110 protein-coding genes and 1 tRNA gene (2 of these 111 cut by a window edge) are annotated in these 115343 nt (G+C 69.3%); 74 read left to right on the plus strand and 37 right to left on the minus strand.

The genetic code is table 11. The features are described from left to right. Positions 1–294 carry the 5' portion of a DUF6174 domain-containing protein gene (locus tag ASD30_RS05555; RefSeq protein ID WP_056677985.1) on the minus strand. 198 nt of this gene lie to the left of the window's left edge, so only the first 294 of its 492 coding nucleotides appear in the window; the start codon lies at positions 292–294; its stop codon lies off the left edge, out of view. A gap of 106 nt (positions 295–400) precedes the next feature. Between ASD30_RS05555 and ASD30_RS05560 the strand changes: the two genes are divergently transcribed. Next, positions 401–1549, plus strand: coding sequence for an LLM class flavin-dependent oxidoreductase (locus ASD30_RS05560; RefSeq protein WP_056677987.1), 1149 nt, complete (start codon positions 401–403; stop codon positions 1547–1549). Next, positions 1546–2181, plus strand: a complete 636-nt coding sequence (locus ASD30_RS05565; protein WP_056677990.1) for an FMN reductase — start codon at positions 1546–1548, stop codon at positions 2179–2181. The genes ASD30_RS05560 and ASD30_RS05565 overlap by 4 nt, the downstream gene beginning before the upstream one ends. Positions 2182–2209: 28 nt before the next feature. Here ASD30_RS05565 and ASD30_RS05570 read toward each other — a convergent pair whose 3' ends face one another. After that, entirely contained in the window at positions 2210–2701 is a 492-nt protein-coding gene (locus ASD30_RS05570) for a VOC family protein (RefSeq protein ID WP_056679352.1), read from the minus strand. Between the two features lie 27 nt (positions 2702–2728). On the opposite strand from ASD30_RS05570, the gene ASD30_RS05575 reads away from it, so the two are divergent. Together ASD30_RS05575 and ASD30_RS05580 are read left to right on the plus strand one after the other, a co-directional pair. Then, complete coding sequence (locus tag ASD30_RS05575) at positions 2729–3604, plus strand: AraC family transcriptional regulator (RefSeq protein WP_082563562.1); 876 nt, start codon at positions 2729–2731, stop codon at positions 3602–3604. A 109-nt stretch (positions 3605–3713) separates the two neighbouring features. Beyond that, positions 3714–4709 (plus strand): GNAT family N-acetyltransferase, encoded by a 996-nt coding sequence (locus ASD30_RS05580; protein ID WP_056677992.1) that lies wholly within the window; start codon positions 3714–3716, stop codon positions 4707–4709. A 10-nt stretch (positions 4710–4719) separates the two neighbouring features. Here ASD30_RS05580 and ASD30_RS05585 read toward each other — a convergent pair whose 3' ends face one another. Continuing rightward, complete coding sequence (locus tag ASD30_RS05585; RefSeq protein WP_056677994.1) at positions 4720–5241, minus strand: YbhB/YbcL family Raf kinase inhibitor-like protein; 522 nt, start codon at positions 5239–5241, stop codon at positions 4720–4722. A 90-nt stretch (positions 5242–5331) separates the two neighbouring features. Here ASD30_RS05585 and cobT point away from each other — a divergent pair, with 90 nt between their 5' ends. From cobT to ASD30_RS05605, 4 genes are all read left to right on the plus strand, one after another. Next, positions 5332–6402, plus strand: a complete 1071-nt coding sequence (gene cobT, locus ASD30_RS05590; RefSeq protein WP_056677996.1) for a nicotinate-nucleotide--dimethylbenzimidazole phosphoribosyltransferase — start codon at positions 5332–5334, stop codon at positions 6400–6402. After that, a complete protein-coding gene (gene cobA, locus ASD30_RS05595) occupies positions 6402–7619 on the plus strand; it encodes a uroporphyrinogen-III C-methyltransferase (protein ID WP_056677998.1) in 1218 nt (405 codons plus the stop codon). Before cobT ends, cobA begins: the two co-directional genes overlap by 1 nt. Continuing rightward, complete coding sequence (locus ASD30_RS05600) at positions 7612–8415, plus strand: TrmH family RNA methyltransferase (protein ID WP_056678001.1); 804 nt, start codon at positions 7612–7614, stop codon at positions 8413–8415. The genes cobA and ASD30_RS05600 overlap by 8 nt, the downstream gene beginning before the upstream one ends. Before the next feature lie 295 nt (positions 8416–8710). Further along, positions 8711–9406: a GNAT family N-acetyltransferase gene (locus ASD30_RS05605; protein ID WP_056678005.1), complete on the plus strand. Its 696-nt coding sequence runs from the start codon at positions 8711–8713 to the stop codon at positions 9404–9406. Positions 9407–9441: 35 nt separating this feature from the next. On the opposite strand, the gene def is transcribed toward ASD30_RS05605, so the two are convergent. Further along, a complete protein-coding gene (gene def / locus ASD30_RS05610; protein ID WP_056678010.1) occupies positions 9442–10080 on the minus strand; it encodes a peptide deformylase in 639 nt (212 codons plus the stop codon). 105 nt (positions 10081–10185) lie between these two features. Between def and ASD30_RS05615 the strand changes: the two genes are divergently transcribed. Further along, the gene (locus ASD30_RS05615; RefSeq protein ID WP_156388649.1) at positions 10186–11562 is read left to right on the plus strand and encodes an acyl-CoA dehydrogenase family protein; all 1377 of its coding nucleotides are present in this window, start codon (positions 10186–10188) and stop codon (positions 11560–11562) included. A 29-nt stretch (positions 11563–11591) separates the two neighbouring features. Beyond that, on the plus strand, positions 11592–12803 hold the full coding sequence (locus ASD30_RS05620; RefSeq protein ID WP_056678015.1) for an acyl-CoA dehydrogenase family protein: 1212 nt from the start codon (positions 11592–11594) through the stop codon (positions 12801–12803). A gap of 126 nt (positions 12804–12929) precedes the next feature. Here ASD30_RS05620 and ASD30_RS05625 read toward each other — a convergent pair whose 3' ends face one another. Beyond that, positions 12930–13217, minus strand: coding sequence for a YiaA/YiaB family inner membrane protein (locus tag ASD30_RS05625; protein ID WP_056678020.1), 288 nt, complete (start codon positions 13215–13217; stop codon positions 12930–12932). 92 nt (positions 13218–13309) lie between these two features. On the opposite strand from ASD30_RS05625, the gene ASD30_RS05630 reads away from it, so the two are divergent. Further along, positions 13310–13921, plus strand: a complete 612-nt coding sequence (locus ASD30_RS05630; RefSeq protein WP_056678024.1) for a hypothetical protein — start codon at positions 13310–13312, stop codon at positions 13919–13921. Between the two features lie 78 nt (positions 13922–13999). On the opposite strand, the gene galK is transcribed toward ASD30_RS05630, so the two are convergent. Beyond that, positions 14000–15157 (minus strand): galactokinase, encoded by a 1158-nt coding sequence (gene galK / locus ASD30_RS05635; RefSeq protein WP_056678029.1) that lies wholly within the window; start codon positions 15155–15157, stop codon positions 14000–14002. A 26-nt stretch (positions 15158–15183) separates the two neighbouring features. On the opposite strand from galK, the gene ASD30_RS05640 reads away from it, so the two are divergent. Then, positions 15184–15639 (plus strand): peroxiredoxin, encoded by a 456-nt coding sequence (locus ASD30_RS05640; protein WP_056678032.1) that lies wholly within the window; start codon positions 15184–15186, stop codon positions 15637–15639. Between the two features lie 3 nt (positions 15640–15642). Here the strand turns inward: ASD30_RS05640 and ASD30_RS05645 are convergent, their stop codons facing one another. The 4 genes from ASD30_RS05645 to ASD30_RS05660 are packed head-to-tail and all read right to left on the minus strand — an operon-like array spanning position 15643 to position 21572. Then, positions 15643–16401 (minus strand): class I SAM-dependent methyltransferase, encoded by a 759-nt coding sequence (locus tag ASD30_RS05645; protein WP_056678033.1) that lies wholly within the window; start codon positions 16399–16401, stop codon positions 15643–15645. A gap of 52 nt (positions 16402–16453) precedes the next feature. Further along, on the minus strand, positions 16454–19228 hold the full coding sequence (locus ASD30_RS05650) for a bifunctional YncE family protein/alkaline phosphatase family protein (protein WP_056678034.1): 2775 nt from the start codon (positions 19226–19228) through the stop codon (positions 16454–16456). 2 nt (positions 19229–19230) lie between these two features. Further along, a complete protein-coding gene (locus tag ASD30_RS05655) occupies positions 19231–20589 on the minus strand; it encodes an ABC transporter permease (RefSeq protein WP_056678037.1) in 1359 nt (452 codons plus the stop codon). Beyond that, positions 20586–21572 (minus strand): ABC transporter ATP-binding protein, encoded by a 987-nt coding sequence (locus ASD30_RS05660; RefSeq protein ID WP_056678040.1) that lies wholly within the window; start codon positions 21570–21572, stop codon positions 20586–20588. The genes ASD30_RS05655 and ASD30_RS05660 overlap by 4 nt, the downstream gene beginning before the upstream one ends. Positions 21573–21758: 186 nt before the next feature. Here ASD30_RS05660 and ASD30_RS05665 point away from each other — a divergent pair, with 186 nt between their 5' ends. The 5 genes from ASD30_RS05665 to ASD30_RS05685 all read left to right on the plus strand — a co-directional run bounded on the left by ASD30_RS05665 (position 21759) and on the right by ASD30_RS05685 (position 29184). Further along, positions 21759–23195 carry a GuaB1 family IMP dehydrogenase-related protein gene (locus ASD30_RS05665; RefSeq protein WP_056678043.1) on the plus strand — a complete coding sequence of 479 codons (1437 nt, stop codon included), beginning with the start codon at positions 21759–21761 and terminating at the stop codon, positions 23193–23195. Between the two features lie 86 nt (positions 23196–23281). Further along, the gene (locus ASD30_RS05670) at positions 23282–25108 is read left to right on the plus strand and encodes an ABC transporter ATP-binding protein (RefSeq protein ID WP_056678046.1); all 1827 of its coding nucleotides are present in this window, start codon (positions 23282–23284) and stop codon (positions 25106–25108) included. Beyond that, the gene (locus ASD30_RS05675; protein ID WP_082563563.1) at positions 25105–27003 is read left to right on the plus strand and encodes an ABC transporter ATP-binding protein; all 1899 of its coding nucleotides are present in this window, start codon (positions 25105–25107) and stop codon (positions 27001–27003) included. The genes ASD30_RS05670 and ASD30_RS05675 overlap by 4 nt, the downstream gene beginning before the upstream one ends. Positions 27004–27275: 272 nt before the next feature. Next, entirely contained in the window at positions 27276–28598 is a 1323-nt protein-coding gene (locus ASD30_RS27820) for a lytic transglycosylase domain-containing protein (RefSeq protein WP_327152717.1), read from the plus strand. Positions 28599–28632: 34 nt separating this feature from the next. Beyond that, a complete protein-coding gene (locus tag ASD30_RS05685) occupies positions 28633–29184 on the plus strand; it encodes a nucleosidase (RefSeq protein ID WP_056678050.1) in 552 nt (183 codons plus the stop codon). Positions 29185–29256: 72 nt separating this feature from the next. On the opposite strand, the gene ASD30_RS05690 is transcribed toward ASD30_RS05685, so the two are convergent. Then, positions 29257–30018, minus strand: coding sequence for a LysR family substrate-binding domain-containing protein (locus tag ASD30_RS05690; protein WP_082563656.1), 762 nt, complete (start codon positions 30016–30018; stop codon positions 29257–29259). Between the two features lie 328 nt (positions 30019–30346). Between ASD30_RS05690 and ASD30_RS05695 the strand changes: the two genes are divergently transcribed. The 3 genes from ASD30_RS05695 to ASD30_RS05705 all read left to right on the plus strand — a co-directional run bounded on the left by ASD30_RS05695 (position 30347) and on the right by ASD30_RS05705 (position 32162). Continuing rightward, a complete protein-coding gene (locus ASD30_RS05695) occupies positions 30347–30967 on the plus strand; it encodes a M23 family metallopeptidase (RefSeq protein WP_200951074.1) in 621 nt (206 codons plus the stop codon). Positions 30968–31478: 511 nt separating this feature from the next. Continuing rightward, on the plus strand, positions 31479–31679 hold the full coding sequence (locus tag ASD30_RS05700) for a cold-shock protein (protein WP_056678061.1): 201 nt from the start codon (positions 31479–31481) through the stop codon (positions 31677–31679). Positions 31680–31751: 72 nt separating this feature from the next. Then, on the plus strand, positions 31752–32162 hold the full coding sequence (locus ASD30_RS05705; protein ID WP_056678067.1) for a TIGR03618 family F420-dependent PPOX class oxidoreductase: 411 nt from the start codon (positions 31752–31754) through the stop codon (positions 32160–32162). 60 nt (positions 32163–32222) lie between these two features. Here ASD30_RS05705 and ASD30_RS05710 read toward each other — a convergent pair whose 3' ends face one another. The 3 genes from ASD30_RS05710 to ASD30_RS05720 all read right to left on the minus strand — a co-directional run bounded on the left by ASD30_RS05710 (position 32223) and on the right by ASD30_RS05720 (position 34590). Then, the gene (locus ASD30_RS05710) at positions 32223–32735 is read right to left on the minus strand and encodes a ferritin (protein WP_056678070.1); all 513 of its coding nucleotides are present in this window, start codon (positions 32733–32735) and stop codon (positions 32223–32225) included. Between the two features lie 62 nt (positions 32736–32797). Next, entirely contained in the window at positions 32798–33418 is a 621-nt protein-coding gene (locus ASD30_RS05715; protein WP_056678073.1) for a response regulator transcription factor, read from the minus strand. Then, complete coding sequence (locus ASD30_RS05720) at positions 33415–34590, minus strand: sensor histidine kinase (RefSeq protein ID WP_200951075.1); 1176 nt, start codon at positions 34588–34590, stop codon at positions 33415–33417. Before ASD30_RS05720 ends, ASD30_RS05715 begins: the two co-directional genes overlap by 4 nt. 16 nt (positions 34591–34606) lie before the next feature. Between ASD30_RS05720 and ASD30_RS05725 the strand changes: the two genes are divergently transcribed. The 3 genes from ASD30_RS05725 to ASD30_RS05735 all read left to right on the plus strand — a co-directional run bounded on the left by ASD30_RS05725 (position 34607) and on the right by ASD30_RS05735 (position 37205). Beyond that, the gene (locus ASD30_RS05725; RefSeq protein ID WP_235532507.1) at positions 34607–35656 is read left to right on the plus strand and encodes an FtsX-like permease family protein; all 1050 of its coding nucleotides are present in this window, start codon (positions 34607–34609) and stop codon (positions 35654–35656) included. Next, the gene (locus ASD30_RS05730) at positions 35653–36336 is read left to right on the plus strand and encodes an ABC transporter ATP-binding protein (RefSeq protein WP_056678076.1); all 684 of its coding nucleotides are present in this window, start codon (positions 35653–35655) and stop codon (positions 36334–36336) included. Before ASD30_RS05725 ends, ASD30_RS05730 begins: the two co-directional genes overlap by 4 nt. Before the next feature lie 68 nt (positions 36337–36404). Next, on the plus strand, positions 36405–37205 hold the full coding sequence (locus tag ASD30_RS05735) for an alpha/beta fold hydrolase (RefSeq protein ID WP_056679372.1): 801 nt from the start codon (positions 36405–36407) through the stop codon (positions 37203–37205). Between the two features lie 169 nt (positions 37206–37374). Here ASD30_RS05735 and ASD30_RS05740 read toward each other — a convergent pair whose 3' ends face one another. Together ASD30_RS05740 and ASD30_RS05745 are read right to left on the minus strand one after the other, a co-directional pair. Further along, the gene (locus ASD30_RS05740; protein ID WP_056678078.1) at positions 37375–38274 is read right to left on the minus strand and encodes a universal stress protein; all 900 of its coding nucleotides are present in this window, start codon (positions 38272–38274) and stop codon (positions 37375–37377) included. A 151-nt stretch (positions 38275–38425) separates the two neighbouring features. Continuing rightward, positions 38426–39322 carry a universal stress protein gene (locus tag ASD30_RS05745; RefSeq protein ID WP_056678080.1) on the minus strand — a complete coding sequence of 299 codons (897 nt, stop codon included), beginning with the start codon at positions 39320–39322 and terminating at the stop codon, positions 38426–38428. Positions 39323–39509: 187 nt separating this feature from the next. On the opposite strand from ASD30_RS05745, the gene ASD30_RS05750 reads away from it, so the two are divergent. The 6 genes from ASD30_RS05750 (at position 39510) to ASD30_RS26395 (ending at position 43090) form a co-directional block, all read left to right on the plus strand. Then, the gene (locus ASD30_RS05750) at positions 39510–39953 is read left to right on the plus strand and encodes a pyridoxamine 5'-phosphate oxidase family protein (protein ID WP_235532508.1); all 444 of its coding nucleotides are present in this window, start codon (positions 39510–39512) and stop codon (positions 39951–39953) included. A gap of 109 nt (positions 39954–40062) precedes the next feature. Beyond that, positions 40063–40485: a pyridoxamine 5'-phosphate oxidase family protein gene (locus ASD30_RS05755; protein ID WP_056678091.1), complete on the plus strand. Its 423-nt coding sequence runs from the start codon at positions 40063–40065 to the stop codon at positions 40483–40485. Between the two features lie 17 nt (positions 40486–40502). Beyond that, positions 40503–41408: a hypothetical protein gene (locus ASD30_RS05760; RefSeq protein ID WP_056678094.1), complete on the plus strand. Its 906-nt coding sequence runs from the start codon at positions 40503–40505 to the stop codon at positions 41406–41408. Positions 41409–41491: 83 nt separating this feature from the next. Then, positions 41492–41902, plus strand: coding sequence for a pyridoxamine 5'-phosphate oxidase family protein (locus ASD30_RS05765; RefSeq protein ID WP_056678098.1), 411 nt, complete (start codon positions 41492–41494; stop codon positions 41900–41902). A gap of 118 nt (positions 41903–42020) precedes the next feature. After that, positions 42021–42923 (plus strand): universal stress protein, encoded by a 903-nt coding sequence (locus tag ASD30_RS05770; RefSeq protein WP_056678099.1) that lies wholly within the window; start codon positions 42021–42023, stop codon positions 42921–42923. Between the two features lie 14 nt (positions 42924–42937). Next, the gene (locus tag ASD30_RS26395; RefSeq protein ID WP_156393514.1) at positions 42938–43090 is read left to right on the plus strand and encodes a hypothetical protein; all 153 of its coding nucleotides are present in this window, start codon (positions 42938–42940) and stop codon (positions 43088–43090) included. 66 nt (positions 43091–43156) lie between these two features. Here the strand turns inward: ASD30_RS26395 and ASD30_RS05775 are convergent, their stop codons facing one another. From ASD30_RS05775 to ASD30_RS05785, 3 genes are all read right to left on the minus strand, one after another. Continuing rightward, positions 43157–44146 (minus strand): Acg family FMN-binding oxidoreductase, encoded by a 990-nt coding sequence (locus tag ASD30_RS05775; protein ID WP_056678103.1) that lies wholly within the window; start codon positions 44144–44146, stop codon positions 43157–43159. Beyond that, positions 44143–44358 carry a hypothetical protein gene (locus tag ASD30_RS05780; protein WP_056678106.1) on the minus strand — a complete coding sequence of 72 codons (216 nt, stop codon included), beginning with the start codon at positions 44356–44358 and terminating at the stop codon, positions 44143–44145. The genes ASD30_RS05775 and ASD30_RS05780 overlap by 4 nt, the downstream gene beginning before the upstream one ends. Positions 44359–44498: 140 nt before the next feature. After that, positions 44499–45053, minus strand: coding sequence for a hypothetical protein (locus tag ASD30_RS05785; RefSeq protein WP_235532509.1), 555 nt, complete (start codon positions 45051–45053; stop codon positions 44499–44501). Positions 45054–45310: 257 nt separating this feature from the next. Here ASD30_RS05785 and ASD30_RS05790 point away from each other — a divergent pair, with 257 nt between their 5' ends. The 3 genes from ASD30_RS05790 to ASD30_RS05800 all read left to right on the plus strand — a co-directional run bounded on the left by ASD30_RS05790 (position 45311) and on the right by ASD30_RS05800 (position 50560). Then, complete coding sequence (locus ASD30_RS05790; RefSeq protein WP_056678112.1) at positions 45311–48028, plus strand: bifunctional acetate--CoA ligase family protein/GNAT family N-acetyltransferase; 2718 nt, start codon at positions 45311–45313, stop codon at positions 48026–48028. Between the two features lie 78 nt (positions 48029–48106). Continuing rightward, positions 48107–48772 (plus strand): response regulator transcription factor, encoded by a 666-nt coding sequence (locus ASD30_RS05795; RefSeq protein WP_321163504.1) that lies wholly within the window; start codon positions 48107–48109, stop codon positions 48770–48772. 57 nt (positions 48773–48829) lie between these two features. Continuing rightward, entirely contained in the window at positions 48830–50560 is a 1731-nt protein-coding gene (locus ASD30_RS05800; protein ID WP_056678114.1) for a sensor histidine kinase, read from the plus strand. Positions 50561–50567: 7 nt separating this feature from the next. Here ASD30_RS05800 and ASD30_RS05805 read toward each other — a convergent pair whose 3' ends face one another. Genes ASD30_RS05805 through ASD30_RS05825 form a run of 5 tightly spaced genes read right to left on the minus strand, consistent with a single transcriptional unit; the run spans position 50568 to position 54983 of the window. Further along, positions 50568–51119: a flavodoxin family protein gene (locus ASD30_RS05805; protein ID WP_200950014.1), complete on the minus strand. Its 552-nt coding sequence runs from the start codon at positions 51117–51119 to the stop codon at positions 50568–50570. Positions 51120–51175: 56 nt separating this feature from the next. Next, a complete protein-coding gene (arcC, locus tag ASD30_RS05810) occupies positions 51176–52189 on the minus strand; it encodes a carbamate kinase (RefSeq protein WP_082563568.1) in 1014 nt (337 codons plus the stop codon). A 1-nt stretch (position 52190) separates the two neighbouring features. Further along, positions 52191–53192, minus strand: a complete 1002-nt coding sequence (argF, locus tag ASD30_RS05815; protein WP_056678117.1) for an ornithine carbamoyltransferase — start codon at positions 53190–53192, stop codon at positions 52191–52193. A gap of 3 nt (positions 53193–53195) precedes the next feature. Continuing rightward, a complete protein-coding gene (locus tag ASD30_RS05820) occupies positions 53196–54419 on the minus strand; it encodes an arginine deiminase (RefSeq protein WP_056678120.1) in 1224 nt (407 codons plus the stop codon). 24 nt (positions 54420–54443) lie between these two features. Next, positions 54444–54983: a universal stress protein gene (locus tag ASD30_RS05825; protein ID WP_082563569.1), complete on the minus strand. Its 540-nt coding sequence runs from the start codon at positions 54981–54983 to the stop codon at positions 54444–54446. 216 nt (positions 54984–55199) lie between these two features. Here ASD30_RS05825 and ASD30_RS05830 point away from each other — a divergent pair, with 216 nt between their 5' ends. The 8 genes from ASD30_RS05830 to ASD30_RS05865 all read left to right on the plus strand — a co-directional run bounded on the left by ASD30_RS05830 (position 55200) and on the right by ASD30_RS05865 (position 66389). After that, entirely contained in the window at positions 55200–56756 is a 1557-nt protein-coding gene (locus ASD30_RS05830) for a YfcC family protein (protein WP_056678126.1), read from the plus strand. Between the two features lie 17 nt (positions 56757–56773). Then, positions 56774–57703 (plus strand): universal stress protein, encoded by a 930-nt coding sequence (locus tag ASD30_RS05835; protein WP_268788278.1) that lies wholly within the window; start codon positions 56774–56776, stop codon positions 57701–57703. 88 nt (positions 57704–57791) lie between these two features. Then, positions 57792–59054, plus strand: coding sequence for an MFS transporter (locus ASD30_RS05840; RefSeq protein WP_235530071.1), 1263 nt, complete (start codon positions 57792–57794; stop codon positions 59052–59054). Positions 59055–59189: 135 nt separating this feature from the next. Then, complete coding sequence (locus ASD30_RS05845) at positions 59190–62891, plus strand: nitrate reductase subunit alpha (protein ID WP_056679384.1); 3702 nt, start codon at positions 59190–59192, stop codon at positions 62889–62891. Positions 62892–62951: 60 nt separating this feature from the next. Then, positions 62952–64601, plus strand: a complete 1650-nt coding sequence (gene narH, locus ASD30_RS05850) for a nitrate reductase subunit beta (protein ID WP_056678133.1) — start codon at positions 62952–62954, stop codon at positions 64599–64601. Then, positions 64598–65302, plus strand: coding sequence for a nitrate reductase molybdenum cofactor assembly chaperone (narJ, locus tag ASD30_RS05855; RefSeq protein WP_056678136.1), 705 nt, complete (start codon positions 64598–64600; stop codon positions 65300–65302). The genes narH and narJ overlap by 4 nt, the downstream gene beginning before the upstream one ends. Next, on the plus strand, positions 65299–66030 hold the full coding sequence (narI, locus tag ASD30_RS05860) for a respiratory nitrate reductase subunit gamma (RefSeq protein ID WP_056678141.1): 732 nt from the start codon (positions 65299–65301) through the stop codon (positions 66028–66030). The genes narJ and narI overlap by 4 nt, the downstream gene beginning before the upstream one ends. A gap of 26 nt (positions 66031–66056) precedes the next feature. Further along, on the plus strand, positions 66057–66389 hold the full coding sequence (locus tag ASD30_RS05865; RefSeq protein WP_056678144.1) for a cupin domain-containing protein: 333 nt from the start codon (positions 66057–66059) through the stop codon (positions 66387–66389). Positions 66390–66412: 23 nt separating this feature from the next. Here ASD30_RS05865 and ASD30_RS05870 read toward each other — a convergent pair whose 3' ends face one another. Then, a complete protein-coding gene (locus tag ASD30_RS05870; RefSeq protein WP_056678146.1) occupies positions 66413–67354 on the minus strand; it encodes a hypothetical protein in 942 nt (313 codons plus the stop codon). A gap of 78 nt (positions 67355–67432) precedes the next feature. Between ASD30_RS05870 and ASD30_RS05875 the strand changes: the two genes are divergently transcribed. Then, on the plus strand, positions 67433–69820 hold the full coding sequence (locus ASD30_RS05875) for an outer membrane protein assembly factor BamB family protein (protein WP_082563572.1): 2388 nt from the start codon (positions 67433–67435) through the stop codon (positions 69818–69820). A 57-nt stretch (positions 69821–69877) separates the two neighbouring features. Here ASD30_RS05875 and ASD30_RS05880 read toward each other — a convergent pair. After that, a tRNA-Leu gene (locus ASD30_RS05880) sits at positions 69878–69963 on the minus strand. 78 nt (positions 69964–70041) lie between these two features. On the opposite strand from ASD30_RS05880, the gene ASD30_RS05885 reads away from it, so the two are divergent. The 3 genes from ASD30_RS05885 (at position 70042) to ASD30_RS05895 (ending at position 73688) form a co-directional block, all read left to right on the plus strand. Beyond that, the gene (locus tag ASD30_RS05885) at positions 70042–71370 is read left to right on the plus strand and encodes a M20/M25/M40 family metallo-hydrolase (protein ID WP_056678150.1); all 1329 of its coding nucleotides are present in this window, start codon (positions 70042–70044) and stop codon (positions 71368–71370) included. A gap of 312 nt (positions 71371–71682) precedes the next feature. Further along, positions 71683–73122 (plus strand): HNH endonuclease, encoded by a 1440-nt coding sequence (locus ASD30_RS05890; protein WP_056678152.1) that lies wholly within the window; start codon positions 71683–71685, stop codon positions 73120–73122. Positions 73123–73199: 77 nt separating this feature from the next. Beyond that, positions 73200–73688, plus strand: coding sequence for a cupin domain-containing protein (locus tag ASD30_RS05895; protein ID WP_056678154.1), 489 nt, complete (start codon positions 73200–73202; stop codon positions 73686–73688). Between the two features lie 31 nt (positions 73689–73719). Here the strand turns inward: ASD30_RS05895 and ASD30_RS05900 are convergent, their stop codons facing one another. From ASD30_RS05900 to ASD30_RS05910, 3 genes are read right to left on the minus strand one after another with little or no spacing between them, the layout of a single operon-like run. Continuing rightward, a complete protein-coding gene (locus tag ASD30_RS05900; protein WP_162250918.1) occupies positions 73720–74121 on the minus strand; it encodes a DUF4190 domain-containing protein in 402 nt (133 codons plus the stop codon). 43 nt (positions 74122–74164) lie between these two features. Continuing rightward, the gene (locus tag ASD30_RS05905) at positions 74165–74395 is read right to left on the minus strand and encodes a DUF5703 family protein (RefSeq protein WP_056678157.1); all 231 of its coding nucleotides are present in this window, start codon (positions 74393–74395) and stop codon (positions 74165–74167) included. Between the two features lie 4 nt (positions 74396–74399). Further along, positions 74400–75350 carry an aldo/keto reductase gene (locus tag ASD30_RS05910; protein ID WP_056678160.1) on the minus strand — a complete coding sequence of 317 codons (951 nt, stop codon included), beginning with the start codon at positions 75348–75350 and terminating at the stop codon, positions 74400–74402. A gap of 99 nt (positions 75351–75449) precedes the next feature. On the opposite strand from ASD30_RS05910, the gene ASD30_RS05915 reads away from it, so the two are divergent. Next, positions 75450–76274: an undecaprenyl-diphosphate phosphatase gene (locus ASD30_RS05915; RefSeq protein ID WP_235530073.1), complete on the plus strand. Its 825-nt coding sequence runs from the start codon at positions 75450–75452 to the stop codon at positions 76272–76274. Between the two features lie 16 nt (positions 76275–76290). Here ASD30_RS05915 and corA read toward each other — a convergent pair whose 3' ends face one another. Further along, positions 76291–77271, minus strand: a complete 981-nt coding sequence (gene corA, locus ASD30_RS05920) for a magnesium/cobalt transporter CorA (RefSeq protein ID WP_056678163.1) — start codon at positions 77269–77271, stop codon at positions 76291–76293. Between the two features lie 49 nt (positions 77272–77320). Between corA and ASD30_RS05925 the strand changes: the two genes are divergently transcribed. The 4 genes from ASD30_RS05925 to mshC are packed head-to-tail and all read left to right on the plus strand — an operon-like array spanning position 77321 to position 80628. After that, positions 77321–78022: a histidine phosphatase family protein gene (locus ASD30_RS05925; RefSeq protein WP_056678164.1), complete on the plus strand. Its 702-nt coding sequence runs from the start codon at positions 77321–77323 to the stop codon at positions 78020–78022. A 10-nt stretch (positions 78023–78032) separates the two neighbouring features. Further along, positions 78033–78611, plus strand: a complete 579-nt coding sequence (locus ASD30_RS05930) for a DUF3090 domain-containing protein (RefSeq protein WP_056678166.1) — start codon at positions 78033–78035, stop codon at positions 78609–78611. Then, the gene (locus ASD30_RS05935) at positions 78608–79378 is read left to right on the plus strand and encodes an SCO1664 family protein (RefSeq protein WP_235530074.1); all 771 of its coding nucleotides are present in this window, start codon (positions 78608–78610) and stop codon (positions 79376–79378) included. Before ASD30_RS05930 ends, ASD30_RS05935 begins: the two co-directional genes overlap by 4 nt. Before the next feature lie 23 nt (positions 79379–79401). Continuing rightward, on the plus strand, positions 79402–80628 hold the full coding sequence (mshC, locus tag ASD30_RS05940; protein ID WP_056678168.1) for a cysteine--1-D-myo-inosityl 2-amino-2-deoxy-alpha-D-glucopyranoside ligase: 1227 nt from the start codon (positions 79402–79404) through the stop codon (positions 80626–80628). A gap of 6 nt (positions 80629–80634) precedes the next feature. Here mshC and ASD30_RS05945 read toward each other — a convergent pair whose 3' ends face one another. Then, a complete protein-coding gene (locus ASD30_RS05945; protein ID WP_056679393.1) occupies positions 80635–81480 on the minus strand; it encodes a PAC2 family protein in 846 nt (281 codons plus the stop codon). A 158-nt stretch (positions 81481–81638) separates the two neighbouring features. Between ASD30_RS05945 and metH the strand changes: the two genes are divergently transcribed. From metH to ASD30_RS05985, 8 genes are all read left to right on the plus strand, one after another. Beyond that, complete coding sequence (gene metH, locus ASD30_RS05950) at positions 81639–85358, plus strand: methionine synthase (RefSeq protein ID WP_200951076.1); 3720 nt, start codon at positions 81639–81641, stop codon at positions 85356–85358. 95 nt (positions 85359–85453) lie between these two features. After that, entirely contained in the window at positions 85454–86392 is a 939-nt protein-coding gene (locus ASD30_RS05955; protein WP_056678171.1) for an alcohol dehydrogenase catalytic domain-containing protein, read from the plus strand. A 146-nt stretch (positions 86393–86538) separates the two neighbouring features. Further along, positions 86539–87168: an HAD family hydrolase gene (locus ASD30_RS05960; protein ID WP_268788279.1), complete on the plus strand. Its 630-nt coding sequence runs from the start codon at positions 86539–86541 to the stop codon at positions 87166–87168. 161 nt (positions 87169–87329) lie between these two features. Beyond that, positions 87330–88982: an ABC transporter substrate-binding protein gene (locus ASD30_RS05965; RefSeq protein ID WP_056678176.1), complete on the plus strand. Its 1653-nt coding sequence runs from the start codon at positions 87330–87332 to the stop codon at positions 88980–88982. 75 nt (positions 88983–89057) lie between these two features. Continuing rightward, positions 89058–90077 carry an ABC transporter permease gene (locus ASD30_RS05970; protein WP_056678178.1) on the plus strand — a complete coding sequence of 340 codons (1020 nt, stop codon included), beginning with the start codon at positions 89058–89060 and terminating at the stop codon, positions 90075–90077. After that, entirely contained in the window at positions 90077–91009 is a 933-nt protein-coding gene (locus tag ASD30_RS05975; RefSeq protein WP_056678182.1) for an ABC transporter permease, read from the plus strand. The genes ASD30_RS05970 and ASD30_RS05975 overlap by 1 nt, the downstream gene beginning before the upstream one ends. After that, a complete protein-coding gene (locus tag ASD30_RS05980; protein ID WP_056678184.1) occupies positions 91006–92076 on the plus strand; it encodes an ABC transporter ATP-binding protein in 1071 nt (356 codons plus the stop codon). The genes ASD30_RS05975 and ASD30_RS05980 overlap by 4 nt, the downstream gene beginning before the upstream one ends. Continuing rightward, positions 92060–93361, plus strand: coding sequence for an ABC transporter ATP-binding protein (locus ASD30_RS05985; RefSeq protein ID WP_056678186.1), 1302 nt, complete (start codon positions 92060–92062; stop codon positions 93359–93361). The genes ASD30_RS05980 and ASD30_RS05985 overlap by 17 nt, the downstream gene beginning before the upstream one ends. A gap of 134 nt (positions 93362–93495) precedes the next feature. On the opposite strand, the gene ASD30_RS05990 is transcribed toward ASD30_RS05985, so the two are convergent. Then, on the minus strand, positions 93496–94371 hold the full coding sequence (locus tag ASD30_RS05990; RefSeq protein WP_056678189.1) for a RecB family exonuclease: 876 nt from the start codon (positions 94369–94371) through the stop codon (positions 93496–93498). A 107-nt stretch (positions 94372–94478) separates the two neighbouring features. Between ASD30_RS05990 and ASD30_RS05995 the strand changes: the two genes are divergently transcribed. The 3 genes from ASD30_RS05995 to arc all read left to right on the plus strand — a co-directional run bounded on the left by ASD30_RS05995 (position 94479) and on the right by arc (position 98529). Beyond that, positions 94479–95639 (plus strand): site-2 protease family protein, encoded by a 1161-nt coding sequence (locus tag ASD30_RS05995; RefSeq protein WP_235532512.1) that lies wholly within the window; start codon positions 94479–94481, stop codon positions 95637–95639. Positions 95640–95649: 10 nt separating this feature from the next. Then, positions 95650–96636 carry a tRNA (adenine-N1)-methyltransferase gene (locus ASD30_RS06000; protein WP_156393515.1) on the plus strand — a complete coding sequence of 329 codons (987 nt, stop codon included), beginning with the start codon at positions 95650–95652 and terminating at the stop codon, positions 96634–96636. Between the two features lie 153 nt (positions 96637–96789). After that, positions 96790–98529: a proteasome ATPase gene (gene arc, locus ASD30_RS06005; RefSeq protein WP_056679405.1), complete on the plus strand. Its 1740-nt coding sequence runs from the start codon at positions 96790–96792 to the stop codon at positions 98527–98529. Positions 98530–98551: 22 nt separating this feature from the next. Here the strand turns inward: arc and ASD30_RS06010 are convergent, their stop codons facing one another. Next, the gene (locus ASD30_RS06010; RefSeq protein ID WP_056678191.1) at positions 98552–99169 is read right to left on the minus strand and encodes a class I SAM-dependent methyltransferase; all 618 of its coding nucleotides are present in this window, start codon (positions 99167–99169) and stop codon (positions 98552–98554) included. 74 nt (positions 99170–99243) lie between these two features. Here ASD30_RS06010 and dop point away from each other — a divergent pair, with 74 nt between their 5' ends. The 13 genes from dop to ASD30_RS06075 all read left to right on the plus strand — a co-directional run bounded on the left by dop (position 99244) and on the right by ASD30_RS06075 (position 112633). Beyond that, complete coding sequence (gene dop, locus ASD30_RS06015) at positions 99244–100752, plus strand: depupylase/deamidase Dop (protein WP_056678193.1); 1509 nt, start codon at positions 99244–99246, stop codon at positions 100750–100752. A 63-nt stretch (positions 100753–100815) separates the two neighbouring features. Further along, complete coding sequence (locus ASD30_RS06020) at positions 100816–101013, plus strand: ubiquitin-like protein Pup (RefSeq protein ID WP_056678196.1); 198 nt, start codon at positions 100816–100818, stop codon at positions 101011–101013. Positions 101014–101017: 4 nt separating this feature from the next. After that, on the plus strand, positions 101018–101860 hold the full coding sequence (gene prcB / locus ASD30_RS06025; protein WP_056678198.1) for a proteasome subunit beta: 843 nt from the start codon (positions 101018–101020) through the stop codon (positions 101858–101860). Between the two features lie 21 nt (positions 101861–101881). Beyond that, positions 101882–102859 carry a proteasome subunit alpha gene (gene prcA / locus ASD30_RS06030; protein ID WP_056678200.1) on the plus strand — a complete coding sequence of 326 codons (978 nt, stop codon included), beginning with the start codon at positions 101882–101884 and terminating at the stop codon, positions 102857–102859. A 151-nt stretch (positions 102860–103010) separates the two neighbouring features. Beyond that, complete coding sequence (pafA, locus tag ASD30_RS06035; protein WP_056678203.1) at positions 103011–104372, plus strand: Pup--protein ligase; 1362 nt, start codon at positions 103011–103013, stop codon at positions 104370–104372. Positions 104373–104439: 67 nt separating this feature from the next. Then, entirely contained in the window at positions 104440–105366 is a 927-nt protein-coding gene (locus tag ASD30_RS06040) for an FKBP-type peptidyl-prolyl cis-trans isomerase (RefSeq protein ID WP_156393516.1), read from the plus strand. Between the two features lie 83 nt (positions 105367–105449). Beyond that, positions 105450–106424: a helix-turn-helix transcriptional regulator gene (locus ASD30_RS06045; RefSeq protein WP_056678206.1), complete on the plus strand. Its 975-nt coding sequence runs from the start codon at positions 105450–105452 to the stop codon at positions 106422–106424. Next, positions 106421–107404, plus strand: a complete 984-nt coding sequence (locus tag ASD30_RS06050; RefSeq protein ID WP_056678208.1) for a helix-turn-helix transcriptional regulator — start codon at positions 106421–106423, stop codon at positions 107402–107404. Before ASD30_RS06045 ends, ASD30_RS06050 begins: the two co-directional genes overlap by 4 nt. A gap of 37 nt (positions 107405–107441) precedes the next feature. Beyond that, a complete protein-coding gene (gene tatA / locus ASD30_RS06055) occupies positions 107442–107720 on the plus strand; it encodes a Sec-independent protein translocase subunit TatA (RefSeq protein WP_056678210.1) in 279 nt (92 codons plus the stop codon). A 90-nt stretch (positions 107721–107810) separates the two neighbouring features. Further along, on the plus strand, positions 107811–108581 hold the full coding sequence (gene tatC / locus ASD30_RS06060; RefSeq protein WP_235530076.1) for a twin-arginine translocase subunit TatC: 771 nt from the start codon (positions 107811–107813) through the stop codon (positions 108579–108581). Next, positions 108578–108985, plus strand: a complete 408-nt coding sequence (locus tag ASD30_RS06065; protein WP_056678213.1) for a hypothetical protein — start codon at positions 108578–108580, stop codon at positions 108983–108985. The genes tatC and ASD30_RS06065 overlap by 4 nt, the downstream gene beginning before the upstream one ends. Before the next feature lie 28 nt (positions 108986–109013). Further along, positions 109014–109895: a diacylglycerol/lipid kinase family protein gene (locus tag ASD30_RS26400; protein ID WP_056678216.1), complete on the plus strand. Its 882-nt coding sequence runs from the start codon at positions 109014–109016 to the stop codon at positions 109893–109895. Further along, the gene (locus ASD30_RS06075; protein WP_235532513.1) at positions 109892–112633 is read left to right on the plus strand and encodes a DEAD/DEAH box helicase; all 2742 of its coding nucleotides are present in this window, start codon (positions 109892–109894) and stop codon (positions 112631–112633) included. The genes ASD30_RS26400 and ASD30_RS06075 overlap by 4 nt, the downstream gene beginning before the upstream one ends. Here ASD30_RS06075 and ASD30_RS06080 read toward each other — a convergent pair. Beyond that, on the minus strand, positions 112612–113010 hold the full coding sequence (locus tag ASD30_RS06080) for a DUF3054 domain-containing protein (RefSeq protein ID WP_056678220.1): 399 nt from the start codon (positions 113008–113010) through the stop codon (positions 112612–112614). The genes ASD30_RS06075 and ASD30_RS06080 overlap by 22 nt on opposite strands. Before the next feature lie 35 nt (positions 113011–113045). Continuing rightward, complete coding sequence (locus ASD30_RS06085; RefSeq protein ID WP_056679408.1) at positions 113046–113954, minus strand: 5'-3' exonuclease; 909 nt, start codon at positions 113952–113954, stop codon at positions 113046–113048. Between the two features lie 52 nt (positions 113955–114006). On the opposite strand from ASD30_RS06085, the gene ASD30_RS06090 reads away from it, so the two are divergent. Further along, positions 114007–114447, plus strand: a complete 441-nt coding sequence (locus ASD30_RS06090) for an Lrp/AsnC family transcriptional regulator (RefSeq protein WP_200950020.1) — start codon at positions 114007–114009, stop codon at positions 114445–114447. A 16-nt stretch (positions 114448–114463) separates the two neighbouring features. Here the strand turns inward: ASD30_RS06090 and ASD30_RS06095 are convergent, their stop codons facing one another. Next, entirely contained in the window at positions 114464–114940 is a 477-nt protein-coding gene (locus ASD30_RS06095; RefSeq protein ID WP_056678225.1) for a VOC family protein, read from the minus strand. 146 nt (positions 114941–115086) lie between these two features. Beyond that, positions 115087–115343, minus strand: partial view of a KamA family radical SAM protein gene (locus tag ASD30_RS06100; protein ID WP_056678227.1) — the 3' end only. Its footprint extends 1198 nt past the window's final position; only the last 257 of its 1455 coding nucleotides appear in the window; the start codon falls outside the window, past its right edge; it ends in the stop codon at positions 115087–115089.

The following is a 115343-nucleotide window of genomic DNA, read 5'->3' on the forward strand; positions in this document are numbered from 1 at the left end:
GGGCGCGGCCAGGTTGGTGGCGTCGACCATCGCGTCGCCCTGCACCTCGATCCGCATGTCGAGCGGGGGACAGAAGCAGAGCTGTTCATAACGCCAGCGGTAGTGGTCGATGCCGGCGTTCTTCCAGTCCTCCCTGGCGTCGAGCAGGCGCGTCTCCGGCGTGCTCACCTCGGTGATGCCGTCGGTCGGCGTCGCGGTGGGGTCCTGGTCGGGATCCGCACCGGCGGTGTCGTCGCCGGTGCCGCAGCCGGCCAGGAGGAACACGGTCATCGCGGCCATCAGGAAGCTCTTCATGCCAGTACGACGGCCGTGTCGCTCGACTGGTTCCGCGTGGGAATATCCGTCCGGCCACTCCGGTTGGACCATGTGATTGCATATTCAACTACTTGAGGAGCCTGTGATGCAGTTCGGTATCTTCACCGTCGGCGACGTGACCACCGACCCGACGACCGGTCACACCCCGACCGAGCACGAGCGGATCAAGGCCACGGTCGCCATCGCGAAGAAGGCCGAAGAGGTCGGCCTCGACGTGTTCGCCACCGGCGAGCACCACAACCCGCCCTTCGTGGCGCCCGCGAACCCGACCGTCCTCCTGGCCAACATCGCGGCCCAGACCGAGCGCATCGTGCTCTCCACGTCGACCACGCTGATCACCACCAACGACCCGGTGCGGATCGCCGAGGACTACGGCTACCTGCAGCACCTGGCCGAGGGCCGCGTCGACCTGATGATGGGCCGCGGCAACACCGGCCCGGTCTACCCGTGGTTCGGCAAGGACATCCGCGACGGCATCCCGCTGGCGGTCGAGAACTACGCGTTGCTGCACAAGCTGTGGCGCGAGGAGTCGGTCGACTGGGAGGGAAAGCGCCGCACCCCGCTGCAGGGCTTCACCTCCAGCCCACGCCCGCTCGACGGCGTCGCGCCGTTCGTGTGGCACGGCTCGATCCGGTCTCCCGAGATCGCCGAGCAGGCCGCGTACTACGGCGACGGCTACTTCCACAACCACATTTTCTGGCCGTCCTCGCACGCCGCCAAGATGGTGCGGTTCTACCGCCAGCGCTTCGAGCACTACGGCCACGGCACCGCCGACCAGGCGATCGTCGGGCTCGGCGGCCAGGTCTTCATGCGGAAGAACAGCCAGGACGCGATCAACGAGTTCCGGCCCTACTTCGACCGCGCCCCGGTCTACGGCCACGGCCCTTCGCTCGAGGACTTCATGCAGCAGACGCCCCTGTTGGTGGGTTCGCCGCAGCAGGTCATCGAGCAGACCCTCGGCTTCCGCGAATACGTCGGCGACTACCAGCGCCAGCTGTGGCTGCTGGACCACGCCGGCCTGCCGCTGAAGACCGTTCTGGAGCAGCTCGACATCCTCGGCGAGGAGGTCGTGCCGGTCCTGCGCAAGGAGTTCGCCGCCCTCAAGCCGGCCCACGTGCCCGACGCCCCGACCCACGAGTCCCTCGTGGCTGCCGCCGGCGGCCCGCGCGAGTCCACCACCGTCCACGCCGCTGACGACGTCACCGGCAAGTCACCCGAGGAGGTGTCCGCATGACCCTCAAGATCGCTGTCGTCTCCGCCGGTCTCAGCGACCCGTCGTCGACCCGCCTGCTGGCCGACCGGCTCGCCGACGAGTCGGTGCGACTGCTCACCGAGCGCGGCCACGAGGTGGTGCTCGACGTGATCGAGCTGCGCCCGCTGGCCCACGCCCTGGCCGACTTCATGCTGACCGGGTTCGCCACCGGTGACCTCGAGGAGGCCCTGGCCTCGGTGTCGCGGGCCGACGCCCTGATCGCGGTCACCCCGGTGTTCACCGCGTCGTACAGCGGCCTGTTCAAGATGTTCTTCGACGCCGTTGACAACGATGCGCTGGAAGGCACGCCGGTGCTGGTCGCAGCGACTGCCGGGACAGCCCGGCACTCCCTGGTGCTCGAGCACGCGCTACGGCCGTTGTTCGCCTACCTCAAGGCGGTCGTCGTGCCCACCGCGGTGTTCGCCGCGAGTGAGGACTTCGGCAGCACCGCCGGCGGCGCGCTCGACACTCGGGTCCGCAAGGCCGCCAACCAGCTGGTGGCGTTGCTCGGCGCCGGTCAGCCGACGCGTGCCACCCGACCGGTCAAGGTGACCATCGACAACCCCGAGGACACCCCGGACTTCGCGTCGATGCTGGCCGCAGTCTCACGCTGAGGCCGAGTTGGGACAGGCCGAGTTCGGGTCAGCGGCTCTCTTCCTCGAGCCACGCATTGACCCGTCGCTCGGCCTCGTCCGGGTCGACGTCCTCGACCCGGGTCATCACGGCCCAGCGGTGGCCGAACGGGTCGAGGAACGCGGCGTAGCGGTCGCCGGTCACGAAGGTGTCGGGCTCGCCGTACGACTTCGCGCCGGCGTCGATCGCGGCGGCGTACACCGCGTCGACGTCGGGGCAGTAGAAGACGGTGCTTCGGCTGACCACGTCACCGCCGTCGGGGGCGGCCAGGTTGTGGTCGGGTGCGGGGTCGCTGAGCTGCATGCGGCCGTTCGCCACCTCGAGCTCGGCGTGCGCGATCGTGCCGTCGGGTGCCTCCATGCGGCTGATGACGGTCGCGCCGAGCACGGCGGTGTAGAAGTCGATCGCCTCCGCTGCGCCCTGGCAGCAGAAGTACGGCGTGAGGCTGGTGTAGCCGGCGGGGATCGGGTCGACGGTCGGGGTCTTCTGTTCGGTGGTCATGTCACCCATGCTCCCTAGGCTGGGGCCATGGGCTCTTGGAAAAACGCGACAGGTCGCCGCGGCCTCCCACCCGATGCGCGTCGTCCGGCCACGTCGACCCATGCGGGCATCCTGAGGCCCGACCAGTTCGCGCGGTACGCCGACCTGTCGCGGCCCACGCCGGACCCACGACTGGACCCGTGGATCGAGCACTACTGGACCGTCGCGTGGAACCTGCCCGCCGGGACGACCTACCTCTCGGAGGTCGTGCCGCACCCGGCCGTCCACGTCACCGTCGAGTCCGGCACGACGCCGCACCACGGGCTGGAGATGCCCGCCGCCCTGGTGCACGGGGTGGTCACCCGCAGGTTCTCGATACCGCTGTCCGGCGAGGGGCGCTCGTTCGGCATCAAGTTCCGCCCCGGTGGGTTCGGCGCGTGGACGGGTGACGACGTCGGTGGGTGGACCGACCGGGTGGAGTCCCTGCGGGCCGTCTTCGGTGCTGCCGCCGACGACCTGCTGCGCGACGTGCTGGGCGAGAGCTCCGACGCGGTGCGGGCCAAGGTCATGGACGCCTTCCTGCTCGAGCGACTGCCCGGCCCCGATCCGGCGTACGACCGGGTGATCGCCATCGTGGCCGGTCTGGTCGCCGACTCGTCGCTGGTCACCGTCGAGCAGGTGGCCGAGCGCTTCCACGTCTCGGTGCGCACCCTGCAGCGGCTGTTCCGGCGCTACGTCGGTGTCGGGCCCAAGTGGGTGCTGCGCCGCTACCGCCTGCACGACGCGGTCACCTTGATCGATGCGGGGGAGTACGCCGACCTGGCCGACCTGTCCGCCCGCCTCGGATGGTTCGACCAGGCCCACTTCACCCGCGAGTTCACCGACCTCGTCGGTGTCCCGCCGGGGGAGTACGCCGGCCGCTGAACGCTCGGCCCATTGAACGCTCGGCCGATTGAACGCTCGGCCCATTGAACGCTCGGCCCATTGAACAAACTGGTTGCGTGACGCCAGCGTGACCGATTGTGTGGCGGGCATGGAGATCATCGAGATCGACGTCCGCAACGTCGCCGCCCGGCGGGAGTTCTTCGCCGTCGAGCAGGAGGTGGTCCACCATGACCTGCCCGACGGCTGGGAGCGCACTTACGAGTCGTTCGAGAAGTCCGTGATTCAGGCCGACAACCCCTACCGGCGCGCCGTCCGGCTGGCAGCCGTGACGGACGGTGCCTGGGTCGGCACCGCGGAGGTCGGCCTGCCGCTCAAGGACAACACGCACCTCGCCGATGTCGAGCTCGCGGTGCGACCGCACGCTCGGCGGGCGGGCGTGGGCCGCGCGCTCTTCGCCCGCGTCGAGGAGATCTGCGCCGAGCACGGGCGCACGACCTCGTGCGTGGAGATGCACGTTCCTCGGGGCGTTGCCTTCGAGGACAGCCCGGGTGTGCGGTTCGGCCGCACCTTCGGGTTCGAGAGCGTCCACCAGGAGGACCACCTCGTCCTCGACCTGCCGGCCGACGTCTCCCACCTGGAGGCGGCCGCTGCGGGCGCCGGGTCGGCGTACGAGATCGTGCTCTGGGGTGAGCGGTGCCCCGACGAGCACGTCGCCCAGTTCTGCGCGATGCGTACCCAGATGGCCAACGACGTGCCGACCGGCGAGATGGACATCGAGGCCGTCGTCTTCGACGAGGAGCGGTTGCGCACCGGCGAGTCACGCCTTGCGCAGGGCTGGATCCCGATCGTGGCCGCAGCCCGGCGCCGCGACGACGGCGTGATGGGTGGCTACTCCATGCTGGTGCTGCCGCGCGGCGGTGACCTCGTGCTCCAGGACGACACCCTGGTCATGCCGGAGCACCGGGGCCACCGCCTCGGCACCGCGTTGAAGCTGGCCACCCTCGAGGTCGTTCGCCGGGAGCACCCCGAGCGCCGGGCGATCCACACGTGGACCGAGCCCGACAACCACGCGATGCAGCGCACGAACGCCGACTTCGGGTTCACGCCTCGGGCGCGGCTCCACGAGCTGCAGCGTCAGTCCTGACGAGCCGTCGTCAGTGCTGGTAGGTGCCGTGGACGATCGCCCGACCCAGCGTCTTGAAGGCCAGGTTGAACGAGACGACGGCGGGTGAGGCGTCGGCGTCGACGCCCAGGGACTCCTCGCCGACCGCGTGCACCACGAAGTAGTAGCGGTGTACCTGGTCGCCCTCGGGCGGCGCGGCACCCATGAACCCGGCGTCGCCCGCGTCGTTGCGCACGTGGAAGGCGTTGCCCGGCAGGTCACCGGACGCGGCGCCGGCGTCGAGGGCCGTGACGTCGGCCGGCACGTCGACCAGCACCCAGTGCCAGAAGCCGCTCGGCGTCGGTGCGTCCGGGTCGAAGCAGGTCACCACGAAGGACTTCGTGCCCTCCGGGGCACCGCTCCAGGCCAACTGTGGCGAGGTGTTGCCGTGGGCAGCGACCTGGTCGTCCTTCAGCGGCTGGCCGTCGGTGACGTCGGCACTGGTGAGCGCGAAGGACGCGGTCTGCGGCAGCAGGTCGTAGGGGTTCGGGGTCACGGGGCGTTCGATGCTCATGCCCCGAACTTAGTACGACAGCCCAGTCCGCCACGTGGAAGGCGACCCGCCGGGTCAGCGCGATGTCCGGGAATCCATAAGAATGGCCCGGTGAACTCCCCACGGACACTCATCGACTCCACCCTCGCCGCGATCCGCCCGCCGTCGGCCGAGGCCGCGCAGCAGGCCCGCGACCGCCAGGCCCAGCTCACCAAGCCGGCCGGTGCACTCGGCGTGCTCGAGGAGGTCTCGATCCAGCTGGCGGGGATCGCAGGCACCTGCCCACCGCCCGCCCCGGCCGCACCCGCGGTGGCCGTCTTCGCCGGTGACCACGGAGTCCTGGCCCAGGGTGTCTCGCCGTGGCCGCAGGAGGTCACGGTCGGGATGGTCGAGAACTTCCGCGCCGGCGGAGCCGCGGTCAACGTCCTGGCCCGCGCCTGCGGTGCCGTCGTACGCGTCGTCGACGTCGGTGTCGCCTCCGAGATCGCCGGCGACGAGGTCGTGCTGGCCCGCAACGTACGCCGCGGCACCGGGGACCTCAGCGTCGGCCCGGCGATGACCCGCGACGAGGCTGAGCAGGCCATCTCGGTGGGCATCGAGGTCGCCAACCTGCTGGCCGACGCCGGGCACGACGTGCTGCTCACCGGTGACATGGGCATCGGGAACACGACGCCGTCGGCCTGCCTGCTCGCCGCCCTGACCGGCACCCCGGCCGAGGTGGTCACCGGTCGCGGCACCGGCATCGATGACGAGACGCTGGCCCTCAAGACCCGTGTCGTCGCCGACGCGGTCGCCCGGTTGTCCGCCGACGCGGACCCGGTCGACGTGCTGGCGGAGGTCGGCGGCCTCGAGCACGCCGGTCTGGTCGGCTTCATCCTGGGCGCCGCCGCCCGCCGGCTCCCGGTGATCCTCGACGGCGTCATCGCCGGCTCCGCAGCCCTGGTCGCCCAGGCGCTCTCGGCCGACTCCATCGGCTACTGCCTGGCCGGCCACCGCAGCGTCGAGCCCGGTCACCGCACCGCGCTCGAGAAGCTCGGCCTGCGCCCTCTGGTCGACCTCGACCTGCGCCTCGGCGAGGGAAGCGGTGCCGCACTGGCGTTCCCGCTGGTGCGCTCGGCCGCGTTGATCCTCGACGAGATGGCCACCTTCGACTCCGCCGGTGTGGCGAACAAGGACGCATGATGAGCGACTTCGTCCCCTACCCCTCGGGTCTGCGGCTGGCCGGCCGCAAGGTGGTCGTGGTCGGCGGCGGGCACGTGGCCCAGCGGCGGGTTCCCGCGCTGATCGCCGCGGGTGCCGACGTGCACCTCGTCTCGCCCGAGGTCACCCCGGCCATCGAGGGCCTCGGTGCCGAGATCACCATCGAGCTGCGCGGCTTCGTGGAGTCCGACCTGGACGAGGCGTGGTACGCCATCGCGGCGACCGACGACGCCGAGACCAACGCGGCCGTGGCTGCCGCCGCCGAGGAACGCCGCATCTTCTGCGTGCGCAGCGACGACGCCCGTGAGGCGACCGCGTGGACGCCGGCCACCGGTCACCACGGCACCGTGACCGTCGCCGTGCTCGGCAACCGCGAGCCGCGCCAGTCGGCGCAGGTGCGCGACGAGATCATGCACGCCCTGCGGGAGGGGCTGATCACCGCCAACCACGACCGCACTCCCGGGGTCGTGCTGGTCGGCGGCGGGCCCGGCGACCCCGAGCTGGTCACCCTGGCCGCACGCAACGCGCTGGCCTCGGCCGACGTCGTCGTGGCCGACCGGCTCGCCCCGCGCGAGCTGCTCGACGAGCTGTCGCCCGACACCGAGCTGATCGACGTGGCCAAGCTGCCACGTGGTCGCTCGGCCAGCCAGGAGTTCATCAACAAGGTCATCGTCGAGCGCGCCCTCGAGGGCAAGCGCGTCGTCCGCTTCAAGGGCGGCGACAACTTCGTGTTCGGCCGTGGCTTCGAGGAGGTCATCGCCTGCAACGCCGCCGGTGTCCCGGTCACGGTCGTCCCGGGACTGTCCTCGTCGATCGCCGTGCCGGCGCGGGCCGGCATCCCGGTCACCCACCGGGGCGTCACCCACGAGTTCACCGTGATCTCGGGCCACCTGCCGCCCGGCCACCCCGAGTCGCTGGTCAACTGGGACGCGGTCGCGCAGATGCAGGGCACGGTCGTGCTCCTGATGGCCGTGCAGAACGCACCGCACATCGCCACGGCGCTGGTCGAGGGCGGCCGTGCGAGCGACACGCCCGTGGCCGTGGTCATGGAAGGCACGATGCCGGAGGAGCGCACCGTGCTCTCGACGCTCGGCACCCTGGCCGCCGACATCGAGGCGCAGTCGGTGAAGCCGCCGGCGATCATCGTGATCGGCGAGGTCGTGGCGGTGGCCCGGCCGGAGCACTACGGGCGTGGCTGAGCTCCACCACGTCGACGACCCGGCCGACCCGCGGCTGGCGGACTACCGCGACCTGCGCGACGTCCAGCTGCGCAGGCACCTCGAGACCGAGAACGGCCTGTTCCTCGCCGAGGGGGAGAAGGTCGTCCGTCGTGCGGTGGAGGCCGGCTTCGCGCCGAGATCGTTCCTCATGGCGCCCAAGTGGCTCGACGGCCTGGCCGACATCCTCGAGACGACCGACGCGCCCTGCTTCGTGATGGAGGAGCGGGTCGCCGAGCAGGTCACCGGCTTCCACGTGCACCGTGGTGCCCTGGCCTCGCTGCGTCGTACGCCGTTGCCGACGCTCGACGCCGTGCTGGAAGGTGCCCGCTCGGTGCTCGTGCTCGAGGACATCGTCGACCACACCAATGTCGGAGCGATCTTCCGCAGTGGTGCGGCGCTCGGCTTCGACGCGGTCCTGCTCGCTCCTCGCTGCGCGGACCCGCTCTACCGCCGATCGATCAAGGTCGGCATGGGGGCGGTCTTCACCACTCCGTGGACCCGCCTCGACGACTGGTACGACGCGTTGCCGGCCCTGTCGGCCCGCGGGTTCACCACTGTCGCGCTGACCCTGGCCGACGACGCCGCCGCGATCGAGGACGCCGTCGCCGGGGTCGAGAAGGTGGCCCTGGTGCTCGGCGGAGAGGGGCACGGACTCTCGGCTCGCTGGGAGAAGTCGGCGGACCGTCGCGCGATCATCCCGATGCGTGAGGGCATCGACTCGCTCAACGTCGCCGCGGCCACCGCCGTCGCCTGCTACGTCACCGCCCGCCGCTGAGGCTCCCGGGACGTCCTGCACTGCGGTCGCTGCGACAACCCCGACGCAGGACGTTGTGCCGGACGTCCTGCACTGCGGTCGCTGCGACAACCCCGACGCAGGACGTTGTGCCGGACGTCCTGCACTGCGGTCGCTGCGACAACCCTGACGCAGGACGTTGTGCGTCACAACCGGTGGAGCAGCAGGGCGTCGGTCGGGACGTTGAGCAGCTGGGGCAGCTCGTCGAGTCCGGTCCGGCACAGCGCGGCAAAGGGTTGCCGATCATCGGACTTTGTCCTCGTGTCACGATGAGTCGATGACTCACTCTCTGGCGGCGTCGACCCTGCAGCAGATCAGGGACGGCTGGGCGGGGGAGTTCGACGTGCCGGTCGAGGTGTTCGCGGAGCCGGGCAGCCACACGTTCGGCCGCGACGACGCGGGTTCGCTCGTGGTCGTGACCCTCGAGGGAGCGCAGGTCGCGGTCGGTACGCCGGAGGCGATCGAACGGCTCGAGACCCTGGCTCCCGAACATCGCGCCGACGTCGAGGCGGTCCTCACCGTCCTCCACGGACTGCAGCCCGAGCCGCTCGGCTCCGCGAGCCTGTCGTACGTCGAGCGGGTGCTGGTGCCCACGGGCATCGAGGTGGCGGTCGGGCCCGTGCAGAACGTCGACATGCTGCGCGACCACTGCACGCAGGAGGAGTGGGACGAGAGCGGGCTGATCGACATGCCGGCGAGGGTCGCCGCCCGACGACCCGACGGCAAGGTCGCGGCCGTGGCCGGTTACGAACGCTGGGGCCAGCACCTGGCCCAGCTCGGCGTCCTCACCGATCCGCAGTGGCGCGGCATGGGCTACGCGGCGGCGGCAGCTGCGCGCGCCGCCCAGGTCTCGCAGAACGAGGCGCTGGTCCCGCAGTGGCGCTGCCGGGTCGGCAACACGGCGTCGGAGGACGTGGCCCAACGACTCGGTTTCCAGCGGATCGGCCACCAGCTCGCGATCCTGCTGGGTTGACCGCGGTGGTTTCGAGGCGGCGCTGGCGCGCCTCCTCAACCAGCGGGCGACTCCTGGGCATCTGACTCCGGCTTGGCGCCGACCGGCCAGTCGGCCGGGTAGTCCTCGACCAGCTTGTCGTGCTGCTTCTTGAGCTTCTTGCGGTTCCGGTCGCTGATCCGGTCACCGAAGACCGTGCCGACCGTGTGGTCGGTCTCGTGCTGGAGGCAGCGGGCCAGCAGGCCGTCACCCTCGAAGGAGACCGGCTCGCCGTCGAGCCCGGTGCCCGTCACGAACGCGAAGTCGGGGCGGGCGCACTCGACGAACGCCCCCGGGAACGACAGACAGCCCTCCTCGGCGACGTCGAGGGTGCGGTCCTTGCCCTCGGGGAGGGTCACCTCGGGATTGCAGACCACGCCCACCGTGCGGCGTCCGCTCTCGTCGGGACAGTCGAAGACGAAGACGGCCAGGTCGACCCCGATCTGGCAGGCGGCCAGGCCCACGCCGTCGGCGGCGTACATCGTGGCAACCATGTCGGCGACCAGGCTGCGGAGGTCGTCGTCGTACGACGTCACCCGCTGTTGCGGCGCGTGCATGACCGGGGTTCCCCACCGGGTCATGGGTCGCGCGGACCCGCCTTCCGGGAGCGACCCGTGGGGCGCGTGGACGGCTGGTTCGGCGGCGTTCGAGCTCATGGGGACATCGTAGAGAGCGAGCCCGAGGCGCAGATTCCCGCCTCGTGACGTGGGACATACCGCGAAATTGTGGCGCGGTGTGTAACTCCGAGTTACATTTTCTACATGTCCCTGATCAGAGCAACGAAGAACGCGGTGGCGCCGGGCGGCAAGCACGGCCTCTCGAACCGCGAGTCGCGCGACCCGATCGGCTATGCCGTCCTCGCGCTCAACAAGCTCGCCCAGAGCGAGCTCATCGACCGCATGGGCCTGCGCAAGCAGACCGAGCAGACCGTGTTCACCGTGACCCGCAGCGGGTTCAAGGTGGCCGGCCAGGCCGGCCGGGCGTTCGCGAAGAAGGGCAAGAAGGGCGCCGACGGCGTCCGCGTGCCCGCCGCCAACGCCCAGGGCGTGTTCGACCTGACTCCTACCGACGACGAGCAGATGCTGGTCGACGTGGTCTCGGAGTTCGCAGCGGAGGCGCTGCGTCCCGCGGCCGCCGAGGCCAACGAGACCTGCGTGGCCCCCGACGACTTGCTCAAGTCGTCCCTCGAGATCGGCCTCCCGATCCTCGGCGTCCCCGAGAAGCTCGGTGGCATCTCAGAAGAGCGGTCGGCGATGGCCGGCACTCTCGTGGCCGAGGCCCTCGCCAAGGGCGACATGGGCCTGGCCGTCGCCGCGCTCGCACCCGGCGCGGTCGCGACCGCCCTCTCCCTGTGGGGCACCGACGAGCAGCAGTCGACCTACCTGCCCGAGTTCACCGGTGATGACGTCCCGGCCGCGGCCCTCGCACTCAACGAGTCGAAGGTGCTCTTCGACGTCCTCAAGCCGTCGACCCAGGCCGTCAGGGCCGAGGGTGGATACGTGCTCAACGGCGTGAAGACGCTCGTGCCGCGCGGTGCCCAGGCAGAGCTCTTCATCATCGGCGCCGAGCTTGACGGCAAGAACGTGCTGTTCCTGGTCGAGTCCAAGGCCGAGGGCCTGCTCGTCGAGGGCGACCCGGCCATGGGTGTGCGCGCCGCGAGCCTGGCCAAGATCACCCTGCAGGACGTCAAGGTCCCCGCCGACGCGATCCTGGGCGCGACCGACGGGTCGACGTACCTCGAGGCCGTCCGGCTCTCGCGGCTGGCCTGGTGTGCACTCTCGATCGGTACGGCGCAGGCCGTGCTCGACTACGTGACCCAGTACGTCAACGAGCGTCACGCCTTCGGTGAGCCGATCAGCCACCGCCAGAGCGTCGCGTTCATGGTGGCCAACATTGCGATCGAGCTGCAGTCGATGCGCCTGGTCACCTACAAGGCCGCCGCACGCGCCGCCCAGGGCAAGGACTTCTCCCGCGAAGTCGCCCTGGCCCGCAAGATCTGCGGCGACAAGGGCATGCAGATCGGCCTCGACGGCGTGCAGCTGCTCGGCGGCCACGGCTTCGTCAAGGAGCACCCGGTGGAGCGTTGGTACCGCGACTTGCGGGCCGTCAGCCTCGTGGAAGGAGGCGTCCTGGTCTGAGCTCCGGCTCATGACTTGGCGAGAACACCATGATCAATCTCGAAACCCCCAAGAAGCACCGCGCACTCATCGACCAGGCCCACCAGGTCGCGATGAACATGCTGCGCCCCATCTCCCGCAAGTACGACCTCGGCGAGCACGAGTACCCCAAGGAACTCGACATGCTGGCCGCGATGATCGACGGGCTCTCCGAGTCCGGTGCGTCCGAGGGCGCCGGCGCGACCGGCGTTCGTCGTGACGAGAGCAGCGACGACAAGACCGTCAAGAACGGCGCCAACCTGGCCTCGGTGCTCTCCGTGGCCGAGATGTGCTGGGGCGACACCGGCCTGCTGCTCTCCATGCCCCGCCAGGGCCTGGGCAACTCCGCGATCGCCTCCGTGGCCAACGACGAGCAGCTCAAGCGCTTCGAGGGCACGTGGGCGGCGATGGCGATCACCGAGCCCGGCATCGGCTCCGACTCCGCGAACCTCTCGACGACTGCCCGCAAGGACGGCGACGAGTACGTCCTCAACGGCGAGAAGATCTTCGTCACCTCGGGTGAGCGCGCTGACTGCGTGGTCGTCTGGGCGACGCTGGACAAGGCGCTCGGTCGGGCCGCGATCAAGTCCTTCGTGGTCGAGAAGGGCACGCCCGGAATGAACGTCGAGCGCCTCGAGCACAAGCTCGGCATCCGCGCCTCCGACACCGCGGTGATCACCTTCACCGACTGCCGGGTGCCGGCCGCCAACCTCCTCGGCTCGCCCGAGGTCGACGTGAAGCAGGGCTTCGCCGGCGCGATGGCGACCTTCGACAACACGCGTCCGTTGGTCGCCGCGATGGCCGTGGGCTGTGCCCGCGCGTCGCTCGACCTCACCCGCGGCCTGCTCGAGGAGGCCGGCGTCGAGATCGACTACGACCGCCCCGCGCAGCTCCAGTCCGCCGCCGCTGCGAAGTTCCTGCAGATGGAGGCCGACTGGGAGGCCGCGCAGCTGCTCACCATGCAGGCCGCCTGGATGGCCGACAACCGCAAGCCCAACTCGCTGGAGGCCTCGATGGCCAAGGCGAAGGCCGGCCGCGTCGGCTCCGACATCACCCTCAGCTGTGTCGAGCTGGCCGCCGGTGTCGGCTACAGCGAAACTGAGCTGCTCGAGAAGTGGTCGCGCGACTCGAAGATCCTCGACATCTTCGAGGGCACGCAGCAGATCCAGCAGCTGATCGTCGCGCGCCGCCTGTTGGGACTCTCGAGCGCCGAGCTCAAGTGACCCGCTGACCAGAAGCCTGTCTCCATTGACAGGGACATGAGAGGGCCCCGGCCACCACCTGGTGACCGGGGCCCTTCCCTGTCCCGGACCCCCGCGCCGGGGCAGTTCATGGGTCAGGCGCGTCGATCAGACGGCCGGACGGAAGGGGTCGTGCTCGGCGAGGATCTTGTCCACCCGGGCCTGGTCGAGGCGGGCCACGACGGCCTGGTTCTCCTGCGAGTCGCGCACGCACTTGGCGAGGGTGAACGACGAGGTGGTCAGGAACAGCGTGCCCAGGGCGAGGAACGCGCGGATCCAGGGATCGACCGGCAGGTAGCAGACCGCCAGGATCATGGTCAGCAGGGCGATGCCGAAGGAGATCGCGGCCTGGAGGAAGAAGGCGTTGGTGGACTTGGCGGGGAGTTGGTTGCTCATGACGACAACTCTGCCCAGTGCGGGGCCCCGCCGTACCCGCCTCGCTACCCGAGTTCACCTGAGTACGCCTACCCATGTGATCGGATACGTGCATGAAGCTGTACGCCGACCACCGGCCGCGCCGGGCCCGCCAGATCGCCGCCGACGTCTTCTTCGTGGTCTGGATCGGGTTCTGGATCTGGCAGGGGGTGAGCACGTTCCAGTCCACGATGGAGCTGACCAAGCCGACCGAGCGCACCCAGCGGGCCGCCACGTCGCTGGCCGACAACATGGGGGAGGCGGCCGAGTCCCTCGGATCCATCCCGTTGCTCGGCGACGCCGCAGCCTCACCGTTCCTGAAGGCGGAGGCATCGGCCCAGGAGCTGGCCGACGCGGGTGACCGCACCGAGCACTCGCTGAGGGTGCTGGCCTGGAAGCTGGGGCTTTCACTCGGCCTGGGACCGGGCGTGCTCCTGGGCGCCTTCTACCTGCCGCCGCGGATCCGCTTCATCCGCAACGCCACCGCCGGACGCGGGTTCGTCGACTCCACCCACGACATCGACCTCTTCGCCCTGCGGGCCCTGGCCAACCAGCCCCTGCACGTGCTGGCCCGGATCAGCGACGATCCCGCAGGTGCCTGGCGGCAGGGCGACCCGGCTGTGATCCGCGCGCTGGCCCACCTCGAGCTGCGCGACTCCGGGCTTGCCCCGCCCCCCGGCCTCTGACGCGAACCGTGGATTCTTGATGCGCGAACCGTCGACTGTTGATGCGCGAACCTGCAGTTCTTGACGTGAGGCCGATGCTCAGCCGATGACTCCGGCGCGGTCCGACGGGCTGGTCCGCAGGAATGTCGGGGCCTTCCAGCCGCGTGCGGAGTACGCCGCCACCACGGTTGCCGCCACGTCGTCGAGGCGGTCGCGGTCGACCAGTGCGATCGCCGATCCGCCGAAGCCCCCGCCGATCATCCGGCCACCGAGCGCACCCGCGGCCCGGGCCGTCGAGACCGCCACGTCGAGCTCGTCGCAGCTGACCTCGAAGTCGTGGGCCAGTGAGGCGTGCGAGGCGTCGAGCACCTCGCCGAGCTCGCCCCACTCGCCTTCGACGATGGCCTGGTCGGCGGTGTCCACGCGCTCGCACTCGCTGATCACGTGACGGGCCCGGCGCAGCAGCACGTCGTCGTGCAGGGCGGACCACCGGTCTGCGGACGCTCGCCCGAGGTGGGTCACTCCGAGCAGGTGCGCCGCGGCGTCGCACTCCCGCCGGCGTGCGGCGTACGACCCGTCACCCAAGGCATGCCGCACACCGGTGTCGATCACCAGGAGCTCCAGGCCCGCCTCGTGCCAGGGCACCGGGACCGCCCGCGTGGAGCCGTCCGCGAAGTCGATCCACAGTGCCTCGCCGGCCGGCGCCAGCATCGACACCAGCTGGTCCATGCCGCCTGTCGGGGCGCCCGCGACCTCGGCCTCGACACGCATGCACGCCTCCGCGAGCTCCCGACGTCGTACGTCGTCGAGCGTGCGCCCGCTCAACGCATCGACCGCGACGGCCACGGAGCAGGCCAGTGCCGCGGAGCTGGACAGCCCGCTGCCCAGGGGAACCGTGCTGTCGACGACCAGGTCGACGCCGTGCTCGAGCTCGAGGGCCCAGGGCACCCCAGCGGCGTAGGCCGCCCATCCGGTGGCGCTCCGGAGACCAGCGAGGGTCCCGGTCCAGGTGTCGTCGAGGGTGAGGCTGTGCACCCGCACGGTGTCGTCGCTGCGGGCCCGCGACGCGGCGTACGTCGCGTGGGGGAGCGAGAGCGGCAGACAGCGGCCGCCGTTGTAGTCGGTGTGCTCGCCGATCAGGTTCAGTCGCCCGGGCGCCCTGGCCACCAGCTGTGCCGGGTGTCCGAAGAGACTCGCGAAGGCGTCGGCAGTCCGGTCCTTGAGGGCAGCAGGGTCGCCCGGGTCCACGTAGTCCACGCACTCACTCTAGGGATACTTGTGCCATGAAGACCCTTGCCGCCGGCCAGACCGCCCCCGACTTCGAGCTGCCCGACCAGGACGGCGTGGTGCGCCGCCTGGGCACGCTCGTCGAGGACGGCCCCGTCGTGCTGTTCTTCTACCCGGCGGCGATGACCGCCGGGTGCACCAAGGAGGCGTGCCACTTCCGCGATCTCGGCGCCGAGTTCGCGGAGGCCGGGGTGCAGCGCATCGGCATCAGCACCGATGCGGTGGAGAAGCAGGCCGAGTTCTCCGCGAAGCACGGGTTCGACTACCCGCTCCTGGCCGACGTCGGCGGCGAGGTGGCCGCGTCGTACGGCGTGAAGCGGTCACTGATCGGCAAGGCCAAGCGGTCCACGTTCGTGATCGGCCGCGACCGGAGCATCGTGAAGGTGATCAGCAGCGAGCTGAACATGAACGTCCACGCCGACGAGGCGCTCGCCGCCGCCCGTGCCAGCTAGGCGTCAGACCCGGCGGGCCAGGTGGATCCGCAGGTCGCTGCTGACCGCGACCCGCTCCGGCAGGGCGGCGCGGATCCGCGCGAAGACGTCGTCCCGGTCCTGGCGGCTCAGCATCAGGTACGCCGACACCGTCGAGAGGTAGCCGAGGTAGTCGTCGACCGCCACCTCACCTCGCCGGGGCACGACGGCGGCCACCACGTCGGTGAACATGGGTGACGCGGCCAGCTCGGTGCCCGGCCACTCGAGGTCTCCCTGCCCGGGCGTGACCTCCTGCCTGGGGGCCCGGTCGTCGGACAGGACCGGACTCCTCGCCTCGCGGACAGCCGCCCGCACCTCGGGGTCGGACAGCCTGGTCGGCCCGCCGAAGCATGCGAACACCCCGCCGGGGCGCAGCAACCGGGAAATCCTGGTGAATCGGGTGGCGGGATCGGTCCAGTGGAGTGAGGCCGCGGCATAGACCAGGTCGAAGACCTCGCCCTCCGGGTAGCCCTCGAGAGTGCTCTGACGTGCCGTGACCGACCGGGGCACGCGGCGGCCCAGCTCGGCCAGCATCTGGGCGTCGGGATCGGTGGCCGTGACCGAGATGCCGCGCGCCGCGAACACCCGGGTCGCCTTGCCGGTGCCGGCGCCGATCTCGAGGGCCGTGTGCACGTCACCCTCGGCATGGGCCAGCACCCGGTCCACGATCTCGGGTGGATAGTCGGGCCGATGCAGCTCGTACGCCGCGGCGGCCGCGCCGAAGGTGAGTGCGCGCTCGGTCATGTCCGCAAGGCTAGTCGCGGCCCTGACCGAGCGTCTCCGGATTTCCGGACGGTCAGTCGGCATCCGCCCCGGGAAGGGCGGCGCCCGGAACCTCGTTCGGCAGGTAGACCTTCGGGTCACCCGGGTAGGACAGGTCCCAGTGGTGGGCGTCGTACCAGGTGTAGCGGTTCATCAGCTCAGGGTTTGCGAAGTCGGGCTTCGGGTTCTTGCCGCTCAGGTGCTGCCTCGCCGCCCACTTCTCCCACGCCTGTGAGTAGGAGACGAACTTGTCGGGCACGGGCGGCGCCTTGGCTGTCCGGGCACCCGTGGGTGTGTCGAGGCCGCAGGCGGGCGGGATCACGATGTTCTCGGTGAGGGAGATCCGGTTGGGCAACGCGGTGTACGGCGTGTTGTCGGGCCGCTTCTGGAACGCGTCGAACATCGGCGTCGCGGCCGCGACCTTCTGGTTCAGCGGTTCGGCACCGAGGATCTGCTCGATGGTGCGCACCATCGAGATCTGGGAGTAGTACGTCGAGATGGTCTTGCCGTGCGCGGCCCACGGGCTGATCACCTGGATGGGGGCACGGTGGCCGTCGACGTGGTCCGGGCCGTTCTGGCTGTCGTCCTCGACCACGAAGATGGCCGAGTCCTTCCAGTACTTGCTGTGCGAGATGGTCTCCACGATCTTGCCGACCGCGAGGTCGCCGCCGGCGACGTTCGAACGAGCGGACACCGGGCCTCCCGTGTGGTCGTCCGAGAGCCACATCATGTTGAAGTCGGCCGGGCCGTTCTTCTCGAAGTCCTGCTTCCAGATCTGGTAGCGGTACTGGTCCGGGATCTGCATGTCGAACATCGGCGCGTCGTGGTCGGAGATCGCGTCCAGTGACGGGATCGGCGAGTGGGTGTCCAGCCGGATCGCGGGGTCGTAGAGCTGGGCCGGGTCGCCGCCGCCTTCCACGGACGTGGCCGCGCAGTGGTACTGCTGCCAGGTCGCCCCGGACGGCTTGTTCTCGAAGATCATGAACTCGCCGTGGTTCCTGGCGGTGTGACCGGCCGACTGGACCGCGGTCCACAGGAACCCGGAGCGCTGGTGGCCCAGGACGTCGTTCTCGCTGTCATAGGAGCGGATGTACTCGCCCGCGCTGGACTCCGTGTACTCGGGGTTGTCGCCCTGCATGATCCAGCTGTGCCCCTCGGCCGAGTTGGTGCCGATGTCGTAGGTGTTGTCGTAGAGACCGAACTGGCGGGACAGGGCGTGGAGGTTCGGGGTGACCTCCTGGCCGAACTGGGCCAGCGAGGCGTCGCCGTTTCCCTCGGGCATGTCACCGTGGATCTGGTCGTAGGTGCGGTTCTCCTTGACCAGCATGAACACGTGCTTGATGGTCGAGGGGTCGCCGATGCGCCTGGGCACCGGGACCGGCTTGGCCTTGCGGCCCTTGGCGTGCTTCACGTCGGTGTCCGCATCGCCCCAGCCGTTCTGGGAGAAGACCGTCGGGGTGGTGGTCTCACGGATGTCGCTGTCGGAGGGGAGCGCGAAGCGGGTCAGCGAGGCGGTCGTGCCGTGGGTGCCGTGCCCGGTTGCCGGCGTGGTGCCGTAGCCCTTGTCGAACGTGATCAGCGGACCCCGGGCGTCGATGCCGCGGCGGTTGGCGACGACGACCTTGTCGTCGACCGAGAAGACGTCCTCGGGGTAGTAGTCGGTCGGCACGAGCCCGACGTAGCTCACCGGGTCGATCGCGTTCTCACCGAGCTTGTAGACCGCGATCGCGTTCGCGCGGCCGAGGCTGACGAGCAGGCGGTCGTCGTGGAAGGTGATCGCGTCGGGCTCGTAGCCGACGTCCGAGCCCTGCCACGGCTGCGTCGAGATCGTCTGGACGACCTCGTCGCTGCTGGTGTCGATCACCGAGACCGTGTCGTCGTTGGTGTTGGCGACGTAGAGGATCCCGTCCCGGACATGCATGGCGGTCGGGTGCAGCCCGACCGCGATCGTTCCGACCGGCGCAGCGGTGTCCGTGGTGTCGATGACGCTGACCTGGCCGGTGGTGGAGGTGCCGAGATAGGGGTCTGCCGGCACCTGGGTCCCGTAGGACTCGATGGTGTCGTCGCCCGCCCGGGCCCGACGTCCGCCCTCGTCGCTGACGTAGAGCCTCTCGCCGACGAACCTCAGCTGGCGCGGGGCGATCCCGACGTCCCAGGTCCGCTTGACGGTGCCGAGGACCGGGTCGATCGCGGCCACCGTGTTCTGGCCGTTGACCGCGGCGTACAACGTCGCGCCGTCGGGGGAGTAGGCCAGGCCGGCGGTGAGCGGCTGGCGGCCGTCGACGGTGGGCAGGGTGACCTTGGTGCCGGGGCCGAGGGCGCCGCCGTCGACGACCGGGAAGCGGGTGAGGCCGGTCGCGTTGGGCATCCAGAGGAAGTCGCCGTCGGGGGAGTAGATCGGGCTCTCCTGGCCGACGGTGTTGTCGGAGAGACGCATGTCCACACCGGAGGCCGTGCCACCGCGCCAGACCAGCTCGTACGACTCGAGGTCGAAGATCTGCAGCGAGACCGAGCGGTCGTTGGCCGTGGCGGCCAGGTAGCGGCCGTCGGGACTGACCGTGGAGCCCATGAACTTCCCGTACTCCGTCACGAGTCGTTCGCCCTGGGGCTTCAGGATCTGGTTCGAGGAGATCTGCAGCCCGGCGTCGTACTCGGTGCCGACCTCGTTCTCGCCGAAGCCGACGGTGGAGCCGTTGGCGACCCCGGCGCCGAGCACGATGGCCAGCCCACCGGCCAGGAGCCCGACCGGCAGCTTGCCGGCGAGGCGCCGACGAGCAGGCCTCACCACGCGGTTGCGTTTCACGTGCATGACTACTCCTTGGGTTGGTCGTCGAGCAGGTCGACGAATCCGTCGAACTGCCACAGCGGGTTCGGGGCATCGCCGGTCGGGGTGTGGATCTGGAAGTAGCCGTTGACTTCCTTCGGCCCGTCGCCGTCGGCGACGTAGCGACCGTCTGCTGCCACGTCGAGCTGGTAGATCGCGTTGCCGGTCGCCCTGGTGCCGGGGAGGGTCCAGGTGACGACACAGCGCCAGTCAGCCCCCGGACCCACGTCCTCGACCCGGTCTCCGGCCTTGTCGCATCTGGCGGTGGTCTTCAGCTGCTCCTTCGTGACGGCAGGGCGGTGCAGCTGGTTGGTCTGTCGCACGTAGAGGTGCGAGAACGACGTGGCCAACGCGGCCTCGAGCTTCGGTCGCTCGATGCCCGATCCGGTGCCGCCGGTGGTGGCGGCGATGGCCACCGTCGTCGCCGCCGTGAGGGCGGCCAGTGGCACCAGGCCCGCGACCGCGAAGCGCAGCCCCGAGCCGTCGTGAGCGAGATCGGTGAAGTCGCGGCGCACGAAGATGCGGTAGGCCAGCAACGTGGCGAGCCCGGCCCACGCGAGACTCACGGCGGTGCCGATCCACAGGGGCCCGAACTGGCCCGGAGTGGTGAGCAGGCCGCGGTAGCCGATGAAGGCGTTCGTCGGAAGGGCCAGGCGAAGCGCAACCGGCACGGGCATCAGCGCGAGGCCCGAGAGTGCGAGGGCGAGCACCACCGGCATCAGCAGACCGAGGGGTGAGCGACCCAGTGCGACCGAACCCAACAGTCCGACGCCCGCGAAGGCGAGTGTGGGAGGAACGATGCTCAGCCAGGCGAGCAGCACCGTGCGCGTGAGTTCTCCGGAGTCCATCGGGTGTCCGTCGAGGCCGGGGAGCGGGTGGTTGCCCACCGAGGCCAGGCCGCCCACGGTGGACGACACCGCGAGGGCGACCAGCAGGGCAAGGATCACGGTGAGTGCGGCGAGTGCCTTCGACACGAAGATCAGCCGCGGCGAGCGTACGGCGACCAGCAGGTGCCGCCAGGTGCCCAGTCGGTCTTCGGTCGCGAAGATGTCGCCGGCCACGAGGGAGGTCAGCAGTGGCAGGGCGAAGGCACCGAGGAAGACGAGGATCACCAGCGATCCCGCCCAACCCGACTGGTTCATCCACCGGCCGTACACGGCATCGGCCGGCAAGGAGGTCTGCCGGCTGATCACGGCCGTGTAGACGGCAGGGGCGACCAGGCAGGCCCCGAACATCAGCCGGACCCGCCACTGCGCGATCAGCTTGAGCAGCTCGAAGCGGTAGCAGTCGCGGAGGACCACCGGCCGCATCCGTGACGGTGCGGCAGCGGTGACGGTCGTGGTCATCGTGTGGGCTCCTCGACCCGGGCGTGAGATGCCTCCGGGTCCGGGTCGCTGTCGGAATCTGCTTCGGTGGCGGTCAGCGCGAGGAAGGCCGCCTCCAGGGGTGGGACGACCGGTCCGAGCTCGCGAAGGGAGATGCCTGCGCCGACGAGTCGCACCACCAGGTGATCGACCGCGGACTCGGGTCCTCGTACGACGAGCGCGTTCTCGTCGGTCCGGGACTGGCCGGTGGCCCTTCGCAGGCCCGGCGTGGACCCGGCGATCCGACGGGCCTCCTCGGGGTCGGAGGTGACCAGGCGATAGTCGAGCTCGCCGCCCTCGGCGGCCAGCTTCCCGAGGGGTCCGGAGAACACGACCCGGCCCGTCGACAGCAGGGTCACCTCGTCACACAACGCGGCGAGATCGTCCATCCGGTGGCTCGAGAGGACGACCGTGGTGCCGGCGTCGGACAGGTCAGCAAGGATCTGGTGGACCTGCCGCTTGCCGGCAGGGTCGAGGCCGTTGGCGGGTTCGTCGAGGACCAGCAGGCGCGGCTCACCGAGGAGCGCGGCGGCCAGGCCGAGCCGCTGGCGCATCCCGAGGGAGAAGCCGCGCACCGGGTCACCCGCCACCTCGCCGAGGCCGACCCGCTCCAGCAGCCCGTCGACGGACTGAGCGCCTGCCCCGCCGCGGAGGGACGCGAGGGTGGCGAGGTTCTGGCGTGCCGTGAGCATCGGATAGAGGCCCGGACCGTCGACGAAGCCCGCGACCTCGGCAGGCACGGAGAGCGCGCGGCCCACGTGGGTGCCGAGGATCTCCAACCGGCCACCGTCTGCGGTCGCCAGCCCGAGAAGCAGCCCGAGGAGCGTCGTCTTCCCGGCACCGTTGGGGCCGACAAGGCCGTGGATCTGACCGGTGGGCACGTCCAGGTCGACACCGTCCAGGGCGATCACGTCGCCGAAGGTCTTGATGACACCGTGTGCCCGGATCGCAACGGTCGACTGCACAGGGTGCCTCCATTCGGTCGCCGCCAGGGAAGGCCGATTGGCCCGAGACGAGGTCGTTGCATCCCGCAACTTCCCCGCAACGGACGTTAGGGGTCCCGGGTGTCCTGATCGGCTCGGTTCCCCCAACGAGGTGCGAACGGAAGGTGACCCCGCCGTTCACCCGGATGGCGGGTAGATTCGACCGCTGTGCGCTTCCTCCACGACACCCCGCCGTCCCATGACCTGACCTACGACGACGTCTTCATGGTCCCGCGGCACTCCGCGATCGCCAGCCGGTACGACGTCGACCTGTCCACCTCCGACGGCACCGGGGCCACGCTGCCTCTCGTGGTGGCGAACATGACCGCGATCGCCGGCAAGCGGATGGCCGAGACGATGGCCCGCCGCGGCGGCCTGACCGTGATCCCGCAGGACATCCCGATCCCGGTCGTCGCCGACGTGGTCCGCTTCGTGAAGTCGCGCCACCTCGTCTTCGACACTCCCATCGAGCTGCGTCCCGACCAGACCGTCTCCGAGGCGCTCGCCCTGATCCCCAAGCGGTCGCACCGGGCCGCGGTCGTCGTCGACGGGAACCGTCCGGTCGGCGTGGTCAGCGAGGCCGACTGCGCAGAGGTCGACCGTTTCGCGCAGGTGCGTGACGTGATGAACGCCGGCTTCGTGCGCCTCGATGCCGACACCGAGCCTCGCGCTGCCTTCGACGCGATCGACGGAGCCCGCGCGCCACTGGCGGTGGCGGTCGACGCCGACGGCGCGCTCGTCGGCGTACTCACCCGCACCGGGGCCCTGCGCGCGACGCTCTACTCGCCGGCCGTGGACGCCGACGGTGGACTACGCATCGCCGCGGCGATCGGCGTCAACGGTGACGTCGCGGCCAAGGCGGCCGAGCTCCTCGACGCCGGGGTGGACTGCCTCGTCGTCGACACCGCCCACGGGCACCAGGAACGCATGATCGAGGCCCTGCGCGCCGTGCGTGCCCTCGACCCCGGGGTGCCGGTCGCGGCCGGCAACGTGGTCGACGCCGACGGAACCCGGGCACTGATCGAAGCCGGCGCAGACATCATCAAGGTCGGGGTCGGGCCGGGCGCCATGTGCACCACACGCATGATGACCGGCGTCGGCCGCCCGCAGTTCTCGGCGGTGCTCGAGTGTGCGGCCGAGGCCCGCACCCACGGCAAGCACGTCTGGGCCGACGGGGGAGTGCGGCACCCGCGCGACGTGGCGCTCGCCCTGGCCGCCGGAGCCTCCGCGGTGATGGTCGGCTCCTGGTTCGCCGGAACGCACGAGTCCCCGGGTGACCTGCTCACCGACCCCGACGGCCGGGCCTTCAAGGTCTCCTTCGGCATGGCCTCGGCGCGAGCCGTCGCGAACCGCACGTCGGCGGAGTCGGCGTACGACCGGGCCCGCAAGGGCCTCTACGAGGAGGGCATCTCGTCGTCGCGGATGTACCTCGACCCGCAGCGACCCGGCGTCGAGGACCTCGTCGACGAGATCTGCTCCGGCGTGCGTTCGGCGTGCACCTATGCCGGGGCCGCTTCCCTGGGCGAGTTCCACGAGCGTGCCGTGATCGGGGTCCAGTCGGCGGCGGGATTCCACGAGGGCCGGCCGCTGTCGACCAGCTGGTGACCCGTCGGAAAATCATTTGAGCGCCGTCAGGGGCAGGGCGTAATCTGGTTCTTACAAGAATCCACGAGGGGAACCGCCAGCGCCCGATGTCATCCACCGCCCCTGCCACGTCCCCCGAATCGCACCACGAGCACACCCAGCCGTCGTCGCATCCGCCCGCCGGCGTCCATTCCCTGTGGCGGCTGCGCGGCTATCTCCGGCGGCACGTCCCCGCACTCGCGGTCATGCTCGGCACCTCGCTCGGCGGGGTGGGCCTGAGCATCGCGATCCCCCTGGTGACCAAGGCCCTCATCGACGGCCCGATCGCGGACGGCGAGATCGATCCCGTGCTGCCCCTCGGCCTGCTGGCACTCGCACTCGGCGTCCTGGAAGCGATGCTGATCTTCTGGCGGCGCTGGATCCAGTCCAACGCCGTGCTCGGCGTCGAGACCGACATCCGTCACGACCTCTACGAGCACCTCCAGCGACTGCCGATGGCCTTCCACAGCCGTTGGCAGTCCGGGCAGCTGCTCTCACGCGTCACCACCGACCTCTCCAGCATCCGGCGGTTCAGCGGATTCGGGCTCCTCTTCCTGCTGATCAACGTCACCCAGCTCATCGTGGTGACCGGGGTGCTGCTCCACATGTACCTGCCGCTCGGCCTGGTGGTGGCCGCGGCAGCCCTCCCGATCATCTATCTCTCGATGCGGTTCGAGAAGCGCTATGTCGTCGTCTCCCGGCGGGTGCAGGACGAGCAGGGCGACCTGGCCACCCTGGCCGAGGAGGGCGCCGTCGGCATCCGGGTGATCAAGTCGTTCGGACGCTCGCGCCACGTCTCCGAGCAGTACGACGACGCCGCCCGCACGCTCCACGCCACCTCCATGGACAAGGTGCGCCTCTCCGCCCGTTTCTGGACCTTCCTCGAGGTGATCCCCAACCTGGCGGTCACGCTGGTGCTGCTGCTCGGCGCGCTCGGCGTGGGCCGTGGCGACCTGAGCCCGGGCACCCTCGTCGCGTTCATCGTGCTGATGCTGTCGCTGGTCTGGCCGATCGCCTCACTGGGCGTCATCCTCGCCATGGCGCAGGAGGCGATGACCGCTTCGGCCCGCGTGCTCGAGATCTTCGACGCCGAGCCCGCCATCGTGTCCGGCACCGAGACCCTCGAACGGCCCCGAGGCCACCTTCGCTTCGAGCACGTCGACTTCCGGTTCCCCGACCAGCACGACGACGAGCTCGTGCTGCGCGACGTCAACCTCGACATCGCGCCGGGGGAGACCGTGGCCGTCGTCGGTGCCACCGGCTCCGGCAAGACCACGATGACCGCCCTCGTGCCCCGGCTCCACGACGTCACCGCGGGGCGGATCACCGTCGACGGCGTCGACGTGCGCGACCTGACCCTGCCCTCGCTGCGCACCATCGTCGCCACCGCGTTCGAGGAACCGACCCTGTTCTCGATGAGTGCGCGCGAGAACCTCACGCTCGGTCGAGCCGACGCCACCGACGACGAGATCGCCGAGGCCGTCGAGGTCGCCCAGGCGGGGTTCGTGCACGACCTTCCGTGGGGTCTCGACACCCGCATCGGCGAGCAGGGGATGTCGCTGTCCGGCGGTCAGAGGCAACGTCTGGCCCTGGCCCGTGCCGTCCTCGCCCAGCCACGCATCCTGGTGCTCGACGACACGCTGTCGGCCCTCGACGTACACACCGAGAAGCTGGTCGAAGAGGCGTTGCAGCGCGTGCTCGCCGACGCCACCGGCATCGTGGTGGCACACCGTGCGTCCACGGTGATGCTCGCCGACAAGGTCGCGCTGCTCCAGGGCGGCACCATCACCCACGTCGGCCAGCACAGTGAGCTGATGGCGACCGTGCCCGCCTACCGCCAGCTGCTGGCGGCAGACGTGTCCGACAGCGATGCCCTCGAGGAGGCACCCGCGTGACCAGCACTCCGGTCCACACCTCGACGCCGGACCCACGAGACCCGGGCAACGAGGAGGAGCCCTTCGAGCGGGCCAGCCAGCAGGACTGGCGTGGAGTCGCCGGCGACGGCCGGTCCGACGAGATCACCGACGCTGTCAGCATCAGACTGCGTGACCGCTCGCGACGGTTGCTGGGCGACCTGCTGCGCCCGCACCGCACCTGGCTGTGGATCGTGGTCGGCATCGTCATCGTCGAGAACGCCGCGCGCCTCTCCATCCCCTACCTCGTCAAGGAGGGCATCGACCGTGGCATCCCGCCGATCCGTGAGAGCGGTGAGACCGGCACGCTCTACCTGATCGTCGGCATCGTGCTCCTCGCGACGATCACGCAGGCGATCACCCGCCAGATCTTCCTGGTGATCTCCGGCCGCATCGGACAGGACATGCTCTTCGAGCTGCGCCGCAGGGTCTTCCGGCACTTCCAGAAGCTCAGTCCGGCCTTCCACGACGACTACACGTCGGGGCGCGTCATCTCGCGACAGACCTCCGACGTCGACGCGATCTACGAAATGCTCGAGACCGGCTTCGACGGGCTCGTGACCGCGCTGCTGACACTCGTCGGAACCTCGGTGCTGCTCCTCGTGCTCGACGTGAAGCTCGGCCTGGTCGCGCTGTTGTGCTTCCCGTTCCTGATGCTGCTGACCAACTGGTTCCGCAAGGAGTCGGCCAAGACCTACCGGGTCACCCGCGAGAAGGTCGCCCTGGTCATCGTCCACTTCGTCGAGTCGATGGGTGGCATCCGGGCGGTCCAGGCGTTCCGGCGCGAAGACCGCAACCAGGAGATCTTCGACGACATCAACCACCAGTACCGCCGGGCGAACCTTCGCGCCTTCCGGCTGGTGGCGTGGTTCATGCCGGGCATCAAGCTGATCGGCAACCTGACCATCGGGGTCACCCTGCTCTACGGCGCCTACCTCGCGTTCCACGGCGAGGTCACTGTGGGTGTCCTGGCGGCGTTCCTGCTCTACCTGCGCCAGTTCTTCGAGCCCATGCAGGAGATCTCGCAGTTCTACAACACCTTCCAGTCGGCCTCGGCCGCCCTCGAGAAGCTCTCCGGGGTGCTCGAGGAAGAACCTTCCGTCGCCGAGCCGGCCCGACCAGTGCCGCTCGACGATGCCCGGGGCGAGCTCACCTTCGACGCGGTGAGGTTCGAGTACGTCGAGGGCGTGGCAGTGCTCCCCGGCCTCGACCTGCAGGTTCCGGCCGGCCAGACGGTGGCCCTGGTCGGCACCACCGGTGCCGGCAAGACCACACTGGCCAAGCTCGTCTCGCGGTTCTACGACCCGGTCTCCGGTGCGGTCCGCCTCGACGGCATCGACGTGCGCGAGCTCGACGACGAGACGCTGCGCCGGTGTGTGGTCATGGTGACCCAGGAGAACTACCTGTTCAGCGGCACCGTCGCCGACAACATCCGGTTCGGCAAGCCCGACGCGACGATGGACGAGGTCGTGGCCGCGACGACGGCCATCGGTGCCCACGACTTCATCGTGGCACTGCCGCAGGGATACGAGACCGACGTCGCCAACCGGGGCGGTCGGCTGTCGGCGGGGCAGAGGCAGCTGGTCGCCTTCGCGCGTGCCTTCCTGGCCAACCCGGCCGTGCTGATCCTCGACGAGGCGACCTCGTCGCTCGACGTCCCGTCGGAGCGACTGGTACAGCGGGCCCTCAAGACGATCCTCAGGAACCGCACGGCGCTGATCATCGCCCACCGCCTCTCCACCGTGGAGATCGCCGACCGGGTGCTGGTGATGGAGCACGGGGACGTGGTCGAGGACGGTTCTCCCGACGACCTGATCGCCAGCGGCGACGGTCGTTTCTCCGACCTGCACGACGCCTGGCTCGAGTCCCTGGCCTGAGATCGGGCTCCAGCCGGGGGATGTCCTCAACGGGCTGCACAGGCGGCTGTCGACCCGTCGGTGAGCGCTGCAGAGTAACCTGCGGCGGCCGTTCTGGTGATTTCTTGTCACCTACATACCAAATCTGCGCCAAATTCCTTGCGGATCCCGTTTTCAAAACGGAAATCGGTGCAAGGATCGGGGTCAGCGGCGACCTCGTCTGAGGTGTACGGGGGCCACGACACTAACGAGACGACTCTGCCATGAACGGTTCACGCTCAGGACTGGTCCGGATGTCCACGCGCGCAATGCCCGCTGCGGTGCTCGGGGTGGCCCTCCTGACCGGAGTGACCGGATCTCTGCACGCCCCGTCCGACTCCGGCGCGGCCAGCGCCGACACCGGTACGAGTCGTGCCCAGGCAGCGCCCCCGGTGCCCGAGGTCGCACTCGAGGCTCCGGCCAGCGTGACGCCCGCGGCCAACGCCGGCACCGACGGACGGGTCAGTCTGATCGCCTCGACGACCGGAATCGCTCTTCCGTCTCCCGCACTCAGCGCCTACCAGCGCGCGGCCTCGGTGATCAACGCCTCCGACACCACCTGCCACATGGACTGGCAGCTCCTCGCCGCGATCGGCCGGGTCGAGTCCGCGCACGGCACCTACGGCGGCAGCACCCTCGACGCCAACGGGCTGGCCACTCCCTCGATCATCGGCGTCGCCCTCGACGGTCGCCGTACCGCCCGGATCACCGACACCGACGCTGGCCAGCTCGACGGAGACACCCGGCACGACCGCGCCGTCGGACCGATGCAGTTCATCCCGGCCACGTGGTCGGTCGTGGGGGTCGACGCCGACGGCGACGGTGAGCGCAACCCGCAGGACATCGACGACGCGGCCCTCGCCGCAGCGGTCTACCTCTGCTCCGGCAGCGATGACCTCGGCACCGACGCCGGCCGGCGCTCCGCCGTGTTCCGCTACAACCACTCCCAGGCGTACGTCGCCCTGGTGCTGGGCCTCATGCAGAAGTACGTCGACGGCGACCTCTCGGCGGTGCCCGCCACGATGACGGTCTCCGCCGCGATGAACACGAACCTCGTCGGACCGGTCGCGATGGGTCCCTTCGCCTCACGCGTGGCCACCGACCACCGGGCCAGCAAGGTCGCGGACCACAAGAGGGCGACCAAGGACGAGGCAGCCGCCGAGCCCGGGAAGCTCAACCCCACGCCCGTCTCGCCCGGCACCGCCACCGCACCCGTCCACCCGACCGCGCCGACCGACCCGGGCACCACCGAGCCGTCGGAGCCGACCGACCCGGGCACCACTGACCCGGGCACCACCGACCCGGGCACCACCGACCCGGGCACCACCGACCCGGGCACCACCGACCCTGGCACCACCGAGCCGTCGGAGCCGACCGACCCGGGGACACCGAGTGAACCCACGCCCACGGACCCCCCGGAGACGACGCCGCCCACCGACCCGGTCGAGCCGGCCGCGCCGGCCTGCATCCTCGACCCGGCGACCGGGCAGCCGATCGACGCGGCAACCGGGCAGCCGCTCGACCCGGCCGACCCCTGCGTGCTCGCGCTCGAGCCGGCTCCCACGACGACCCCCTGACCTTCCCGGCTGGACCCACTCGTAGCCTTCGGGCGTGAGCTCCTACCTGATCGTCGCCGCGACTGCCGCGGAGGCGGCGTACGTCCCCGACGGGCTGCCTGTCGTGATCACCGGCATGGGCAAGACCGCCGCAGGCGTCGCAGCGGCCCGCGCCCTGGCCGCGTTCGAAGACACCGACGGACTGCAGGTCATCAACATCGGCACGGCCGGGGCCCTGCGCGACGGACTGACCGGACTGCACGAGCCGGGTGTCGTCCTCAACCACGACATCAACGCCGACGCGATCCGGGAACTCGGCTACGACCCGCAGGAGGAGCTGCGCGTGGGTGAAGGACCCGTCGTGCTGGCCACCGGAGACACGTTCGTCACCGACCCTCTCGTGCGGTCACGCCTTGCCGAGCGGGCACACCTGGTCGACATGGAGGGCTACGCCGTCGTCTGGGCCGCCCGCCAGTTCGGCGTGCCGGTGCGGGTGGTCAAGCACGTCTCGGACAACGCCGACGAGGGCGCCGTCGACTGGCCGTCCCTGGTGGACCACAGTGCCAAGGTCCTCGGTGCCTGGCTCCACGAGTCGCTGCCCGAGTAACGCTCCGTCCATGACGCCGTGCACCCTGCTGGCAGGGCACAAGGCGTCAACAGGGGCGCACAAGTGCGACGGTCAACGTCGGCGCTTGCGGGCCGGGGGAGTGCGGCGCTTGTCCCCGGACGCCTTGCGTGCGCCGGTCTTCTTCGCCGCTCCGGCGGCGGACCTGCCGCCAACCGGCTTGGCCGGCGCCTTCCGGGCCGGCTTCTTCTCGCCCGCCTTGCCCGTGGCGGGCCGCAGGCCGGTCTCGCTGCGCGAGCTGTTGGCCCGGCGGCCGCGGACGACACCGATGAACTCCTCGAGCCGCGGGTCGTCCACGCCGAGCGGCCAGGCCAGCCCCACTCGCGTCGGGGGTACGCCGACCACGGGCCGGTGCACCACGTCCTTGCGGTGGTGGAGCCGGGCCACCGACATCGGCACGATGACCATGCCCGTGCCGGAGCCCACCACCTCGAACGCGTCCTTCCACGTCATCTCGGGGAAGTCCAGGGGAGTGGCGGTCGCCAGCTCGGCCCAGCCCGGCACCTCTCCAGCCACCAGCTGCTCGTCCGCGAGGTCGGCCAGCGGCACCTCGTCGTACGCCGCGGCCGGGTGGTCCTTGGCCACGACCACCACCGGCTGCTCCTCGTAGAGCGGAATCAGGTGCAGGCCGTCCTGGTCGAGAGGGAGCCTGACGAAGACCATGTCAGCGCGGCCCTCGTCGAGCACGAGACGCTGCTCGGCCTCCTCCACCAGGGCCAGCTCGAGCGGGAGTCTCGGGAAGCGCTCGCGCCAGATGCGCGACCACTTGTCGGGGGTCACGCCGGGCACGAACGCGATCCGTAGCGGCTCAGTCACCTGCACAGGCTAGCGAGGACGCGGCGATCCGGCGGGTTTCGGGGCGTTGTGATCTCCCTCGCCATTTCCGGGCCGCTCAGGCGTGGGCCCGGAAAATTCCTGTGACCGGCGTTACCGGGCGGAATGTCCTGATTTGAACCAGCGAAGCCCACATGGCCCACTGGATGGGCCGCCGCTTGCAATTGTTAGCACGCCGCAAGCGGGGCCGGAACCGGGACGCCGACCACTGCCCATCCCGACTCCGTCCATGTCACCGATATCGGATCACCGGGCAGGTCCAGCGCAAGCAGTCGCAGCGGTCAGCGATCGGCGAGTGACCCACAAGAGCATGCCTACACGTTCACAGTTCCGCCGTACCCTCGCCCGCAGCGCCGCCTTCGGCGTCCTCCTGGTCAGCACCTCGCTGGCCGCCCCGAGCCAGGCCCACCCCGCCTCGGCCACGGCCCAGGCCCCCGCCGGGAAGCAGGTGGCCGCGCAGGCCCCCGTCCCCGTCTCCGCGGACGCGAAGCCGAAGTCCGTCGCCAAGCCGGTCACCCTCGAACCGCTTCCGCCGGCCTGGGTGCTGCCCGTCTCGGGCTACCACCTCACCGGCACCTTCGGCGCCACCAGTTCGCTGTGGTCCAGCACCCACACCGGCCTTGACTTCGCCGCGCCGGACGGAACTCCGATCCACTCGGTCACCGACGGCGTCGTGATCGAGTCGGGCTGGGACGGTGCCTATGGCAACAAGACGGTCGTCGAGCTCGCCGACGGCACACAGCTCTGGTACTGCCACCAGAACTCGATCACGTCCACGGTCGGGCAGGAGCTGGCAGCCGGGGACCTGCTGGGCTACATCGGTGCCACCGGCAATGTCACCGGCCCGCACCTGCACCTCGAGGTTCGGCCCAGCCCGGACGTGCCGGTCGACCCGTTCACCGCGCTCACCGAGCACGGCCTGCACCCCTGATCCGGCCAAGGCAATGACGAAGGCCCCGCCGATCGGCGGGGCCTTCGTTGTGTCATTGAGCGAGCCCTTCGGCGAGTCCGGGGCTCAGTCGCGCACGCGGATCGGCTGGGGCTGCGGCTCTTCCTCCGCCGGCAGCAACACGCCGATCACGTGGAGCAGGGCGATGCCGCCGATGATGGTCGTCCAGACGAGCATGGTGTTCCTCCTGTCGGTGCGGTGAGCTCCCCCGTGGGCTCGCCGATGGAACACGTGTGCCCACCTTCGACGGGTTCTACACCTCGGGTGATGCGGAACACGCCATGCCGATGTCGTGCCGAAATTCGCTATTCGCTTCCGTTGCCCGTACCGTTGTCGTCGTCGGGCCGCGTTGTTCTGTCGGTGCCCGACCGAATCAGCGTCAATGACCGTGTGTTGCGGACAACGATCCGCCCCGGGCAGAACGCATCATCAGTTTATTGGGACTTTCGCATCATGCAGGGCCCCGCTTTACGCTCCAGAAGGGAGCAGCAACATGACACAGGGAACCGTCAAGTGGTTCAACGGCGAAAAGGGCTTCGGCTTCATCGAGCAGGCTGAAGGCCCCGACGTCTTCGTGCACTACTCGGAGATCCAGGGCACCGGCTTCAAGAACCTCGAAGAGAACCAGAAGGTCGAGTTCGAGGTTGCCCAGGGTCCCAAGGGCCCCCAGGCGACCAACGTGCGCGGTCTCTGAGACCCTCACTCGCAAGAACCCCCGCAGCCTTCGGGCTGCGGGGGTTCTTCGTATTTCGGGGAGAATGACGTCATGTCCCGACTCGACCTGCTCGACGACCCGGCCTACCTTGCCTTCTGGCGGGCCCGCCACCTCTGCACGGTGAGCACCCCTCGCCCCGACGGCACGTTGCACGTCACCCCGATGGGGATCGTGCTCGACGCGGACCGGGCGTTCGCGTGGGGCATCACCAGTCGCACGTCGGTCAAGGCCCGCAACATCGCGGCGTACGACGAGGGCGCGCCCGTCGCGGTGTGCCAGATCGACGGCCGGCACTGGGCGTCACTCGAAGGTGTCGCCCGGGTCCTCGACGACCCGGAGTCCGTGCGCGAGGCCGAGGAGCGCTACGCGGTCCGCTACAAGGTGCCGCGGGCGAACCCACAGCGGGTCGCGTTGCGCATCACACTGTCCCGGGTGCTGGGCAGGGCCCCCGAAGAGCACTGAACGAGAACGGCACCGCAACCCCAGTGGGGTGCGGCGCCGTTGCTCAGGCGGAGCGATGCGTCACTTGGCCTCGGTCGACCTGGTCGGCCGGGCGCCGAGCTCCTCGTCGAGACGGAGCAGGCCGGGGCCGTCCTCGTTGATCAGCTCGACGCGACCGACGATCTCGCTGACCGTGGCCTCTTCCTCGACCTGCTCCTCGAGGAAGAAGTTGAGCAGCGGGCGGGAGTCGAGGTCGCCCTCCTTCTCCGCTGCCCGGTAGAGCTCGCGAATGCTCTCGGACACGCGCTGCTCGTGGGCGTAGGCCGCCTCGAACACCTCCAGCACGGAGGACCCCTTCACGGTCGGGGCGCTGAGGCCGCCGATCTTCGGGTGGTTGCCCCGGTCGGCGAGGTGGTCGATGAACTTGTTGGCGTGGACGATCTCCTCGTCGGCCTGGTGGCGCAGCCATGCGGCCATGCCGGGCAGGTCCTTCAGCTCGAGCTCGATGGCCAGCTGGCGGTAGACCAGCGATGCCTCGAACTCCAGGGTGATCTGGTCATTGAATGCGGACTCGAGGGTCTCGTTGAGCTTCATGGCCCCAAGACTAGGCGGCCGGAATGCCTTGTGCATCGAAGGATTGGCTCACCTTCACCTCGTCAGCGGATCATCCCGGACGCCCGCGCACTGGCCACGGCCGCCGTGCGCGAGTCGACGCCGAGCTTGCCGAACACGTGCACCAGGTGGGACTTGATCGTGGCCTGGCTGAGGAACAGCCGCTCGCCGATCTGCTGGTTGGAGAGCCCGTCGGCAACCAGCCCCAGCACCTCCAGCTCCCTGGGAGAGAGGGACGTGTCCGGACGCAGCGTGCGGCGTACCAGCCGTTGCGCGATCGAGGGAGCCAATGAGGTCTCACCGCGCGCCGCCGCCCGGATGCCGGCCGCGAGGTCCGCCGGGTCGGCGTCCTTGAGCAGGTAGCCGACCGCGCCGGCCTCCACGGCAGCCAGCACGTCGGTCTCGACGTCGTACGTCGTGAGCACCAGCACCTGGGGAGGCTCGGGAAGCGCCCGCAGGCTGCGGGTGGCATCGATCCCGTCGACGCGATCACCGAACCGCAGGTCCATCAGCACCACGTCGACCGGCGTGGTGGCGCAGAACGCCACGGCGCCCCGGGCGGTGTCGACCTGGTAGACCACCTCGACGTCCGCCTGCAGCGCGAGTACGGCGGCCAGCCCGGCACGCACCACGGGATGGTCGTCGGCAAGCAGGACCCGGATCATGGGTGCACCTCCAGGGGGAGCCGGGCCGCGACGGCGGTGCCGTGGCCGGGTGTCGACTCGAGGTCGAAGGTGCCGCCGAGCTCGGCGACCCGGGCTCGCATGGAGGTGAGCCCGTAGCCACCGTTGTCCGTGGCGGCCCCGTTGCCGTCGTCGACGACGTCGAGGGCGACCTCGTCGTCCTGGTAGGAGAGCGTGACGGTGACCCGTCGGGCACCGGCGTGTCGGACGGCGTTGGCGACGGCCTCCTGGGCGACCCGCAGCAGCGCCACGTCGTGGGCGCCGGGCAGGGCGAAGGGTGTGCCGTCCACGCGGAACGTGGTGGTGGGGGAGTCGACGCCGTCCGCCAGCCGGGCCAGCGCCTCGGGCAGGGACCGCTCCGCGAGGTCTGCCGGCCCCTGGGCCCGCACCAGGCGACGAGCTTCGGCCAGGTTGGCGCCGGCCACCTCGCGCGCCTGGACGACCAGGTCCCTGGCCGGGCCCGGGTGTGCGTCGAGGTGACGCTCGGCCGCACCGAGGAGCAGGTGGATGCTGCCGAGGCCCTGGGCGAGCGTGTCGTGTATCTCGCGGGAGAAGCGTTCCCGTTCCTCGAGCTTCCCGCGTCGTTCGCTCTCCTGACTGGCGACCCGGAGTCCGAGGACGACGGCGATCGCCACTCCGGCGCCGATCACGGGACCGAGCACGCCGCCGATCTCCCACGCGTCGCTGTGGTGCGCGAAGCCGACGACCGCGACCACGGTCAGGGCACCGACCACGGGTACCGCCACGCGAGCGGGCAGCACGTTGAGGGCCAGGAAGAACAAGGGAAAGGCCAGCCAGACGCCCATCGGGGTCAGCACGACGAGGCCGATCCACACCAGGGAGAGCAGGGCGCCCCAGAGCGGGACCAGCGCCGGCCGTCGGGTGATCCACGGGCCGAGTCCGGCGACGTACACGGCCGCAAGCAGCGCGGTGACCACGAGGACGGCCGTGTCGGGACCGTCGCCGAGAGCCGACACCGCGGTGACCAGCAGTAGCGCCACCACGAGCAGATGGGTGACCAGTCGCACCAAGGGGAGTGCGCGGCTGATCGGGGAGGTCACCGGGCCAGCATAGGCAGTCGGGGAGCCGCCACCCATCAACCGATAGTTGGAGCCGGGAGCCTCCTCACGGGCGATCTCCCCGCGCCGGCTCACGACCAGACTCGAAGACGTGGCCGTCACCGTGACGACCGCGAAGTCGAGGAGGCAGACGTTGTACGTCGGATGGCGCGACCTGGTGCATGCAAAGGGCCGGTTCCTGTTGATGGCGGGTGTGGTCACCCTGATCGCCGTGCTCGTCGGACTGCTGAGCGGGCTCACCCGCGGGCTGGCCGACGAGAGCACGTCGGCGATCACGGGACTCCACACGGAGCGTCTGATCTTCTCCGGAGCCACGGCCGACTTCTCCTCGTCGCGGGTCCCGACCGACGGCAGCATCGAGGGTGAGCCCCTCGGTGTGGCCACCTCGCGTGCGGCGACCGCGGCCAAGGCCGAGCCGGTGACGGTCATGGGGGTGCGGCCCGGCAGCCCGATCGCGCCCGACGCCGACGGGGTCGGTCACGGAAAGGTGGTCCTGACCGACCAGGCCGCCGAAGACCTCGACCTGCACGAGGGCGACGAGCTCTTGGTCGGCACGCAGGAGTTCACGGTCACCGCCGTGCGTGGTGACGCGTCCTACTCGCACGTGCCCGTGGTGTGGCTCGACCTCGTCGACTGGCAGTCGGTGACCGGCGCGACGGATTCCGCGACCGTCTTCGCCACCGATTCCACCTCGGCGCCGACCGGTTTCACCAACGCGTCCCTCGACGACTCGCTCGCGGGGATCGGCGCGTACTCGTCGGAGAACGGCTCGCTGCAGCTGATCCGCGGGTTCCTGTTCGCCATCTCCGCACTCGTGGTGGGCTCGTTCTTCACGGTGTGGACCGTGCAACGCCAGCGCGACATCGCCGTCCTGAAGGCGCTCGGTGCCTCGACCGGCTACCTGATCCGCGATGCCCTCGGCCAGGCTGCCCTGCTGCTGGGACTGGGAGTCGGACTCGGTGCCGTGATCGTCGTCGGCGTCGGGGCGCTCGCCGTCCGCGCCGTGCCGTTCGTGCTCGACGCGGCCACCATCGGAATGCCGTTGCTGGCCCTGGTCCTGCTCGGCCTCGGCGGCGCCGCCCTCGCCGTACGCCGCATCACCTCCGTCGACCCGCTGACCGCACTGGGGAGTGCCCGATGAACGCCCTGGAACTGACCGACGTCACCCTCACCTACCCCGACGGTGCCTCTCGGCTGACCGCCGTCGACCACGCCTCGCTGGTCGTGCCGCGCGGCGCCCTGACCGCGCTGGTCGGGCCCTCCGGGTCCGGGAAGTCGTCACTGCTCGCGGTGGCGGCCACCCTGATCACCCCCGACACGGGCCGCGTGGTCGTCGACGGAGTCGACACCGGCACCCTCTCGGCAGGCCAGCGCACGCAGCTGCGCCGCGACCGGGTCGGTCTGGTCTTCCAGCAACCCAACCTGATCGACTCGCTGACCGCCCTCGAACAGCTCACCGTCACCGCGTCGCTGGCCGGCCGCTCACGCCGTACGGCGACGGGGGAGGCGCGTGACCTCCTCACCGACGTGGGGCTGCTCGAGCAGTCGGACCGTTTGCCGGCGCAGCTCTCCGGCGGGCAACGCCAGCGGGTGAACATCGCCCGGGCGCTGATGGGTTCGCCGGCACTGCTGTTGGTCGACGAGCCGACGTCCGCGCTGGACCACGAACGCGGTGCCGAGGTGATGGCCCTGATCCGGCGGATGACCGTCGACCGCAACGTCGGGACCGTGCTGGTCACCCACGACACCGGGCACCTGGGCGACGACGACCGCGTCGTCGAGTGCGTCGACGGCCGCCTGCGGGAGTCTGCCCCCGTCTGAGGCGGCCGTATCGCCCCCGAAGACTAAGGTGCAGATGGGGGCCCGTGAACGAGGAGGTGGTGGGGCGCATGACGGTGGATTTCGCGCAGGTGAACGGGATCGAGGTCGCCTACCACCGGGTCGGTGACGGGCCGCTCCTCGTCCTCGTCCACGGCGCGGCGGAGGACGGCCGCATCTGGGAACCACAGCTTGAGGGTCTCTCCGACGACTTCACGGTCGTGGCCTGGGACGAGCCCGGCGCCGGTCGGTCCGGTGACATGCCCAGGGACTTCGGCCTCACGGACTACGCCGACTGCCTCGCGGGACTGATCGACTCGCTGGCCCTGGGGCCCGCGCACGTCGCCGGTCTCTCGTGGGGCGGCACGGTGGTCCTTGAGCTCTACCGCCGTCATCCGGCTCTCGTCGCCACGCTGATCATGAACGACACGTACGCCGGGTGGTCGGGGTCCCTTCCCGCCGACGAGGTCCGGGCTCGGGTGGACGGTGCCCGCCGGATGCTGGCTGCACCTGCGGAGGACTTCAGCCCCACCCTTCCGGGGCTCTTCGCCGGCGACCCACCGGCGGAGTTCCTGCCGCTGCTCGCGGCCATTTCCGCCGACGTCCGGCCGGCCTCACTCAGGCACCAGCTCGCCATCATGGCCGCGGCCGACCTGAGCGACCTGCTTCCTCGTGTCGCCGTCCCCACCCTGCTGCTCTGGGGCGAGGAGGACGTGCGCTCGCCCCTGAGCGTGGCCCGTCAGTTCGAGACGGCGATCGCGGACACGCAGCTCGTGGTGATCCCGGGCGCCGGGCACATGTGCAACCTCGAGCGGCCTGGGCTGGTGAACCGAGCCGTGCGCGAGTTCTGCCTGGCCCATCCCCAGAGGTGAACGAGGCGGGCAGGCTGTCGCACAGGTGACTTTTCCGCTGGCTCCGCGCTTCGAGCGTGTCGACAGGACCCGAGCAGTCACCGCTGGCTGGACTCGTACGCCGAACCACGATCGGTGGTACCCGGTCAGCAGGGAGACCGGTTTCCCCGCCATCACGAGTTCCCGCGGATCAGTGGGAAGGGACCACGACGACAGGCGTCTCCGAGTGGTGCAGCACCCCTCGGGCCACCGAGCCCAGCTCCAGGCCGAACCTGCCGTTGCGGCGTCGGCCCAGCACCAGGAGCTGTGCCCGAGCCGCCGCGTCGAGCAGCGCGGTGCCCGGATGGCCGACCTTGTGGGTGAGCTCCACCTCGACGTCGGGGAACTCGTCGCGGAGCGGCTTGACGGTGCGTTCCACGGACGCGGCACCCTGTTCCTGCCATTCCCGGTACGTCGGTCCGCCGAGCTGGGGGTCCCACACGAGGATCGGCTCGATGTCCACCGAGTGCAGGACCTCCAGCTGGACGCCGCGTCGCGCGGCCTCGGTGAACGCGAAGCGCAAGGCGGTCTCCGACTCCTCGTCGGGGTCGATCCCCACGAGGACCTTGTCGTGCTCGTGAGCAGCCTGCTGCCAGGCCGGCGGGACGACGAACACCGGCACCCGTGACCGGCCGGCCACCGCGATGGAGGTCGACCCGGCCAGCATCCGGCTGAACGTCCCGAGCCCGCGTTTGCCGACGACCAGGCGGGCTTGTTCGACGGAGCGGTCGAGCAGGCAGTGGGCGGCCCCACCGAACCTGACCTCGTGGTGAACGGTCAGGTCGGGGTGGTCGGCGCGCAGCCGACGTTCCGTCTCGTGCAGGAGCTGCCACTCGTGCGAGGTGTCGAAGCGAACGTCGTGATGGGGCACGGGGATGACCGAGTCGTCGACGGCGACGACCAGGACCAGGTCACGCCCCGTGGCGGTGGCGTCATGCGCGGCGTAGTCGACGGCGGCGGCGTTGCTCGGAGACGCGTCGACGCCGACGACGATCGCGCGGGTCGGGTCGGTCCACGCCACGGGGCGGCTCTGCCATGCCGGGGCGGTCATCGCAGTGGTCCGATGACGAGGTGGGTGCGCAACATGATGATTCCTCCTGGAGTCCGATTGCCTCCAGCGAACCGCGCAGGCCCTGCGCGCCGGCAGGGACGATCGTCGTGTGCCGGTAGGCACAAAGCCCCGGACGGAGCCCGGGCCCGGATCAGCCGAGAGTGGGCGACGAGACGGGGCGGAGCCACGGCACGACGGCGACAGGACTCTCCGTGCGCTGCAGAAGCCCTCGTACGGTCGAGCCGAGTCGATGACGGCCCAGACCGTTGGACCGGGTCCGCCCGACGACGGTCAGCTGGGCGTGGCGAGCGGACTGGAGCAGGGCGACCACCGGCGTGGCGGCGCTGCAGGACAGGGTCGCCACCACCTCCGGGAACTGTTCAAGCCATGGTTCCAACCGGGTCGCGAGGGACGTCCGGACCGACTCCTCGTAGAGGGCGATCGCCTCGGCGTCGTACGCCAGCACGGGAGGAACCTGCCAGGCGCAGACGATGGTCAACGGTGCCCGGAGGTCGTCCGCGCGGGCGAACGCGAACGCGAGGGCCGGCGCCTCGGGGTCCTGGCCTCCTCCAGTGTCGGGCGAGAGTCCGAGCACGATCGGCGCCGCCGCGAACCGGGGTTGGATCCACGCCTCGGGGACCACCACCACCGGCACGGGGGACTGCGTGGCCACCAGGGCCGACGTGCCGCGGGTCATCACCCGCGTCATACGACCCATGCCACGGTGGCCGATCACCACCAGCTCATTGCCGGGGGCAGCCGCCAGGAGAGTGGGCGCGACGGGGCCCACCAGTCGTCGTGTCCGCACCTGTCCCAGCGCGAGCCGTCTGGCGAGCACGGACAGGTCGTGACCGGTCTGCTCCGCGGCCCCGTCCGGGCTCGACTCCACGGCGGTCACGAGGCGCACCTGCTGCCCGGTCCGTTGCGCTTCCTGGGCAGCCCAGAGGACGGCTGAGGCCGAACGGCCGTCTGCGCCGACCCCGACCAGGAGCGGACGCGCTGCGGAGCCATGCCGTGCGCGCGCCTCTCCACTGGAACGGTTGTCCATGATGGGCTCCCTCATTGCCGGCGGTTCCTCCCTTCACGATGGCGTCGACCGAACCGCGCCGGGAGGGCCAGCCGTCCCGACTGGCGGGACCTTCGCCCCTGCATGGAGCGACAGCCCGCTCCTAACGTGGGGACGCCAGGTCGCGGTGACGTGCCGCGGCCGTTGCAGGAAGAGCGACCCAGTGAATGTGCCCCGCGAACTGCCCACGGAGAAGTGCCTGGACCTGCTCTCTGCGGGAGTGGTCGGGCGGGTGGCGATCTGCACCCCCGACGGCCCGCGCATCGTGCCGGTGAACTACGCCGTCGTGCGCGGCGCCGTCGTCTTCCGGACGGATCCCGACTCGGTCCTTGGTCAGCGCCGCTGGCCGGAGCTCCTCGCCTTCGAGGTCGATCACCTCGACTACGAGCGGCACCGTGGTTGGAGCGTGGTGGCGGTCGGCCCCGGTGAGTGTGTCGAGGACCCGGACACCCTGGCCGTCATCCGCCGGGAATGGGAACCGCGGCCCTGGGCCGGGGGAGAGCGTCCGCTCCACATCCAGCTCGCCTGGACTGAGCTCTCCGGCCGCCAGCTCGGAGGACCCTGGTCCTCGACCGAGGAGATGCCCGTACGACGCACGGTGCGAAGGGTGTGAAGGGTGGATGCCAGGGGACCTTCGGCCCTTCGCTCGCCCGGCACAGGCTCGTAGCGTGAAGCCAGGGACGCCCGTCGCCCCACCGACCACCACAGGAGAGGAGCCCGTCATGGACATGCCTCGAGAACTCTCCCCGCGGGAGTGCCTCGAACTGATCTCGAGCGAGGAGGTGGGTCGGGTGGCAGTGTGTACGGCAGACGGCCCCCACATCGTGCCGGTGAACTACGTCGTCGTGGACGACGCGATCGTGTTCCGTACGGCGCCGTACTCGGTGCTGGGCACAGTCGGCTGGTCGTCGCCCTTGGCCTTCGAGGTCGATCATCTCGACCCTGCCCTACGTCGTGGCTGGAGCGTCGTGGCCGCAGGTCCGGGCGAGATGCTCTCGGACGCGGATGCGCTGACTGCTCTTGCTGGCATGGCCGACCTCCAGCCCTGGGCCGGCGGCAGCAGGCATCTTCACATCCGGTTGCCGTGGGTGTCGTTGACCGGCCGCGTGGTCGGCGGAACGATCGCCACGGGCACTTCGGCCTAGGGGAGAACGTGTCTCGCATGCAGCGTGTCCGGATCGGATCGATGCCGGACGAGACCAGCAGGCCCGCAACCAAGGCACCACCACCGCGCGCCTATGGGGTGCTCCTGTTGGTCCTGGCCGGCAGCCTGCTCGCCAACTCCGTGCTCGGGCCCCTGGTCATGGGCGTCGTGAGGTACCCCGTCTCCGACACGCTGGCGAACCAGCTCCTCGGACTCGAACTCGTGACCGTCGTCGTCGTCGTACCGTGGGCAGCGCTCACGGGCGTGGCAGGGCTCATGGGGGCGCGCTCGGCGCCACTCTTCGGGTTCGCCCCGTCCGCCTACGCGGCCTACATGCTCGTGCAGTACATCCTCGGACCCGAGTACGACCACTACTCGGTTGTCGTGCTGGGTCAGCTGCTGACCTTCGTCCTCGCAGCCGGTCTGATGGTCTGGTCGTGGGCACTGTCGGCGTACGTCCCGGTGCCGCGACGCGACAGTCGTGACCAGCGACGGGCCGGGCTGCTCATGTTCGGCCTGGCCGCGTTCGTGGCGCTTCGGTACGCCGGCGCCGTCGGCGACTCGTTCACCGGAGCCGGGATCGGAGCCGAGTTCGCGGAGGAGCGAACCTTCTACTGGTCCATCTTCCTGCTCGATCTGGGGATCGTGGTGCCCTGCACGGTCGCCGCCGGATGCGCGCTCGTCTCCGGAGCCGCGGGCGGGCGACGTGCCCAGTACGCGGTGATCGGGTGGTTCGCGCTGGTTCCCCCGTCGGTGACCGCGATGGCAGTCGTCATGCTGCTCAGGGACGACCCGCATGCCTCGGTTCCCACGACGCTCCTGTTGGGTGCTGCCTCGATGGTGTTCGGCTGGTTCGCCTGGCGCACCTTCCGCATGCTCCTCCGGCCCGCCGGGTCCTTGGTCCCGGCGGGGCGTGTCTCGTGACCCTGCAGCCACGGCCGCGTACCGAGAAGACTCGGAAGTGAGCGGGCCCGACCCTGGGCCCCCACCCCGACGAGGGAGACGACATGACCAACGAGCGCTGGTACGCGAACCACTTCAGGGAGCTGTCTCCGGACGAGTGCCTGGAGCTGTTGGGATCCTGCCCGGTCGGGCGCATTGCCTACTCGGTCGAGGGCGGCCCGGTGGTCCTTCCGGTGAACCACGTGCTCGACGGCGGTGACATCCTGTTCCGGACCTCACCGCACACCGAACTGGGCCGCACGATGATCTCCGGCCACGTCGCCTTCCAGGTCGACCAGTTCGACGAGACCGACCTCACCGGTTGGAGCGTCCTCGTGCGCGGGTCGGCCGAGTACGACGACTCCGACGTGAGCATTCCGGAGGATCGGCCGGCCCCTTGGGCGGACGGAACCCGGAACCTCGTGGTGCGCATCCGGCCTCGACTGGTGACCGGGCGCCGACTCCTACCGGGGTGACCACGCTGGAGGCCCCGAGCCCCAAGGCGTCTCGCGCCAGCGACTTCGGGTCCTTGGTCCTCTCCGTTCGGGTCCATGGACGGTGTGGCGCGCCCTTCGTCGTCGGCACGCTGAAACCATGGACACACACATCACACCAGACAGCATCGTGCTCGGCTACGACGGCTCCGAGCCCGCCAGGCATGCCGTCACCTGGGCAACCCATCAGGCGGCCCTCGAGGGACGGCCCCTCGCCATCGTGAATGCGGGCGGCGAGGGTGAGCTCAGGACCATCGGATGGGCGGGGGTGGACGGCGGCTGTTCGCAACAGCTGCCGGATCTTCTCGCGACGTCCAGGGACCTCGTGCAGGAGGCCGTGGCGCTCGCCCTGTCGACGCAACCTGACGTACGGGTCCAGGGAGTGCCACTGCTGGGTGGAGCCCGGCAGCGTCTCGTCGAGCTCTCCGCCTCGGCACACATGATCGTCCTGGGATCGCGGGGGCGGGGTCCCCTCCGCAGCACGGTCCTCGGATCCGTGAGCGCAGCCGTTGTCCGATCGGCACACTGCACCGTCGTGGTGTGCCGGCCCGGGCACGCCGGCGCCCTCAAGGACGGCGTCCTCGTCGGCGCCGACGGGTCCGCAGAGTCGCTTCCGGTGGTCGAGTACGCCTTCCGCCACGCCTCCCTGCGGGGCCTCCCGTTGACCGTGGTGCACTGCGTGACAGGTTCCGTCACCCACCCGTCTGTTCCGGAGTCCGTGGTCCTGTCCGACGACCAGGAGCTTCACCTGATCCTGTCGGAGTCGGTCGCTGGCCTGGCGGAGAAGTTCCCGGACGTGCACCTCACGCTGCAGCTGGCTCGGGGCCCCGTCGAGCAGTGCCTGACGAGCGGATCGCGACCCAGGGATCTCATCGTCGTGGGCCGCCACCAGGTGTCATCGCTCCTGGAACGGGTGACCGGCACCACGGCCACGGCGGTGCTCGAGCGGTCGGGCAGCACAGTCGCCGTGGTGCCCGAGGCTGCACCCGTCAGCGAGCTCTGACGGAGGGACGAGTGATGGAACACATCGACGACGCCGTGACGCAGCTGACTTCCGAGCAGTGCTGGGCACTGCTCGAGGGCGAGGAGTTCGGCCGGTTCGGCGACTCGGTGAAGACGAACAGCACCGTCTCGGAGAGAAGTCACCGAAGTCGTGGCTGCCCACACTGAAGTTCGACGTCGTCGAGCTGAGTCCCTCAGTGGTCACCGGCCGCCGCTTCGTCCTCCGTCGCCGGATCACCAGCTGAGTACGTCGTCCAGCGGCCGGCGCGACGTCCGGGGGAGGGCCCCTCGGCTGATGGCCAGCCAACCGACCCGGACCAGGAGATGAGGCATGCCCATGCCGTGGAGGACCTCGCCGCGCAGGCGTTCTCGTGTCTCGTCGACCTCGATGACCTGGCTCAGCGGGACCACCGAGAGGCCCTCTCGGGTCGCCCGCAACCACAGGGCGCTCAGCGCCTCCCCGGTCCGCAACCAGGCGGGGCTGTCGTCCGAGGCACCCCGCAGCACCAACAGCCCGTCTGATCCCTCGAGCTCTCGTTCCGGCTCGGTGAGGAGACCGCTCCCGAACCGCGTGCGCAGGTGTGCGTCGCTCGGCGCGTTCGCGGGGATCACGACGCCGGGGACACCGTCGCGAGCGCTGTGGTTGACCCAGTGGCGTTGTTCTTCGGCCAGTGGTTCATCGGTCGCCTGACGGTCCAGTGCCCGGCCCACGAGCAGGTCGGTGCGGATCCTTTCCGACGGACCCTGCAGCACCATCGCTTGACCGCCCCACTCGTCGGCGGTGGCTGCCAGATGTCGCAGGCGCTCCTCGGGCACCGGCCACGACGTGAATCGCCGGCGGTCGGTGCAGCGATCCCTGATCGCCTGGAGCTCCTCGCCTGCGTCCGGCGACGGTGTTGCGGGCGTGAGCTCGATCCTGGCCAGGAGCGTGGAGTCGTCACCGTCCGGGAGCCGGGTGACGGTGGGCTCCCAACCGAGGGCGCCGGCCGCGACCTGGGCATGGTGGAGTGCGGCACCACAGCTGATCACCAGGTTGCGTCCGCGGGCATCGGCCACGGCGAGCCGACGTCCGGTGTCGGCGAACAGTTCGAGTGTGTTCCCGGAGGCATGCCAGGACCACGGCTGGGTGTTGTGGACGCTGGGTGCCATGCAGGCGTGCCCGACGATGTCGCGCAGGATGCGTGCCGGCACCACCGTGGCCGCAGGGGCTGGGTCGACGGTCATGACAGCGCCTCCTTGGACGTGCGCAGGTCGCGCAGCGCCAGCGGCACCAGGACGGCCAGCGCGGGGATCGACCACACCCAGACCAGGAAGAAGGCGCCGACGATGCGGCGCCCCAGGTCATGGTGGAGCGGGAACGGGCCGAGAGGCTCCGCGGGCGAAATCGTTCGTGGAGCGGCGCGTGTCGCGGTGGTCATCAGGTGTCCCTTCGTCATGTCCAACGATCCAGCACGGTCAGGGGCCGCCACAGGGTCGTTGGTCCCGCCTCGGCGGGTACGGCGGACCCTCAGGCGCGTGCGCCGGGCATGCCGAAGCCACCCGGACCTCGAGAAGTCCGGGTGGCTCTGGCGGCGTCCTACCGGAGGACCGGGTTTTCCCGGACCACGCGGTTGCTCGCCCAGATCTTGCCGAAGCCCCAGGTGTCACCGGCGCTGAGCGCTGCGAGAACCACCAGGGTGACAGCGCCCAGGAGGTGGTCGTCGATCACCGGGTTGTTCTCGGGAGGCAGGACCACGGACCACATCAGCACGTAGAGCAGGGCCCCAGCGGCCGCGGCGAGCCGCATGCCGATGCCGAAGGTCAGCGCCGCGCCGATGCCGAGCAGGCCGAGCATGAACAGCCAGTCCGCCCAGGCGGCTCCGGCAATGTCGTTGTAGAAGCTCTGGAACGGGCCGTCGGCTCCGAACTTCAGGAAGCCTTCGGTGGGGCTGCCGCCGTTGATCCAGGCGGCGTCACCGTAGCGGTCCAAGTTGCCGGCCTGGTCGTAGCCGGTGTGAAAGCCCAGTGCCAGCAGCTTGTCGAAGAACGCCCACAGGAACGTGATGCCGAAGCCGATCCGGAGCACGGCCAGCGTCCGTCCTGCGAACGTGTTCGTCCCGGTTTCTTCGGCCATGTGGACCGAGTCCGTCATTTCGTGACGGTGGCGATGCAACGTGATCATGGCTGACCTCCTGTTTCTCTGTGATGGATGGCTCTTGTGATGCCCTCAGCCTTGCCAGTCGAGCGACTGGCCTGAAGTGCCGTCCGTCATCGGAAGCGCGGGTAGTTGGTCCCGGGTGCCTGGGCACGTTCGGCCCTGTGTGGGGTGAGCCGGATCGCCGTACGTTCGACGAACGTGGCCCGATCGGGCCGGAACGGCACCGCTGGCGCGGGCCATGAGGAGGATCCGTGCGACTCGACCCGACCACGACCGACGCGGCCGGTGCGGCCATCGACCTGGCGGACCCGGCCCCAGCGGATGTCCTGCTGCAGGACGGCTCCATAGCCATCATTCGCCCCATGGCACCGCAGGACCTGCCAGCCCTCGAGGCGCTCCACGACGGGATCTGCGAGGACAACCTGCGGCTGCGATTCTTCAGCTGCAACCGTGCCGCGGCCCGGGCGTACGTCGAGCACCTGGGCGTGAGCCCCGACACCCTGGTCCTGGTCGTGGAGCGTGCGGGTGCCCTGGTCGCGGTCGGCACGGCGGAACCCGTGGGTCCCGACGTTGCTGAAGTTGCGTTCCTGGTCGACGACTCACAACACGGACTGGGACTGGGCAGCCTCCTGCTCGAGCACCTCGCCGCGGCCGGCCGGGCGCGCGGTGTACGCCGCTTCGTCGCCGAGATTCTCGCCGAGAACCGCGGGATGTTGCGTGTGTTCACCGACGCCGGGTTCGCCGTATCCCGACGTGCCGAGCAAGGCGACGTCCACCTCGAGATGGACACGGTCAGCTCCGCGGCCGCGCTCCTCGCCGCCGACGAACGAGAGTGCCAGTCGGAGGCCAGGTCGCTCCGACCGCTCCTTTATCCGCGAAGCGTCGCTGTCACGGGCGTCCGCCGGGACGGCACCGGCATCGGTGCGACCATCCTGCGTTCAGTCGTGACGGGTGGCTTCACCGGCGAGGTGTACGCCGTGCACCCGGAAGCGGACCGGCTCGGCGGGGTGGCGGCGTACCCCGGACTCGTCGAGATCCCCGGTCGGGTCGACCTGGTCGTCGTGGCGGTTCCGGCGAGGCGCGTGCTGGCCGCCCTTGAAGACGCTGCCGACGCGGGTGTGCGGGCCGCGGTGGTCGTTTCATCGGGCTTCGAGGAGCTGGGTGCCGAGGGCGCGCGGATGCAGCACGAGATGCTGGCGCTGGCCCGGCGGCGGAACATCAGGATCGTCGGGCCGAACTGCCTGGGCCTGATGAGCAACGGCGCCGGCACTTCACTCAATGCGACGTTCAGTGGCACGGTCCCTCCGGTCGGCGGCTTGGCCATCGCCTCGCAGTCGGGTGGTGTGGGCATCGTCCTCAGCGACCTGGCCCGGGAGCTCGGCCTGGGTGTGGGCTCCTTCGTGTCCTTGGGCAACAAGGCGGACGTGTCGAGCAACGACCTGCTCGCCGCGTGGCGGGACGACCCGCGCGTGACCGCCGCAGCGCTCTACCTCGAGTCGTTCGGCAACGCCCCGAAGTTCGCCCGGTTCGCCCGGCGCTTCGCGGAGCGCAAACCCCTGCTCGCAGTGGTCGGCGGCCGGTCGACCGGCGGCCGGCGAGCCGGTGCCTCCCACACGGCCGCCGCGGCCTCCTCGTCCGTCGGGGTCGACACGCTCTTCGCCCAGGCGGGCGTGATCGCGTGCAGTGGCGCCGAGGACATGGCGGAGGCCGCGTTGTTGCTCAGCGAGCAGCCGCTTCCTTCCGGCAACCGGATCGCCGTCCTCAGCAACGCCGGTGGGATGGGGGTGCTCGCCGCCGACAGCGCCGACACCTGCGGACTGCGGGTGCCCGAGCTCTCCGCGTCCCTGCAGGCCCGGATCGCGGAACACGTCGCAGGCACGACCGGCACGGGCAACCCGATCGATGCCGGGGCAGGAGCCGACGCGCGTGCGCTCGCCGACATCTGCTCACTGCTCGTCACCTCCGAAGAGGTGGATGCGGTGGTGGTGGTCGTCGTCGCCACCGGCGTGAGCGACTCGGCCGCCTCGTTGCAGCGCCTCGCCGATGTCACGCATCCCGGCAAACCCCTGGTGGTGGTGCCGATGGGCGGGCTGACCGTCGCCCCCGGTGAGCTGTCGGGCGTCACCACCTTCCGCAGCGTTCCGGCGTCGGTCCGCGCGCTCGGCCGGGCCGCGCGCTATGCAGCCTGGCGCAAGCAGCCGGCACAGCAGCCGCTCCCGGTCGATCGAGACCGTGCGCAGCGTGCGCGTCACGTCGCCGAGGAGCTGCTCGGCCGCGTCGACGCGGAGGGAGGCTGGCTCGACACCGGTGACCTGGTGAGCCTGCTCGACGACTACGGACTCGCCCCGGTCGGCACAGTCGTGACCGACCCCGACGCGGCAGCTGGTGTTGCGGCAGCGATCGGGTTCCCGGTGGCGCTCAAGGTGGCCGACCGGACCGTTGTGCACAAGACCGACCGTGGCCTCGTCCGCGTCGGGCTGCTCACGACCGCGGCGGTCGCGGACGTCGTGCGGGAGTTCGAGAGCGAGCTCGGCCGTCAGAGTGTCCCGGTTCTCGTGCAACCCGTGGCGAGCGGCGTCGAGATCGCCCTGGGGGTGGTCCGCGATCCCGGATTCGGTCCCCTGGTGATGGTCGGTGCCGGGGGAGTGGCCACCGACCTGTGGGACGACCGCGTCTTCCTGCTCCCGCCGGTCACCGCCGGTGACGCGGCCCGCGCCCTCCGCTCCTTGCGGATCTGGCCGATGCTGGACGGCTACCGGGGCACGGCACGCTCCGACGTCGCCAGCTTGGAGGAGATCCTGGTGCAGCTCGGGCAACTGGCCGAGGACGTGCCGCAGGTGGCCGAGCTGGACCTCAACCCGGTGCTCGCCGGCCCGCACGGGTGCGTGCTGGTCGACGTGAAGGTCCGTCTTCAGACCCCGCTGGCCCTCGACGCCGGTGTGCCGCGTCGGCTGCGGAGGAGCGTCTGACAGACGGGACGAAAGTCCCGTGAGGACGGGGACTGTCGCCACCTGCCCGGCCTCACGCTCCCGCCGTACAGTGAGGACGTGAGCCATGACAGCACTGCCCCGACGCCCGAACCGATCAAGGTCTACCTGCTCGACGACCACGAGATCGTCCGGCGCGGGATCCGGGAGCTGCTGGAGGCCGAGGGCGACATCGTCGTCGTCGGCGAGTCGGGCCTGGCCCAGGAGGCCTCGCGGCGGATTCCCGCGCTGCGGCCCGACGTGGCCATCCTCGACGGGCGGCTGCCGGACGGCTCCGGCATCGACGTCTGTCGCGAGATCCGATCACGCGACGCGAGCATCGCCGCGCTGATCCTCACCTCGTACGACGACGATGACGCCTTGTTCTCCGCGATCATGGCCGGTGCCGCCGGCTATGTCCTCAAGCAGGTGCACGGCAACGACCTCGTCGACACCGTCCGCCGCGTGGCAGCAGGCCAGTCGATGCTCGACCCGGGCGTGACCGCCCAGGTGCTGGAGCGCCTCCGGAACGGCCCCAAGAAGGACCCTTCGCTGGACCAGCTGACCCAGCAGGAGCAGAAGATCCTCGAGCTGATCGGCGAGGGCATGACCAACAGGCAGATCGCCGGCGCCATGTTCCTGGCCGAGAAGACGGTCAAGAACTACGTGTCGTCGCTGCTGGCGAAGTTGTCCCTCCAGAGCCGCACGCAGGCCGCCATCTTCGCAACCAAGCACCTGAAACGCTGAAGCCGGCCGGCCGCGCTGTTACGGTCGGAGTGGAGGGAGTCCCTTTGCGGAGAGACGATGAACATCAGGCCGCCTGATCCTGGCCGGCCGAACGACGAGCCGGCGCGGTCGCAGCTCGCCAGGACCAGTTTCGACGACCTCCTGCGCGAGGTGGTCGACCGGACGCACCGCGCCCTCGACGAGCAGTCGCGGTGGAAGCTGCTCCTCGACGCCGTCGTCACCATGGGCGCCGATCTCGACCTCGACGCCCTGCTCAGCCGGATCGTGGAGGTCGCCAGCGACCTGGCGCGGGCTCACTACGCGGCCCTGGGCGTGCTCGACACCGGGCCCGAGCGCAGGCTGCGCACCTTCATCACCCACGGCCTCACGCCGGGCCAGAAGGCGAAGATCGGAGACCTCCCCACAGGTCACGGAATCCTCGGGTTGATCATCGACCGGCCGGAACCGCTCCGTCTGCACGACCTCGCCGAGCACCCGGAGTCCTACGGCTTCCCGGCCGACCACCCGCCGATGAAGTCGTTCCTCGGAGTGCCGGTGCGCACCCGCGAGAAGGTGTTCGGCAACCTCTACCTCACCGAGAAGGAGGGTGGCGGCGACTTCACCGAGGAGGACGAGGGGATCGTCGTGGCCCTTGCCGCCGCCGCAGGGGTGGCGATCGAGAACGCCCGCCTGTCCGAGGAGGCCGCACGCCGCGAACGCTGGCTGGGTGCGACGGTCGACATCGCCTCCAGCCTCTCCGACGCCGGGTCCGATGCCCTGCAGACCGTGGCCGACCGGGCCCGCGAGGTGGCCGACGCCGACATCGCCTGGGTCGTGGTCGCCGATGCCGCCGAAACCCTCGCCCTGCGCGTCGTCTCCGGTGTGTCCCACGACGCGCACGCGGCCGAGGGCGTCTCGTTCGAGCACTCGCTGGCGAGTGCGGTGCTTCGCAGCGGCACCCCCATCGCAGTCGAGGACTTCGTCGCCGACGAGCGTGCTCTCGACCTGGGAGCAGCGCTCGGCTGGCCGCGGTTGGGGCCGGTCGTCATCGTGCCGATGAGCAACTCGCACGGAGTCAGTGGTGCGCTGGCCCTCGGCTGGGTGCCCGCCAACGCGCAGCGATTCCATGAGCTCGACACGTCGCTGCCGGCCAGCTTCGCCGAGCAGGCAGCCCTCGCCATCGAGATCACCCGGGCCCGGGAGGACCAGCACCGACTGACCCTGTTCGAGGACCGCGACCGGATCGCTCGCGACCTCCATGACCTGGTCATCCAGCGGCTGTTCGCGGTGGGGCTGGGCCTGCAGAGCCTGAGCCGGCTGGCCGACCGTCCGGAGATCGCCACCCGCCTCGCCACCGCGGTCGACGACCTCGACGCGACCATCAAGGACATCCGGCGCACGATCTTCGCCCTGGGGTCCATGGACGACTCCGCCGACGTCCAGGCAGAGGTCCAGCGCATCGTCGACCGGTCCGCCGAGACCCTCGGGTTCCGGCCGAGCCTGCAGTTCGAGGGGCCGGTGCGCACCAGGATCGGGCCCACGGTCGTGCCGGACCTCCTGGCCGTCCTGGGGGAGGCGTTGTCGAACGCAGCCCGGCACGCCGAGGCGAGCGCCGTCGACGTACAGCTCACGGCCGGTGACGAGATCCGGCTGCGGGTGAGTGACGACGGCCGTGGCCTGCCCGCGGGCGCGACCGAGAGCGGGCTGCTGAACATGAAGCAGCGCGCGGTGCGGCTCGGTGGCACGTGCGCGATCACGTCCAGGGCCGGCGAAGGCACCTGCGTGGAGTGGTCGGTGCCCTCGGGCTGAGAACGCTTCAGTGCACCGAGCCGGCCGCGATCCGGCTCCGGGTCTCGACGGCGAGCTGACGTCCCCAGCTGGTCGCCTCCTTGAGCTGTCCCTCGCTCAGCGGCCCCGGCACGTCCTCCACGAGGAAGCCGTGCGGGGGCACCACGAGGTGATAGCCCTTCCGATGCAGCAGCCGTGCCGCCGTACGCGCGGCGGAGACGGGCAGGTGCCGGACCTTGCGCACCCGCGTGTCGAAGACGGCGGCCATCCCGTGACCGGTGCCCGGCGACGGGGCGCCCTCGATCCACTCGCGCAGGCCGAGCGCAGCGGTCTCCGGTGGTGCGCCCTGCCTGACCGCGTCCTGCCGGGTCGCGGGCCGGCTGAGTGAGAACGCGTGGGTGGGCGCGCCGACCACCAGCAGGTCGAGGTCGTCGGCGGGTACGGCGAACCGGACGTCGACGACCGTGGTCTCGAAGCCTTCCAGCCGGAGCCCCTCGGCGACGGCCAGGGCGATCCATGCCGTGTTGCCGAACAGGGACTCATGGACCACCCGGGCCCGCAGGCACTTCTCCGTGCTCATCGTGACGCTCCTCTGTCCCGAACCTCTGATGTGGGCCACGTCAGGCCCCTTGTCCCTCAAGCGTGCTGGCTCGCCGGCGCGGACGCAGGTGCCGTGGTGCCCCAGGGGAGGGGCACTTGGTCCGGTGCCGCTGTGCGTGACAGTCCGCCGCCCTCGTAGAGCCCGTCGGGAGTCACGAGGGTTCCGGCCTCGCCGCGAAGGATGGCAGCAGCGTCTTCGAGGGTGCCGATGGCGGCGACGCCCCCGGTGAGCTCGACGAATCGACACGCGGCCTCCACCTTGGGCCCCATCGATCCCGCCGGGAAGGTGATCGCACGCAGGCTGCTCGGGGTAGCCCGGAGCACGGGCCGCTGGTCGGGGGTGCCGAAGCCGCGGAACACGTGCGGCACGTCCGTGAGCACGAGGAGCACGTCGGCATCCAGCGCTTCGGCGAGCACGGCACTGGTGAGGTCCTTGTCCACCACGGCCTCGACACCCTGTAGGTGTCCCTGGGGGTCGCGGATGACCGGCACGCCACCGCCACCTGCGCAGACCACCACCGCGCCACTCTCGAGGAGCAGCCTGATCAGTCTCGTCTCGACCACACGCTGTGGGCGCGGGGACCCGACCACGCGCCGCCAACCGTCGCCGTCCGGCTTGACCGCCCAGCCTCGTTCGGCCGCAAGACGCCGTGCCTCCTCGCCGGTGTACATCTCTCCGACGAACTTGGTGGGGTCGCGGAACGCCGGGTCTGCAGCCTCGACCAGGGTCTGGTTGATGATGGCGGCGACCTGACGACCGGGCAGGTGGTTCTGCATGGCCTGCAGCAGCCAGTAGCCGATCATCCCCTGGGTCTGGGCACCCAGCACGTCGAAGGGATACGGCGTGGTGAGGTGCGGGTCCATCGCGCTCTGCAGCGCCAGCACCCCCACCTGGGGACCGTTGCCGTGTGTGAGGACGAGCTCGTGCTCCGCGGCCAGGGGAGCCAGGGCCTCGGCGGCGCGCTGCACGTTCCGTTCCTGGATGTCGGCATCCGGCTTCTGCCCGCGCCGCAGCAGCGCGTTGCCGCCGAGCGCCACGACGATGCGCACCTCAGCCGCCCAGCGTCGCGACGAGCACTGCCTTGATGGTGTGCAGGCGGTTCTCCGCCTGGTCGAACACGATCGAGTGGGACGACTCGAAGACCTCGTCGGTCACCTCGAGCCCGTCCATGCCAGTGCTGCGGAAGATCTCCTCACCGATTTCGGTGTGCCTGTCGTGGAAGGCAGGCAGGCAGTGCATGAACTTGACCTGCGGGTTGCGGGTGGCCTTCACCACGGCCTGGTTGACCTGGTAGGGGCGCAGCAGCTCGATGCGTTCGGTCCACACCTCCTCGGGTTCACCCATCGAGACCCACACATCGGTGTAGAGGAAGTCGACACCGTCGACGCCGTCCTCGACGTCTTCGGTGTGCAGGATCCGGGCCCCGGTCTCGTCGGCGATCTCTCGGGCCCGGGAGATCACGTCGGGCTGGTTCCACAGCTGCTCGGGCGCGACGATGCGCACGTCCATGCCCATCAGTGCGCCGGCGACCAGCAGAGAGTTGCCCACGTTGTTGTGGGCGTCGCCCAGATAGGCGAACGAAATCTCGGCATCCTGCTTGCCCGAGTGCTCGCGCATCGTGAGCATGTCGCAGAGGGTCTGGGTCGGGTGCCACTCGTCGGTCAGACCGTTCCACACCGGCACGCCGGCGTACGCCGAGAGCGTCTCGACGTCCGACTGTGCCGAGCCGCGGTACTCGATGCCGTCGTACATCCGGCCCAGCACGCGTGCGGTGTCCTTCATCGACTCCTTGTGCCCGATGTGGGAACCGCTCGGCCCCAGATAGGTCACCTGGGCGCCCTGGTCGAAGGCCGCCACCTCGAACGCGCACCGCGTGCGGGTGGAGGCCTTCTCGAAGATCAACGCGATCTCCCTGCCGACCAGTCGGGGTTGTTCGGAGCCGGTGTACTTGGCGATCTTCAGCTCGGCGGCGAGGTCGAGCAGGAACTTCCATTCCTTCGGGGTGAAGTCGAGCTCCTTGACGAAGCTGCGGTTGCGCAGGTTGAAGGCCATGGTTCAGATCCCGTCCCGCTCGATCGGGCAGGTCATGCATCGCGGTCCGCCACGGCCACGTCCCAGCTCGTTGCCCTGGATGGTGATGACCTCGATGCCGTTCCTGCGGAGGTGGGTGTTGGTCGTGACGTTGCGTTCGTAGGCGACCACGACGCCCGGTTCGACGGCCAGCACGTTGCAGCCGTCGTCCCACTGCTCGCGCTCGGCGGAGTGCACGTCCTGCGTCGCGGTGAGCACGTTGATCGAGTCGATGCCCAGCGCCGCGGCGATCACCGCGTGCATCTGGTCCGGTTCGTGCGCGGTCACCTTCAGCTCCTTCTCGGTGTCACCCGGCTCGATCGTGTACGACGGCAGCATCCCGAGTCCGACGTATTTGGTGAAGGTGTGGTCGTCGACCATGGTCATCACCGTGTCGAGGTGCATGAAGGCGCGCTTCTGTGGCATCGCCAGGGCCACGATCCTGCTGGCGCGCCCGGCGTCGAACAGGCGACGCGCGAGCCGCTCGACACCTTGCGGCGTGGTGCGTTCGCTCATCCCCACCAGCACGGCGCCCCTGCCGAGCACCAGAATGTCGCCGCCCTCCGTGGTGGCCGCGCCGCTCGCCGTACCGTCGGCCCAGACGAGGAAGTCATCGGCCACGAAGGTGGGGTGCCAGCGGTAGATGGCCTCGTAGTGGATGGTCTCGCGCATTCGTGCCCGCTTGCGCATCGCGTTGACGGACACCCCGTCGTAGATCCACGCGGAGGTGTCGCGGGTGAACAGGTGGTTGGGCAGCGGCGGGAGCAGGAAGTCGTCTGCTGCCATGGCGCGCACGACGACCGACGACGGTTCGTCCATCCGCTCGAGCAGCTCGGCCTTGGTCATGCCGCCGATCAGGTGGTTCGTCAGCTCACGCGGTTGCATCGAGCTGAACAGACCATGCAGGGCATCGAGCGCCATCGGGCCGTGGACGCGCTCGTCCAGGGTCGACTCGAGCACGTGCTTGCGTGCCTCGGGGATGGCGAGCGTCTCGGTCAGCAGCTGGTCAAGCAGGTGCACCGTCACCCCGCGGTCACGCAGCGTGTCGGCGAAGGCGTCGTGCTCCTGCTTCGCGTGCTTGACCCACAGCACGTCATCGAAGAGGTAGTCGTCATGGTTGCTCGGGGTCAGCCTCTTCAGCTCGAGGTCCGGGCGGTGCAGGATGGCCTGCCGTAGCCGGCCGACCTCCGAGTCGACGTGCAGGTTCACGGTGTTCCTCTCGTGGTGGTCCTGTCAGCGTGCCGTCGTCCGCAGGGTGGTCGAGAGGGGCGAACGTCCTGTGCTGGTGGGTCGCTGGACCTCGCCCGCACGGTCCACCACCACGACCTGACACTCCGCCTGTTCGGTGACCCGGGTGGTCAGGGGATGTGGTTCGTCGCCCGAAGCCGCCCCGAGAACCACCAGCTCGCATCGTGCGGACGCGTGGACGATCGAGTCCACGACGCGTCCGTTCTCCAGCCGGGCGGCATGGATCGAGCCGCGGGGCACCTGGGCGAGCGCCTTCCGGATGACTTCCCGTTGGGCGTCGCGAGCCTTCCAACGAGGGGCACTGAAGTGTCCGGCGACCTCATGGACGAAGACGCTGTGGCGTGACGGCCAGATCGTGACGACCTCGACGGTGAGTTGGTGAACGGCGGCATGGTGGAGGGCCCAGACCAGGCACTGGACGCTGGCGTCGGATCCGTCGACCGCGACCAGGCAGACGCGGTCTCGGGACTCGGCGACCTGGTCAGCGGCGTACACGCTGGCTCTCCGGATGCGGTGACTTCTCATGGCCACACACTTCGGTGGCTGGGTTGCGCAGCACCAGCGCCGGAGGGCCCCGGGTGGACGGGCACTTGGTCCTCAGGTGCGCGTGGGCCCGGTGGGCCCACGCCGGCCGGGTCGAAGGTCCTCCCCGGGAGGGGCCGATCGCCACGTCTCCCGGTGCTCCGTTCCGTGGTTCGGTGATTTTCGGCCGAGCTGTGTCGATCCGAGAGAGGGAGCACCATGACCACCACGAGACGGGCCATCCTGCCGAAGCTGACCGCTGGGCTCGAGGCCGACGACGGAGAGCCGACCACCACCGCGAAGAGGTTCCGCTTCCCGAGCGCCTTCACGGTGCTGTTCGGGGTGACGATCGCGGTGTGGTTGCTGGCCTTCGTCGTTCCGACCGGTGCCTACCAGACGGACGCCGACTCCGGACGGCCGATCCCCGGCAGCTACGAAGCCACCGACAGTGCGTTCTCCTTCGGCGACCGGTTGATGGAGCTGTTCATGGCGCCGATCAACGGCCTGTACGGCGTGATCAACGCCGACGGCTACATCGGGCCCTACGAGTCCGGTGAGCTGTACGGCGCCGCGGGGGTCTTCCTGTTCGTCCTGGCCATCGGGATCTTCATCACGATGGCGATGAAGACCGGGGCCATCGACAACGGCGTGGCTCGCGTCGCCCAGCGGATGAGCACCCGTGGAGCCTTGCTGATCGCCGTGCTGATGGTGCTGTTCTCGATCGGTGGCACCACCGAGGGGATGGCCGAGGAGACCCTCGGGTTCTACGCCCTCCTGATTCCCCTGATGCTCGCCCTCGGCTACGACCGGATGGTGGCCGCCGCGACGATCCTGGTGGGTGCCGGCATCGGCGTCCTGGCCTCGACCGTCAACCCGTTCGCCACCGGCGTCGGCTCCGGCGCCGCGGACATCTCGATCGGTGACGGCATCGGCTTCCGCCTGCTGATGTACGTCGTCCTCGTGCCCGTCGGCGTGTGGTGGGTGCTGCGCTACGCCCGCAAGGTCAAGGCCGACCCCACGACGTCCCTCGTCGGCCAGATGGAGGGCGACGCCGAGCTGAAGGCGCACGGGGTGCGCGAGGTGTCTCGTCTCACCGGCCGGGAGAAGAGTGTGCTGGCGATCGTTGCCACCACCTTCGCCTTCATGATCTACGCGATCGTGCCGTGGGCCCAGGTCATCCAGGGCCCCGACGCCGCGAGCTACGGCTGGCAGCTCGACTGGTACTTCCCCGAGCTGGCTGCCCTGTTCCTGCTGATGGCGCTCGTGGTCGGACTCGTCGGCGGACTGGGGGAGAAGGGGATCACGAACTCGGTGGTGAAGGGCGCGGCGGACTTCATCGGGGTCGGGCTGATCATCGTGCTGGCCCGCGGAGTCACCGTGATCATGAACAACTCCGAGATCACCGGCACGATCCTGCACTCCATGGAGAGCGTCGTCGGCGACACCAACTCCGGCGTCTTCGGCGTGCTGATGTTCCTGATCAACCTTCCCCTCGCCTTCCTCGTGCCGTCGACCTCGGGTCACGGCGCCCTGGCGATGCCGATCCTGGCGCCGCTGGCCGACTTCGCCGGGGTCTCCCGAGCCATGGTGGTCACCGCGTTCCAGTCGGCCTCGGGGATCGTCAACCTGATCACCCCGACCTCGGCGGTCGTCATGGGTGGACTGGCACTCGCCCGGGTCCGCTACGACCAGTACCTGCGCTTCGTCCTCCCGCTGGTCGGCATCCTGCTGGTCCTCTGCGCGGCGTTCGTCGGCGTCGGCGCGGCGGTCTCCTAGTCGTGGGGCGCCTCACGGTGGTTCCTGCACGTGGGCGGATCGTCGCCGCCGTGGCAGGGCAGGACACCCGAGCGCTGGTGGACTTCGTGGCCGAGGAGGCGCTGCGCACGGGTGCCGACCTGCACCTCGTGCACGTGCCCCAGCTGGCACCGGGTCTCTCGGGACCCTTCGACGTTGACTGGGAGGCCGCCCGGGCCTTCGGTCATCACGTGCTCGCCCGCGCGTCAGCTGACGCCCACGAACTGGTCGGTGGCAGGGTCACGATCACCCACGAGCTCGTGGCGGAGAGCCGCGGGACCGTCACCGACATCGTCGCGCGCTCCGAAGGCGCACGGATGGTCGCGCTGCAGCACAGGCGTCTGACGGGAATCGGTCGGGCGGTCGGCACGTCCACCACACAGGGGGTCGCGTCGCGGTCACACGCACCCGTGGTCTCCGTGCCGGCGTCCTGGCAGCCGGAGAATCGACACCACAGAGTGGTGGTGGCGGTGCACGACCCAGCCGGTGCCGACCACACGTTGCGCACTGCCTTCACGCTCGCCGGCCAGCGTCAGGATCGGCTGCGCGTCCTCCATGCGTGTTTGCCGTGCGACGGTCACGGGGACGAAGGGGTCCGCCGCGAGGCCGTCCGGGAGGACCGCTTTCGCAACGCGCTCGCCGCGCAGGTGCAGGCGCTGAGGGCGGAGTTCTCAGATGTCAGGGTCGAAATCGAGGTGCGCCACGAGCCGATCGGCTCAGCGCTGCTCCGTGGGGCGGAGCACGGTGACCTGCTGGTGCTGGGACGCCGTCACCCGCGGCTGCCACTCGCCGCACATCTGGGTCCGGTGAGCCGGCTGGCCCTGGAAACCAGCACGATCCCGGTGATGTTCGTGGAGACCGTCGCACCCGTGCCGGTGCCAGGGCAACGCGTCGAGACGACCACGTCTCCGGGGCAGACTCGTCGCTGACGCCCGAGGCAGCGGATGGGCAGACAGGCCGCAGCTGTCGGGACCTTCGGCCCGTGCGGAACGACGACCGCGTTGCGAAGGTGGATGTGTGCACACACCAACGACGAGCAGCATCCAGTCCAGGACCACGGGCGACGGGTCGCCGCGCGAGACGACAGGTTCGCCCTGGCTGATGCTGGCCGTGGCCACGCTCGGCTTCGCGGTCAACTTCTGGGCCTGGGCACTGCTCAGCCCCCTTGGGCCGTTGTTCCGCGACAAGGGGACGCTCGGCGCGCTGACGGAGTCCGACGTCGCCCTGCTGGTCGCCGTACCGGTCGTCGTCGGGTCGCTGGGCCGAATCGTGGTCGGCGCCCTGACCGACCGCTTCGGGGGACGAGCCATGTTCCCCCTGGTCTCGGCCGCCACCATCGTGCCGGTGCTGTTCATCGGCTTCTTCGCCCAGACGTCCTACGCCGCACTCCTCTTCGGTGGCTTCTTCCTCGGCATCGGTGGCACCGCGTTCGCGGTGGGCGTCCCGTTCGTCAATGCGTGGTTCCCGCCGGAGCGACGCGGCCTCGCCGTCGGCATCTTCGGTGCCGGCATGGGTGGTACGGCCATCAGCGCACTGACCACCGTGAAGCTCTACACCAACGTCGGTGAGCGAGCTCCGTTCCTCATCATGGCCGCAGCGCTCGCGGTGTACGCCGTCGCCGCGTGGCTGGTGCTTCGCGATGCGCCGGGACGCACGGTTCCCACCACGCCACTGGTGCAACGCCTGTCGGCGACAGCGCGACTTCCGATCACCTGGCAGGCCAGCCTGCTCTACGCCGTGGCCTTCGGCGGCTACGTCGCGTTCTCGGTCTACCTGCCGTCGTACCTCAAGGTGGCCTACGAGCTGACCCCTGCCGACGCTGCGAACCGGATGGCCGGCTTCGTCGTCGTCGCGGTCATCATGCGACCGGTCGGAGGCTGGCTCTCGGACCGGTTCGGAGCCGTCCCGGTCCTTGCCACCGGCTACGGCGTCGTGGTCATCGGGGCCGGCATCACCGCGACCCAACCCCTCCTCGAGCACGTCGGCACAATCTCGTTCCTGGCCATGGCCGCGGCCCTCGGAGCCGGGAGCGGCGCGACCTTCGCAATGGTCGCACGAGTGACCGAGCAGTCACGGGTCGGTGGCGTGACCGGAATGGTGGGCGCGGCCGGCGGTCTCGGCGGGTTCCTGCCGCCGTTGATCATGGGCTACATCTACGGCCGCACGGACTCCTACGCCATCGGCCTGTGGATGTTGTCCGCGACTGCTGCGCTCGCGCTGGCGTTGACGCTCACCGTGGTCGCCCACACCGCAAGGGCGCACGAGCCTGCCCATGGATGACCAGTCGCAACCGGACCCTGGGAGTAGGGTCCGAGACGTACGGTCCGAAGCACCTCACCCGCAGACGACCAAAGGCAATGCCGCGTGAGCAACGAAGTGGAAGAACCGAAGCAACGCAAGCGGAACGCGGCGGGAATCGACGGTGGCCTGAGCGACGCTCTGCTGCGCACCCGCCGCTACTTCACGAAGGACAAGGTCTCCGACGACCTGCGCACCGTGCACAGGACCGGTGGTCGCGACGCGGACGACTTCTACCGGGACCGCTGGAGCCACGACAAGGTGGTCCGCTCCACGCACGGCGTGAACTGCACGGGCTCGTGCTCGTGGAAGGTCTACGTCAAGGACGGGATCATCACCTGGGAGACGCAGCAGACCGACTATCCGTCGGTGGGTCCGGACTCCCCGGAGTACGAACCCCGCGGTTGCCCGCGTGGCGCGGCGTTCTCCTGGTACACCTACTCGCCGACCCGGGTTCGCTATCCCTACGTGCGTGGAGTCCTGCTCCAGATGTTCCGCGAGGCCAAGGCCCAGCACGACGGTGACCCGGTCAAGGCGTGGGAGCACATCGTCGAGAATCCGCTGCGGGCCAAGGCCTACAAGTCGGCCCGCGGAAAGGGCGGCCTGGTCCGGGCCACGTGGGAGGAGGCCAGTGAGATCGTGGCCGCGGCCCACGTCCACACGATCAAGAAGTACGGACCCGACAGGGTCGCCGGCTTCTCGCCGATCCCGGCGATGTCGATGGTCTCCCACGCCTCGGGGGCCAGGTTCGTGAACCTCATCGGCGGCTCGATGCTCAGCTTCTACGACTGGTACGCCGACCTGCCGGTCGCCTCACCCCAGGTGTTCGGCGACCAGACCGACGTGCCCGAGTCCGGTGACTGGTGGAACGCCGGCTACCTGATCATGTGGGGCTCCAACCTCCCCGTCACCCGCACACCCGACGCGCACTGGATGGCGGAGGCCCGCTACCGCGGCCAGAAGGTGATCGCGGTAGCGCCGGACTACGCGGACAACGTGAAGTTCGCCGACGAGTGGCTGCCCGCCAAGCCGGGCACCGATGCGGCACTGGCCATGGCGATGGGTCACGTGGTGCTCAAGGAGTTCTTCGTCGACCGGCAGACGCCGTACTTCACGGAGTACGTCAAGTCCTACACCGACCTGCCCTACCTGGTGAAGCTCGACGAGGCGGCCGACGGCGAGTTCACGGCGGGCAAGTTCCTGACCGCGGCAGACCTGGCCGCGACCGACGAGGACGAGGAGAACGCCGCGTTCAAGACCGTCCTGATCGACGCACGCACCGGTGAGCCGGTGGTGCCGAACGGCTCGCTCGGGCACCGGTTCGGCGACTCCGGCGTCGGCAAGTGGAACCTCGAGCTCGGTGACGTCGACCCGCGGCTCTCACTCCTCGACGCCGGCACCGACGGCGAGACCGTGCTGGTGCGGATGCCGCGCTTCGACACCCCAGACGGCGCGGCCGCCGACCTGCCACGCGGTGTGCCGGTCCGACGCGTCGACGGCCACCTGGTCACCACCGTCTTCGACCTGCTCCTCGCGCAGTACGGCGTCGGCCGGGACGGGCTGCCGGGGGAGTGGGCCAGCGGCTACGACGACGCGGAGTCGCCGTACACACCCGCGTGGCAGGAGGCCATCACCGGCGTACCAGCCTCGACCGCTGCCCGCATCGGCCGCGAGTTCGCCGCCAACGCCGAGGAGTCCAAGGGCCGATCGATGATCGTGATGGGCGCGGGGACCAACCACTGGTTCCACTCCGACACGATCTACCGCGCCTTCCTCACCCTCACCAACCTCACCGGCTGCCAGGGCGTCAACGGCGGTGGCTGGGCACACTACGTCGGGCAGGAGAAGGTGCGGCCCCTCACCGGCTACACCCAGATAGCCAACGCGCTGGACTGGAACAGGCCACCGCGCAACATGATCCAGACGGCGTACTGGTACCTCCACACCAACCAGTTCCGCTACGACCAGTTCGGGGCCGACACCCTCAGCGCGACCACCGGCAAGGGTCAGCTCGCGGGGAAGTCCACGGCCGATGTCATCGCGCAGAGCGCGCGGATGGGCTGGATGCCGTCGTACCCCACCTTCGACCGGAACCCTCTCGACCTCAGCGACGATGCCGCTGCGGCCGGCAAGCCGGTGGGGGAGTACGTCGTCGAGCAGCTCAAGTCCGGCGAGCTCGACTTCGCCGGCGAGGATCCCGACGCGCCACAGAACTACCCGCGCATCCTGTCGATCTGGCGGGCCAACCTGCTCGGCTCGTCGGGCAAGGGCAACGAGTACTTCCTCAAGCACCTGCTCGGCACCGACTCGTCGGTGCGGGCGACCGAGGCACCCGAGGACCAACGCCCCGTCGACGTGACGTGGCGAGACGTTGCGCCCGAGGGCAAGCTCGACCTGCTGATGACGATCGACTTCCGGCAGACCAGCACGACGATCTTCTCGGACGTCGTCCTGCCGGCGGCGACCTGGTACGAGAAGCACGACCTCAACACCACCGACATGCACCCGTTCGTGCACTCCTTCAACCCGGCGATCGCACCGCCGTGGCAGACCCGCACCGACTGGGACGCGTGGCAGACGATCGCGGAGAAGTTCAGCGACCTGGCCACCACTCACCTCGGTGTGCGCAAGGACGTCGTGGCGGTGCCACTGACGCACGACACCCCGGACGCGATGGCCAACCCGCACGGCGTCGTACGCGACTGGAAGAAGGGCGAGTGCGAGCCGATCCCGGGCGTCACGATGCCCAAGCTGGTCGAGGTCGAGCGCGACTACGGTGCGGTCCACGAGAAGATGAACGCGCTCGGGCCACTGGTCGACACCCTCGGCGCCACCACCAAGGGAGTCACGTTCGAGCTCGGCAAGCAGGTCGACTACCTGCGGGCGAAGAACGGCGCCGTTCGCGGTGGTGTCGCCGATGGTCGACCGTCGCTGAAGAAGGACATCAACGTCTGCGAGGCGATCCTCGCGATGTCCGGGACCACCAACGGACACCTGGCCACCCAGGGCTTCAAGACGCTCGAGAAGCGCACCGGCGTGCGACTGGCCGACCTGGCCGAGGAGCACGAGGGCAAGCAGATCACCTTCGCCGACACCCAGGGCCCGCCGGTGCCGGTGATCACCTCACCGGAGTGGTCGGGCTCCGAGACCGGCGGCCGGCGCTACTCGCCGTTCACCATCAACGTGGAGCGCAAGAAGCCCTGGCACACGCTGACAGGACGGATGCACTTCTACCTCGACCACGACTGGATGACCGAGCTCGGCGAGGGCCTGCCGATCTACCGTCCGCCGCTCAACATGGCGGCTCTCTTCGCTGAGCCTGTCCTTGGCGACGTGTCCGACGGTTCGAACGGCCAGGTCGAGGGGCTGACCGTGCGCTACCTGACCCCGCACAACAAGTGGTCGATCCACTCCGAATACCAGGACAACCTGTTCATGCTGTCCCTCTCGCGCGGCGGGCAGAACATCTGGATGAGCGACCGGGACGCAGTGAAGGTCGGCATCAAGGACAACGACTGGATCGAGGCGGTCAACCGCAACGGCGTCGTCGTGGCGCGGGCGATCGTGTCGCACCGGATGCCCGAGGGAACCGTGTACATGTACCACGCCCAGGACCGGCTCATCGACGTACCGCTCGCGGAGACCTCCGGCAAGCGAGGGGGCATCCACAACTCGCTGACCCGACTGCTCGTGAAGCCGTCGCACCTGATCGGCGGGTACGCCCAGTTGACCTACGCGTTCAACTATCTCGGCCCCACCGGCAACCAACGTGACGAGGTCACCATCATCCGCAAGCGCAGCCAGGACGTGACGTACTGATGGGTCTCGATACGACGCTCGCTGGCGCTCGCGTCACTCGACCACCGAGGGGGCACTGACATGCGTGTGATGGCACAGATGGCGATGGTGATGAACCTCGACAAGTGCATCGGCTGCCACACCTGCTCGGTCACCTGCAAGCAGGCGTGGACCAACAGGTCGGGCACGGAGTACATCTGGTTCAACAACGTGGAGACCCGGCCCGGACTCGGCTACCCGCGGACGTACGAGGACCAGACGAAGTGGAAGGGCGGCTGGGAGCTCAACAAGAACGGTCGGATGAAGCTCAAGGGCGGTGGACGCTTCAAGAGCCTCGTGACCATCTTCTCCAACCCCAAGCTGCCCTCGATCGACGAGTACTACGAGCCGTGGACCTATGACTACGCCACGCTCACCGACGCCCCCGCGCAGGAGCACACGCCGGTCGCCCGCCCGAAGTCCCTGATCAGCGGCAAGAACATGAAGATCTCGTGGTCGGCCAACTGGGACGACGACCTGGGCGGCTCCACCGAGACCGCGCACCGCGATCCGATGCTGGCCAAGATCGCCGACAAGGTGAAGTTCGAGTTCGAGCAGACCTTCATGTTCTACCTGCCGCGGATCTGCGAACACTGCCTGAACCCGTCGTGCGCGGCGTCGTGCCCCAGCGGCGCGATCTACAAGCGCGAGGAGGACGGCATCGTCCTGGTCGACCAGGACAAGTGCCGCGGCTGGCGCAAGTGCGTCTCCGGGTGCCCCTACAAGAAGATCTACTTCAACCACCGCACCGGCAAGGCGGAGAAGTGCACGTTCTGCTTCCCGCGCATCGAAGTGGGCCTGCCCACCGTGTGTGCCGAGACGTGTGTCGGCCGGCTGCGCTACATCGGCCTGATGCTGTACGACGCCGACAAGGTGCTCGAGGCGGCCTCGACGGAGGACGAGCACGGGCTCTACGAGGCCCAGCGCGATGTCTTCCTCGACCCGTTCGACCCCGAGGTGATGCGCGAGGCCGAGAAGGCGGGCATCGCCCGTGACTGGATCGATGCCGCGCAGCGCTCACCGATCTACGCACTGATCAACACCTTCCGGGTGGCCCTGCCGTTGCATCCGGAGTACCGCACGATGCCGATGGTCTGGTACATCCCGCCGCTGTCACCGGTCGTCGACGTGGTCCAGGAGACGGGGGAGGACGCCGAGGACAAGGGCAACCTCTTCGCTGCCATCGACGCGCTGCGGATCCCGGTCGAGTACCTCGCCGAGCTGTTCACCGCCGGAGACGTCGCACCGGTCGATGCCGTGCTCAAGAAACTGGCCGCGATGCGCTGCTACATGCGCGACATCAACATGGGCCGAGAGCCCGACGCCTCCATCCCGGCCGCGGTCGGGATGAGCGAGGAGGAGATGTACGACATGTACCGACTCCTCGCGATCGCCAAGTACGACGAGCGCTACGTCATCCCGTCGGCGCACACCGAGCAGGCGCACTCGCTCGAGGAGCTCGGCACGGAGTGCGCGGTGAGTGAGTACGGCGGTGGGCAGCACGACCTCTTCGGCGAGGGCTCCGGAACGCCGACACCGATCGCCGTGGAGAACTTCGAGATGCTGCAGGACCGGCAGACCTCCGACTCGCTCGCCGGGCCTGAGAACAAGCGCGCCCGGGTGAACCTGCTCAACTGGGACGGCAAGGGGTCCCCTCCCGGACTGTTCCCGCCGAAGGGACCGGACTCGTGAGCCGCCTGCGGAACCGTCGCTCGTCGTTGACGACCGAGCAGCTGACGGTCGTCTGGCAGTCGACGTCGCTCCTGCTCGGCTACCCCGACGAGCATCTCCTCGGGCAGCTCGACCTCGTCGACGCCGCCTCGCACGAGCTGCCGGCCGCCGTCGGCGACCCCCTCCGCAGGTTCGTGGTGCACCTCCGCACCACCCCGCTGGACCAGGTCCAGGAGGACTACGTAGAGACCTTCGACAACCGCCGGCGCTGCAACCTCTTCCTCACCTACTTCGCCCACGGCGACACGCGCAAACGGGGGATGGCGCTGCTCAGGTTCAAGCAGACCTACCTCGACTCGGGGTTCGTGCTCGACGAGTCCGAGCTGCCGGACCACCTGGCCGTGGTCCTGGAGTACGCCGCCACCTGTGACCAGGCGCTCGGCCGAGGGCTCATGCTCGACCACCGGGCGGGACTCGAGCTGCTGCGGATCTCGTTGCGCGACATGCGCAAGCCCTGGGCCGACGTACTCGATGCGGTCACCGCCACGCTGCCCCCGTTGCGGGGCGACGAGCGTGACGCCGTACGCCGGCTGGCCGCCGAAGGACCTCCCGAGGAGGAGGTCGGCCTGGCACCCTTCGCCACGCCGGCGTTCAGCCCCGGCGCGCCGGACGAGTCGCCCACCCTGTTGCCCATGCCGTCGTTCCCCGGAGCCCGCCGATGAGCACGTTCCTGTGGGTCGTGGTGCCCTACGTCTGCCTGACCGTCTTCGTCCTGGGTCACGCGTGGCGCTACCACTACGACAAGTTCGGCTGGACGACGCGCTCGTCGCAGCTCTATGAGCGGAAGCTGCTGCGCATCGGTAGCCCGCTGTTCCACTTCGGCATGCTCGGGGTCGTCGGAGGCCATGTGATCGGTCTCCTCGTGCCACGGTCCTGGACGAAGGCGGTCGGCATCGGCGACCACCTCTACCACGTCGTCGCCGTCACCGGGGGCCTCGTGGCAGGCGTCATGGCAGTCGTCGGGATGGCCATCCTGATCTACCGCCGGCGCACCGTGGGGCCGGTCTTCTCGGCCACCACCGCGATGGACAAGGTCATGTACCTCTTCCTCGGGGCAGCGATCCTCCTGGGGATGTGGAACACCATCGCCGGCTCGATCTTCACCCTCGGCGGGGAGTACAACTACCGGGAGGGCGTCTCGGTCTGGTACCGCTCTTTCCTTGCCTTCCAACCGGATGCCGGCCTCATGGCAGACGCACCCCTCGGCTTCCAGCTGCACGCGCTGGTGGCCTTCGGTCTCTTCGCGCTGTGGCCATTCACCCGCCTGGTGCACGTGTTCAGTGCCCCGGTCGGCTATCTCACCCGCCCCTACATCGTCTACCGCAGTCGTGACGACCAACAGCTGGGCAGCCACACTCCGCGTCGCGGCTGGGACCGGATCAACAAATGAGTTCCATCCAACATTGAGGAGACGCCGTGCAGAAGGAATCACTGACCGCACTGGTCCGCCAGCACCTGAAGACCGCCGCCAGCGCGTCGAGCGGTCGCAGTGCCCACACGATCTATGGAGGTCACGAACACGTCCTTCGCCAGACCCTCGTTGCACTACGGGCAGGGAGCAACCTGGACGAGCACGAGAACCCCGGCGAGGCCACGCTCCAGGTCCTCCACGGCCGCATCACGCTCGTGGCCGGTGAGAACCGGTGGAACGGCTCACCCGGTGACCTCCTGTTCATCCCCGACTCCCGTCATGCCCTCGAGGCCGTTGAGGACTCCGTGGTCCTGCTGACCGTGGCCAAGCGAGGCTGACCCGCGCACCGGACGGTTCAGCCCTACTCCTGGTCGAGGCTGACGACCTCGTCCCACTCGACCTCGTCGGCGCCGACCAGGGCGCGGCCGATCGCGTCCATGTCAGGCACGTCGCCGGTGCCTTCGCGCACCGTGGCGGTGAGCCGCATGCCGCCGACGTCGGCGCTGACCGCATCCGCGACACCGTCACGTTCCGTGATGACGTAGCCGTCGTTCTCGATGCAGGCGAGGTAGTCGCTGATCTCCTCGCAGGCGGCGCCCTCGGGGCGGAGCACGTTCAGCGAGATCGACGCGGCGTCCCAGCTCTGCTCGCCGCTGGACTCCTGCTCGTAGGTCATGCTGTAGCCAACCACCGCGTGCGAGCCCTCAGCAGTCGAGGTGAACTTGCCGTCGTACTCCGGGACCATCCCGTCGATCTCGGGGAGGTACGGCGACAGGCCCGCCTCCTCGAACGCCCTGGCATCGGCCGCCTGCTCACGCGCGTCGTCGAGCAGCTCGCCGATGGAGGGGCCGGCGCTGATCGCGATGGTCAGGCCGAGAACCGCGCACACGGCGCCGACCGCCGTGGCTCCGGTGTTGTCGCTGGTCCAGTGCACGACGGCCGTCGTGGCCGGTGCGGCGACCGCCGCTGCCGGAATGCCCGCCATCAACGTGACCGTCGTGTCGCTGCCGGGATCGCCGAGGTTGCCCACGATGGCCAGGGCGATCACGACGCTCACCGTGTAGATGCCGGACGTGGTCAGCACGATGCCGAGCGCCTGGGGCACCTGCGTGACCCGCAGCACGAAGCCGAAGGCAACCATGATCGCCAGTCCGGCGAGGGTCCAGTAGAACAACGCGTCGTACGTCGTGGTGCCAAGCGCGCCGCGCACCGGCACCAGCAGCACGAGCCCGGCCAGGAAGGCCGCGTTGAGCTGGCGCGCGACGGGGTCGACGGCTGTGGGGGTCGAGGTCTCGGATGACATGGCCAGCAGTGTTGCCGACTTTTCGGCGGCAAAACCCTTTGTCGTTTCGGGCCGCGCCGTCACGGGTAGAGGCTCGCCATGTCACTCCGGATGCTTCGCGCAGGTCTCGCAACCGTCGTCGCACTCACGGTCGCGCTGTCCGGGTGCTCCTCGACGGACGACAAGAAGGACGACTCGTCGAAGGTGTCGCTGCCGGATCCCCTGGAACCGGCCTGGGTCGCGAAGGCAACCGAGACGACGTTCGGTGTCGCGGTGTTCCGCCGAGGCGATCGGTTGTTGCAGGTCAGCCAGGAATCGGTGACGGCGCTGGACCCGGCGTCTGGTGACGTGGTCTGGAACCGGCCGATCCCGCAGGGCTGCTCCGCAGGTGAGCCGAATGCCGCCGGCGACGTGGTGGTCGTGTTCGGTGAAGGATGTCGCGACGTGGTGGTGATCGACAGTGAGAAGGGCACGGCCCGGTGGCGGGCACACATCCCGTCGATCTCGAAGCAGTACGACTCCGGCAATGTCGTGGCGAGCATCGGTGACAGGACCGTGACCGTGATCCAGTTCTGCGGACAGGTCACCCGTCTCTCGTTGAAGGACGGGCACCGCCTCGGCGTGCTGTCGCCCCATGACGTTGCCTGCGCCAACGAGGCGGACTCGGACGGCCAGGTCATCGCGGTGTGGCACGACCCGGCCACCGAGGCGACCCCTGATGACCACGGCACCGGCTTCATCCCGCCCTGGGACGGTGCTGCTTCCTTCGAGCTGTACGACGCGGACTCCGGCAAGCTCCTGTGGCGGCGTACGAGGTCACGACAGGACAGCGGCCTGGACGCCGGAGCAGTGGTCAGCTCCTCACCACTGATCCTTGCGCTGCGCGAGGACGGCCACACGCTGATGCGCCGCTACTCGCGGGCGCACGGCCGCCCCGGGGCCACGGTGGGCCTTCAGCTCGGCGCATACCGGGGCTTCTTCACGCCGCTGGGGACCGCAGACGGAGTGATGGTGGGCACCTACGACACCTCGCCCAAGAGCCCGACCGGCACGCCACGCAGGGTCTACGCGTACGACGTGAAGACGGGCCGGGAGCTCTGGTCGCGCGCGGTCTCTGCAAACACGCTTTCACCGCACTACGCCTCGTCCGCCGTGGCCGGAGTCGACTCTGAGGGCGTGGTGGTCACGGAGCGCCGGATGCGTGACGACGGCCGTTCGTTCGAGATCTGGCTCGCCCGGTGGAACCTGCGCACCGGCGAGGATGCAGGGACGGCAGGTCGGATCGACGAGGACGAGTCGCAGGCCGTCATCTGGCAGGTGTCGGACGGTCTGTTGCTGGGGCAGGGCAGGGGCACCCTGGAGGCCTACGAGCTTGAGGCGGTGGACCCCGACGTGAAGCTGCCGGGAACAGAGCCGGCCTGGGCAGAGGGCGACGTACGTCCGGATCCGATGTCAGAACCGTGCGCGGAGGTCAGCCGCCAGACGCTGCGCACCCTGGGGCTCCGGGCCAGCGCGGCGTTGCCGGCCCCGGCGAACTGCACCTGGACCGAGACCGCCGAGCCGCGCTACTCCGACCGCAGTCTTCGGGTGAGTGTGCACGTCGCCCGCCCCACGGAGTCCACGGACGAAGAAGGCCAGCCGAAGACGATGCCGGCCGTCGACGGGGCCCGCGCCGTCGCCGCACAGTGGCGCAAGGAGTTCAACCCGGACCTGACAGGTGGGATCCTGCACCCGGGGCTCGGAGCTCCGCACGAGGTCGACGGACTCGGCGACGAGGCCTATGCGACGTCGGGCACCCGCTTCGCCGGTTCGATCGGTGTCACCACGGGGAGCTATCTCCTGGTGAGGGCCGGCAATGTCGTGGTGGAGGTGCAGGCCGAGGGTGGCTACGACGTGGCGCACCCCCAAGCCACGCCGCCCTCGCTGAACAGGATCGAGACGGGCACGCTGGCTGCTGCTCGCGAGGTTCTCGCCTCGCTCGGAGTGACGTTGGACGCGACCGAGCGGCCCGACCCGGGACGAGTCCGGCGGGTGGGCGACGTGTGTGCGGTGCTCCGCGCGGACGCCGAGGCACTCGGTCTGCCTGCGGGGCATTCGGTGACGCCGCCGGGCGCCGACCCGCGCCTGGCCGACTGCGCCTGGGAGCAGGACGACTCGATCGGGGACCTCGCCGTCCACGTGTACGCCGCCGGTGGCAACCCGTTGGACGGCGACTCGGCGTCGACGGTCGCCCGCAAGGTGTTCGCCGCAAGCCGCTCGCGCGACGACAAGCCACTGCGCGGCCTCGGTGAGAAGGCCGTGATCTCGCGTTGGGACCAGACCGAGGCGGCCGACGGCTACGACCTGAGTGAGCGCGAGGTCCTGCTGGTCGTCGACAACCTGGTCATCGAGCTGTCGTACTCCCGCGACGGCGCCGGCCTCGGTGAGCAGGTCGAGCGCGACGCTCTCCGGATGACCCGCAAGGTGCTCGACGCCACCCGGAAGTAGGGCCCGCGGCGGTGCCTGAAATGAAGAAAAGGCCCCGTGGAGCCGGGGCCTTTCCAGTGTCCGAGGGGGGACTTGAACCCCCACGCCCTAATACGGGCACTAGCACCTCAAGCTAGCGCGTCTGCCAATTCCGCCACCCGGACGAGTGCTGGAGAACTGTAGCAAGAGACGTGCCGAAAACTCACATCGGCCCCACTGGGCACGGATGCAAGGATGGGGACATGTCTGCACCCGACCCGACGACGGCCCACACCTCGGCGTACGACCCGTCCTCCGAGGTGGTCGACATCTGCCGCGACCTGATCCGAATCGACACCTCCAACTACGGGGACGACGACGGTCCGGGGGAGCGCAAGGCGGCCGAGCACGTCGCCGCGCTGCTCGACGAGGTGGGCATCTCGAGCAACCTCTACGAGTCCGAGCCGGGTCGAACGTCGCTGATCGCCAGGTGGGGCGACGGTCCCGGTGAACCCCTGTTGCTGCACGGGCACCTCGACGTCGTACCGGCCGCGGCGGAGGACTGGCAGTTCGACCCGTTCGCCGCCGAGGTCCACGACGGCTACGTGTGGGGCCGTGGCGCGGTCGACATGAAGGACTTCGACGCGATGGCGCTCTCGGTGGTGCGGGCCCGTGCCCGCGCGGGGGCACTGCCGCCGCGACCCGTCGTGCTCTGCTTCACCGCCGACGAGGAGGCTGGTGGCCACAAGGGCGCTGAATACCTGATCGACAACCACGCCGACGAGATAGCCGACTGCACCGAGGCCGTGGGCGAGGTCGGCGGCTTCACCACGACCGTGCGTGGGAAGCGGATCTACCTGATCGAGGCGGCCGAGAAGGGCATGGCCTGGATGAAGCTGACCGCCCGCGGCAGTGCGGGCCACGGCTCGATGATCAACCACGACAACGCGGTGACCGAGTTGGCCGGCGCGGTGGCGCGGATCGGCTCGCACAAGTGGCCGGTGCGGCTGACCCCGGCCATGGAGGTGCTCCTTGCCTCGGTCGCCGACATCGCCGGCACCGAGGCCACCCCGGAGAACGCGGAGGCCCTGGTCTCTGAGTTCGAGAGCTCGGCGCGCATGCTCGGCGCGGTGATCCGCAACACCGCCAACCCGACGATGCTCAACGCCGGCTACAAGGTGAACGTGATCCCGACCGAGGCCTCGGCTCACGTCGACGGCCGCTTCCTGCCGGGCTTCGAGGACGAGTTCTTCGCGACCCTGGCCGAGCTGTGTGGCGAGCACGTCACGTGGGAGTTCGTCTCCAAGCAGCAGCCCTGGGACTCGCCGTACGACGGCCGCATCGTCGATGCGATGACGCAGTCGATCCTGGCCGAGGACCCGGACGGCATCGTCGCGCCGTACCTCATGTCCGGCGGCACTGACGCCAAGCACTTCCGCAAGCTCGGGATGACCTCCTACGGCTTCGCGCCGTTGCGTCTGCCCCAGGAGCTCGACTTCGGCGCCCTCTTCCACGGCGTCGACGAGCGGGTGCCCGTCGACGCGCTCGAGTTCGGCGCTCGGGTCTTCGACAGGTTCCTCGACCTCGCCTGAGGTGGGTCGAGCCGGACGCCAACGCAACTGTCTCTGCGCGTTGTCCGCATGCTGGGATGCGGGGCTGGTTTCGGGGCCTGACTGTCGGTGGTGCCGTGTTGAGTTCTGGATATGCAGACGGCAGCGGCTCTGACGGATCTTGACTCGGGTGACACGCTCACCGGTGTCGAGTCTGCGGTGGTGGCTCGTCGGGTTGCAGAGGTTGCGTTGTTGCATCATGCGGCGCACTGGGCTGACCTGCATGGTGACCATGAGCGGGTGACGCGGGGTCATGGTGCGTGTGATGAGCCGGGGGCCAGACGGGGTCACCCGGTGTTCAAGGTCTTCGGTGGTGAGGGGACCCCGGTGGTGGCGGAGTTCGCGACCGCGGAGCTGGGGGTCAGCTTGGGGGTGCATCCGTTGGCGGCACGGTCGTGGATCGGGGATGCGTTGGATCTGCGGCACCGGTTGCCGGCGTTGTGGGCGGTGACGTTCACCGATGCGACGTTCGAGGTGTGGGTGCTGCGCAGGATCGCGGTGCTGACCCGGGGCCTGGACCCTGAGGCGGCCGAGTTGATCGGCCTCGAGTTGGCCGGTGTGGTCGGGTCGTTGCCGGCGCCACGGTTGCTGGAGAAGGTCGAGTCGATGGTGCTCCTGGCCGAGGCCCAGGCGGCCGAGGAGGACCGGCAGGACAACCTGGGCAAGCGGTTCGTGGCGTTCAACAAGTCCAACCAGCGTGGCCTCAAGGGCCTGTACGCGAAGCTGTCGGCCGCCGACGCGGTCATCGGCGAGGCACAGGTGCAGCGGTTGGCGGAGTTGCTGCTGGCCCAGGACCTGGCGGCCGGGATCGACCTCAAGGATCTGGACTCGATGGCGGTGGCCCGCTCGCGGGCGTTGGGGTTGCTGATCGCGAACCCCGACTCCGCGCTGGCCCTGATCGCCGCAGCCCACGCCGCTGCTGTCGATGAGGACGCTGGCCCCGCGAACGATGAGCCCGAGCCCGCGGACGACGACGAGCCCGCGGACGCCCCCGACACCGCGGGCGATGAGCCCGAGCCGGTTGACAGGCCTGCGGACGAGTCGAGTGCCCCGGCGTCACACAGTCGTGGGTCGCGGTGGGCGCCGGTGACGACGGTGCTGCACCTGCACCTGTCCGAGGACGCATTGCAGGCCCTGGCCCACGCCAAGGCCCACGGCGACCACCCCGCGGGCGTCGGGCGACTGGAGGGTTACGGCCCCCTCTCCTTGCCGGAGGCCCTTGAACTGCTGCAGTTGAGCCAGGTGGTGATCCGCCCGGTGCTGGACCCGTGGGCGACCGCGCCGGTGGACTCCTACGCATTCACCGGCAACCTGCGCGAAGCCGTGCTGGCCCGGGTGCCGGCCGACTGCTACCCCTACGGGGTCAACACCACCCATGCGATGGACATCGACCACACCCGTGCCTACGACCCCGGCTCCCACGACACAGGTGGTCCGCAGGGGCAGACCAGTGTCGAGAACGCCGGCCCGATGACCCGACATCATCACCGGATCAAGACCCACGGACAGATGAGCGTGCGACAACCTGTGCCGGACACCTATGTCTGGCGCACCACCCACCACCGGTACCGCCTCGTCGACGGCACCGGCACCCACGACCTGGACCCACGCATCGGAGCCCTGGTCTTCAGCGACCACCGAGACGACCGCGAACACGCAGCCCTGCTGCTGACCACCGGACTCGACCTCGGCATGGAGGAGACCGAACCCGACGACTGGCAACTCATCGCCTGACAGTTGCGTAGCTGCGGTGTGCCGGGCCCGGCGGTAATTTCCTCGACCTTGCCTGATCGGCGTGCTTGGCTCGACCCATGTCCTATCCAGACCCGATCTACTTCGGCGACGAGGGTGAGCAGAGCGCCACGTTGCGACGCAACGACGAGGACCACACGCTGACCTACCGAAGCGGGGGCACGGTCGACTACCTCGCCACGGGCGCCAGCACCGGCGGCCTGTTCGGGCTCTACCGGTGGAACTTCGCCGAAGGCGTCAGCGGACCCGACCCGCACTTCCACAAGACCATCTCCGAGTCGTTCTACATCCTCTCCGGCTCGGTGAAGATCTACGACGGCAACGCGTGGGTGGACACCCGTGCCGGCGACTTCGTGCACGTCCCGGCCGGGGGAGTGCACGGCTTCCGCAACGAGTCGGGAGAGAAGGCCTCGATGCTGCTGCACTTCTCACCGGGGGCGCCACGTGAGCCCTACTTCGAGACGCTGAAGAAGTTAGGTGAGGGCCTCACCATGACCGACGAGGAGCGCGACGCGTTCTACCTCGCCCACGACAACTACTGGCTCTGAGCCGATCGTCGACTCGGCTACCCGACGCTGGTCACGGAGTGTCGAGGAAGGCGATGAGGACACCGCCGCCGATCACCACGGTGAGTATGCCGACGCCGATCCAACCCAGGATGATGCCGGCGAGTGCCATGCCCTCGCCGTCCTGCCGGCCGCCGGACTCCTTGATCTGGCTGCGCGCGATGTAACCGAAGATCAGGGCCAGGACCGAACCCAGCCAGTAGATCCACAGGATGCCGAGCACCAGTGAGGCGATGGCCAGGCCGTTGGTCGAACGGGGAGGCGGAAACGGCTGGTAGCCGTAGGGAGGCGGATAGCCACCTCCGTACATCGGCGGGTACGGCGGCGCGCCCTGAGGTCCGGACGGCGTCGTTCCCCAACCCGCCTGGGGATCGGGCGGCGAAGGGGGGTCGGATCCCGGGTCTTGTTCGCTCACGGCCCAGAGCATGCCATGCGGCAGGAGTGAGCGGAGGCGTCGTTCACACGTAGAAGAACTCCGGGCGGGGTTGACGGATGATCTTGCGCCGCAGCAGCACCCGGCGTACGCCGTCGGGGCCGATGCGCACGCTGCGCAACTCCCAGCCCCCCTTCTCGGCGCGCTCGACGAGCATGCGGGTGACCACGTTGCGGCTGAACTCGCGCGGCAGGATGAGCCTGTCGTACTCCCATTCCACGTTCTTGCGGAATGCCTTGCGCGCGGTCTCGGCCATGCGATCAGTCTCCTCCGGACACGTCGTCGAGGGCCTCGACGATCTCGGGTGGCAGGGTCAGCTCGTCGATGCCGAGTGCTGCTTGCAACTGTGCCGCCGTACGGGCACCGACGATGGGGGCGGTGACTCCGGGACGGTCGCGGACCCAGACCAGGGCCACCTCGAGGGGCGACCAGTCCAGACCCTCGCCGGCACGGACCACGGCCTCGACGATGCGTTTCGACTGCTCGCCCAGGTAGTTGCCCACGAAGTTGGCGAAGTGCGCGGACGCGGCGCGTGAGTCGGCAGGCGTGCCGTTGCGGTACTTCCCGGTGAGCACCCCTCGGCCCAGTGGGGACCACGGCAGGACGCCGAGACCCAGGGCCCGTGCGGCGTCGAGGACCTCGTGCTCGACGTTGCGGTTCAGCAGGGAGTACTCGACCTGGGTGGAGGCGAGCGTGGCCCGGCCGGGGACAGCACGCTGCCACGTGGCCGCCTGCGCGGTCTGCCAGCCGGAGTAGTTCGAGACCCCGACGTACGACGCCCGACCGCTGGCGACCGCGTAGTCGAGGGCGCCCAGGGTCTCCTCGAGCGGGGTGCCGTCGACCCAGGTGTGCACCTGCCACAGGTCGATGTGGTCGACGCCGAGGCGTCGCAGCGACTGGTCGAGGGTGGAGATCAGGTGGCCGCGCGAGACGTTGGTCTCCCGCTCTCCGCGGCGCCGGGAGATGCCGGCCTTGGTGGCCAGGACCACGTCGTCGCGCGGCACGACATCGCCCAACAGGCTGCCGATGAGCTCCTCGGAGGCCCCGTCGCCGTACCCGGCTGCGGTGTCGAGGAAGGTACCTCCGGCCTCGCTGAAGGCGATCAGTTGGTCGCGGGCCTCGTGCTCGTCGGTGTCGCGTCCCCAGGTGAGGGTCCCCAGACCAAGCCGCGAAACCTTGAGGCCGGTCGAGCCCAGGGTGCGTTGCTGCATGGGCGCAACGGTAGCCACACCGGGGCAAACCGCCCTCGAGGCACGCCGGTGGCGGACGACGTACGAGCGTGCTGCACCTCGGCACGTAGGCTTCGCGCCGTGCTGGACTTCCTCAAAGCCGTCTTCCTCGGCGTCCTCCAAGGCCTGACCGAGTTCCTGCCGATCTCGAGCAGCGCGCACCTGCGGATCTTCCCCGAGTTCTTCGGCTGGGAGGACCCGGGCGCCGCGTTCACGGCAGTGATCCAGATCGGCACCGAGCTCGCCGTGCTGATCTACTTCCGCAAGGACATCTGGCGGATCGCGTCGATGTGGGTGAAGTCGCTGGCCAAGCCGGAGTATCGCGGGCACATCGACGCGCGCATGGGGTGGTACGTCATCGTCGGCTCCGTGCCGATCGTGATCCTCGGCATCTTCCTCAAGGACATCATCGAGAAGGACTTCCGCAACCTCTGGATCGTCGGCACGACGCTGATCGTCCTCGGTGTGATCCTCGGAATCGCCGACCGGATGAGCTCGGGCGAGCGTGCGATCAAGCAGATGAACCTCAAGCACGCCGGTCTGCTCGGCTTCGCCCAGGCATGCGCGTTGATCCCGGGTGTCTCCCGCTCGGGAGCGACGATCTCGATGGGCCGCTTCCTGGGCTACGACCGTGAGGCCGCGACGCGCTTCGCGTTCCTGCTGGCGATCCCCGCGGTCGTGGGCGCGGGACTCTTCGAGCTCAAGGAGATCCCGCACGGCGAGAACAGCTACGGCTGGGGCCCCACGATCACCGCGACCGTGGTCTCCTTCATCGTCGGGTACGCCGCGATCGCGTGGTTGCTGCGCTACGTCTCGACGAAGTCCTACCTGCCGTTCGTGATCTACAGGATCGGCCTCGGCGCCCTCGTGCTGGCGCTGCTGGCCGGCGGCGCAATCGCCGCCTGACCCTCGCAGCGGAAGGTCAGAGCCAGCCGGACTTCTTGAAGAAGATGAAGGCGACCAGGGAGCTCAACGCCATCAGGCACAGCGCGAACGGGTAGCCGAAGGCCCAGTGCAGCTCGGGCATGTGGTCGAAGTTCATCCCGTAGATCGCACCGACCAGGGTGGGTGCCGCGACCAGGCCGACGCCGGCCGAGATCTTGCGCATGTCCTCGTTCTGCTGGACCGAGATGCGGGCCTGCTGCGCCTCGAACGCAGAGGAGAGCAACGAGTCGAGGTTGTCCACGGTCTCCGCGACCCGGGCCAGGTGGTCGCCGACGTCGCGGAAGTACGGTGCCGCCTCGCCCGACATCCCGGGGACCGACGCGGTCGACGCGCGGCGTACCGGGTCTCGCAGGGGGAGTACGGCGCGGCGCACCTCGGCCAGCTCGCGCTTGAGGACGTAGATCCTGGGGGAGTCGTCGGTGCGCTCCGGGGCGAACACGGACGCCTCGACCTCGTCGACGTCCTCCTCGAGGCTCGCCGCGACCCGTTCGTACCCGTCGACGACCCGGTCGCACACGGCGTAGACCACGGCCGTGGGCCCGTGCACGAGCAGCTCGGCCTTGCCCTCGAGGTAGGAGCGGGACGAGTGCAGCTCGGAGCCCTCGCCGTGGCGGACCGAGACGATGAAGTCGCTGCCCACGAACAGGTTGATCTCCCCGGTCTCGACGGCGTCCTCCTCGTCGACGTACCAGAGCGTCTTGAGCACCATGAAGAGCGAGTCGTCGTACTTCTCGAGCTTGGGGCGCTGATGAGCCTTGACGGCGTCCTCGACGGCGAGGTTGTGCAGGCCGAATTCCTCGGCCACCTCGACGAGCTCGTCCTCGGTCGGGTCCAGCAGGCCCACCCACACGAAGCTGTCTGGTCCGGAACAGCGGGACCGCACGGACGCGAGGTCGGCGATGTCGAAGTCCAGGGGAACCCTGACTCCGTTGCGGTAGAGCGCGTTGTCGACGATCACGGGTGTGAGGCTACGCCGGGTTGTGCATCTCCCGGCTAGTGTCCGGGGCATGGCAACGGTGATCCTGGTCCGGCACGGCAGAAGCTCGGCGAACACAAGTGGTGTGCTGGCCGGGCGCTCCGGTGGCGTCCGCCTGGACGACACCGGTACGGCCCAGGCCGACCGGGCGGCCACCCGGCTCGCCGCAGTGCCCCTGGCCGCGGTCATCAGCAGCCCGTTGGAGCGGTGCCGACAGACGGCGCGTCGGATCGCGGCAGCCCAACCCGGGGGACCGGACGTGCGCACCGAGCGGGGCATCGTCGAGTGCGACTACGGCGACTGGACCGGCCGCCAGATCAAGGACCTGGCCAAGGAGAAGCTGTGGTCCACGGTGCAGCAGCAGCCCTCGGCCGCGGCCTTCCCCAACGGCGAGTCGCTCACCGCGATGATGGCACGCTCCGTGGCCGCCGTACGACGCCTCGACGCCGAGATCACCGCCGAGCACGGGGAGAACGCCGTGTGGGTGGCGGTCAGCCACGGGGACATCATCAAGTCGGTGCTGGCCGACGCCCTGGGCATGCACCTCGACCTCTTCCAGCGACTGCACGTCGACCCGGCGTCGCTGTCGATCGTGCGCTACACCTCGACCCGCCCGTTCGTGCTGGGCACCAACACGCACGACGGCGACCTCGGCTGGCTGGCACCCGCCAGGAAGAAGCGTTCCCGCCGCAGGACCGATGCGGTCGTCGGCGGCGGCGCCGGACCGGAATAGGGTTGGCGCCATGGCTCCCGTGATCCACGAATTCGACCCGCCCGACCGGTTCGTCGCCGGCACCGTCGGTGAGCCGGGTGACCGCACGTTCTTCCTCCAGGCCCGGCGCGGGGCCAAGCTCGTCAGCGTGTCGCTGGAGAAGCAGCAGGTGGCGGTGCTCGCAGACCGTATCGACGACCTGCTCGACGAGCTGATGGCCAACGCCACGACGCAGAACGTCATCCCGGCGGTCGCGCCGCTCGACCTCGACGACTCCGCGCCGCTCGACCAGCCCATCGAGGAGGAGTTCCGGGCCGGCACCATGACGCTCTCGTGGGAGAGCGACGTCGAACGCATCGTGATCGAGGTGTTCCCGTTCAACGAGGCGGCCGTGGTCAGCCCCGAGCAGGTCGACGAGGACTTCACCGAGCCGGAGCCCGAAGAGGTCTTCCTCGTGCGCATCACGGCCGGAGCCGCCCGGGCGTTCGTCAAGCGCGCCGCCCAGGTGATCGAGGCCGGCCGGCCGGACTGCCCGTTCTGCGGTGGCCCGATCGACCCCGACGGCCACCTGTGCGTGAGGGCCAACGGGTTCCGCAGAAGGAATCCGTGAGCGAGCCGGTCCCGCCGGCGGCGATCTCCACCGGCGACCTGGAGCTGTTGGGCCGGGTGATGCCTGCCTCCAACGCCACCTTCATCGGCATCGTCGACGGCACCCAGGTGGTCTACAAGCCGGTCGCCGGCGAGCGGCCCCTGTGGGACTTCCCGGACGGCACCTTGGCGCAACGCGAGGTAGCCGCGTACGCCGTCTCGCAGGCCCTCGACTGGAACGTCGTCCCGACGACCGTGCTCCGCGACGGCCCGCACGGACCCGGCATGGTGCAGGCCTGGGCCGAGCCCGACCCCGACCAGGCACCCGTCGACGTGGTGCCCGAGGGAGAGCTGCCGGAGGGGTACCTCCACGTGTTCGACGCCGTCGGTCCCGAGGACGAACCGGTCGCCCTGGTCCATGAGGACTCCCCGGCCCTGCGCCGGATGGCCGTCTTCGACGTGCTGGTCAACAACGGCGACCGCAAGGGCGGTCACGTGCTCGCGATGACCGACGGCCACCGCTACGGCGTCGACCACGGAGTCTCCTTCCACGTCGAGAACAAGCTGCGCAGCGTGCTCTGGGGCTGGCTCGGCACGCCGCTCACCGACGACGAGTCAGACGCCGTACGCCGGGTGGCCGCCGACGACGACCTGCACAAGCGGCTGGGCGACCTGGTCACCCCGCGTGAGCTGGCCGCGTTCGTCGCGCGGTGCCACACACTGCTGGAGACGGGCGTGATGCCGGAGCCGTCGGGGGAGTGGCCGGCCATCCCGTGGCCCGCGTTCTAGAGGTCGTTGGTTAGGCTGCCGCCATGCAGACGTGGTCAGCCCCGCAGGTTCCTTCCCTCCCCGTTCGGGGCCCGCAGGTCTCGATCCATGACACGAGTTCCGGTGGCCCGGTCGCCACCACTCCGGCCGACGTCGCGCGTCTCTACGTCTGCGGCATCACGCCGTACGACGCCACGCACATGGGCCACGCCGCGACGTACGTCGCCTTCGACCTGCTCAACCGGGCGTGGCGGGCGGCCGGCCACGACGTGCACTACGTGCAGAACGTCACCGACGTCGACGACCCGCTGCTCGAGCGGGCCACCAAGGTCGGCGTCGCCTGGGAAGAGCTCGCCCTGCGCGAGACCCAGTTGTTCCGTGACGACATGGAAGCACTGCGGGTGCTCCCGCCCCGCGACTACATCGGTGCCGTGGAGTCGATCCCGTTGGTGATCGACCTGGTCGAGAAGCTGCGCGCCACCGGCTCGGTCTACACCGTCGACACCGACCTCTACTTCTCCGTGACCGCCGACCCGGCGTTCGGCGACGTCTCGGGTTGGGACCGCGACCAGATGCTGGCGATCTTCGGCGAACGTGGCGGCGACCCCGAGCGCGAAGGCAAGAAGGACCCCCTCGACTGCGTCGTGTGGCGCGGCGAGCGCGACGGCGAACCCGCCTGGGACAGCCCGTTCGGCCCCGGCCGCCCCGGCTGGCACATCGAGTGCGCCGCGATCGCCCTCAAGCACCTCGGCACCGGCTTCGATGTCCAGGGCGGCGGCAGCGACCTGATCTTCCCGCACCACGAGATGTCGGCGGGCGAGGTGCAGGTCGCCGAACGCGGCGACGCGTTCGCCAAGGCCTACGCCCACGCCGGCATGGTGGCCTACGACGGCGAGAAGATGTCGAAGTCCAAGGGCAACCTCGTCTTCGTGTCCGCGTTGCGGATGAGCGAGGTCGACCCGATGGCGATCCGGCTGACCCTGCTCCGCCAGCACTACCGCTCCGACTGGGAGTGGACCGACGAGCAGCTCTGGAGCTCGGTCGACACCCTGGCGTCGTGGCGCGACACGATCACTGCCGGCGCCGGAGCTCCCGCGCAGCCGGTCGTCGAGGCCGTGCTCGCGGCGCTGGCGAACGACCTCGACGCCCCCACGGCCCTGGCCGCGGTCGACACGTGGTTCACAACCACTGCAGCCGGTGACACGACCGACCCGAACGCCGCCGAGACGATCCGCGCCCTCCTCGACGCCTCCCTCGGCCTCGCGCTCTGACGGGACCTAGTCGGTGTTGCGGCGCTTGAGGTAGCGCTCGAACTCCCGGGCGATCGCCTCACCGGAGGCCTCGGGCAGGTCAGCGGTGTCGCGAGTCTCCTCGAGCGCGCGGACGTAGTCGGCGATCTCTTCCTCCTCCTCGGCGAGCTCGTCGACCCCGCGTTCCCAGGCCCGAGCCTCCTCGGGCAGGTCGAGCAACGGGATGCCGGTGCCGAGCAGGTCCTCGATCTGCCCGATCAGGGCAAGGGTCGCCTTCGGGCACGGCGGCTGGGCCACGTAGTGCGGCACCGCCGCCCAGTAGGAGACCGCAGGGATGTCGAGGAGCACGCACGCGTCCTGGAAGACTCCGACGATGCCGGTCGGGCCTTCGTACGTCGACTGCTCGATGTCAAGGCGGTCGACGAGGTCGGGCTCGGTCGCCGTACCGGTCACGGGAATCGGGCGGGTGTGCGGCGTGTCGGCCAGCAGGGCGCCGAGCGTCACCACCATCTGGCCGCCGAGCTCGTCGCAGGCGGCCAGCAGCTCGGCACAGAACTGGCGCCACCGCATGTTCGGCTCGATGCCGCGGATCAGGATCACGTCGCGGTCGAGGCCAGGGGGAGAGGCGATCGAGACGGTCGTGCTCGGCCAGGTCAGCGACCTGTGGCCGCGGGCGTCGGTGCCCACGACCGGGCGGTTCATCTGGAAGTCGTAGAAGTCCTCGGGGTCGACCGACGCGACCACCCGGGCGTCCCACACCTCGATGAGGTGGTCGACGACGGACGAGGCCGCGTCGGCGGCGTCGTTCCAGCCCTCGAAGGCCGCGATGACGACGGGGTCCACCAGCTCGGGCACTTCGTCCATCTCGATCATCAGGCCAGCGTAGATGAGGCACTGTGACGGGTGCGACACACGTGACCCGGCAGGGATTCGTTCGTTGATGGGGATTGGTGTCAGCATGCGGGAAACCCGTCCGGAACGTGGACGGCCTGCCTACCCTGAAGAGGTCCCCAACCTCGGAGAGGAACTTCGTGTCGGAGTCCCCAGCCCTTCGTCCAGACGCGACCGCGGAACTCACGCGGGCCCTTGGCGAGCGCATCCTCGTCATCGACGGGGCCATGGGCACGGCGATCCAACGCGACCGACCCGACGAGGCCGGCTACCGCGGTGAGCGGTTCGCCGACTGGCACATCGACCTCCAGGGCAACAACGACCTCCTCACGCTGACCCAGCCCGACATCATCGCGGCCATCCACCGTGAGTACCTCGAGGCCGGCGCCGACATCCTCGAGACCAACACGTTCAACGCGAACGCCGTCTCTCTGGGCGACTACGGCATGGAAGACCTTGCCTACGAGCTGAACTTCGAGGCCGCACGCCTGGCCCGTCAGATCTGCGACGACGTGGCCACCCCCGACAAGCCGCGCTACGTCGCCGGGGCCCTCGGCCCGACCACGCGTACGGCGTCCATCTCGCCCGACGTCAACGACCCGGGTGCCCGCAACGTCAGCTACGACCAGCTCGTCGCGGCGTACCGCGATGCGACCCGCGGGCTGCTCGACGGCGGCGCGGACCTGATCTTCATCGAGACGATCTTCGACACCCTCAACGCGAAGGCGGCGATCTTCGCGGTCGAGACCGTGTTCGAGGAGCACGGTCGCCGCTGGCCGATGATCATCTCCGGCACCATCACCGACGCCTCCGGCCGCACGCTGTCCGGTCAGGTGACCGAGGCGTTCTGGAACTCCGTGCGCCACGCGCAGCCCCTGGCCGTCGGCCTCAACTGCGCGCTCGGGGCCAAGGAGATGCGCCCCTACATCGCCGAGATGAGCCGTCTCGCCGACACCTTCGTCTCCTGCTACCCCAACGCCGGGCTCCCCAACGCCTTCGGTGAGTACGACGAGTCGCCCGACGAGACCGCAGCGGTGATCGAGGAGTTCGCCGCGAGCGGACTCGTGAACCTGGTCGGCGGTTGCTGTGGCACCACCCCCGACCACATCGCCGCGATCGCCGGCGCCGTGGCCGACAAGCCGGTCCGCGCGCAGGTCGAGGTGGCCTCCGCCATGCGCCTGTCCGGTCTCGAGCCGCTGACGATCGACGAGAGCTCGCTGTTCGTCAACGTCGGCGAGCGCACCAACATCACCGGGTCGGCCCGCTTCCGCAACCTGATCAAGGACGGCAACTACGACGCCGCCCTCGCGGTCGCTGCGCAGCAGGTCGAGAACGGCGCGCAGGTCATCGACGTCAACATGGACGAGGGCATGATCGACGGCGTCGCCGCGATGGACCGCTTCCTCAAGCTGGTCGCCACCGAGCCCGACATCAGCCGGGTGCCGATCATGATCGACTCCTCCAAGTGGGAGGTCATCGAGGCCGGCCTCAAGTGCGTGCAGGGCAAGCCGATCGTCAACTCGATCTCCATGAAGGAGGGCGAGGAGAAGTTCCGCGCCGAGGCCCGGTTGTGCCGCAAGTACGGCGCCGCCGTGGTCGTGATGGCCTTCGACGAGGACGGCCAGGCCGACAACCTCGAGCGACGCATCGAGATCTGTGGCCGCGCCTACAAGATCCTGGTCGAGGAGGTCGGGTTCCCGGCCGAGGACATCATCTTCGACCCGAACTGCTTCGCGCTCGCGACCGGAATCGAGGAGCACGCCAACTACGGCGTCGACTTCATCGAGGCCACCCGCTGGATCAAGCAGAACCTGCCCGGCGCCCAGATCTCCGGCGGCATCTCGAACGCGTCGTTCTCGTTCCGCGGCAACAACCCGGTACGCGAGGCGATCCACGCGGTCTTCCTGTACCACGCGATCAGGGCCGGCCTGAGCATGGGCATCGTCAATGCTGGCGCCCTGGTGGTCTACGACGAGATCGACGTCGAGCTGCGTGAGCGCATCGAGGACGTCGTGCTCAACCGGCGGCCCGACGCCGCCGAGCGGCTGCTCGAGATCGCCGAGGCCCACAAGGGCAACGGCGAGGCCGCCGAGGCCAAGACCGAGGAGTGGCGCGAGCTGCCCGTCGACGAGCGCATCACCCACGCCCTGGTGAAGGGCCTCGACGCGTTCGTCGAGGAGGACACCGAAGAGCTCCGTGCCCTGATCTCCGAGCGTGGCGGCCGCCCGATCGAGGTCATCGAGGGCCCGTTGATGGCCGGGATGAACGTGGTCGGCGACCTGTTCGGGGCCGGCAAGATGTTCCTGCCCCAGGTGGTCAAGAGCGCCCGCGTGATGAAGAAGGCCGTCGCCTACCTGATCCCGTTCATCGAGGCCGAGAAGCAACCCGGCGACGTCGACCGCACCAACGGCACCATCGTGATGGCGACCGTGAAGGGCGACGTGCACGACATCGGCAAGAACATCGTCGGTGTGGTTCTCCAGTGCAACAACTACGAGGTCATCGACATGGGCGTGATGGTTCCTGCCCAGAAGATCCTCGACAAGGCCCGTGAGGTCAACGCCGACATCATCGGGCTCTCCGGCCTGATCACGCCCTCGCTCGACGAGATGGTCAACGTGGCCGCGGAGATGAAGCGGCAGGAGTTCACCATCCCGCTGTTGATCGGCGGTGCCACCACCTCCCGCGCGCACACCGCGGTGAAGGTCGACCGGCAGTACGACGGCCCGGTGGTCTGGGTCAAGGACGCCTCACGGTCGGTGCCGACCGCAGCAGCGCTGTTGAGCGACGCCCAGCGCCCCAAGCTGATGGCCGACATCAAGGACGACTACGACGCCCTGCGCACCCGCCACGCGGCCAAGCAGGAGCGACCGACGGTGTCTCTCGAGAAGGCGCGCGCGAACCGCACGCCGATCGAGTGGGACGGCTACGTGCCGCCTCTCCCGAACGAGCCCGGCATCCACGTGCTCTCCGAGTACGACCTCGGCGAGCTGCGCGACTACATCGACTGGCAGCCGTTCTTCAACGCCTGGGAGATGAAGGGCAAGTTCCCCGACATCCTCAACAGCCCCAGCACCGGCGAAGAGGCGCGCAAGCTCTACGACGATGCCCAGAAGATGCTCGACCAGGTCATCGAGGAGCGCTGGCTCACCGCCAACGCGGTGTTCGGGCTCTTCCCGGCCAACGCTGTCGGTGACGACATCGAGGTGTACGCCGATGACACCCGCGCCGACGTACAGGCCGTGCTGCGCAACCTGCGCCAGCAGGGCGAACACCGCGCCGGCGTGCCCAACCGGTCGCTCGGCGACTACGTGGCTCCCAAGGAGACCGGACTGGCCGACCACGTCGGCGCGTTCGCGGTCACCGCCGGCCTCGGTTCCACCGAGCGCATCATGAAGTTCAAGGAAGACCTCGACGACTACTCGGCGATCATGCTGGAGGCCCTGGCCGACCGGCTCGCCGAGGCGTTCGCCGAGCGCCTGCACCAGCGCGTGCGCACCGAGTTCTGGGGGCACGACGCGGGGGAGACCCTCTCCAACGAGGACCTCATCGCCGAGAAGTACCACGGCATCCGCCCCGCACCGGGCTACCCGGCCTGCCCCGAGCACACCGAGAAGCAGACGCTGTGGGAGCTCCTCGACGTCACCGCCAACACCGGCATCGAGCTGACCGAGAGCATGGCCATGTGGCCCGGAGCCGCCGTGTCAGGGTGGTACTTCTCGCATCCGCAGGCGCAGTACTTCGTGGTCGGCCGGCTCCAGCGCGACCAGGTCCTCGACTACGCCAGGCGCAAGGGGTGGACCCAGGCCGAGGCCGAGCGCTGGCTCTCCTCGAACCTGGCCTACGAGCCCGAGGACTGAGCAGCCTCGCCGTCCTGATCACCGAGATCGGGAGGGAGCGCAGCCGGAATCGGCGCCTACGTTGGCGCTGTGAACAAGGACCGGGGTGAACGGCGATGAAGGCGTGGCGCCTCTTCGCTGCCCATGAGCCACTGCGGCTCGTCGACGTGCCAGAGCCCGAAGCCGGCCCGAGCGACATCATCGTCGACGTGAGGGCGGCCGGCATCTGTCACACCGATGTCGGGTACCTCGACGGATCCCTGACCCACGCGCTGGGTGCCATGCCGATCACCCTCGGCCACGAGATCGCCGGCGTCATCTCCGAGGTGGGCAGCGACGTCACCGGTTTCCAGGTCGGCCAGACGGTCGTCATCCCTGCCAGCGTCTCTGGGCCCGGCACCGGCACCGATGGTGGCTTCGCTGAGCAGGTCAGGGCCCGCGACCACCAGGTCATCGCCCTGCCTGAGGGCATCCCGTGGGAGCAGGCAGCCCCGGCGACGGACGCGGGTGTGACGTCGTACCACTCCCTCAGGCGCGGGGGTGTCAGGGCCGGCACGAGACTGGGAATCATCGGCGCCGGAGGTCTCGGCAGCCTCGCGCTCCAGTTCGCGCATGCCCTCGGTGCCGAGGTGTACGTCGCCGAGACGAACCGGACCATCTGGGACCGGCTGGCCGGCCTCGGCGCGGTCGGTGTCGCCGAGAGCATCCGCGAGTTCGCCGACCGGGACCTCGAAGTGATCGTCGACTACGCGGGCTTCGGGACCACGACCGACGACGCGCTCGTGACCGTCGGCGACCGCGGCACAGTGGTCCAGGTCGGTGTCGGTGTCCAGCGTGCTGACATCTCGACCACTGCGATCGTCGGCAAGCAGGTCGACCTCCTCGGCTCCCTCGGTGGCACCCACGAGGAACTGGTCGAGGTGCTCGACCTGTTGGCCGCAGGCACCGTGAGCTCAGAGATCGAGCTCGTCAGCTTCGAGAGCATCGGCGACTCCATCGACCGCTTCCGGCGGGGCGAGGCGAACCAGGGACGCCTGGTCGCGGTCCGCGACTGAGCTTCGTGGTTGGACCCGAGCTCCCTTCGCCCTAGGGTGGGCCGTCGCAACGTTGCACGCAGCGCCTTGGAGGGATCCTGAACACCGCATCGTCGTCCGAACCGGCAGGTCACCCCCTCGATGGCGATGTGTGGCGGCCGGCGGCAGTGCTCTGGGACATGGACGGCACCCTGGTCGACACCGAGCCGTACTGGATCTCGACCGAGTACGAGCTCGCCGCGAAGTACGGCGGCACGTGGAGCGACGAGCACGCCCTGAGCCTGGTCGGCAACGACCTGATCGAGTCCGGGCGCTACATCCGTGAGCACATGGGGATCGACGTGGAGCCCTCACAGATCGTCGAGGAGCTCCTCGACGGCGTGGTGGCCGCGGTCGAGCAGCAGGTGCCGTGGTGCCCGGGTGCCGTGGAGCTGCTCGCCGACCTGAGGGCCGAGGGTGTGCCCTGCGGGCTGGTGACGATGAGCTACCGCCGGTTCGTGGCCCCGATCCTGGCTGCCCTGCCGCCGGACACGTTCGACGTCGTGGTCACCGGCGACACGGTCTCGCGGGGCAAGCCGCACCCGGAGCCCTATCTGAAGGGTGCGGCGCTGCTCGGGGTCGAGCCCGGTGAGGTCCTGGCGGTCGAGGATTCCAACACCGGGGTCCGCTCCGCCGTGGCGGCCGGGTGCACCGTGCTCGTCGTACCGAACCACGTGCCGGTGCTCGAGGGGGAGCGGCGCATCTTCCGGAATTCGCTGGCCGGCATGCGTGCCGAGGACCTGCGCCACCTGCGCTGAGCCGCAAGATCTCCGCCCGGATGCGGGCCGTCACGAAATCGTTGCGGGATTGCGACCCTTTCACGCCCGGGCCACGGTGGCGCCGGTCACAACGATCAGAGTAGGTTGCCGGGCATCGACCCCGGTACGTCGCCGGGTGTCTGACCACCAGAGGTGACACTTTGAACCGCAAGACCAAACTGATCTCGCTGGCATCAGCGGCGCTGCTTGCCGCGTCCATGTCGGCCTGCGGGGCCGTCAAGGACGCCGCCGAGAAGTCGATCGAGAACAAGCCTGCAGAGGGTGAACTGCGCCTGGGCACCACCGAGGTGGTCACCGCGATGGACCCGGCCGGCTCCTACGACTTCGGTTCGTGGAACATGCAGTACTCCATCTTCCAGCAGCTGATGTCGATTCCCCCGAACGGCGATCAGCCCGAGGACGACGCAGCCCACTGCGAGGCCAAGGACCCGAAGACCGTCGAGTGCAAGCTCAAGGAGGGCCTGAAGTTCTCCAACGGCAACGAGCTCACCTCGTCCGACGTGCTGTTCTCGATGAAGCGCAACGTCGAGATCGCCGACCCCAACGGCTCCTCGGTCCTGCTCGGTTCGATCTCCAACGGCGATGCCAAGAACCCCGGCCTTGCCGACGGCGCCATTGAGACGCCCGACGACCTGACGGTGGTCTTCCACCTCAACGCTGCGGACTCCACCTTCCTGAAGGTGCTCACCACGGCCACCACGTCGATCGTCGACGAGGAGACCTTCCCGGCCGACGAGAAGCTCGCCGACGACAAGGTGATCGGCTCCGGCCCCTACACCCTCGACACCTACAAGAAGGACGAGCTCACGGTCCTCGCGGCCAACAAGAGCTACGAGGGCACCAAGGCGCCGGCCTCGAAGACCATCTACATCACCAGCTACGGCACCTCGGCGAACCTCAAGACCGCGATCGAGAACGACAAGGTCGACGTCGCCTGGCGCACGCTCAGCCCGCAGGAGCTCACCGACCTCGGCTCCAACGACAAGGTCGACGTGATCACCGGCAGCGGCTCCGAGTTCCGCTACTGGGTCTGGCAGTTCGGCACCAAGGTAGGCAAGGACCAGGCCGTCCGCCAGGCCGCGGCCCAGATCATCGACCGCGACCGCATCTCCGAGCGTGCCTACGACGGCACCGTGGAGCCGGCGTACTCCATCGTGCCGCCCGGCTTCGGTGGCCAGAAGGACTCCTTCGAGGAGAAGTACGGCGACCCGGACCCCGCGGCCGCCAAGACGATCCTCGACGAGGCCGGCGTGAAGACCCCGGTCAAGATCACCGTGGGCTGGAACCCCGACCACTACGGTCCGAACACGGTCGACGAGGCCCAGGAGCTGGAGAAGCAGCTGGAGGCCGACGGCCTGTTCGACGTCACCCTGCAGTCGGACCCGTGGGAGGAGTACCAGACCCTCTACAAGCAGAACGCGTACGACCTGTTCATCCTCGGTTGGTACCCCGACATCCTGGACGCCGACAACTACCTCACGCCGTTCCTGCGTGACGGTGGGTTCTTCGCGAACAACTACCAGAGCGACGAGGTCAACGACCTCCTGTCGCAGGAGCTCGCGGAGACCGACGAGGGTGCGCGTGACGACATCATCGGGCAGCTCCAGGACGTCACGGCTGAAGACGTCCCGCTGATCCCGAGCTGGAACGGCAAGAACGTCGCCGTTGCCAAGAAGGGAGTCACCGGCGTGAAGGAGACGCTCGACCCGACCTACATCTTCCGACTGTGGATGGTGAAGGCACCGGGCGACGAGAGCTCTGAAGCGTCCGAGAGCCCCAGCGCCAGCGAGTAACACGCCTGACGGGGAGGACACCGCAACGCCGGTGTCCTCCCCGTCGGTGCGTCACAGCAAACAGAAAGTAGGTCCATGACCGCCGGCGGTTCCCTGCCCCGATACATAGTTCAACGGCTGCTGTTGATGTTGCCGATGATCTGGTTCCTGACCACGATGGTCTTCTTCCTCCTCCGGGTGGTGCCCGGAGACCCGATCTCCGCGGCCTTCGGTGACAAGATCACCGAGGAGGACAAGGAGGCCCGGCGCGAGAAGCTCGGCCTCAACGAGCCCCTCTGGAAGCAGTATCTCGACTACTTCGGCTCGCTGCTCCGCTTCGACTTCGGGCACACCTTCCGGGGGAACAAGGACGTCCTGGACGTCATCATCGACAAGGGCGGCGCCACCCTGACGCTGTCCATCGGGGCGTTCGCCATCGCGCTCCTCATCGGCATCCCGCTCGGGCTGCTCGCCGGGCGCATGCGTGACTCGGCCTTCGACGTCTTCATCCGCATCTTCGGCATCTTCACCTACGCCGCCCCCGTCTTCTGGATGGGCATGATGCTGATCCTCGTGGTCGCGCCGACCGGTTGGCCGACCAGCCAGATCGCGAACCCCAGCACGCTGCGAGAAGTGCCCACGGTCACCCACGTGCTGCTGTTCGACTCGATCCTCGACGGCAACCTGGTGGCCGTGGTCGACGTCCTCATCCACCACGCCCTGCCCTGCTTCACCCTGGGGCTGCTGCTCTCGGGTGTGTTCATCAGGTTGGTGCGGGTCAACGTGCTGCAGACGCTGAAGGGCGACTACGTCGAGGCCGCCCGGGCCCGCGGCATCGCCGAGAGCAAGGTCGTGCGCCACCACGCGTTCCGCAACGCCCTGGTGCCGGTCATCACGGTGATCGGCCTGCAGGTGGCCCTCACGCTCTCCGGCGCAGTCCTGACCGAGACCACGTTCGGCTGGCCGGGGATCGGCAACGAGCTGATCAAGTTCATGGGCCAGCGTGACTACGGCGCCATCCAGGGCATCGTGACCTTCATCGCGATCATGGTCGTGCTGGTCAGCCTGCTCGTGGACATCATCAACGCCATCATCGACCCGAGAGTGAGGTACTGATGCTCACCCGCCTCACGAGTCCGTTCCGCAACACCACCGGCATGGCCCGCTGGCTGCTCATCGTCGGCCTGATGATGACCGCGATCTTCCTGTTCCTGGCCGTGTTCGCTCCCTTGGTCGCGCCCACCGGGTTCAACGACTCGATGATGAACGGCAAGGAGATCGCCGACAACCAGGCGCCCTCCGGCACGCACTGGTTCGGCACCAACGACGCCTACAACGACATCTTCAGTCGCACCATCTGGGGTGCCCGCACGGCCGTCCAGGTGGTGCTGTTCTCCCTGCTGTTCTCGCTGCTGATCGGTGTCCCGCTCGGACTCGTCTCCGGCTACCTCGGTGGCTGGGTCGACCGCCTGCTGGTCTTCGTCATGGACGCGATGTACTCGTTCCCGTCGCTGCTGCTGGCCCTGATCTTCTCGTTCCTGCTCCAGGACAAGCTGGGCGGCGGCATCATGCCGGCGGCACTGAGCCTGACGGTGATCTACATTCCGCAGTACTTCCGCGTCGTACGCAACACGACGGTCTCGGCACGCGAGGCGACGTACGTCGAAGCGGCGCGCGCGATCGGCGCGAAGGACCGCACGATCATGAGCAAGTACCTCTTCGGCAACGTCATCCAGTCGGTCCCGGTCATCGCCACCCTCAACGCGGCCGACGCGATCGGCACCCTGGCCGGACTCGGCTTCCTCGGCTACGGCATCGAGCCGGGCGAGGCTGCCGAGTGGGGCTACGACCTGCAGCGAGCCATGGACGAGGCCACCTCGGGCATGTGGTGGCAGAGCTTCTTCCCGGGCATCGCCATCGTGCTGCTGATCACCGGCCTCACCCTGCTCGGCGAGGGGCTCAACGAGACCATCAACCCGAGCCTGCGCAAGCGCCGGATCACCAAGGTGGTCATGCCGCCCCACACTCCGAAGGAGATCGCGAAATGAGCGCGTCGACGCGGCCAGCGGCCGCACCGACCACCGACAACGTCCTCGAGGCCCGCAACCTGAGGGTCTGGTACGGCGCGGCCGCGGGCCCGGTGCGTGCGGTCGACGGGGTGAACTTCACGCTCCGCAAGGGCGAGATCCTCGGCCTCGTCGGCGAGTCCGGCTGCGGCAAGTCCACCCTCGGACGCGGGCTCATCGGCCTGCTGCCCGAGGGCGCCAAGATGGACGGCGAGCTGCTGTTCCAGGGCAAGGACATCGTGGGTCTGAAGAAGCGCAAGCTGCACAAGATGCGCGGCAAGGACCTCGGCATGATCTTCCAGGAGCCGCTGACCCGGCTGAATCCGTTGATGCGCATCTCGGAGCACTTCGAGGAGACGCTCAAGACGCACGAGAAGCGCATCTCGAAGAAGGAGGTCGAACGGCGCTCGCTCGAGGTGCTGCGGATGATGGGCATTCCGCCGACCCGCTACACGGCCTATCCGCACGAGTTCTCGGGCGGCATGCGGCAGCGTCTGATGATCGCCCTGGCCCTGGTGCTCAAGCCGGCCTTCGTGGTCGCCGACGAGCCGACCACTGCCCTCGACGTCCTCGTCGAGGCGCAGATCATCCGCATCCTCCACGACCTGCGTCGCGAGTTCGACACCTCGCTGCTGCTGATCACCCACAACCTCGGCATCGTCGCCGAGGCCTGCGACCGGGTGGCGGTGATGTACGCCGGCGAGATCGTGGAGATCGGTGATGCCAGCGAGGTCTTCTCGCGTCCCAAGCATCCCTACACGCGCGAGCTGCTGCGTTCGACGATCTCGTTGCGCACCACCGGCCTGGAGTTCATCCCCGGTGCTCCGCCGAACCTGATCGATCCGCCGTCGGGCTGCAAGTTCCACCCCCGCTGCCCCTTGGCGATGGCGGTCTGCGCAGAGCGCGAGCCCCGCGTGCTGACCACGCCCGACGGGACCACCACCCAGTGCTGGGACGCCGAGATCACGGCCGGCACCAACCACGGGCTGACCGACGCCGACCGGGCACCCCTGATCCGCGAGGAGATCTCCGTTGCAGACGAAGCCTGAACCCCTCCAGGTCGGCGACCAGATCATGGACGTCGACGACCTCTCCGTGCACTTCCAGCTGGGCGGTGGTGTGCTCGGTCGCCTGTTCGGGTGGGGCACCAAGACAGTCAAGGCGGTCGACGGTGTCGACTTCACCCTGCACAAGGGCGAGGTCATCGGTCTGGTCGGCGAGTCGGGAAGCGGCAAGACCACCCTGGGTCGGGCCCTGCTCGGCATGGCACCGGCCACCGACGGCGTGATCACCTACCAGGACGTCGCGCGCGGCACCCGACGCGTCTCCCACATGGGCAAGGCCGAGCTCCGTCACCTGCGCACCGACGTGCAGATGGTCTTCCAGGACCCGCACGCGGCGTTGAACCCGACCATGACCATCGAGACCGCTGTCGGGCACCCCCTGGTCATCCACGAGGGTGCGAAGGGGGAGGAGCTGCGCAAGAAGGTGGCCGACACCCTCGAGCGCGTGGGGCTCAGCCCGGCCGAGCAGTTCATGAGCAAGTACCCCTCCGACCTCTCGGGCGGCCAGAAGCAGCGCGCGGTGATCGCCCGTTCGATCATCATGGAACCGCAGGTGCTGGTCGCCGACGAGCCGGTGTCGATGCTCGACATGAGCGTGCGCGCCAAGATCCTCCAGCTGATGATCGACCTCAAGGACGACCTTGGGCTGACCTACGTCTACATCACCCACGACCTGGCCAGCGCGAAGTTCTTCTGTGACCGCATCGCGATCATGTACCTCGGCCGCATCGTCGAGATCGGCACGACCGAGGAGATCTTCGCCAACCCGCGTCACCCCTACACCAAGGCGCTGCTCAAGGCGATCCCCGAGCCCGACCCCGAGCTCGCGGTGCCCCGTGACCTGCCCCGTGGTGAGATCCCGGACGCCGCCCAGCCGCCGCTCGGCTGCTCGTTCCACCCGCGCTGTCCGGTGGCCGTCGCCACCTGCGGGTGGGAGTCCCGCGACCTCAAGGTGGCCCTCGAGGAGCACTGGGTGCGCAAGGGCGACGCGACGGCGTACGCCAAGGAGCGCAAGCTGCTCGGGAAGCTGGACGCCCTGGACTCACCCTCGCAACGCGTCACCCTGGGCAAGGGCAACGCCGGCGAGGCGCTCGCCCTGCTGGAGGGGATCAGGAGCGAGAATCCCGACGAGCCCATGTGGAAGGGCGTCGACTCGATGTCCGCGACACCGGACGGCGTCGAGATCGTCTTCCACGAGGCCGAGGACCCGGCCCTGCGGCCGGCCGGCGGTGCCGAGGTGGCGTGCGTGCTCTACCCCCGGGAAAGCTGACCTGTCGCCAGTTCTGGTTGACCTGTCGTGAGTTCTGGTTGACCTGTCGCCAGTTCAGTCAGCGCCGCACGTGGGAGAGTTGACCCGTCGCCAGTTTTCTCCCCCGCTTCGCTCCTCCGGAAACTGGCGACGGGTCAACTCTGATGCTCTGCAGCTTGCTCCGCAAGCGGCAGAGCAGGGATCTCGCCGCCGAACTCGGGGCACTTGTCCTGGTAGCTGCACCAGCCGCACAGCTTGCTGCGGTGCGGCCGCCAGTCGCCACTGAGCTCGGCGCGCCGGATCGCCTGCCAGATCGACTCCACCTTGCGCTCCGTGGCCCGTAGGTCGGCCTCGTCGGGGGAGTAGCGGAGGATCTCACCGTTGCCGAGATAGATCAGCTGCAGCATCGCCGGGACGACCCCGCGGGTGCGCCAGATGACCAGTGCGTAGAACTTCATCTGGAACAGCGCCTTGGCCTCGAACATCTCGCCAGGAGCTCGGCCAGACTTGTAGTCCACCAGTCGGATCGCGCCGCTGGGGGCGATGTCGATGCGGTCGATGAAGCCCCGGAGCAGCAGCTTGGAGTCGAGCAGTGTCTCGACATAGAGCTCACGCTCGGCGGGCTCGAGGCGGGTCGGGTCCTCGAGCTCGAAGTACTTGTCGAGGACGGTGCGGCAGGTGGTCAGCCAGGCCTGCAGGTCCAGCGCCTCCTCGCCCTCGGGTGCGGTGAACAGCTCGGCGACTGCGGGCTCGGCCTCCAGCAACGCGTCCCACGCGGGACCGACCATCTCCTGGGCCCGCGGTGGCGTGCGTTCGGGGGCGGGCAGGTCGAAGAGGTCCTCGAGCACCTTGTGCACCAGTGTCCCGCGGATCGCGTCGGGTGACGGCTCCTCGGGGAACCTGTCGATCGTGCGGTAGCGGTAGAGCAGGGGACAGGTCATGAAATCACCGGCGCGGCTCGGCGAGAGGGCCCCGAGCACCTCGACACCGTCGACCGGTGTGGAGTGCCTCTCTGCGGGTGACTGGGTCATCTGGGCCCCTTCCTGAAGGTGCGCGGCAACACTAGGCGACGGCACCGACAGCGACACCGACACCGCCGCGTCAGTGTCGGCGAGGGCGCGTCCGATAGCCTCGACATGTGCCTGACCCAGACCCGCGACACGCCGACGTGCCGTCCCGACCGCCTCGGCCTCCCGGCACGCTCCGGGTCGGACAGATCGCCGGGGTCGACGTACTCATCACCACCTCGTGGTTCTTCATCGCCGCCCTGATCGCGGTGCTGATGGCACCCCGGATCGAGCAGGTCGAGCCGGGCCTCGGGGGATGGAAGTACGTCGCCGGCTTCGCGTTCGCCGTCGTGCTCTACCTGTCGGTGCTCCTCCACGAAGCCTCGCACGCACTGATGGCGCAGCACTACGGCCACCCCGTCTCGTCGATCACCCTCCACTTCCTGGGCGGCGCGACGATGATCGAGGGAGAGGCGCGCCGACCGCGCGAGGAGTTCTGGATCGCCGTGGTGGGCCCGCTCACCTCCATCGCCGTCGGCCTGGCTGCCCTACCGCTGCTGCTCGTCATCCCGGACGGGCTCCTGCGGACGGCGGTCGAGGTGCTGGCCGGCGCGAACCTGATCGTGGGAGTGATGAACCTGATCCCGGGGCTCCCGCTCGACGGCGGACGCGTGCTGAAGTCCGCGGTCTGGGGAGTCAGTGGCAACATCCACAAGGGCACCATCGCCGCCGGTTGGGGCGGGCGCATCGTCGCCGTCGCCGCCTTGGCCTGGCCCCTGTTCATGCGGTCGGTCCTCGGCGTCGAGCCGCGAATCGTCGACTACCTGCTCTCCTTCGTGGTCGCGATCTTCCTGTGGACCGGAGCGACCGCATCGATGCAGAGCGCCCGGCTGCGCCGGCGGCTGCCGTCGATCGTGGCCCGCCGACTGGCCCGCCGTACCCTCACCGTTCCTGAGGACACGCCCGTCTCCGAGGCCGTACGACGCGCGCAGGAGGCCGGGGCCGGCAGCATCGTGACGGTCTCGACCGCGGGCGCCGCGACCGGCATCGTCAACGAGTCCGCCCTGCTGGCCACGCCTGAGGAACGGCGTCCGTGGATGGCCGTCTCGACCATCTCACGCAGCATCGAGGAGGGTCTGACCCTGCCCGTCTCGATCGTCGGTGAGGACCTCATCAAGGCGATCACCCGCATGCCCGCCCACGAGTACCTCCTCGTCGAGGACGACGGGGCGATCTACGGCGTCCTCGCGACCGCCGACGTCGACAGGGCGTTCAGCGAGCGTCACCAGTAGGGTTCCGCCCATGCCTGACGTGGACCTGCCCGAACCGACCGACCTGCCCGACGTACCCCTCGAGGCGTGGTCCGGCGTGCACCGTGGACCCCTGCGTGCGGGGGAGTGGGTGCGGTTGACCGACCAGAAGGGCCGGCGCCACAACTTCGAGCTCACGCCCGGCAAGCGCTTCTTCAGCAACCGTGGCCACATCGAGCACGACGAGCTGATCGGGCGCGACGAAGGCTTCACCGTGCCGTCGTCGGCGGGCGGTGAGTACCTCGTGTTCCGCCCGTTGCTCTCCGAGTTCGTGGTCTCGATGCCGCGTGGGGCCGCGGTGGTCTACCCCAAGGACGCCGCCCAGATCGTGGCGATGGCCGACATCTTCCCGGGTGCCCGGGTCGTGGAGGCCGGTGTGGGCTCGGGTGCGCTGACCTGCTCGCTGCTCCGCGCCGTCGGACCGTGGGGTCGGGTGACGTCGTTCGAGCGGCGCGAGGAGTTCGCCGACGTGGCTCGGCGCAACGTGAACCAGTTCTTCTCCGCCCCCGACGGCGAGACCCACCCGGCCTGGAACCTGCGGCTCGGCGACCTCCAGGAAGAGCTGCCGGGGCTCGGCGAGAAGGTCGACCGGATCATCCTCGACATGCTCGCACCGTGGGAGTGCGTGGACGCGGTGGCTGACGCGCTGGCGCCCGGCGGGATCGTCGTCGCGTACGTCGCCACCACGACGCAGCTGTCGCGCTACGTCGAGACGGTGCGCGCGCACGGCGGGTTCACCGATCCCCAGCCGTGGGAGTCACTGGTGCGCGACTGGCACGTCGAGGGACTCGCCGTACGCCCCGGGCACAAGATGATCGGGCACACCGCCTTCCTCGTCACGGCACGCCGGATGGCGCCCGGCCAGACCGCGCCGCGCAAGAAGCGCCGACCCGCTCCGGGTGCCTACGGGGTGGACTACAACGGCCCCCGGCCGGCCGACCTGCCTCCGCAGGTGTTCGAGGAGTCCTTCGACGACTGATCGACGCGGAAATGGCGTGAACCGACGCCAGAATGGCCTGTTCACACGCTCGTGACGTCTCACGTAGCAAATCGTTTCCGAACCGCGCGCCGATTTGCTTTGCTTCCTCCTCCTGATGGGTAAGGTCACAAGGAGACGCAGGAGGTGGTGCACATGTCGGCATCGGACAACTCGAGCAGTCGCGAGGAACTCACCAGTCAGGTGAGGTTCCTCGAGGCCGAAGTCACTGACCTGCGCCGGAGGCTGGCCGATGGCCCAGTTCACTCCGGTGCACTGGAGCAGCGACTGATCGACACCCAACGGTCCCTGGCCGCGGTGACGTCGCAGAACGAACGCCTGGCCCAGACCCTGCGCGAGGCCCGCGACCAGATACTCACGCTCAAGGAAGAGGTCGACCGACTGGCCCAGCCGCCGGCCGGGTTCGGCACGTTCCTCGCCCGCAACGACGACGACTCCATCGACGTGTTCACCGGCGGTCGCAAGCTGCGGGTGACGGTGAGCCCCAACGTCGACCTCGACGCGCTGCAGCGTGGCCAGGAGGTCATGCTCAACGAGGCACTCAACGTCGTCGCCGCGCTCGACTTCGAGCAGGTCGGCGAGGTCGTCATGCTCAAGGAGATCCTGGCCGACGGCGACCGTGTCCTGGTGATCGCGAACGCCGACGAGGAGCGCGTGGTCCGCATCGCCGAGCCGCTGCGCAGCCTCAAGCTGCGGGCCGGTGACTCCCTGCTGCTCGACTCCCGAGCCGGCTACGTCTACGAGAAGGTGCCGAAGTCCGAGGTCGAGGAGCTCGTCCTCGAAGAGGTCCCCGACATCGACTACAGCGCGATCGGCGGTCTGATCGCCCAGATCGACCAGATCCGCGACGCCGTCGAGCTGCCCTACCTGCATCCCGAGCTGTTCAAGCAGCACCAGCTCAAGCCGCCGAAGGGCGTGCTGCTCTACGGCCCTCCCGGCTGCGGGAAGACGTTGATCGCCAAGGCGGTCGCCAACTCCCTGGCCAAGAAGGTCGCGGCCAAGACCGGCCAGGAGGGCAAGTCCTACTTCCTGAACATCAAGGGTCCCGAGCTGCTCAACAAGTACGTCGGCGAGACCGAGCGGCACATCCGCCTGGTCTTCCAGCGGGCTCGCGAGAAGGCCAGTGAGGGTACGCCGGTCATCGTGTTCTTCGACGAGATGGACTCCCTGTTCCGCACCCGAGGCTCCGGGGTCTCCTCCGACGTCGAGAACACCATCGTTCCCCAGCTGCTGAGCGAGATCGACGGTGTGGAGCTGCTCGAGAACGTGCTGGTGATCGGTGCCTCCAACCGTGAGGACATGATCGACCCGGCCATCCTGCGCCCCGGCCGGCTCGACGTGAAGATCAAGATCGAGCGCCCGGACGCCGAGTCCGCACGCGACATCTTCAGCAAGTACCTCACCGCCGAGCTGCCGCTGCACACCGATGACCTGGCCGAGTTCGGCAACGACCGCGACGCCTGCGTGGCGGGCATGATTCGGGCCACCGTCGAGCGCATGTACACCGAGACCGAGGAGAACCGCTTCCTCGAGGTGACCTACGCCAACGGCGACAAGGAAGTCCTCTACTTCAAGGACTTCAACTCCGGCGCGATGATCCAGAACATCGTCGACCGGGCGAAGAAGATGGCGATCAAGGACCTCCTCGACCACGACCAGCTCGGTCTCCGGGTCCAGCACATGCTCCAGGCGTGCGTCGACGAGTTCAAGGAGAACGAGGACCTCCCGAACACCACGAACCCCGACGACTGGGCCCGCATCTCCGGCAAGAAGGGCGAGCGGATCGTCTTCATCCGCACCCTCATCACCGGCAAGCAGGGCACCGAGCCCGGGCGTTCGATCGACACGGTCGCCAACACCGGCCAGTACCTCTGAGCAACCGGCTACCGCGGCGTCGTCACTCGGCGATGCCGCGGAAGCCGTACGTCCAGGGCCGGCCGATCCTCGGTCCGGGCAGGTAGCGCTGGTCGAGGACGGCAATCCCGAACCCGGCATCGCCCACCAGGGCAGGGATGTCGCGGTCCAGGTGGCAACCTCCGCACACCAGTCCCTGTACGCCGTTGAGCCGGCCCTGCCAGCGCGCCACACCCGCATCGGGCGCGAGGCCGTGCTCGAGGAAGTGCAGTCGACCTCCGGGTCGCACCACCCGGCGTACCTCCCTCAACGCGCGGAGCGGCTCCGGGATCGTGCATAGGGAGAACGTCACCAGTGCGGCGTCGACCGAGGCATCGGGCAGGTCGATCGACTGGCCGTCGAGGCCCACCCGCTCGACCGGCACCGAGGACTTCTCGCGGCGGCCTGCCGAGCGGGACCAGCCCAGGTCGCTGGGCTCCACCGCGGCGACGGCGCTCACCTCCTCGGGCAGGTGGGGGAGGTTCATCCCGGACCCGAAACCCACCTCGAGGACCCGGCCGGTCAGGCCCTCACAGGCCTGCGCTCGAAGCTCGCCGATCTCCGGGGCGCTGAGCCCGGCATCGGTCAATCGCGGCACGACGTGTTCGACCCACCAACCCATGTGACCGACACTAGGTCGCGCGAACGGCCGCGTCCACGGGTCGATGCGTCGGTCGTCCCGAGTAGGCTCGAATCATGAGCGTTCGCAGGGTGATGGGCACCGAGGTCGAGTACGGCATCTCGGTCCAGGGACAGCCGACGGCCAACCCGATGGTGGCGTCCTCGCAGGTGGTCAACGCCTACGCGTCGGCCACGCTGAAGGCGCGACGCGCCCGATGGGACTTCGAGGAGGAGTCACCGCTGCGCGACGCCCGAGGGTTCGACATGTCGCGACAGGTCGCCGACGCCAGCCAGCTTACCGACGAGGACCTCGGCCTGGCCAACGTCATCCTCACCAACGGCGCGCGCCTGTACGTCGACCACGCCCACCCCGAGTACGCCACGCCCGAGTGCACGAACCCGCTCGACATCGTCCGCTGGGACAAGGCGGGGGAGCAGGTGATGCTCGACGCAGCCCGTCTGGCCGCCAACATTCCCGGGGCCGCGCCGATCCTGCTCTACAAGAACAACACCGACAACAAGGGCGCCTCCTACGGCGCCCACGAGAACTACCTGATGCGCCGCTCGACGGCGTTCGCCGACATCGTGCGCCACCTGACGCCGTTCTTCGTGTCCCGACAGGTGGTCACCGGCGCCGGCCGGGTGGGCATCGGCCAGGACGGCCGCGACAACGGCTTCCAGATCAGCCAGCGCGCCGACTTCTTCGAGGTCGAGGTGGGTCTCGAGACCACGCTGAAGCGGCCGATCATCAACACCCGCGACGAACCGCACGCCGACCCGGAGAAATACCGCCGGCTGCACGTGATCATCGGAGACGCCAACCTCGCCGAGGTGTCGACGTACCTCAAGGTCGGCACGACCGCGCTGGTGCTGGCGATGATCGAGGACCGCTTCCTCACCGCGCCGCTCTCGGTCGAGTCACCTGTCGCGTCGCTGCGGGCGATCTCGCACGACCCGACCTGCAAGCACCTCGTGACGTTGGGCGACGGCCGCAAGCTGACCGCCGTACAACTCCAGATGGAATACCTCGACCTCGCCAGGAAGTACGTCGACGAGACCCTGGGCGACGACGCCGACGCCCAGACCCGCGACGTGCTGACCCGCTGGGAGTCGGTGCTGACCCGTCTCGAGCGTGACCCCATGGAGTGCGCCACCGAGCTCGACTGGGTGGCCAAGCTCAAGCTGCTCCAGCAGTACCGCGACCGCGACGGCCTCGAGTGGGACGACGCGAAGCTGCACCTGATCGACCTGCAGTACTCCGACATCCGCCCCGAGAAGGGCCTCTACCACCGCCTCGTGCGCATGGGCCGCATCGAGCGTCTGCTCGAGGAGCCGTCCATCGAGAGCGCGATGCACGAGCCGCCCACCGACACCCGGGCCTACTTCCGTGGCCGGTGTCTCGAGAAGTACGCCGACTCGGTGGCCGCTGCGTCGTGGGACTCGGTGATCTTCGACCTCCCCGGACGCGAGTCCCTGCAACGGGTGCCGACCATCGACCCGCTGCGCGGCAGCCGGTCACACGTGGGCGAGCTGCTCGACCGCTGCGACACCGCCGAGCAGCTCTTCGACGCACTGACGCACTGATTCCCGTCCGTTGGTCGAGCAAGTCGGGGCCATTTCTTTCCCGGAGTGGATAGGGTCGGAGACATGGCACAGGAGCAGAAGCAGCCGAAGAAGTCGACCGAGGACACCCCGGTCGAGGAGGAGACCGTCGCGCCCGAGGTCACCGAGCGCAAGGAGCAGCTCGACGAGGACATCGACGCGATCCTCGACGAGATCGACGACGTCCTCGAGACCAACGCCGAGGACTTCGTGAAGTCCTTCATCCAGAAGGGCGGGGAGTGAGTCGGTGAGCGCCCCCAGCTACGGGTCCCGCCTGCCCGCTTCGTTCCTGACCCCCGGCACGTCGTCGTTCGCCGACTTCATCGGTGAACACTCACCCGACCTGCTGCCCTCCAAGCGTGCCGTGCCGCAGGGCAACGTCGGAGACCTGGCGCCGCACGGCACCACGATCGTCTCCGCGACGTTCCCCGGCGGCGTGATCATGGCCGGCGACCGGCGCGCCACGATGGGCAACATCATCGCGCAGCGCGACATCCAGAAGGTCTTCCCGGCCGACGAGTTCAGCTGCGTCGGCATCGCCGGCGCCGCCGGGCTGGCGGTCGAGATGGTGCGACTCTTCCAGACCGAGCTCGAGCACTACGAGAAGATCGAGGGCACCACGCTCTCCATGGACGGCAAGGCCAACCGCCTCGCGGCCCTGATCCGGGCGAACCTCGGCCTGGCCATGCAGGGCCTCGCCGTCGTACCCCTCTTCTCGGGCTACGACCTCATCGCCGAGCAGGGGCGCATCTTCTCCTACGACGTCACCGGCGGCCGCTACGAGGAGACCGCGTTCCACTCGGTCGGCTCCGGGTCGATGTTCGCCCGCGGTTCGCTGAAGAAGCTCTACCGCGAGGACCTCACCGAGACCGAGTGCGTGACCGCCGTCGTGCAGGCGCTCTACGACGCCGCCGACGACGACTCCGCGACCGGTGGTCCCGACGTGAGCCGTCGCATCTTCCCCGTCGTGCAGGTGATCACCGCCGACGGAGGCCGCCGACTCGCCGACGACGAGGTCGCCGCGATCGCGGACCAGGTGATCGCGAGTCGACTCCAGCGCCCCGACGGCCCCGCCGCCTCACTGGTCTGACCCGAGCCAAGGATTTCTCACATGAGCATGCCGTACTACGTCTCTCCCGAGCAGTTGATGAAGGACCGTGCGGACTTCGCGCGCAAGGGCATTGCCCGCGGTCGGTCCGTGGTCGTCGTGCAGTTCGCCGACGGCGTCCTCTTCGTCTCCGAGAACCCCTCGCAGGCGCTGCACAAGGTCTCCGAGATCTACGACCGCATCGCGTTCGCCGCGGTCGGCCGCTACAACGAGTTCGAGAACCTCCGCATCGCCGGCGTACGCCTGGCCGACATGCGCGGCTACGCCTACGACCGTCGCGACGTCACGGGCCGCGGGTTGGCGAACGCCTACGCGCAGACCCTCGGCACGATCTTCTCCAGCGGCGGGGAGAAGCCCTACGAGGTCGAGCTGTTCGTGGCCGAGATCGGCGACGAGGCGGCCGACGACCAGATCTACCGGCTGACGTACGACGGCCAGGTGGCTGACGAGCACGGGTACGCCGTGATGGGTGGCGCGGCCGACCAGGTGGCCTCACACCTCAAGGAGCACTACACCGAGGGCGCGACGCTCGACGACGCGATCAAGCTGGCCGTGGCTGCGCTCGGTCACTCCGACACCGACGACCGGGTGATCCCGGCCGACGACCTCGAGGTCGCCGTGCTCGACCGCACCCGCACCCAGCCCCGCAAGTTCCGTCGCCTGCGGCCAGCCGCGCTGACCGAGATCCTCGGGGACCGTGGCCCCGAGACCGCGGCCCAGCCAGACGCCGAGGACGCCCAGGTGGGGGCCGCCCCGACGGTTCCCACCGGTCCCGACAACCCCGCTGACCCGACCGACACGGTGAGCGGATCCACGCCCCCGCTGGAAGACCCGGTCACCGGTGAGCCCGCTTCCGGAGAACCGGAGTCCGGCGAGCCGCCCACCGCTCCTCCCACGGCACCGCCCACGCCCCCGACACCACCCGTGGACCCACCCACGCCCGGCCACGGCGAGCCCCCGATCGCCCCACCCCCTGCCTGACCGGCTCCCAACACCGCCGTCACCGAACAGTCAACAGGTCTTTGCCAGAGAAATCCTGAGGCCTGTTCGGTGACGGCGACGGGTGGGTGGAAGTCGCATGACAACGGTCAACCTCCCACCGTGATGCCCAAGCTGTGACTACTGTTGGGCCATGGACCGCCGGATCTTCGGAATCGAGAACGAGTACGGCGTCACCTGCACGTTCAAGGGGCAGCGACGCCTGAGCCCGGACGAGGTGGCCCGCTACCTCTTCCGCAAGGTCGTGTCGTGGGGGCGCAGCAGCAACGTCTTCCTGCGCAACGGTGCCCGGCTCTACCTCGACGTCGGCAGCCACCCGGAGTACGCGACGCCGGAGTGCGACGACATCGTCGAGCTGGTCACCCACGACAAGGCGGGGGAGCGGGTCCTCGAAGGGCTTCTGGTCGACGCCGAGCGCCGGCTCCACGACGAGGGCATCGCCGGCGACATCTACCTGTTCAAGAACAACACCGACTCCGCAGGCAACTCCTACGGTTGCCACGAGAACTACCTCGTCGGCCGGGCCGGCGAGTTCAGTCGGCTGGCCGACATCCTGATCCCGTTCCTGGTGACGCGCCAGATCGTGGTCGGCGCCGGCAAGATCATCCAGACACCGCGCGGGGCGTCGTACTCCATCAGCCAGCGCGCCGAGCACATCTGGGAAGGCGTCTCGAGCGCCACCACCCGCAGCCGCCCGATCATCAACACCCGCGACGAACCGCACGCGGACGCCGAGAAGTACCGCCGGCTCCACGTCATCGTAGGCGACTCCAACATGAGCGAGACCACCACCTTGCTGAAGGTGGCCAGCTGCGACCTCGTGCTCCGGATGATCGAGGAGGGGGTCGTGATGCGCGACCTCACCATGGAGAACCCGATCCGGGCGATCCGCGAGATCTCCCACGACATGACTGGCCGCAAGAAGGTCCGGCTGGCCAACGGCCGCGAGGCCAGTGCGCTCGAGATCCAGCTCGAGTACTTCACCCGGGCCCGCGACTTCGTCGACCGTCGTGAGCTGCGTACGCCGGTCATCGACCAGGCCCTCGACCTCTGGGAGCGGGGCCTCAAGGCGATCGAGTCCGGCGACCTCGACTCCGTCGACCGCGAGATCGACTGGGTCATCAAGTGGAAGCTGATCGAGCGCTACCGCGCCAAGCACGGCATGGCGTTGGGCCACGCGCGCATCGCGCAGCTCGACCTCGCCTACCACGACATCCACCGCAACCGGGGTCTCTACTACCTGCTCGAGAAGCGCGGAGCGGTTGCCCGGGTCACCGACGACCTCAAGATCTTCGAGGCCAAGTCGGTGCCGCCGCAGAACACCCGTGCCCGCCTGCGCGGCGAGTTCATCAAGAAGGCACAGGAGCGGCGACGCGACTTCACCGTCGACTGGGTGCACCTCAAGCTCAACGACCAGGCCCAGCGCACGGTGCTCTGCAAGGACCCCTTCCGCTCGGCCGACGAACGCGTCCAGCGACTCATCGACGGCATGTGAGGGATCGTTGCTCCATCCGGCTAGGCTGTCCCGCGCTCGCCGTACCCCGAATCCGAAGGTGAACCCGTTGCGCCGCGTCCTTGTGCTCCTGAGCGTCCTGCTGCTGATGATGATCGGTCTCACCGCCTGCGGTGACGACGACGGCGGCGGCAAGTCCAACGACGGATCGGTCAAGGTCACCGGCACGTTCGGATCCGAGCCGAAGGTGGCCTTCAAGGGCGAGTACAAGCGCACCACCACCGAGACCACGGTGCTCAGCGAGGGCGACGGCGACCAGGTCAAGGTGGGCGACAGCGTCTTCGCGAACCTCTACATCGCCAACGGATTCACCGGCAAGCAGGCGGCGAGCACGTGGGACGAAGGTTCCGCGAGCCTGGTCAAGGTGAGCGACGACATGCTGCCCGGCCTCAAGAAGGCCATCGACGGGCAGAAGGCCGGCTCGCGGGTGATGGTCGAGTCGACCCCCAAGGACGCGTTCGGCGAGGCCGGCAACCCCAACCTGTTCATCGACCCGTCGGACTCGGTGGTCTTCGTCGTCGACATCATCAAGGTGATCCCGACGAGCATCGACACGAGCAAGGCGACCGCCCCCAAGGGTGCGCCGAAGGTGGTCGAGAAGGACGGCGCCGTGACCGGCCTGACCTTCACCGGCAAGCCCGCCAAGATCACCAAGCTCGAGACGATCACCCTGGTCAAGGGCACCGGCCCCAAGGCGAAGAAGGGCTCCACGCTGGCCGTGAAGTACCTCGGCCAGGTCAACGGCAAGAAGCAGGTCTTCGACCAGAACTTCACCAAGGGCGATCCCTACTCCGTGACCATCGGTCAGGGCGGCACGATCCAGGGCTGGCAGGAAGGCCTCACCGGGGTCACCGAGGGCAGCCGGGTCATCCTGCGGATCCCCTCGAAGCTCGGGTACGGCAAGAAGGGCAGCGCGCCCAAGATCAAGCCCGGCGACGACCTGGTCTTCGTGATCGACGTGCTCGCGGTCAACTGACCGCCAGCATCTGACCGCCAGCATCTGACCGAACGGGTCAGGCATCATCGAACAAGTCATGGCACACACGGGAGGAGCAGCAGGTGACGAAGAGTGAACGCCTCCTCAACCTGCTGATCCTGCTGCTCGTGCAACGCCGCCCGCTGTCCAAGCAGCAGGTGCGCGACAGCATGCCGCCGTACCTCGAGGCCGGCGACGAGGCCTTTGACCGCATGTTCGAGCGCGACAAGGACGAGCTGCGTGCCCTCGGTGTGCCGGTCGAGATCGTCACGCTGGACAACTACTTCGACAACGAGATCGGCTACCGGATCAACCCGGACACGTTCGCCCTGCCCGGCATCACGCTGGCCGCGGACGAGGCGGCCGTGATCGGCCTGGCCACCCGGGTCTGGCAGCACGCCGGGCTGGCGGCCGCGACCAGTGACGCCCTGGCCAAGCTCAGCGCCGCAGGCGTCGAGGTGGACCGCAGCCGGCTCGACATCGCAGCTCCGGTGGTCGCGGTCTCCGACCCGAACTTCGACGTGCTCTGGCAGGCCTCCCTTGACCGCACCCGGGTCACCTTCGACTACCAGCGCTCCGGCACGCCCAAGCCCGCCAAGCGACGCCTCGAGCCGTGGGGCGTCGTCTCGTCCTCCGGCCGCTGGTACGTCGTCGGGCGCGACGTCGACCGCGGCGAACCCCGGTTGTTCCGACTCTCCCGGGTCCACGGCGCGGTCAAGCGCACCGGCAAGTCGGACGCGTTCGTCGTACCGCCGGAGACCAACCTGCGCGAGCTCACCGCGAGTCTCTCCCCGGGGCCGGCCACCGAGGTCGGGACGGCCCTGGTGCGGCAGGGGAGCGGCCACGGACTGCGTCGTACGGCGACAGCTGTCGAGACCGACGTGCCCGGACCTGACGCGGTGACCGCATGGGACCGGGTCACGCTCACGCATTCCTCGGTGCACGGCTTCGTCGACGACGTGCTGGCCTTCGGGACCGACGCCGTCGTCGAGTCGCCCGCCGAGGCGCGCGACCTGGCCGTCCGACGGCTCACCGCCGCTGCAGGAGTCAGTTCATGAGCGCCGGCGCCAAGGAACAGGTCGGCCGGCTGCTCGCGCTGGTCCCGCTGATCCAACGCGAGGGCGACATGCGGCTCGAGGACGCTGCCCGGCGTCTCGGCGTGCCACCCGAACAACTGGTCGCCGACCTGCGCGTCCTGATCTACTGCGGCTGGCCGGGGTGGATGCCGGGAGACCTGATCGAGGTCGACCTCGACGCGCTCGACGGCGACAGCGTGATCCGCATCCACAACGCCGACTACCTCGGCACGCCCCTGCGGCTCTCCGCCGCCGAGGCGTCCGCGATCACGGTGGCCCTGCGCACGCTGCGCGAGTCGGCCGACGGTGACACGCTCGACAGCCTCGACCGGGCGCTCGCCAAGATCGAGACCGTTGCCGAGGACGGCCACCAGGCCGCGCATGTCGAGGTGCGCGTGCCGCCCGGGCAACGCGAAGGCGCTGCCCTGCGCACCCGGCTCGCCGCGGCTCTCTCCTCGGGCCGCCAGGTCCGGCTGACCTACTACGTCCCCGCGCGCGACGAGAACACCGAGCGCACCGTGGACCCGATGGCGCTCGTCGACTCCCAGGGCATGGCCTACCTCCAGGCGTGGTGCCACGTCGCCAACGGGCGGCGGTTGTTCCGACTGGACCGGATCGTCGCCGACGAGACCCTCGACAGCGCGGCCGAGCCGCACCCCGACGTCGAGCCGGTCGACCTCGCCGACGGACTGTTCCGACCGGAACCCGACAATCCGCTGGTCACCCTCCGGCTGGCGCCCCAGGCCCGCTGGGTCGCCGAGTACTACCCGGTCGAGGCAGTCCGCGAACGGCGCGGCGGCAAGCTCGAGATCGACCTCAGGGTGGCCGACAGCCGGTGGCTGATGAGGCTGCTGTTGCGCCTGTCGCCGTACGCCGAGGTGCTCCGGCCCGCCGAGTACGCCGAGGCCTTCACAGCAGCCGCACAGGAGACCCTCAGCCTCTACCGTGTACCTGGCGCGTAGGATGGGACCGACCCCACAAGCGACCTTGAGGACGGACATGCTTCAACCACTGATCGCAACTCCCGGAGGCTGGGAGCTGGTCCTGATCGTGCTGGTGATCGTGCTGCTCTTCGGCGCCAAGAAACTGCCGGAGCTGGCCCGCGGCAGCGGCCGTGCCCTGCGCATCTTCAAGTCCGAGACCAAGGGCCTGTTGACCGATGACGAGGACGATGACAAGCCGGCGGCCGACAAGCCTGCCGGTGAGCTGGGTGCTCCCGAGAAGCGCGCCGAGTCCGAGCCGTTGACGTCGGAGCACCGCCCCGACACCACCAACTGACCCGTCCCTGAAGCCACTCCTGTGTCCTTGCTCGGTGTCGTCGCGCTCTTCAGCACGAAACCCATGCACGGCCTGGGAGCCGATGGCCGGATGGCCATCTCCGACCACCTGCGCGAGCTGCGCGCCCGGATCCTGCGGATCACGGTGGTGCTGGTCGTCGCCATCACGGTGTCCCTGTTCTTCTTCGACCAGATCTTCCAGCTGATCCTGGGACCCTACGAGGACGCACAGAAGGCTCTCGGCGAGGACGTCACCACCACCGCCACCATCAACGGCGCCGGCGGCCCGCTGATGCTGCACCTCAAGCTCTGCGGGCTGGCCGCTCTCGTGGTGACCAGTCCCTACTGGCTCTACCAGGTCTGGGCGTTCATCCTTCCGGGGCTGCACGCCAACGAGCGCAAGTGGTCACGGGTCTTCGCCGCCGTTGCGGGGCCGCTGTTCCTGATCGGTGCCTACGTCGGCTACCTGACCCTGCCCAAGGGTCTCGAGGTGTTGATCTCGTTCACCCCCGCCGACCTGACCAACCTGATCGAGTTCAGCGACTACCTGACGTTCCTCACCCGCACCCTGCTGGTCTTCGGGATCGCCTTCGAGATCCCGGTCTTCGTGATCCTGCTCAACCTGGCCGGCATCGTGAAGGGCAAGGCGCTGGGGGACCACCGGCCGTGGATCATCATCGGCACCTTCGTCTTCGCGGCGGTCGCGACGCCCTCGACCGACCCCTTCTCGATGCTGTTCCTGGCCATCCCGATGGTCGGGCTTTTCGCCATCTCCGAGGTCATCTGCCGCATCCTCGACCGCCGCAAGAACAACGCCGACCCCCTCCACGGTGTCGGCGACGACGAGTTGTCGCCCCTGTGAGGGGCCTGGCGACGGTCGATGCGTTCGACCTGCCCGAGTGGCTCGGCACCGGCGACGTGACCTGGCACGCCGAGGCGGCCGCAGACCGGTTGGGCGGGCACTTGGTGCACGGCCTCCTGGTCGGTGACCACGTCGAGCTGCCCTGCGACCTGCTGGGTGTCGACCGGGCCTGGCCGGAACCGGTGACCGACGACGCGACCCGGGTCCTGGCGCACCAGGCCTGGCGCAACGGACAGGTGCTCCTGGTCGAGCACGAGGACCGCCTCACGTTGGCCGTGCCGGGCACCGGCTTCACCGCCGACCGGATCCTGACCGCCCTGGCCCGGCTGGCGAAGGCGGTCGGTGCCCCGCCCGAGAACTTCGTCGCCGCGATGCGGCTCGGCGTGGTCGACGACCACGGATAGGGCAGACCTGCCCTATAGGGTCGGGCACGTGTCCACACCACGTCGAGAGATCGCCCTTCTCGTCAACCCGACGGCCGGCCGGGGCAAGGGTGCCCGCTACGCCTCGCTGGCCGCGCCACGGCTGCGTGACGCCGGCTTCGACGTACGACTCCTGCAGGGCACGTCCGCGGAGGAGGCTGAGGCGTTGGCCCGCGGTGCGGTCTCCGACGGATGCCACGCGCTGGTCGCCTGCGGCGGCGACGGGCTGGTGCACCTGGCCGTGCAGGCGCTCGCCGGCACGGACACCCCGCTCGGCATCATTCCGGCCGGCACCGGCAACGACGTGGCCCGCTACCTCAACATCTCGCGAACCGACCCGCTGGCCGCCGCCGACCGGGTGGTCGCCTCGCGACGACGGCGGATGGACCTGGCCCGCTGCGGCGACCGTTGGTTCGTCACCGTGCTCGCCGCGGGCTTCGACGCCATCGTCAACGAACGGGCCAACGCCATGACCTGGCCGCGCGGCCAGATGCGCTACAACCTGGCCACGCTCGCCGAGCTGCGCACGTTCCGGCCCCTGCACTACACGCTCGAGCTCGACGGCGAGACGCGCACCCTCGACGCGATGCTGGTCGCCGTGGGCAACGGGCCCTCGTTCGGCGGCGGCCTGCGGATCACCGAGGGGGCTCTGCTCGACGACGGCTACCTCGACGTCGTCATCATCAAGGCCATGTCCCGCCCCGAGCTGATCCGGACCTACCCGAAGCTGTTCTCGGGCACGCACACCACGCACCCGGCCTACGAGCACCACCGGGTGCGTCGGGTCACCGTGGCCACACCCGGAATCGTCGGCTACGCCGACGGGGAACGCTTCGGCGCACTGCCGTTGACCGTCGAGTGCGCCCCGCTGGCGCTGGAGGTGCTGCTGTGAACGACCACCCGTCCCTGCGCGAGTTCTCGGCGCTCTACGACTTCCCGCTCGACGACTTCCAGGTGCGGGCCTGTCGCGAGGTCGAGGAGGGCAAGGGCGTCCTCGTCGCCGCACCGACCGGCTCCGGCAAGACGATCGTCGGCGAGTTCGCCGTACACCTTGCGGTGCAGTCCGGCCGCAAGTGCTTCTACACCACCCCGATCAAGGCGCTGAGCAACCAGAAGTACGCCGACCTGGTCAAGCGGTACGGCGCCGACAAGGTCGGCCTGCTGACCGGTGACAACACCATCAACGGCGAGGCGCCGGTCGTGGTGATGACCACCGAGGTGCTGCGCAACATGCTCTACGCCGGCTCGCGCACGCTGACCGGCCTGGGCTTCGTGGTGATGGACGAGGTGCACTATCTCGCCGACCGCTCGCGCGGTGCCGTCTGGGAAGAGGTGATCATCCACCTCCCCGAGAGCGTCTCGGTGATCTCGCTGAGCGCCACCGTCTCGAACGCCGAGGAGTTCGGCGAGTGGCTGGCCACGGTGCGCGGCGAGGTGACCACCATCGTCGAGGAGCACCGGCCGGTGCCGCTCTTCCAGCACGTGATGGTCGGCAAGCAGTTGCACGACCTCTTCGCCGACGAGGAAGAGCTGGCCCAGGCCGGCTTCGCCCAGGAGGGCGCCAAGGTCAACCCGCACCTGCTGCGGGTGGCCCGCGACGACTGGGCGGCGACCCGCTTCAAGGATCGTCGCGACAAGAAGGGCAACCGTGGCCGCGGCTCCAAGCCGCAGGGCCGACGGCACTACCAGCCGACGCGTTTCGACATCGTGTCCCGGCTGGACGCCGAGGGCCTGCTGCCGGCCATCGTGTTCATCTTCAGCCGGGTCGGCTGCGACGCGGCCGTCCAGCAGTGCCTCAACGCCAACCTGCGGTTGACCACCCCCGAGGAGCGCGACGAGATCTTCGCGTTCGTCGAGGAGCAGTGCCGCGACCTGCCCGAGGACGACCTCGAGGTGCTCGGCTACCACGAGTTCCTCGACGGGCTGACCCGCGGCGTGGCGGCCCACCACGCCGGAATGCTGCCGCGGTTCAAGCAGTGCGTCGAGGAGCTCTACCTGCGGGGGCTGTGCCGGGTCGTGTTCGCCACCGAGACGCTGGCCCTGGGCATCAACATGCCCGCCCGCACCGTCGTGCTCGAGAAGCTCTCGAAGTGGAACGGTGAGGCCCACGTCGACCTGACCCCGGGGGAGTACACCCAGCTGACCGGACGGGCCGGTCGCCGCGGCCTCGACGTCGAGGGACACGGGGTGGTGCTCTGGCAGCAGGGGATGAACCCCGGGGAGGTCGCCGGCCTGGCGTCCACCCGCACCTATCCGTTGCGCTCGTCGTTCCGGCCGTCGTACAACATGGCGGTCAACCTGGTGCACCAGTTCGGCAGGGAGCGTTCCCGCCAGCTGCTGGAGTCGTCGTTCGCGCAGTTCCAGGCGGACAAGGCGGTGGTCGGGCTGGCCCGCAAGCTGCGCAAGAGCGAGGACGCACTCACCGGCTACGCCGAGGCGGCCCAGTGCGACCGCGGTGACTTCATGGAGTACGCCGCCCTGCGCCGCAAGCTCTCCGACGTCGAGAAGGGTGCAGCGAAGGCGCGACGCCGTGACGACCGTGACGACGTGATCAACTCCCTGGCCCGGCTCAAGGTCGGCGACGTGATCCTGGTGCCCAACGGAAAGTTCGCCGGGTATGCCGTGGTCACCGATCCGGGGCTCTCGCACGACGAGCCGCGCCCCTCGGTGGTGACCGCCGGCGGTCAGTCGCGGCGCCTGGCCCTGATCGACTTCACCACCCCGGTCGAGTCGCTCGACACGCTCCGCGTGCCGCGCAACTTCAGCGGCCGCAACCCGCAGATGCGACGTGACCTGACCTCGACCCTGCGGAACCGGACCCACAAGTTCGCCCCGCCACCGCCGTCGCGGCGTTCGTCACGGTCATCGCGCTCCGACGCCACCGCCCTCTCAGGAGTCGAGGCCGAGGTCGCCGCGCTGCGCCAGCGGATGCGCGAGCACCCGTGCCACGAGTGCCCCGAGCGTGAGGACCACGCCCGGTGGGGCGAACGCTGGTTCAAGCTGCAGCAGGAGGCGAACACGCTCAAGCGTCGGGTGGAGTCGCGCACGAACACGATTGCCCGCCAGTTCGACCGCGTCTGCGACGTGCTGACCGCGATGGACTACATCGACGGCGACACCGTCACCGACCGCGGCGTCCACCTCCAGCGCATCTACTCCGACATGGACCTGGTGGCCGCGGAGGCGATCCGCACGGGTCTCTGGAACGACCTCGACGCCTCGGAGCTGGCCGCCGTGCTCTCCGCCCTGGCATTCGAGGCGCGGCGCCCCGACGACGCGCGTTCACCGAAGATGCCCAGCGGCCGGATCCGCGACTCGCTGCGCGACCTGGTCCACCTGTGGAGCGACCTCGACGAGCTCGAGCGCAGCAACAAGCTCGACTTCCTCCGTGAGCCCGACATCGGCTTCGCGTGGGCGGCCTACCGCTGGGCCGAGGGCGATGCCCTCGACGACGTCCTCGGCGGCATCGACCTGGCCGCCGGCGACTTCGTGCGGGTGATGAAGCAGCTGCTCGACCTCGCGGTGCAGGTCGGACACGCCTCGGCCGGTACGCCGCTGCGCGCGGTGGCCCTGGAGGCCGCCGACCGCCTGCGACGCGGGGTGGTGTCCTACTCGTCCGTCGCGGAGTAGCCCGCACCCTGGCGCGCGGCCCGGGCCAGGGCCCATCCGTGGACGGCGCGTGAGCCGATCAGGAGCACCCCGAGCACGATCGTGGCCACGACGATGAACGAGAACGCCGTGCCGTCGCCGGTGACCACGCGGAGCAGCATCCCGATGACGACCGCACTGACCACCACGGTGATGCCGGACCCGATGTCGGTGGCTTCGCGCCTGCCGAGCTGACGGACCAGCAGCCAGCCGACCAGCACGCCGGCCAGGAACGGCCACGCGGTGTCGAGGACCCCGACGACCACGTTGCCCTTGTCGTGCTCGGCACGACCGATCGCAGCGAAGACGATGACCAGCACGAGGTCGAGGGCCAGGACGGTGAGGGCACGGCGCGACATGGCCGCCAACCTACCGGGTCGCGATGCCGGCCGGCTCAGCCCTGGAGGGCCTCGACCAGCCGGACCGCCGAGCTCCCGAGGTCCCACCGCTTGTCGAGCTCTACGACGCGCTCGGGGTCGGCCGGCGTCCGCGGCATGGTGAGGTCGAGGTCGCCCAGGTCCAGGTCGCGACGTACGGCGACCACCGTGGGCGCGACCTCGAGGTAGTCGGCGGCGTCCTTGATCTTGCCGCGCGGGCCGGGTCCCATGTCGGTCTCGGGATCGAACGCGGCCGCCACGATTGTCTTGATGTCGACAAAACGACCGAGCAGGGTGGCCGCGGTCTTCTCGCCGACGCCCTTGACCCCGGGGAGGCCGTCGGAGGCGTCGCCGCGCAGCGTGGCGAAGTCGGCGTACTGGTGGGCGTCGACGCCGTACTTGTCGCGCACCCACGCGTTGTCGACGCGCTCGTGCCTGCCCACACCGCGCGCGGTGTAGAGGACCCGGACCTCGGCTTCGTCGTCGACCAGCTGGAAGAGGTCGCGGTCACCGGTGACGATGTCGACCGGCATGCCCGCGCCGGTGGCCAGGGTGCCGATCACGTCGTCGGCCTCCATCTCGTCGGCACCCACGATCGTGATGCCGAAGGCCTCGAGCACGTCGATGATGATCGGGATCTGCACCTGGAGTGGGTCGGGCACCTCCTCGACGTCGGGGTCGGTTCCGGCCACCTCCTCGACCACGCGGTGCGCCTTGTACGTCGGGATCAGGTCGACCCGCCACTGCGGCCGCCAGTCGTTGTCCCAGCAGCAGACCAGGTGCGTGGGCTGGTACTCGCCGACCAGTCGGCTGATGAAGTCCATCAGTCCGCGGACCGCGTTGACCGGCGTGCCGTCGGGCGCGCGCATCGAGTCGGGGACGCCGAAGAACGCCCGGAAGTAGAGGCTGGCAGTGTCGAGGAGCATCAGTCGCTGGATGGTCACGGCGCACAGTGTGTCACTTCGCTACGCTGCCAGCGTGGAAGAAACCGATCGGCACATCCTGACGCTGCTGGCGACCGACGGCCGCATGTCCTACACCGACCTCGGCAAGGCGACCGGACTGTCGACCTCTGCGGTGCACCAGCGCGTGAAGCGGCTGGAGACGCGCGGCCTGATCAAGGGGTACGGCGCGACGATCGACCACGACCAGACCGGCCTGCCGTTGACCGCGTTCATCTCGATCACGCCGATCGACCCCTCGCAGGACGACGACTACCCCCAGCGGTTGAGCGGCATCACGCAGATCGAGTCATGCTGGTCGGTGGCGGGGGACGAGTCCTACATCCTCAAGGTGCGGGTGGCCACGCCGGCCCACCTCGAGGACCTCCTCGCGAAGATCCGGGGTGTCGCCAACGTGTCCACCCGCACCACGATCGTGCTGTCCACGCCCTACGAGAACCGACCCGTCTCGGGCTGACGCCGTTCGCGTCGCTTCAGGCGGTGCCGTCGTAGGCGGCCTGGAGCTCGGCGAGGTTGAACTTGCCCTGTGTGGACAGCATCTTCTTCATGAACCTGGCCACGGCCTCCGGATCGCCGGTCGTGTAGTCGGTGAAGTTGCTGGGGCCGACCTGCCACGACAAGCCGTACTTGTCCTTGAGCCAGCCGCAGGGCTGCTCGGTGCCGCCCTCGACCAGCGCGTCCCAGACCCGGTCGATCTCCGCCTGGTCCTCACAACGGACCTCCAGGGAGATCGCCTCGCTGAACGTGAACATGGGGCCGCCGTTGATGCCCACGAACCGTTGCCCGAGGAGCTCGAACTCCACGGCCATCGCGGTGCCGTCGTCGCCCATCCCGGTGGCGTCGTACTTCACGACGTTGAGCACCCGGCCGTCGCCCAGGACCGAGATGTAGTGGTCGATGGCTTCCTCGGCGTTGTCGTCGAACCAGAGGTTGGTGACGATCTTCTGCATGGGATGGTCCCTTCGTCGGAGTGTGTGGTCGTGTCGACCCGGTCTCGTCCCCGGATTCATCGCACTGGCCCGAAATGAGCAGCGGGTGCCATCCACCCAGGATGACACCCGCTGAGCCGTCCCCCCGGACGCGTGTGGTTGCTGAGTCAGTGAGCCTGCAGTGCCGCCGTGCGCCGCGACGCCTCGGCGACCTCGGCCGCGCGCAGGGCCGACTCGTCGAGGTTCCCGTGGTCGGCCCACCACTTCTGGCCCTCGAGTGGCAGCGTGTGGATCGGGTCGTAGTAGTGGTACTCCCGCGACAGGGCCTCGGGGTCGGTGGCCTCGATCGAGGTGCGGTAGTTCTTCGTCCAGCCGGAGATGCCGCGCACCTCGTCGTACGACGCCAGCTGGTGCACCCAGCGCT

This window comes from Nocardioides sp. Root140 (assembly GCF_001426745.1).
Taxonomy (GTDB): domain Bacteria; phylum Actinomycetota; class Actinomycetes; order Propionibacteriales; family Nocardioidaceae; genus Nocardioides.

Coding starts and splice junctions, on each gene's coding strand:
- ASD30_RS06000 (WP_156393515.1), top strand. CDS start 95,650: ATGCCTGACGTGGACCTGCCCGAACCGACCGACCTGCCCGACGTACCC.
- narI (WP_056678141.1), top strand. CDS start 65,299: ATGAGCACGTTCCTGTGGGTCGTGGTGCCCTACGTCTGCCTGACCGTC.
- ASD30_RS26395 (WP_156393514.1), top strand. CDS start 42,938: ATGGAACACATCGACGACGCCGTGACGCAGCTGACTTCCGAGCAGTGC.
- ASD30_RS05990 (WP_056678189.1), bottom strand. CDS start 94,371: ATGACCCAGTCACCCGCAGAGAGGCACTCCACACCGGTCGACGGTGTC.
- ASD30_RS05875 (WP_082563572.1), top strand. CDS start 67,433: ATGTCACTCCGGATGCTTCGCGCAGGTCTCGCAACCGTCGTCGCACTC.
- ASD30_RS05825 (WP_082563569.1), bottom strand. CDS start 54,983: ATGAGAAGTCACCGCATCCGGAGAGCCAGCGTGTACGCCGCTGACCAG.
- ASD30_RS05565 (WP_056677990.1), top strand. CDS start 1,546: ATGACCCTCAAGATCGCTGTCGTCTCCGCCGGTCTCAGCGACCCGTCG.
- ASD30_RS05945 (WP_056679393.1), bottom strand. CDS start 81,480: ATGATCGAGATGGACGAAGTGCCCGAGCTGGTGGACCCCGTCGTCATC.
- ASD30_RS05925 (WP_056678164.1), top strand. CDS start 77,321: ATGGCAACGGTGATCCTGGTCCGGCACGGCAGAAGCTCGGCGAACACA.
- ASD30_RS06085 (WP_056679408.1), bottom strand. CDS start 113,954: ATGCTCCTCGACACTGCCAGCCTCTACTTCCGGGCGTTCTTCGGCGTC.
- ASD30_RS05650 (WP_056678034.1), bottom strand. CDS start 19,228: ATGCACGTGAAACGCAACCGCGTGGTGAGGCCTGCTCGTCGGCGCCTC.
- tatC (WP_235530076.1), top strand. CDS start 107,811: ATGGCCATCTCCGACCACCTGCGCGAGCTGCGCGCCCGGATCCTGCGG.
- ASD30_RS05910 (WP_056678160.1), bottom strand. CDS start 75,350: ATGCAGCAACGCACCCTGGGCTCGACCGGCCTCAAGGTTTCGCGGCTT.
- ASD30_RS05625 (WP_056678020.1), bottom strand. CDS start 13,217: ATGAGCAACCAACTCCCCGCCAAGTCCACCAACGCCTTCTTCCTCCAG.
- ASD30_RS05715 (WP_056678073.1), bottom strand. CDS start 33,418: ATGATCCGGGTCCTGCTTGCCGACGACCATCCCGTGGTGCGTGCCGGG.
- ASD30_RS05775 (WP_056678103.1), bottom strand. CDS start 44,146: ATGACCGTCGACCCAGCCCCTGCGGCCACGGTGGTGCCGGCACGCATC.
- ASD30_RS05805 (WP_200950014.1), bottom strand. CDS start 51,119: ATGAGCACGGAGAAGTGCCTGCGGGCCCGGGTGGTCCATGAGTCCCTG.
- ASD30_RS05695 (WP_200951074.1), top strand. CDS start 30,347: ATGCCTACACGTTCACAGTTCCGCCGTACCCTCGCCCGCAGCGCCGCC.
- ASD30_RS05800 (WP_056678114.1), top strand. CDS start 48,830: ATGAACATCAGGCCGCCTGATCCTGGCCGGCCGAACGACGAGCCGGCG.
- ASD30_RS05830 (WP_056678126.1), top strand. CDS start 55,200: ATGACCACCACGAGACGGGCCATCCTGCCGAAGCTGACCGCTGGGCTC.
- narH (WP_056678133.1), top strand. CDS start 62,952: ATGCGTGTGATGGCACAGATGGCGATGGTGATGAACCTCGACAAGTGC.
- argF (WP_056678117.1), bottom strand. CDS start 53,192: ATGGCCTTCAACCTGCGCAACCGCAGCTTCGTCAAGGAGCTCGACTTC.
- prcA (WP_056678200.1), top strand. CDS start 101,882: ATGAGCATGCCGTACTACGTCTCTCCCGAGCAGTTGATGAAGGACCGT.
- ASD30_RS05630 (WP_056678024.1), top strand. CDS start 13,310: ATGAAGCTGTACGCCGACCACCGGCCGCGCCGGGCCCGCCAGATCGCC.
- ASD30_RS05980 (WP_056678184.1), top strand. CDS start 91,006: ATGAGCGCGTCGACGCGGCCAGCGGCCGCACCGACCACCGACAACGTC.
- ASD30_RS05745 (WP_056678080.1), bottom strand. CDS start 39,322: ATGGACAACCGTTCCAGTGGAGAGGCGCGCGCACGGCATGGCTCCGCA.
- cobA (WP_056677998.1), top strand. CDS start 6,402: ATGAGCGACTTCGTCCCCTACCCCTCGGGTCTGCGGCTGGCCGGCCGC.
- ASD30_RS05640 (WP_056678032.1), top strand. CDS start 15,184: ATGAAGACCCTTGCCGCCGGCCAGACCGCCCCCGACTTCGAGCTGCCC.
- ASD30_RS05765 (WP_056678098.1), top strand. CDS start 41,492: ATGACCAACGAGCGCTGGTACGCGAACCACTTCAGGGAGCTGTCTCCG.
- ASD30_RS05580 (WP_056677992.1), top strand. CDS start 3,714: ATGGAGATCATCGAGATCGACGTCCGCAACGTCGCCGCCCGGCGGGAG.
- ASD30_RS05740 (WP_056678078.1), bottom strand. CDS start 38,274: ATGACCGCCCCGGCATGGCAGAGCCGCCCCGTGGCGTGGACCGACCCG.
- ASD30_RS05895 (WP_056678154.1), top strand. CDS start 73,200: ATGTCCTATCCAGACCCGATCTACTTCGGCGACGAGGGTGAGCAGAGC.
- ASD30_RS06095 (WP_056678225.1), bottom strand. CDS start 114,940: ATGCAGAAGATCGTCACCAACCTCTGGTTCGACGACAACGCCGAGGAA.
- ASD30_RS05670 (WP_056678046.1), top strand. CDS start 23,282: ATGTCATCCACCGCCCCTGCCACGTCCCCCGAATCGCACCACGAGCAC.
- ASD30_RS05735 (WP_056679372.1), top strand. CDS start 36,405: ATGACGGTGGATTTCGCGCAGGTGAACGGGATCGAGGTCGCCTACCAC.
- ASD30_RS05700 (WP_056678061.1), top strand. CDS start 31,479: ATGACACAGGGAACCGTCAAGTGGTTCAACGGCGAAAAGGGCTTCGGC.
- ASD30_RS05760 (WP_056678094.1), top strand. CDS start 40,503: ATGCAGCGTGTCCGGATCGGATCGATGCCGGACGAGACCAGCAGGCCC.
- ASD30_RS05620 (WP_056678015.1), top strand. CDS start 11,592: ATGATCAATCTCGAAACCCCCAAGAAGCACCGCGCACTCATCGACCAG.
- ASD30_RS05785 (WP_235532509.1), bottom strand. CDS start 45,053: ATGACGGACTCGGTCCACATGGCCGAAGAAACCGGGACGAACACGTTC.
- ASD30_RS05575 (WP_082563562.1), top strand. CDS start 2,729: ATGGGCTCTTGGAAAAACGCGACAGGTCGCCGCGGCCTCCCACCCGAT.
- ASD30_RS05585 (WP_056677994.1), bottom strand. CDS start 5,241: ATGAGCATCGAACGCCCCGTGACCCCGAACCCCTACGACCTGCTGCCG.
- ASD30_RS27820 (WP_327152717.1), top strand. CDS start 27,276: ATGTCCACGCGCGCAATGCCCGCTGCGGTGCTCGGGGTGGCCCTCCTG.
- ASD30_RS05570 (WP_056679352.1), bottom strand. CDS start 2,701: ATGACCACCGAACAGAAGACCCCGACCGTCGACCCGATCCCCGCCGGC.
- ASD30_RS05780 (WP_056678106.1), bottom strand. CDS start 44,358: ATGACGAAGGGACACCTGATGACCACCGCGACACGCGCCGCTCCACGA.
- ASD30_RS06020 (WP_056678196.1), top strand. CDS start 100,816: ATGGCACAGGAGCAGAAGCAGCCGAAGAAGTCGACCGAGGACACCCCG.
- ASD30_RS05955 (WP_056678171.1), top strand. CDS start 85,454: ATGAAGGCGTGGCGCCTCTTCGCTGCCCATGAGCCACTGCGGCTCGTC.
- ASD30_RS05730 (WP_056678076.1), top strand. CDS start 35,653: ATGAACGCCCTGGAACTGACCGACGTCACCCTCACCTACCCCGACGGT.
- ASD30_RS05975 (WP_056678182.1), top strand. CDS start 90,077: ATGCTCACCCGCCTCACGAGTCCGTTCCGCAACACCACCGGCATGGCC.
- tatA (WP_056678210.1), top strand. CDS start 107,442: ATGCTTCAACCACTGATCGCAACTCCCGGAGGCTGGGAGCTGGTCCTG.
- ASD30_RS05710 (WP_056678070.1), bottom strand. CDS start 32,735: ATGAAGCTCAACGAGACCCTCGAGTCCGCATTCAATGACCAGATCACC.
- ASD30_RS05655 (WP_056678037.1), bottom strand. CDS start 20,589: ATGACCACGACCGTCACCGCTGCCGCACCGTCACGGATGCGGCCGGTG.
- ASD30_RS06050 (WP_056678208.1), top strand. CDS start 106,421: ATGAGCGCCGGCGCCAAGGAACAGGTCGGCCGGCTGCTCGCGCTGGTC.
- ASD30_RS05870 (WP_056678146.1), bottom strand. CDS start 67,354: ATGTCATCCGAGACCTCGACCCCCACAGCCGTCGACCCCGTCGCGCGC.
- ASD30_RS05770 (WP_056678099.1), top strand. CDS start 42,021: ATGGACACACACATCACACCAGACAGCATCGTGCTCGGCTACGACGGC.
- def (WP_056678010.1), bottom strand. CDS start 10,080: ATGAGCTCGAACGCCGCCGAACCAGCCGTCCACGCGCCCCACGGGTCG.
- ASD30_RS05615 (WP_156388649.1), top strand. CDS start 10,186: ATGTCCCTGATCAGAGCAACGAAGAACGCGGTGGCGCCGGGCGGCAAG.
- ASD30_RS05930 (WP_056678166.1), top strand. CDS start 78,033: ATGGCTCCCGTGATCCACGAATTCGACCCGCCCGACCGGTTCGTCGCC.
- ASD30_RS05705 (WP_056678067.1), top strand. CDS start 31,752: ATGTCCCGACTCGACCTGCTCGACGACCCGGCCTACCTTGCCTTCTGG.
- ASD30_RS05645 (WP_056678033.1), bottom strand. CDS start 16,401: ATGACCGAGCGCGCACTCACCTTCGGCGCGGCCGCCGCGGCGTACGAG.
- dop (WP_056678193.1), top strand. CDS start 99,244: ATGAGCGTTCGCAGGGTGATGGGCACCGAGGTCGAGTACGGCATCTCG.
- ASD30_RS05605 (WP_056678005.1), top strand. CDS start 8,711: ATGACTCACTCTCTGGCGGCGTCGACCCTGCAGCAGATCAGGGACGGC.
- pafA (WP_056678203.1), top strand. CDS start 103,011: ATGGACCGCCGGATCTTCGGAATCGAGAACGAGTACGGCGTCACCTGC.
- ASD30_RS06080 (WP_056678220.1), bottom strand. CDS start 113,010: ATGTCGCGCCGTGCCCTCACCGTCCTGGCCCTCGACCTCGTGCTGGTC.
- ASD30_RS05560 (WP_056677987.1), top strand. CDS start 401: ATGCAGTTCGGTATCTTCACCGTCGGCGACGTGACCACCGACCCGACG.
- ASD30_RS05885 (WP_056678150.1), top strand. CDS start 70,042: ATGTCTGCACCCGACCCGACGACGGCCCACACCTCGGCGTACGACCCG.
- arc (WP_056679405.1), top strand. CDS start 96,790: ATGTCGGCATCGGACAACTCGAGCAGTCGCGAGGAACTCACCAGTCAG.
- mshC (WP_056678168.1), top strand. CDS start 79,402: ATGCAGACGTGGTCAGCCCCGCAGGTTCCTTCCCTCCCCGTTCGGGGC.
- ASD30_RS05905 (WP_056678157.1), bottom strand. CDS start 74,395: ATGGCCGAGACCGCGCGCAAGGCATTCCGCAAGAACGTGGAATGGGAG.
- ASD30_RS05755 (WP_056678091.1), top strand. CDS start 40,063: ATGGACATGCCTCGAGAACTCTCCCCGCGGGAGTGCCTCGAACTGATC.
- ASD30_RS06010 (WP_056678191.1), bottom strand. CDS start 99,169: ATGGGTTGGTGGGTCGAACACGTCGTGCCGCGATTGACCGATGCCGGG.
- ASD30_RS05970 (WP_056678178.1), top strand. CDS start 89,058: ATGACCGCCGGCGGTTCCCTGCCCCGATACATAGTTCAACGGCTGCTG.